The following is an 82962-nucleotide window of genomic DNA, read 5'->3' on the forward strand; positions in this document are numbered from 1 at the left end:
ACCTGCTCAATATGAGGCAACAACGATTGCTTATTATCCAGGTGATCTACTTTGTTGATCACCAGAATAACCGGTGCCTTAACACGTTTGAGTTTGTCGAGTACCCATTGGTCTTCGTCTGTCCATACGGTCCGGTCAACTACCATCAAAACCGCATCAACATCGGCCAGCGCATTGTCTGCCGCCTTGTTCATAACCCGGTTAATCGCCTTTTCCTGACCTCGGTGCATACCAGGTGTATCCACAAAAACCATTTGTGTTTTTTCTTCCGTCCAGATACCCATTATTTGATGTCGGGTCGTCTGAGGCTTGCGGGAGGTGATCGATATCTTTTGCCCGAGAATATGATTCATCAACGTTGACTTGCCAACATTAGGGCGACCAACGATAGCAACAAAGCCACATTGGGTATCAATAGAGAAGTGTTCAGTCATGTTTTTCGCCTAATGCTTTTAATGCTGCGTGCGCAGCTTCCTGTTCAGCCATACGCCGACTACTGCCGATGCCCTCGAAGGGCTGGTCTTTGGACTCAACGCTGCAGTGAACGGTAAATTGTTGCTGATGTGCTTCGCCGGAGATTTGAGTCACCTGATAATCCGGCAAAGGCATGCGACGTGCCTGCAGAAACTCCTGCAGCCGGGTTTTAGAATCCTTAATGTTCTCTTTAAGATCCAGATTTTGCAGACGCTGCTCGTACCACCCCAACAACACTCGTTGAGACGTGGCCAGATCAGCATCAATACTGACCGCACCTATGATGGCCTCAACCGCATCCGCTAGAATGCTGTCGCGCCGAAAGCCGCCACTTTTTAATTCGCCACTGCCTAATTTGAGAAAATCACCAAGATTGAACTCTCGACCAATTTCGGCCAGAGTATCCCCTTTCACCAAGTGTGCTCGCAGCCGAGACATCTGCCCTTCTTTTGCATTGGGAAACTGCTCGAACAAAGCCTGCGCGATCGTGCAATTCAGAATAGCATCACCCAGAAACTCAAGTCGTTCGTTGTTCTTACGGGAAAAACTGCGGTGTGACAGCGCCTGTTCCAGCAAACCCTCATCTTTAAACTGATAGCCGATACTGGCAATTAACCGAAAATACTTAGAAGCCAACGTTATAACTCATAATTTTCATGAAACATCATGACCACATCAACATTACCAAACAAATGCACCCGTTTTTCATACTCTAAAATGATGGTAATAGGGTCTTTACGCTTATCAATTTTTAGATCTGTCTTCAGATTCATCTGAATCTGATTAATATCCATGTTTTTCTGCAATCGATCTTTGAAGTCAATCTCAGAAAAACGTGAACTGGTTTGTCCCTCTAGCGAGGTTTTAATCATTTTGTCCAATGTATAATGGTCGAAATAACGACCGGACATCTTAATGGTTAATAAACCGAAAAAGATAACGAGAAAAGCGAGCAGAGCCACACCAATAAGTGAAAGCCCCTGTTGGCGTCGTAAACTTTTCATAACACACCTATTTTAATCATTATTGGATTCGACCTGCACGGGAAAAACTCGGGTAAAACCCTTCCCAATGCATCCATATCACGAAAGCTTCGCCCAGAATGGCATTTTCGTCAACAAAACCCCAGTAACGGCTGTCGAAGCTGCTATCGCGGTTGTCTCCCATAGCAATGAATTTACCTTCCGGAATCACGACCCCTTCTAGAGGAATCCACCCTTTCTGTCGGGTACCTGTGCCAACGTATGCACTCTGATAAATAAGATGCTCTCGCCCATCCAGATACTCGGTATAAAGCTTGTACTGCCCTTCATCATCTGTCGCCGAATTCAAATATTCTGTGGCGACCACCTTACCATTGATACGCAAAATGCTACGGTTGTAATCAAACTGAACCAGATCACCGGGAACACCGACAACTCGTTTGATGAAGTTCTTATCGGGTTCGTGGGGAGGCTTAAAAACGATAACATCACCCCGTTCAGGTTGAGCAACCGGAATAATGATATTGTTGGTGATCGGCATACGGATACCATATGCAAAACGGTTGACCAGAATAAAGTCACTGATTTCCAGAGTTGGCTTCATGGATCCGGATGGAATCTGGAAAGGTTCAACCAGAAAACTTCGCAATAGAAACACGAAAACCAGTATTGGAAAAAAAGCCCGACTGTTTTCGATCAATCCGGGCTCCAAGGTCGCCGTATCCGTCTTTTCGTCAAATTCAGGGATTTCAGCGACTGCCCGTTGCAGGATACCAGTACGCGTATTCTTGGTTAAAAGCCGGTCAACCATCCAAACAATACCTGTAAAGACCGTTGCCCCGATCATTAATAGTGCAAAATCGAATCCCTGACTGATAATCTGGTAGATGAGATACCCTATCCCGGCGACCAAGCCATAGCCTAAGCCTTTCTCTAAGGAAGTCGATTGAAACACCGACTTCAATAAATCCATATTCAAACCAGTACTTGGCTCAATGCTCAGCAATCGCTCACGGTAACTTTTAAAAACAAGAACCGTCAGCACTGCTCCTAACAGTAAAACCAATGCCGATAAAAAATACAAACTCATCCTGACTCCCTATAATTTCGCGCCGATTTAGCGTTTTAGCCCATCATTCCAGACAATTTAACCTGCCCTGAGTGCCCTAGGTCATTTATACCAATCGCATCCGAATTCTTTACACGATAACGCGACGACTAGTTATCAACCTTTAATACAGCCAAAAACGCATCCTGAGGGATCGAAACGGAACCGACTTGCTTCATGCGCTTTTTACCTTCTTTCTGCTTCTGTAATAGTTTCTTCTTGCGAGAAACGTCGCCACCATAACATTTTGCAGTTACGTTCTTGCGCAGAGCTTTTACAGTTGTGCGGGCGACCACGTTGTTACCAACCGCTGCCTGAATGGCGACATCAAACATCTGTCTTGGAATTAGCTCTTTCATCTTCTCACACAGACTACGCCCCCGACGTTGAATCAAATCCGAGTGCATAATGATGGCTAACGCATCAACACGATCACCGTTGACCAGCACGTCCAAGCGAGTTAAGCGAGCGTCTTCAAATCGGTCGAAGGAAAAATCAAGAGAAGCAAAGCCACGGCTGACCGATTTCAAACGGTCAAAGAAATCCAACACAACTTCAGCCATCGGCAAGTCATAGGTTAATGAAACCTGACCACCAACGTATTGCATGTCTTTCTGTATGCCCCGCTTTTCAATACACAGCGTAATAACGTTGCCAACATAATCCTGAGGCACCAGGATATTGGCACGTACAATAGGCTCACGGAATTCTTGAATGTTATTTACAGCAGGCAGCTTCGACGGGTTATCGACGTACAACACAGTACCATCGGTCTTCAGTATTTCATAAACCACCGTTGGTGCTGTGGTAATCAGGTCGAGGTCGTATTCTCGCTCGAGTCGTTCCTGGATGATTTCCATGTGCAGCATGCCAAGAAAGCCACATCGGAAGCCAAACCCTAGAGCATCTGAACTTTCAGGCTCGTAAAACAGAGAAGCATCGTTAAGCGACAATTTTTCCAGTGCGTCCCGGAAGTCTTCGTAATCATCCGAACTGACAGGGAACAAGCCAGCGTAAACCTGTGGTTTAACTTTTTTAAAGCCCGGCAGTTGCTCCACCTCTGGGGTCGTCGCATGGGTTATGGTATCGCCCACTGGGGCGCCCTTAATTTCTTTGATGGACGCGCAGATGAATCCAACTTCTCCGGCTTTAAGTTCTTTGGTTTCCGTCATCTTTGGCGTAAAAATACCCAATCGGTCCACCACGTGGCTTCGACCGGTACTTTTAACCATAATCTTATCACCTTTACGCAAGGTACCGTTTTTAACCCGAACCAATGAAACAATGCCCAAGTAGTTATCAAACCATGAATCGATAATAAGCGCCTGCAACTTGCCGTTTAAGTCACCAACCGGAGGTGGCACCGAGCGAACAATCTCTTCCAGGGCGTCTTCGATACCAATACCACTCTTTGCGGAAGCGCGAACAGCATCGTGCGCTTCGATCCCAATAATTTCTTCAATTTCCGCAGCAACCCGTTCTGGTTCGGCTTGCGGTAAATCCATCTTGTTCAGAATCGGGATAACTTCCAACCCCTGTTCAATCGCGGTATAGCAGTTGGCAACCGATTGTGCTTCAACGCCCTGAGCGGCATCTACAACCAACAATGCCCCTTCACAGGCTGATAACGAACGGGAAACCTCGTAGGCAAAGTCAACGTGCCCTGGGGTGTCAATGAAGTTAAACTGATAGGTTTTTCCATCTTTAGCCAGATAGTTCAATGTTACGCTCTGCGCCTTAATGGTAATGCCTCGCTCACGCTCAAGATCCATGGAATCCAGAACCTGGGCGGCCATTTCACGATCGGCCAGACCTCCACAATGCTGAATAAAGCGATCAGCCAAGGTAGATTTACCATGATCGATATGGGCAATAATGGAAAAATTGCGGATATGAGATAAATCGCTGCTCACGTATCAACTTCACTTGCTAAAAAATGGGGCCGCGAGTTTAAACTATTTGCGCAGGGAACACTATCCGGTGCCGGGTGCAAAGCACCGGTTTAAATGCAAATAATCGGAAATGACGGTCAAGTCGTCAGGTCGAGGTTGCCAGCACCCACAAAGGCGCTGACAACCTCTATCAATTAACGGATAGGAATAGCGAGATAGACGATATTGTCACCCCGTAAAATGCGCACCGCCACGGCGCCATTCTCCGGCAACTCGGACACTATGCGATCAAAATCACTCTTATCTCGCACAAATTCGTTTCGCATCATAGTGATAACATCACCTTGTCTCATACCTGCACTCTTCGCCGGCCCTTCCAACAGCTGATCGACCTGAACGCCGTTTCGAGAACCTACGTCACTGACAATAATATTCAGCGGGTTATCAGCTTTTGGCAACGTTGTATCCGAAGCCACGATCGAGTCTTCATCCAATACACCAATGGCTACCGTCAGTTTAATCGTCTTACCATTACGGATGACTTTTACCGGAACTTTGTCCCCTGGATGAACCACGCCGACCAATGGAGGCAAGTCAGATGAACGGCGTACTTCTTTACCATTAAACTCGATCAACACATCATCTGCCTGGATACCTGCTTGCTCAGCAGGGCTACCATCAAATACACGGGCTATCAGTGCACCATCCGCCCTATCCAAGCCCATAGAGCGGGCCAACTCAATATCATCATTGAACGGTGGGTACATTTCGACACCCAGCCATCCACGCTGAACCGTACCAGTCTCTTTCAACTGTTCCGCAACGTTTAAAGCAATATTGATTGGGATTGCGAAAGACACACCCATGAAACCTCCTGATCGGGTGTAAATCTGGGAATTGATACCCACGACTTCCCCTTTCATATTAAACAACGGGCCACCAGAGTTCCCAGGGTTAATAGGAACATCCGTCTGCAAAAACGGCACATAGCGATCATTACCACCCAACGCTCGACCTTTCGCGCTGACGATCCCCTTGGTGACGCTGTACTCGAAATTAAAGGGAGAACCAATGGCCAGTACCCACTCGCCAACTTTAACGGCATCACTGTCACCGAATTGAACGGCGGGCAAGCCAGTTGCGTCCACTTTTATCAAGGCGACATCGCTGCCCGGATCAGTACCAATCACTTCGGCTTTAAACTCATCGCCATTGGTCATTCGGACCTTTACTTCGTCAGCACCGTCAACGACGTGATTATTGGTCAAAATATAACCGTCTTCCGACATAATAAAACCGGAACCTAGTCCCTGACTGGGCTGTGGTTGGTTATATTGAAAATCATCCGGCAGTTGATCACCAAAAAAATACCGGAACAACTCTGGCACCTCTTGTGATTGACCGCCTTTGGTTTGCGCGGTCTTAGTGAACGTGCTGATTTTCACGACCGAGGGGGCGTTGACCTCAACCAGTTCGGTAAAGTCGGGCAGATTCACCTGCACCGCTTGAGAAAATGTACTGACTAACATCACCGCGGCGAGATAAACCGCGCTTAACCATTGCTGCTTCATTTGAATTTCTCCATGCAAAACCATACGCATCGGAGCTAAGAGTACGGCGCTAAACCGCTTCACGCTGCCGCTTTACATCGGTTTTACACCTTCTCAGTAGCGCTTGACGCGATTAAGTCAGAGGCTTTACCAGGTGAAGACAATCGTAAAATCTGAGGCTCTAAAGCAGACATTTTTTTGGTGGGAAACTGACTAATCAGAACGTACCCCGCGACAAACGATAACGCCATCACCAACACTTGAAACCCTTCATGCAGGCCAACTTGATTCGCCACAAACAATCCGAGAAAGGCAAAAAACAACGGGACCATATAAACCAGCATCGCGACACGTGAGACAGTATCGGCAGCCATTCCCAACTCCACAACATCGCCCACATTGGCCGGACCACTGTACGGCAACTGGAAATGATTCTTCTGCTGTTGGCGCTCTGTATCACCCCATTCCGCTAATACCGCCTGACCACAGCCCTGCTTGGCTTTACAGCTTTGACAGGCCGATGTTTTGAGCACTTCTACGATAAGTGCATTGTCCTGGGTGGCGACCACTACGCCGGTTTCGGTCATCATGATTTTTTACACATATTGAATGGTTACCGTAAGACGCTTGTTCAATCCATTAGCATTATCGACAGTCAGAAGCCTGCGTGCAAATCGGGTGGTTGATCGTGTTGTTGAAACGACTTCTGGTTTGATGAAGTGTTACCGTATGAGGTCATCATGCCGACGTTTTTTGTTTAACGGTACTCGGTGGAAACAGCACACGACTTAATGCAACCCATGCGATGCGAGCTTACAAACTCGCATCGGCAACGGACATGCCCCGAACAATTTGTTTGGCTGTGCTGACGGGTATTTCTCCAATAACGGTTACGGAGACACCATTTTCCGATTGCATCAGGGCGTTTGTAGCACCCATTTTAGCCAACGCGACCGGTAGTTTTCGGCTGTCGTCCTTTTCCAGAAAAATTGAAAAGCTGGCCAAACCATCCGAATAGGTTCGCTGCTCCATCCAACCGTTACCCATTTCTTTCCGAGAACTGCGCATCAACAAGTAACCATCAGGCAGCCAAGTTAACCGCGTACTGAAACCTTGCTCAACCGGTGGCTCCGGTTCATTTCGGTAAACCGTTTGTCGGCGGGCATTTTGATCATCCAACAAACTAGGCACCAATTCATCGGCCTGAATATCCACACCTAACTCGATTCGGGCAAACCGGAACTGTTCCAATACTTCGCCATCCAAACCGATGATTTCAGATTGCAACAACAGATTTGTTTCTGTTTCCAACCAAAGGCGATGCCGGTACCGCCAATCATCGCCCACTAACTCAATAATGTGGGTCTGTAATCCGGCTACACGAGCCATCCCCAAGCTCACCGCTTTGTAATTCATTGCAATTCTGGACAGATCCAGAGCATTCACCTGAGAAAACGGCGCTGCCGGTACTGCATGACTTAGCGCATCCTCCGACCCCTCGGGATAAAAACAATCAACCCGGTCACCATCGCGGAGAACTTCCACCATGTCGCCATCAAGTTGCTTCAGCAATTCCGTGCTTTTGCCGAGCTCATAACGATGCACAACGTTATAGAGGCTGGAGTCATCACCTCGACGATGTAGATATTCTCCACGGTAATTCTGTTGTTGAAAGGCCTGACGCATCAAATCAAGTTGCTGCCATTCCATGGCCTGGACACTACTGAGCCCCGACCAAATCAACAGCGAAATCCAGCCAACAAACTTCATCGTTTTCATTCCGAGGCCTCTACCCATTCCAAGTCAGCCGGCACCACAGCATGACCCGTCGTGAAAGAAGCCTGCTCTGCATGTTCACGCAAAAACAAGTCCAAACGCTGTTGAGCCTCAAACTGTTGTTGCGCCAACTCGCTGCCTGCAATGGAGGCTTGCCCAGATGTGACAACGGCTTTTGCTACCTCAACATCGGTGGTATTCGGTTGATTCAGGTTAACAACCGACACAACAACCATGGCGACAGCTGCAGCGATTCCGCCCTGCATCAACCGGAATCGGAATCGGGAAGCTTTTTCCGCCGGCGCCTGAACATCGGTATCGGTAAACTCCAGAGCGGTATCAACAATGACATCTCCCTGCATCCCTGCATGCACTTTGGATAAATCATGCCATTGATGCAGAGCCTCCGGATTTTCGCTCATCGTTTTTAGCATTCGCTGTATATCAAGCTCACTGGCTTCACCGTCCAGAAAAGCAGAAAAGGATTCATGTGCTTTGGTCATATTACTACCTCAAACCGATTCTAACTGGTCACGTCGGCCTAAACCCGACATTACCTGATGCAATTCATTCTCGATGGCTTCGCGTGCGCGGAAGATTCGGGACCGAACCGTGCCAATGGGTGTGTCCATAATTTCAGAAATATCCTGATAACTCATTCCGTCAAACTCGCGTAATGTCAGTGCTACCCGTAAATCTTCGGGCAAGGCCCGTAACGCTTGCTGCAAATGATCTTCAAGCTGAGCTCTGGCCAATAACCCGTCAGGGGTATCCTGTTCGCGCAGTTTGTCGGGCATATCAAAATGCCCCACATCATCAATGTCCTGTCCCCTATAGCTCGGTTTACGGCGCATCCCTTCAAGATGATTCTTGGCGGTGTTGGTGGCAATGCGATATATCCAAGTGAAAAACGCACTGTCACCACGAAAATTATGCAACGCTCGGTAAGCCTTAATGAAAGACTCCTGAACTATGTCTTCAATGGCATCTGGCTCGAACACTAGTCGGGAAACTACCGATGCAACCTTGTGTTGGTATTTTAATACCAGCAGATCAAACGCCCTAGAATCTCCTTTCTGAGCTTTTTGAACCAGCAGTAAATCTACATCTACTGTGTCGGACATTCGGCAATACTCTTATCTGTAAAATAGGATGGCATTGTGACTGGGCGAAACCCAAAAAGTTTCATCGGAGGCAAATATTAATCCTCTGACATCGCATCCCACCAAATTCAACACTGATTGAAATCAGCAATCCTCAGGATCGGAGACATGAAAGCGATGTAAAACCATTCATTTCTCGATAAACTTTGTGCTCTCATTGCCTATTGTACCCAAGGATCACTTCATGTCTGTACGTTTATCAACCGATGTTCTTATCATTGGTTCAGGCGCTGCCGGATTAACCGCTGCGCTCAGCCTGCCGTCTCACATGAAGGTTCTGGTGATGTGTAAAGGCAAACTGGGTACCGGCTCAACAGCATGGGCCCAAGGCGGCGTGGCGGGCGTGTTGGATGAAGTGGATTCTGTCGACCAACATGTTGAAGACACATTGCAGGCGGGCGCGGGACTGTGCGATCCGGCAGCAGTCCGCTATACCATTGAACGGTCAACATCTGCAATACACTGGCTGATCGAACAAGGCGTTCCGTTTACGCGCGTCGATGGATCGGAAGTTAAATACCACTTAACCCGTGAAGGTGGTCACAGTCAGCGCCGGGTCATCCACGCTGCAGATGCTACCGGGCTCGCTATTTCAGAAACGTTGATTCAGAAAGTACGCCAAGCACCGAATATTCACATTTTGGAAAATCACGTTGCCATTGACCTGATCACTACAGACAAGATAAACAGTGACGAGGAGCAGAATCGTTGCGTTGGTGCCTACGTACTCGACACCATCAAAGATGAACCAGTCACCATTGGCTCTCGGTTTACCCTATTGGCCAGTGGCGGCGCCAGCAAAGTTTACCTGTATACTTCCAACCCGGACGGTGCCACCGGTGACGGGATTGCCATGGCATGGCGAGCCGGCTGCCGGGTGGCCAATATGGAGTTCAACCAGTTCCATCCAACCTGTTTGTTCCACCCGAAAGCCAAGTCATTTCTTATTTCAGAAGCTGTTCGCGGCGAAGGTGGGCTATTGAAATTACCCAACGGCGAACGCTTTGCCCATAAGTTTGATGAACGTGGCGAACTGGCCCCACGAGACATCGTGGCCCGTGCCATCGACCACGAAATGAAACGACTTGGTGCAGACAACCTGTATCTGGACATCTCACACAAATCACCGGATTTCATTAAAACCCACTTTCCGACGATCTATCAACGTTGCCTGGAATATGGCTTTGACATGACCAAAGAACCACTACCCGTCGTCCCTGCGGCGCACTATACCTGTGGTGGTATCCGCATTAATCAGCAAGGTGCTACGGATTTACCGGGGCTGTTTGCCGCTGGCGAATGCACCTACACCGGTCTCCATGGTGCCAACCGATTGGCATCCAACTCCCTGCTGGAGTGCATTGTTTACGCGCAAGCTGCGGCTGAACACATCGCGCAATCAGACATGAAACAATACAACCCGGAAAAGTTGCCCTTATGGGATGACTCCCAGGTTGCCGATTCCGACGAAAAGGTGGTCATTTCACACAACTGGGATGAGTTGCGACGCTTCATGTGGGATTACGTTGGCATTGTGCGTACTGATAAACGCTTGGAACGCGCCAAACGACGGGTACAGATGTTGAAACAGGAAATCAGCGAATATTACACCAATTTCCGAATCTCGGCGGATTTGCTGGAGTTGCGCAATTTGGTTGTTGTCGCTGAACTGATTATTGAATCGGCTCTGTCACGCAAAGAAAGCCGTGGTCTGCATTTCACGCGCAGTTATACTCAATGCAGAGATAAAGTCGAAATAACGGTGTTATCACCGAAACAAAATCAAACCGAGCGTCGGCAAGGTCATCGACCAACATAGCACGGGCGCCGGTTTTGCGGCAAAGAGCCGCTTTACCAAAAAGTAGCAGGTCGATTGAGCAAGGACTGCTCTGATTAATTTTATCCACCGCAGTTCTGTCGGATCGAGGGATGAGGGATGCGAGTGATGTAAAGAATGACGAGTCCTTTTCAAAACAGGCATCAATGCTCTGTCATCGATATGAAGGACCCGGAAGACGTGGCTGAAACAGCTAATTTCTTCGTTAAATCCATAGCCAAGACAATGAATTTTACCTTTAGAACTTGCCTCGGCGTTTGCGAATTTCTGCACCCGCGGAGGTAGATGCCAATTATTCCGCGGAGCCCAAGCTACCTTCTGATTGCTTTTGCGCATGGCGTTGCATGACCCTAAAACACATATTCAATGCCCGCCAACTGGGGTCAGACACGGAATCCCGCCAGATTCGAAACGGCAACCTCTCCTCAGTATCGGACCAGAGCTCCCATTCAATAAATGCATGTGACAATCGCCCGACTCCGCGCCATTGCCATTGCGACGCACAATCATCTTGCCACAAAACCACTCGCTCAGATTCGACACGAATGTAATTGGCATCAAATTCAGAACGTCGCACATGCCAAAACAACCATCCCAACAACAGCCATAAAGGCAGCAAAAATGGATGACCACCCCAGACCATGAACAGACCAAAACCTGTCGCTACAGGCACGGCTTCAAAAAATATCCGCCAACGCGATGGACGTATGCCAGCTTCAACCGTGACGGGCATAATCCAGCACGATATTCACCATGCGCTGAATTTCTGAGTCAGGGCACACTGATTTTTCCATAAACCAATTGAACAGATCCTGATCTTCACAATTGATCAATCGCTGGTACTGAACCTTGTCTTCTTCACTCAATTGCAGATATCGTTGTTCGGTAAAAGGCAGCAGCAACACATCCAATTCGAGCATCCCTCGACGACTGTGCCAGGTAAGACGCCGCAAATCCTCGTGTTGTTTTTCAGAAGTTTTCACTTTTAATTATCCGTATCAGACCTATTATGGGGCTAAGTTTATCAGCATACCGAGGTCAAACCGAGCGTCATGAATCAATTAAGCCGTTATCCGCTAGTCCATCTGGATGTGATTCGCCTCGAAGGTCAGGATTCACTCAAATTTTTACAGGGGCAATGCACCCAGGATGTCAGCAGGGTCGACGCTCATCACCCAATGCAAGGCGCATTCTGCAACGCCAAAGGACGCACAATTACCAATGTATGGATCGTGCAGAACGCAAAACAGAGTCACATTTATTATCTCCTGTGTGAGCGCACCAGTGCACCGGTGCTGTTTAGACACCTGACCAAATACGTCGCCTTTTTCCGAGGCGCCAAGATGACCTACGAAGACGGTCAATATATCGGCTATGGCTTAAGCGGGACTGGACTCAATGCGTGTAAAGAAAGCCTGGCAAATGAGCTGGCTGAAGGTTTCTTCTGCGATTGGGGTCAACACCGGGGCATGTTCTGGCAACCTGCTCAGACGACATGTCCAACAGAGATTGCGCAAGCCGAACCAGGGGCGGTCGATGTTTGGCAAGTGGAGGACATCAAAGAGCGCTTCATTTGGCTGAATGAACAACAGGTAGAACAATGGATTCCGCAAAATTTCAGCCTGGATGAACTGAATGGCATTTCATTCAGTAAAGGGTGTTATACCGGTCAAGAGGTTGTCGCCCGGCTACATTACAAAGGCCAGTCTAAGAAACGTCTTTTCACGGTGACCTGGTCATCGGATGAACAAATCGAGCAGGTTTTTTCCGAGCAAGGCATCATTGGTGACGTCATTCAACAGGCCACAGTTGCCGGAAATGGATTCGGCTTGGCGATCATTATAACAGAGCAGACGGAATTTCCGATGTTTGCGGACGAAAATCAGCAAGTTGCGGTGCAGCTGCTACACTAATTTTTTAACTGACACGAACAGGATCAACCCCGCGACATGAGCAACCTAGTTGAAACCGTCTCCCATGACATCATCGAAGCGTTACAAAACGATCAGCTGACGCTGCCAAGCTTGCCGGAAGTGGCGTTAAAAGTAAGAGATGTTGCTGAAAAAGATGATTCGACCATCCATGATCTGACTGAAATAATCGCACAAGACGCTGCCTTGTCTGCACGCATCATTCGTGTGGTCAACAGTCCTCTGTTACGTGCCCCACAGGAGGTAAAGGATTTACCGATGGCGGTCAGTCGTCTGGGTATGAACTATACCTCGAACCTCGCAATAGGTCTGGCCATGGAACAAATGTTCCAGGCGACCAGTGATATGATTGAAAAACGGATGCGCGCGTTATGGCAACTCACCGGTATCATTTCTTCCTGGAGTTCCGTTTTGGCAGCGCACACCAAAGTATTGGCACCTGACGAGGCCATGCTGGCAGGTTTGATACACCGCCTAGGCGCATTACCCATTCTGACCTATGCAGAAGAACGAGATGATTTGATTCAAGATAACATCACTTTAGGCAAGGTTATTGATCGCCTGCACGGTCCTTTAGGCAGCACGATTCTGGAAAAATGGGAGTTCCCCACAAAACTATCGGAAGTCCCTAAGTTGTATCGAAAGTTCGATCGGGAACCGGATGAAGTGGATTACGCCGGATTAGTGACCTTAGCGAACCTTATTCACAACCGGCACCTGGAAGCTGGCTGGGGCTTGCGGGATTGGGAGCAAGTGCCGTTATTCAGCCGCTTTAATCTGCCAACCGACCGCAACGATGAACTTTATGAAGAGCTGGGCGCCCGCGCTGCTGAAAGCTCAGCTGCCTTGAGCTGAGTCGGGGTCGATCCCTTCTAGTTCAAGCATAATCCTGATGGCCTGTTCCCGCGTGTCACCACAGAAAGCGGGTTCAGGCGCAAACGAGGCGCACACCGGTGGTCGTCTCGGGTCCCCAAACAGCTGGCAACGCATTTGACGGTCAAGATGTATACAGGCAACCCCGGCGGGCTTGCCATTCGGCATACCGTAAAATGGTTGGCTGATTCCCGGCGCGATACAACAGGCGCCGCACTGTTCCCGACATTCCATAATACCCAAACCCAACGACGTTACTGACTGAACGTGGATTTTAGGCAGCGCCACCGCTAAACTGCAACGCTTTGTTTACCGCCAGTGAGAGATTCATGCTGCACAGCGAAACCTTTGGTCAGGGACCAGACATTATTTTTTTACATGGCCTTTTTGGGGCAGGCGACAACTGGCGCAGTGTCGGCCGTTCGTTGAGCGATCACTATCGGGTGCATTTACTGGACTTACCTAATCACGGAAAATCGGCCTGGATGAGCGAACCGACGCTACCATCATTAGCAAACTCGGTTAGAGACTGGATAGTCCAGCACGGCATAGAGGGTTATCGACTCCTGGGCCATTCAATGGGTGGCAAGGTCGCCATGGAAATTGCCCTGAATTCTCCGGGCCCCGAATTAGAACAACTGATCATTGTCGACATCGCGCCCAAACGCTATGAGCCGCATCACCAGGATGTTTTCGCCGCCATCAAGAGCGTCGATTTTGATCAGGTACCGGACCGACGAGCCGTTGATGCCGCGATGAGCCCCCACCTGCAGGATGAAGGCATACGGCAGTTTTTGCTGAAAAGTCTGTACAAACAGGAGGGTAAGCTAGCCTGGCGTTTCAATGTCGATGTCTTGGAAAACCGATACGAAGCGGTGGCTTGCGAGCCGACAAGTACACAACCATTTTACGGTCCTACGCTGTTTATCAAAGGAATGAACAGTCGATATATCACAGCAGACGACCAAAATCGCATTATGCAGTTATTCCCAAATGCAAAAGCAAAACTCATTGAAGGTGCCGGTCATTGGCCACATGCGGAAAAACCGGTCGCTTTCACAAAAATACTGTCCGACTTTTTAAAGGATCACTGAACATGGCAGGAACCAGCCTACTCGCACTTATCGACGATATCGCCACTCTTTTGGATGACGTGGCGACCATGACCAAAGTTGCAGCCAATAAAACAGCTGGGGTACTCGGCGACGATCTGGCATTGAACGCTCAACAGGTTACGGGGGTTCGAGCTGAGCGCGAAATCCCAGTCGTACTCGCTGTAGCGAAAGGATCATTAAAAAACAAAGCGATATTGGTTCCGGCCGCACTACTCATTTCACTGCTTATACCTTGGGCGATTACGCCATTACTAATGCTCGGTGGTGCTTTTTTATGCTTTGAAGGTGCCGAAAAGCTGGTGCATCGTTTTTTACACAGTTCTGAAGAAAATGACGCCCACAACAAAGAAAAGCAAGCCGCATTGATGAGCGATGTGGACATGGTGGCGTTTGAAAAAGACAAGATTAAAGGTGCAATACGAACAGACTTTATCTTGTCCGCTGAAATCATCACCATCACACTCGGCACCGTTGCCGAAGCATCATTACTGACACAGATGGCTGTGCTAGTGGTCATTGCCGTCGCGATGACTGTCGGTGTTTATGGCTTTGTGGGAGGTCTGGTGAAAATCGATGACTTGGGTTTGCACCTGTTTACCAACAGCGCGGGATCCGCCGTGAAAAAGCAGCTCGGCACGTTCTTATTGAATGCGGCACCGGTACTGATGAAATTTCTATCCATCGCAGGGACGTTAGCTATGTTTTTGGTCGGTGGCGGTATTCTTACACATGGCATACCAGCGGTTCACCATTTATTCGAACACTGGGCGGAAATCATTAGCCATGGAGCAGGCTGGTATGCCTGGTTAAGTCATGTGTTGGTTGCAGTCCTAAATGGCGTTACCGGCGTATTAGCGGGTCTGGTGCTTGTGGTACTGATCCAAACGGCCAGTAAAATCACCGGCAAAGAAACGGCCGCACATTAGGAAAAAAAGCAACGGAGTTTCGACGACAATAAACCCACCCAAGGGTTTTACCGCAGCGTCGGATCAGTGATTGGGGCTCAGATCTCTTCTTTAGCAGGCTGCGCTTGCGAGCCAAGAATGGCTTTGAACCCCTTCCCTGGTTCGGATTCCAGCTGGATGGTCCAATTCAACTTCTGGGAGATCAGATTAAACACAATATGCATCCCAAGACCGCTACCACCTGCCCCTCGGGTCGTGGTAAAAAAAGGATCGTAAATGTGGCTTAAAACCTCCTTGGAGGCGCCCTTGCCGCTGTCGCCGACCGTTAATCGAAAACCCCGATTGAGCTTCTTCAATTGAAACGTGATTACACCTGCTCGGTTTCCGTTATCCAACCCATGCTTCAAAGCGTTCATGAACAAGTTCGTTAACACCTGAGCCACCGCCCCTGGGAACGTATTCACAATGACACCTTCATCCAGTTCTACGTGCAACTCAATCGGCGTTCCTTTTATTTGATGCCGTAAACTACTCAGCACCGAGTTCACATACTCGCCCAGATCAAACTGACGCTTGGCTTCGGCGGTTTGGTCTACAGACACCATTTTAAAATTAGATATCAGGTCCGCGGCGCGATCCAGACTGTTGTAAATGATATGGGCATATTCACCACATTCATCGACAAACACATCGAAATCGCGTTTCGTCAGGGTGTTATCTGCTAGCTTGGATCGCAACACTTGCACGATATCGAGCAATGATGAAGCCGCTAATTTCCCGGTACCAATAGGTGTGTTAACTTCATGGGCGACCCCACTGACTAAACTGCCCAGTGAGGCCATTCGTTCATTTAATTCGTTTTGCAGGCGGTAGCTTTCGTTTTTATTTTGCAGGGCCTCTGTGTGCAGTAAATCCGTAATCTGGGGTGCAATAAACTCAACGAACTCCGCTGCGATGAGCGTTGTTCTTGCCACAAGATATCCGTAATGAGCATCCTCCACTTCAAGCGGGCAAAGCAGCCAGTAGCTTTCAGTTTCTGTTTCTAGGAAGGATGTCGGTAAGTAGGTTTGCTCTCGAATTCGAGTGTGCCTATTACCTTCCAATCCGATCTCGGTGAGGTATTCCTTGCCGTCCTCTCCAACTTCTTCAATAAAAAGGTTAAGACTTTCAATTTGGAGATCCCCAAGATTTATCCGGGTTTCCTGCAAAATAGTAGCGATAGGCAAACGGCGCTGAAAACTGCGTAACACGGTCAGTTTTCGCGCATTATTATCGCGCTGATGGATTAACGCCCACTGTTCGCTTAATTCTTTATCGAGATCGCCCAGCCCAGGGTGGTTATCGCCAGTACTGCCTCGCCATACCGGATAGCCCTTCACTTCGGTTGTCATGGGGATATCAGTGTCTCCAGCTAACAACAGTTTCGCCAATTTCGCCGCCTGCACACCAACATCTTTGGCCGGGAAATGAACCGTAGACAAGCCTGGTTGAACAGAGGCTGCGTATTCAAAATCATCATATCCAGTCACCCAGAAATCTTCTGGGCAACGGTAGTTTCGCGAGCGCAATGCATCCAACACACCTTTGGCCGTCAGATCATTACTACAAACAACGGTCTCAGCCGGGTTCGTTTGCGTATCCAGATAAGACTCGAATAGCTCGCGGGCTAATCGTGAAGTAAAATCGCCAATGATCACCTCTTGCAGGTCATCACTGCGCGAATGTTCTGCCAAAGCATCTCTGAGAGCCTGTAAACGCAGGCGACTGTCTTCGTTTTGCACCGGTCCGCTGATATAAACAAAACCACTTGTAGGACGCCGACTGACCACCGCACGCATGAGTTCCAACATACCGTGATAATTGTCTACGACGATCGACGGAACACCAGACAACACAAATCCAATATTAATAATGGGTATGTCGCCATAACACTTCAGCACTTGCCGATACAATTGCTCGCTGGCGTTAAAGGCAAGACCGCCGCCATAGGCCAAAACGATATCCGGCCTAGCATCCTGCAAAACGCTATGGATCCAGGAAATACAGTCGATGGGAACATCTGTGGCCGGCAAATAGCCCAACGGCGCGTTCAAAACACGTATAGAAGTGTCTGCAAGTTCTTCATGAATACCCTTGCATATTCGCTGCTCAATCGTCTGTGAAAAGGTTGGAATCAGCACGAGCGCCGTTTTATTACTCAAAGTCATCCTTATTACCGCCAACTGGTTAGGTTAAGCGTAGACCATCCATCACTGGCAGTACCACATTACCATCAAACAGCACCAAGAAAGTTCAACGCCCTCAACGGATGCAAACAAGTGGTGCAATATAATCACAGCGAACGGTGGAAAAACCGACCAACCCCAATGAGAACCCCCATGTTTTTTGACTTTCGAAAACTTGGCACGCCATTCGCTTTATAGCAATTATCGTAAAGAACTTTATGTCTGACATAAGTTTTTTCCGATAAACACTGTGATTTGCGTATCGAGCATTGGCGCTCTCAGGTCTTCCTGAGGGCGCTTTTTTTTTGCGTGCAAGAAAAGCTACCTCATCCGATTTGGCGGCTTTTCGAAAACCATCCAGGGCACGCGCACAGAATTTTGCGAATCACAACGACTGTGCTGCAACAGTTTTGCCGCCAGTTATTTAGAGAAGTCAGAGGCATGCGTCCAACACGGGCACCAGCGCAGTCACAAAGCTGACGGGAAACAGGACCAGAGGAACAAACGATGAACAGCAAACCGAAACAGAACTTAGTCATAATTGGCAATGGCATGGTCGGTCACCATTTTGTTGCCGAATGGCAAAAACAAGCCTGCGCCCAGGACTGGCAACTGCATATTATTGGTGAGGAGCCTGTTTCCGCGTATGACCGTGTCCATCTTTCTGAGTACTTTCAGGGTAAGGGTCACTCTGACTTAGCGTACTGTCAGGAATCGGATTACCTGAGCCTGGGAATTAAGACATATCTGGGCGTCAAAGCCAGCGGTATTAATAAGGCAGATAAAACTGTTGACCTGGATAATGGTGAGACGATTACTTACGACAAACTTGTTTTAGCGACGGGCTCTTATCCATTTGTACCGCCGATTCCGGGTTATCAAAACCCCCGCAGTTTTGTGTACCGAACACTCGACGACTTGGATGCCATTAAAGCAGCCGCTCAAGGGCGCACGACTGGGGTGGTCATCGGTGGTGGCCTACTGGGTCTGGAAGCCGCCAACGCACTGAAATCACTGGGGCTGAAAACCCATGTGATTGAGTTTGCACCACGCCTTATGCCAGTTCAGTTAGACGATGGCGCGGGTCAGGTATTGAAAGAAAAGATTGAAGCCCTGGACGTTACCGTCCATACCCAAACCGGCACTCAGAGTATCGAACATACTGCGGAAGACCGTCTCAAATTACATTTTGCGGATGCCGACCCACTGGAAACGGATGTTCTGGTTTTCTCAGCCGGTATTCGACCACAGGACGCGTTGGGCAAGATCGCTGACATTGACGTGGGTGAGCGCGGTGGCATTGTCATTAACGATCTGTGCCAGACTTCCGATGCGGATATTTACGCCATTGGCGAAGTCGCCCTATGGCAGAATCGGATCTATGGGTTGGTTGCTCCGGGCTACCGAATGGCCGAAACAGCAGTGGCGTCCATTGCCGGCAGCGAACATATTGTGCCTTTCCAGGGTGCAGACATGAGCACCAAATTGAAATTACTGGGTGTCGATGTGGGTTCGATTGGCGACGCGCATGCTCAGACATCGGGAGCTTTGTCATTCCGTTACCACAATGAATCCAAAGGCGTGTATAAAAAAATTGTGACTACCGCCGATGGTAAACGGTTACTCGGCGCTATTCTTGTAGGGGACAACAGCGCTTATGACACATTATTGCAGTACCACCTGAACGACATTGAATTGCCAGCAGAACCCGACAGTCTTATTTTGCCGAACCTCGGTTCCAATGCGGCACCCGCGCTGGGCGTTGATGCGCTGCCGGATTCCGCCACCATCTGTTCGTGCCTGAACGTTTCTAAAGGCGACATCATCAGCGCCATTGACGCTGGTTGCTGTTCGGTTGGTGATGTCAAAAGCAGTACACAAGCCAGTACCGGCTGCGGCGGTTGCACCGCGATGTTGAAAGATGTCGTCGACGCAACACTTGAAGCCCGCGGCGTCACCATCGATAAATCGCTGTGTGAACATTTCGAGCATACCCGCCAGGAACTGTTTCACCTGATTCAGGTTAACGAAATTAAAACCTTTGATGCCCTTATCGAAAAACACGGACGTGGGTTAGGTTGTGACATCTGTAAGCCAACCGTTTCATCTATTTTGGCCAGTATCTGGAATGAGCCTGTGCTAAACCAACCGCATGTTAAATTGCAAGACACCAACGATACCTTCCTGGCGAACATGCAAAAAAATGGCACTTTCTCAGTGGTTCCGCGTATTGCCGGTGGTGAAATCACACCTGACGGACTCATTTTTATCGGTGAGGTTGCCAAAAAATATAACCTGTACACCAAGATAACCGGTGGTCAGCGCATAGACATGTTCGGTGCACAACTACACGAGTTACCGCTGATCTGGCAAGAACTGGTCGACGCCGGTTTCGAAACCGGACAGGCCTATGGCAAATCGGTTCGTACGGTAAAAAGCTGTGTTGGCAGTACCTGGTGCCGTTACGGTCAGCAAGACTCCGTCAGCATGGCAATCTTGATCGAAAACCGATACAAGGGTTTACGCGCCCCGCATAAATTAAAATTCGCAGTATCCGGCTGTACCCGTGAATGTGCCGAAGCACAGAGCAAAGACATTGGCGTCATCGCCACGGAAAACGGTTGGAACCTTTACACCTGCGGTAACGGTGGTATGAAACCAAGACACGCAGACTTATTTGCAACGGACCTCAACGATGTTGAATTGATCCGCACCATTGACCGCCTGTTGATGTTTTACATCCGCACGGCAGACCGTCTGCAACGCACCGCCCGATGGATGGACAACCTTGAAGGTGGTTTGGATTACCTGAAAGACGTCATTTTGAACGATTCACTCGGCCTAGGTGAACAATTGGAAGCGCAGATGAATCGCATTGTTGAAACATTCGAATGCGAGTGGAAATCGACCCTGCAAGATCCGGAAAAAATGAAACGCTTCCGCACCTTTGTGAACACCGACGCCAGTGACAGCAACGTTGTTTTTGTTGCCGAACGGGATCAGATTCGTCCAGCCACAACGGACGAAAAAGCCAACCTCATTGCAACCGCTTAAGGAGCACGCTATGACTGTTCAAGTAACCAAACAATGGCAAAAGGTCTGCACCAAAAAGGATTTGGTCGCCCACAGCGGCGTCGCTGCCTTGGTTGATGGTAAACAGGTTGCCCTGTTTTACCTACCGGAAAATGACGCGATCTACGCCATTCAAAATTACTGTCCGTTCAGCGACGCCAACGTCATTGCACGGGGAATTATCGGCGACTTAAAAGGAAAACTGGTGGTCGCCAGCCCTATTTACAAACAGCATTTTTGCCTGACCACCGGCGAATGTCTGGAAGACAACACCGTTAAATTGGGTGTTTTCGATACCAAAATTGAAGACGACCACATTCATATCGCACTGTAAGTCAGAGGTCCCATGAGTCAATCAGACCGAACAACAACCTGCGCCTATTGCGGCGTAGGTTGCGGTGTCAGCTTGCCGCAACACAACAATCGCTCCATACGGGTCAGCGGTGATAAACACCACCCGGCGAACCAAGGCAGGCTGTGTGTAAAAGGTACGCATCTGGGCGATGTTTTACCACTGAAAGACCGACTTCTGTACCCTCACGTAAACGGCGAACGATGCAGCTGGGAAACGGCTACAGAGACCATCGCCAACAAAATTCGCACAGCCCAAGACACCTGGGGACCGGATTCGGTGGCCTTTTACTTGTCGGGTCAATTGCTCACCGAAGATTATTACGCAGCCAACAAATTGGCGAAAGGTTTCTTGGGAACGGCGAATGTCGACACCAACAGTCGCTTGTGTATGTCATCGGCCGTGGCGGCACACATCCGCGCATTCGGTGAAGATGCGCCTCCCAGTAACTATGAGGATATTGAACAGGCCGATCTTGTGGTACTGACGGGATCAAATCTGGCCTGGACACATCCTGTTCTGTTCCAACGTATGCAACAGGCACAAGCGCAATCACCCGATAAAAAACTGGTGGTTATCGATCCGCGGAAATCCGCCACGGCGAAAGAAGCCGACTTACATCTCGCCATTAAACCGGGTACAGACGGACAACTGTTTAATGCCCTGCTGGTGTACCTGGCAGACAATAGTTATGTCGACCAAACGTACATTAATAATCATGTAAACGGATATGAAGCTGCGGTTGCGGCCGCGCGCGCAGACGTCGGTGACGACATTGCGCAACAGGCAGAAAAATGTGGATTAACGGTTGCCGACTTAACACAATTCTTTAGCTGGTTCGCTCAAACGACAAAGACCACGACACTGTGGTCAATGGGTATCAACCAATCTGAATCCGGTGTTGATAAAGGCAATGCTCTAATTAACTGTCACCTGGCCACCGGTCGCATCGGCAAACCGGGCGCCTCGGCCTTTTCGATTACCGGTCAACCTAATGCCATGGGAGGCCGTGAAGTCGGCGGACTCGCCAATCAATTGGCTGTTCACCGCATGTTCGACGCTCAAAGCATCGCTCGTGTGAAAGCGTTCTGGAACGCGCCAAACATGGCCACAAAACCAGGGTTGAAAGCCATCGATATGTTTGATGCCGCAGCGATGGGGAAAATCAAAGTACTCTGGATTATGGGGACAAACCCAGTCGCCAGTTTGCCCGACGCCCATAAAATTAAAGCGGCATTATCGGCGGTTGAGACCGTTATTGTTTCCGATGTGGTCAACAGCAACGACACCCTGCCCTACGCGAGTATTAAACTTCCTGCGCTGGCCTGGGGTGAAAAGGATGGCACTGTCACCAACTCCGAGCGATGCATTTCCCGGCAACGAGCGTTTTTGTTTGCCCCGGGTCAAGCAAAAGCCGACTGGGCAGCGATCGCCGATGTGGCTAAAAAACTGGGGCATCCAGATGCTTTTGACTGGCATCACGCGCACGAAGTTTTTCGAGAACACGCGAGTTTGTCCAAACTGAATGATGATTCAACGCTGCAGTTTTCGCTGTCTGATGTTGCGGACATCAGCTTCCGGGACTATCAAGATTGGCAGCCCAAGCAATGGCCATTAAGTCGTCATAAACGCGCAGACCGCTTATTCTCCGACGGTCAGTTTTCCACGCCATCGGGCAAAGCCAACATGGTTGCGGTGATGCCAATATCGTTACCAACCAGTACCGATAATAGGTTAACCCTCAATACTGGTCGGCTCCGCGATCAATGGCATACCATGACACGAACCGGATTGGCCAAATCGTTAACTCAGCACAGTCAGCAATTTGAATTACACATGAATCCGACCGACGCGCGGCAACGCAACATCACTAACGGGCAACTCGTTAAAACCAGTTCAGAGCAAGGGACATTTTTTGCGATAGCAAGGTTAGAAACCGCTCAGCAGTCCGGTGACGTATTTGCACCTATGCATTGGAACCAGACCTTTGCCAATCAAGGTGGCGTTGCCAACAGCATTGCGGCCATCATCGATCCTATATCTGGCCAACCGGCGTTTAAACACGCCAAGGTTGCTGTTGCCCCCATCAAACCAAAATTTAGTGGTTTTTTCTTTGTCAGAAACGATATAGACCTACCGGATTGGTTAGAGCAAACAGTCTTTTTTAAAACCATCACGGATTGCGGTGTGCTGTACCATTTCTTTCACTCGTCGCAATCTTACTCAGAATTTTTACTGGCTCAGGAAAGTCAGAAACATCGCTACCATACCGATGCCACTCAGCAAAGTTCGCTCTGGGTTGCCGGCGATCAGTATGGAATGACCGACTGGCTGAAAGTCAGCACCCATTCGGTCACTTGGCCGGACATTGACTTCTTAGATTTCGCAGCCACAACGGACATCAACCAACTGCCCATAACGGCATTGTTCGAGGGACAAACCGACGATGTCACCAAACTCGGGCGTATTGTTTGTACCTGTTACGCGGTCACAGATCGGCAAATTAAAAAGTTCCTTATGGACAATCCCGGAGCCAAACTTGAGGAGTTACAACAACAGTTAAAATGCAGTACCAACTGCGGCAGCTGTTTAAGTGAAGTGAAAGATTTTGTGTTACAGGAAAACGCACCGGATTTTGCCGACGCCATGGCGAGTTAACTTTTTTTTCGGGCGACAACTGGACCGATAAGAATGCTCGCGCTGTTTTCACGGCTTTCAAACGACCACGCGATATAATTTTCGTCGCATAGGTTGATCAAGCATGGATGCTTGAACAAGTGAGTCAGAAGATAGCTCATGGAAAACACGATTACGGCGTTGCTCTTCTTTAAAAGATCTCGATATTCTCGACTAAGAGCGCCTTGTACCAGCGCTTGCCATGAGCTTTGAAACTATGCGAATTTCAAACTCAGGACACTAGCCATTCCAGGTCAATTCGATTCGAATACCGCCAGGTTCACAAAACATCATATGTTTGCGCGGCCCACCAGACAGTAACTCTGGTGCGAATTCAATAACACAACCGGGGTAGCTCTTGATTTTGTCGTAAAGTGTCTGCAGAACCTCCTCCGTTTCGATAGTCAACGCAAGATGATGCAGACCAATATTCTGGCGTCGATGAAAAGGTTGCACCACTAACGAGTGATCCACCTGCCACAGGGTTAACGTCACAAAACCATTGCTGACAGATGCCCGTGGGTAGCTCGGATCGATCATCTTCTGCTGAAAGTCCAGCACGCTGCAAAAAAAATCCCTCGTTGTTTCAAGGTGATTCACGGCCAAACCGAGATGATTAATGCCTTGTGTTATCGACATGCGCTCCAGTTCCGACTCTGTGTAAATGTGTTCGGACTGTACAATACAAAGCAACCGAACAGGTACTATGGATCTACTACTTGTCCATTCCAGGTTATGGCGCCGACAATGAGTCCAACCGACGGTTCATGACGTTAAACCACAGCGTTGGAAGAAGCGACATTAAAATCATGGTGGCATAGCCCTGAGGCATCTGAGGTGAATCATCGAAATGGCGCAGCATGGGGTAGTTCCGTGATGCAAATGCGTGATGATCGGAATGGCGCTGCAAGTTAAACAGAACAATATTGGTCAGCAATCGTGACGAATTCCACGAATGATGATGGGTAATCGGCTCGTATTTACCCGCATCTTTTTGTTGCCGGAGCAGACCGTAATGCTCAATGTAATTGACGGTCTCCAATAACAGGATGGCGACCAGACAGTGGGCGATCCAAAAGCCCGCGACCTGCACACCTAAGGCAACGATATAAGCAACTAAACAAACCGCGCTGATGCCATACAGCAGCCAAAGTTCGTGCACCTTTCGCCCCTGTTTGTGTGCTCGCTCGCGAGCGATCTGAGCCGCCTTAACAGGTGTATGCGTCAACGCCCGCCACCAAAACCGGTAAACTGTCATACCCTTCGGTGCCGTGGTCATGTCCTTTGGGGTAGCCACCCAGGTATGGTGGCCGTAGATATGTTCCACCTTGAACGAACCATAGGCGACGCTGGCCAGCAACAGTCCTCCGGCTCGTTGTTCCAGCTTGCTCCGGCGGTGAATTAACTCGTGTCCGATATTAATCGCCATCACACCTCCGGCAATACCGGCAGTCAGCACCCAGCCGACCTTCTGATACCAGGCCTCAGCCTGCAGAAAATAACCAGCCATGAGCCATTGATACACGAAAAACAACGGCACGGCGAGCAGAGGCAAGGCTCGTAACCATCGCTGTTGTTTCAACCATTTGTGTTCTTCTACGCACCAATTATAACGATATTCACCAAGCACAGCGTCTAACAACGGCAAGGCAATAAAGGTGTTAAACGGAATCAGCCAAGGCATGTCGTAAAAGTGATCAAACACCAGCAATGGCCACCAGAAAAACAGAAAACTGCCAAGAAAACTCAGACTGTAGGCTAACATGGCAAAACGACGTACCAAGGAAACTCGCTGCGTACTCATACATTGCCTCAAATGAAATGGTGCTAATTAATGTAACCAAATAAACAGGGGATGCAAGCAGACCGGCGTGGCAAGTCAGTACGAAATAGAAACTATCGGTTATTCGCGAAAATAGAGTCCTTGCTGTTCAGAAAAACGGATTAAAGAAAACTTAAATGCAAAACCCAATTTCGTGAGTAAGCGTTGCGCGGCCAAATTTTTTAACTGCGTTTCTGCCACTATCACGCCCCTGGTATATCCTAGAGCCTGTTGACAGGCTCGATAGCCAATATTCTTGTGCTGATATTCAGGGAGAAGTAAGAAAGAAAGCTCTGGTAACGTCAGATCACAATGAGAACCAATACAAACGGTGCCCACAGGTTGGTGATTAAAACAGATTACCCAGTAATTAGAAGGCGGTGATTCCAACAAGGTGTCTACGCGTTCTATCGCGACATCGACATCGATGGGACCGCCCAGAAATTGGCGAACCGCCCTATCCGTGAATAATCGTATGAGCATGTCCCTGTGCATAACCTCCGGCTCACACAGTTGCACTGCATCCGTCATTCACTGATGATTTTGGTCATAAACACACTATTCGGATCTTCATTGTAATTCCCAAACGGCGCACACAATTCGAATCCTAGCCGCTGATACATAGCCCTGGCAGGTTCAAAATACCCCATCGAGCCGGTTTCCAGGCTGAATCGTTTGATTCCAAGGCTGCGCGCTTCTGTCATCAGGTGCGCTAAAACCTGTCCCGCAACGCCCTGACGTAAAAACTCAGTTGCCGTTTTCATCGACTTGACTTCAGCGTGATCGTTATTCAGTACTTTAAAGGCGCCACAGCCAGCAATGTCGTCACCAACCCAAGCGCCATAAAAGTGTACATCCGACTGTTTCAAACCGGATAAATCCAGCGCATGGCGGCTTTCCGGAGGTGCGGTTCCCGCCATCTGGTCCAGATGATCCTGTAACAGGCGGATAACGGCAGGATGCTCCAGACCACCCTTTTTCATACTTAACTGAGTCATTTCCTTACTCTCTTTTGCAAGTTGTCTTGTCTTAATGGAGATCACAAAAGGTTCCTACTCACGTGGCTAAGTCTGCTAAACTCCGCACACACCGTAGTTTTCCCATTTTGAGGCCACATTTTTGTTTGAATCTATTGAACTTCACCCGAAACTTCACAAAGCCATTGAAGCGATAAAATGGCAAACCCCGACCGACGTGCAAAAGCACAGTATCGAACCGGCCCTGGCAGGCAAAGACCTGTTGATCAGCGCCGAAACCGGCAGTGGTAAAACCGGGGCTTATCTGATCCCATCACTGCACGCCATTATGAGTGAAGGGAAACCAGCGACGGGTATTCGCATGCTAATCATGGTGCCAACACGCGAGCTGGCACTGCAGGTCAAGAAAGACTGCGAAGCGCTGTGCCAATTTTCAGGCATTAAATCAGTCATTATCCGTGGTGGTCAAGAGTTTCAATATCAGGCGTCTTTGCTGCGCCGAAATCCGGAAATTGTGATCGCAACACCCGGCCGCTTAACCGAGCACCTGGAAAAACAAACCACCAGCCTGAGTGATGTTGAGTTCATTGTACTGGACGAATGCGACCGCATGCTCGACATGGGTTTCCGCGATGAAGTATTGGATATTGTGGGTCATTGCACCGGCAAACATCAGAGCTTGTTACTCTCTGCCACGCTTAAGCACAAAGGTGTGGCTCAGGTCGCCCAATCCATCCTCAACGAGCCGGAATTCATCAAAATTAAAACCGATTCTTTGCAGGAAAACATTCACCAGCAAATCATCTTCAGCGATGGCGTTAAACACAAAGAAAAACTAGTGAGCTGGCTACTCGACCATGAAGATTTCGAAAAAGCCATTGTCTTCACCAAGACCCGCGCACAGGCCGTGGAACTGACCAACGTATTGCGCTACAACAAATTGAAAGTCAGCTCGCTGCACGGTGAAGTTGAACAGGATATTCGTAACAAAATTATGGCGAAATTCCGCGAAGGTGTGGTCAACGTCATCGTTGCCACAGATCTGGCGGCTCGAGGTTTGGATGTTGATGGCGTCGATCTTGTGATTAACTTTGATATGGCCCAAAGTGGTGATGAACATGTACACCGAGTTGGGCGAACCGGTCGCGCTGGTCAAAGCGGCTTGGCCATCAGCCTGATCACGACACACGACTACAACCTAATGTCATCAATTGAGCGCTACCTGAAAATCAAGTTTGAGCGCCGCGTCATAGACCCGTTGAAATCAGTGTATACCGGTCCTAAAAACCTGAAAGCGAACGGCAAGGCGGCAGGCAGCAAGAAAAAGAAAGCGGCAAAATCGTCCAAACCGCCAGCAAAAAAGCGTCATAAGAAGGACATCGGCAAGCGCAGAGAGCCGGCAAAAGTGGCGAATACGCCTGAAACCGGAGGTTTCGCGCCGATAAAACGCAAACCTAAACCAACACCGACCGAAGATTGATCATCAAGCCCATCCCAGATGGGCTTTTTATTCCCTTTCAGATAGGCAAATAGGCGAACTGGCAGTCCCGGATAAATCGGCTTTACTTAATACATCACATTAACAAACTGCTCGATATGTCTGAATCTACGCCAAGTTCATCACAAGCCAGCTTTGTTCAGCTGTCCTTTGAGGTAAACCAGGAAACAGGGATCGCCTGGGCTGTACTGAGTGAAACCGCTGTACAGATGGAATTAAGCGCCAACCAGATACGCGACCAGATCAAGCTGAAGGGCATTGACACTTGGGAAATCAGCGAAGGCGCCCTAGACGACGTTCTGCATAAGTTAAAAAAACATGTAGTCTGCCGCCTGGTCATCGCAGAACGCAAGGATGCGCGTTTCCATATCAAGTGTGATGACGGAAACATGCAAGCCAGTATCGTCCATACCCCAGCCAAAGGAGGCAAGCGGGTAACTGTTGATGAAATTAATCAAGCATTGGCCGAAAAGAAAATTCATCCGCAGCGGATCATTCCCGGTGCCGTTGAAAAGCTGATCGACTTGAATTCGGAAGGCTCCATGATAGTAGCACGTGGCAAATCACCAAAAGTCGGCCGCGACAGCACATTTAGTCCACTCATATTTCATGAAGAAAGTGCTAAAACTCCCGTCGAAGATGAGAATGGACGGGTCGATTTTCTGGCGGGTCGCGAATACCTCACTGTCAGCGCGGGCACGCCACTCATGGAACGAACTCCACCCCAACCGGGCCAGATGGGCATGGATATTTTCGGTCAGATCATTCCCGCGGAACCCGGAAAGGAACTGCCTTTTGGCAAAGAACTCGCCGGTACTGAATTCGCCAGTAACGATCCAAATCTCTTGATCGCCGCGATCACGGGCCACCCTGTGTTTAGCGCAGACGCTGTGCGCGTTGATAAGACACTCAGCTTTAAAAATGTTGACCTCACCACAGGCCACATCAATTTCGACGGTTCATTAAACATTACCGGCGACGTCATGCCTGATATGAAGGTTACCGTTACCGGTGACGTTTTTATCAAAGGTGTGGTCGAGCGCGCTCGCATCAAAGCCGGAAATGACATTACGGTCGCAGGGGGCGTTCTGGGTGAAACACAAACCCAGGTGAGTGAAGATTCTGAACTGCCTGAACTGGAGTGTTTTCTGGAAGCTGGTGGTTCCGTCAAGGCCAAGTACGTTAACCTGGCGCAGATAAAGGCTTTGAACCAAATCGAAATTAAGGAATACGCCTTCAACTCAAAATTGAAAGCCGGAAACGATATTTTGCTGGGCCAGGATGGCGGAAAAGGTAACTTAGTGGGGGGGGAGGCCGTCGCCGGTCACGCTGTTGTTGCCAAAGCGCTGGGAAACAAAGCCTATAACCTGACCCGCGTGCGCATTGGCATTACTCCAGAAGACTTGGAAATGTTCCAAAAAATTAAGTTTTTACGCGAAAAACGGCTGGAACAGGCAAGAAGCTTAAGGGGAATTCTGGAAACGCTGAAAGCCCAAGGAGAAACAGAAAAACTCGGCATTCTGGAAATTAACAAAGCTAAAAAAACCAAGGAAACTCTGTTGCGTCTGCAGGAAGATCTTAAAGTCATCGACGAACGCTTACGTCAATTCGACCTGGCGCACTATGTTCAGGAAGACCAACCACACGTTGCAGCTACTTCTAAGTGTTATCCAAACTGCCAGATCACCATCAACGGGGCAACCTACCTGACCAATCAGGAACACAAAGCCATCACTTACATTAAGCGCGACCGTAAAATAACGGCGAAAACGTAGGATTAAACCATGACCATTAAAACCATCATGACCTCTGATGTTCTGACCATGAAACCCGATGTGCCCTTTGAAAAGGTTCAAGAAGTAATGCGCAAGGTGCCGTTTCATCATATTTTGGTTGCTGATGACAATAAAAAATTACTCGGCGTCATTTCAGATCGCGATTTGATGAGCCAGGTGTCGAAATACATCAGCGACAACAATGGCGAATCTTTTACCGATTTTCTTCCCCGGCTGAGCGCGGCCGACATTATGACGGCTGATCCAGTCACCATCGACCAGGACACCCCGATTGATGCCGCCAGCATTCTACTCTTGGAAAAAAACTTTAGCTGCCTGCCAGTCGTCAATAGCACCGGACACATTGATGGCATCGTCACTTGGAAAGATCTGTTAAAGTATTACGTTTATCATTAAGGATACCCGGATGGAACGCTGGACCATTGAATCACTTGGCCATGCGCTGCGTAATAAAACCGTGACCATCGAACAGGTTGCACAAAGCTATATCGACCGCATCATGGAGGAGGATGTTAACGGCCCAAACGCGGTTATTACGCTGAACCCATTATGGAAGGAAGATGCTGCCCTTTTGCAAGCCGCCATGGATGAGCACTCTCCCGTACTGCATGGCATTCCAGTGTTAATCAAAGACAATATCGATACCGTGGCCATGGGAAATTCCGCGGGCAGCATTGCCCTTCAAGATGTCCCAGTTGAACAGGACGCGCCTTTGGTCACCCAATTAAAGGCCGCTGGTGCATTGATATTGGGTAAAACAAACCTTTCAGAGTGGGCTAACTTCCGTTCCACCAATTCCGTTAGCGGCTGGTCCAGCTTGGGGGGGCAAACCCGCAATGCGGTGTCTGCTGAATACAATCCATCCGGCAGTTCATCCGGTTCGGCCGCCGCCGTTTTCGCTGACTTCGCGGTCGCCGCCATCGGTACCGAAACCGACGGTTCCATTGTCAGTCCGGCCGCTCATAACGCGATTATTGGATTAAAACCAACCGTTGGGCGTGTTCCCAGAACCGGCATTATTCCTATCGCCTGGAGTCAGGACACGGCAGGGCCAATGACCAAGACAGTCACAGATGCCGCACTGTTGTTAGATGTACTGACCAGTACAGACGCGCACGATCCAGCAACACAACTACAGCCGAAAAACCAGGGGTCGTTTACCCAGAATTGCCAGACTGACTACCTGCGCGGGAAACGTATTGGTTATCTTCTGCCTGACGAGCGCTTCCCCGCCCTGGTGGCCGATAGCTTTAGTCAGGTCATACACCAGCTGGAAAGTGCCGGAGCTCTTTGCATAGCCCTGGAGCCTGTACCCACCATGGTGACGCTGCAAGATCATGAAATCACGCAAATGTGCTGCGAGTTCCCCGAAGCCTTGGCGAGCTATATTCGGACCCGCCGCCCTCTGTCGGCTTATAAAAACCTGGCAGATTTCGCTGACTTCAATCGGCAACACGCGGACACTGTTATGCCGTTGTTTAAACAGGAATGGTTTGACCGTTGCCTGCAAATGCCCCCTACCACTTCGCAGGCGTATCATGACGCACAGGATGCAATTGAACTGTTTCGCCACGATTTAAGAGACCTGTGGTTTAAGGAACATGACTTGGACGCTGTCGTCACCGCCACCAACGGACCGGCATGGCGGCTAGACCCGAAATTCAATGACAGTTATACCGGAGGCAACAGCTACATTGCAGCCGTATCCGGCTGGCCATCCATCACGGTACCGTACACCTTTGTTGAAGGCTTACCGTTGGGCGCACTGTTTATCGCGCAACCCTGGGAGGAGGCCGAACTGTTGGGCATAGCATTTGGATTTGAACAGCGCGTTCAGGCGAGCGAAGAAAAGCCGTGAATCAACGGCAATTGATGGGTGGATTAACCGACAAGATGTTAAGCAGGCTTAAGAAATTGGCCTGCTTAGATTGCAATACGGCACGCACTCGTGAACGCAATTTGTTTAATGCCTATTTGTTCACAATGAACTTAGGTACGTTTCAAGTTGCTGCAAACCACTGCCCCAACCATTTGCGTGTTGTGCGCGAGATGCTTCAAACGCAGCGGCTTCGGCAGCGGTCGGATTAACCGGTTCCCAAATAAGTTGCAATTGCGTTACGCCGTTTGACTCCGATAATTTTATTGTCGTGCGCATGTCTTTTGGCCAATCGGGCATTTGCGGATTACCCAGCTTCTCGCCAGCTTCGTTTGACGGCCATTGCAGAAAGACCAATCTGTGCTCAGGGGAAATTTCTTCATATTCGGTCAGCAAGAACATGCTGTTGCCATTGGGGAAAGTCATTTTATGCAACGACGTACCACCCACCTCGATGCTGGCATACACATACTCGCAGGTGACACCGGGCATCGGCACCATCCATTTCTGCAATCGGTCAACTTCGGTCCAAGCGGCAAACACCAAGGCCATGGGCGCGTTGTATTCGCGGGTAATAATGGTTGGTTCAACGTGGTTATGGTTCGTCATCGGTCTGCTCTCCCGTTTGCACTTCGTTTAAATAGTCACCCAATGCGTCGAGGCGAGGCGCCCAGAACGCTTGAAATTGCGTGACCCACTCCTGCACTGGCTTCATGGCTTGCGCGTTCACGCGGTATACCCGAAACCGGCCTTCCTTACGTTCCACAACCAGATCCACTTCTTTGAGCACCTGCAGGTGTTTGGAAACTTTCGGCTGATTCCAGCCCAATGCCAGAGCCAAAGCGCTGACGGTCAGGCTATTGCCCGCTAAAGCTTCCAACAACGCTCGACGGTTAGGTTCGGCAATTGCATTGAAAGGATCGTAAGTGGTTCGTTTTCGTGCCATCGGCTAAATATATTCCTATATTGGAATATGTCAAATGAGCTTATGTTCAGAAATGTATCCGCCTGTACGCAAATTGGCACAGCCCAACGTATTTTTTATGCTGCCGAGGTGGTGTCAGGTCATTTGTCAAAGGCTGTTCGGCGTGCCAGTATCAAGGTATCCCCTTGCCTAACGGAGGCAACCGATGTCGGCGAAGTTATTAGACGGACGCGCGTTGGCAAATCAGCTAACATCCAAAATCGCCGAGGCGGTTGCGGATCTGATTAACCGAGGTCACCGCCCACCCGGCCTGGCGGTCATTGTGATCGGTAACGATTTTGCGTCACAACGGTATGTGGCCAGTAAAATCAAAGCTTGCCATGCCGTTGGTTTTGTTTCGGAAAACTATGAATTACCTGATACAACGACCGAGGCTGACCTGCTGGCCTTGATCGACCGCCTGAATCATAACGCGGCTATCGACGGTATTCTGGTGCAAATGCCATTGCCGGCTCACATCCACGCGGACACCATTGTCGAACGCATTCGGCCCGACAAAGATGTTGATGGTTTTCACCCGTTTAATATCGGTCGACTCGCCTTAAGGCGGCCTCATCTGGAAAGCTGCACACCTAAAGGCATCATGACATTACTGAAAAGCACCGGCGAAACCATACGCGGTATGAATGCTGTCGTGATCGGAGCATCTAATCATGTTGGCCGCCCCATGACGTTGGAATTACTGATGCACGGGTGCACGGTATCCACCACGCATCGTTTTACTCAAAACCTGGAATACCATGTTCGTGGTGCCGACATTGTCATTGCTGCCGCGGGCAAACCCGGATTAGTAAAAGGTGACTGGATAAAACCGGGTGCGATCGTGATCGACGTAGGCATCAACCGTGATGAACATAATCACATCACCGGCGATGTCGAATTTGAATCGGCCGCGCTGAACGCAGGTTGGATCACCCCTGTGCCGGGCGGCGTTGGTCCAATGACGGTAGCCACATTGATGGAAAACACGCTGATTACCACCAAACAATTTCACCTTGGTATCACCCACTAATGTAAACAGGTGCAGTATGACGACCCAACAAGAACAACACACGTCTCCGAAAACCGATTTAGATATTGCCCGCCAAGCGCCCATGAAACGAATAGTCGAGTTAGCCCGGGAAACACTCGGCATAGACGATCAGCATCTGGAACCTTACGGCCACTATAAAGCTAAGATTTCGTTGGATTACCTTCATTCCATCAGCGACCGGCCGGATGGCAAACTGATCCTGGTGACCGCCATATCACCAACACCCGCAGGGGAAGGTAAAACGACGCTTTCGGTTGGGTTAACCGATGCACTGAACGAGTTGGGAAAGAAGACGATTGTTTGCTTACGCGAACCCAGCCTGGGGCCCTGTTTTGGGATGAAAGGCGGCGCAGCAGGCGGAGGCTACGCGCAAGTCGTGCCCATGGAAGACATCAACCTGCATTTCACCGGTGATTTTCATGCCATCGGCGCGGCCAATAATTTGCTCGCGGCGATGATCGATAACCACGTTAACTGGCACCATAACGACGAAACCTGCCTGGACAACCGACGCATTACCTGGCGACGCGTTGTGGACATCAACGACCGCTCGCTGCGTGAAATCGTCACCTCGCTGGGCGGTGTAAACAATGGCGCTCCGCGCGAAGGCGGCTTTGATATTACGGTCGCCTCGGAAGTCATGGCCATACTTTGTTTAGCCACCGACCTGAAAGATCTGGAGAGACGTTTAGGTAATATCATTGTCGGTTACGACCGGAAGAACAATCCCGTTCGGGCAAATCAGATCAAAGCACAAGGTGCCATGACGGTCCTGCTCAAAGACGCGATTAAACCCAACCTGGTGCAGACGTTGGAAAACAACCTGGCGTTAATCCACGGTGGTCCCTTCGCCAACATCGCGCACGGTTGTAACTCGTTAATCGCCACTCAGGCTGCGTTAAAAATGGCCGATTATGTTGTCACCGAAGCAGGCTTTGGGGCCGACCTGGGTGCAGAGAAATTTTTTAATATCAAATGCCGCAAAGGCAATTTGAACCCGGAATTAGCTGTTGTCGTGGCTACTATTCGTGCGTTAAAGATGCACGGTGGTGTCGATAAGTCTGCATTGAACACAGAAAATCTTATTGCCCTGGAACGCGGATGTGCCAATCTGAAACGCCATGTTCAAAACATGAAACGATTTGGCGTGAACGTGGTAATTGCGATAAATCGATTTACTTCAGATACACCCGCGGAGCGCGAACAGTTGCTGGCTTATTGTGAAAAAATGGGTGTTAAAGCAGTCGAAACTGACCATTGGGCGCAAGGCGGAAAAGGGGCACTGGTGCTTGCCGAGACCGTACTCCAGCAAATAGCAAATACGTCACGAACGTTTAAAACCCTGTACCCAGATGACATGTTTCTGTGGAATAAAATCAGCATGATTGCCACCGAACTGTACGGTGCCAGTGAGATTGTGGCGGATCAGAAAATCCGCGATCAAATACGCGCGTTTCAGGATGACTATGGGCATTTCCCCATTTGCATGGCGAAAACCCAATATAGTTTTTCAACCGACCCGCAGTTGCGTGGCGCGCCGGAGAATCACGTGGTGCCCATTCGTGAAATACGCTTGGCCGCCGGAGCTGAATTTCTGGTGGTGATTTGTGGCGACATAATGACAATGCCCGGGCTGCCCAGCGAACCCGCCGCCAATAACATCCGTATTGATGAAAACGGACACATAGCCGGGCTGTTTTAACGCCTGTACCGAAATAAAATCGATACAGATTGATACAAGTTGAAGGAAGCTGTTACAGCTTCGCGCCTGTTCTCGCCTTAGCATTTGTTCAGTCTTTTTTGTTCCTGAGCGCATGGAACCAAAAGAACTGACGCCAAATACTCAATAAGGAACAGGCTATGAACAAACTATTACTCGCGGTGGCTATGGTCACGGTATCCGGTTGTGCAACCCAATCATTTGTTTTGAACGATCAGCAGCCTTCAGTACCCACAAAAGAAACCATGCAACCCTTTTTCGTCAGCGGTTTGGGGCAAACACAGGAAGTGGATGCGGCAGGTATTTGCCACGGCGCCGAGAATGTCGCCAAGGTGGAGACGCATATGTCATTTCTGAATGGTGTATTGGGTGCTTTGTCCAGCGGCCTATACACGCCTCGTCAGGCAACCGTTTACTGTGTCGATCAATGGGCACTGAATGACAACGCACCTCATAGATAAACCTACACTCTAGGGCAACTCTGATTAATTCGAATCACCTCAGTCCTATCAGATCGAAGGATGAGCGAGGCGTGTGTTGCAGGGAATGGCGAGTCCTTTTCAAAATACACAACAAAGCTCAGTCATCGATCTGAAGGACCCGGAGGGCGGGGCTGAAATGGCAAATTTCGTTGTTAAGTCCTTTGCCAAGATAATGAATATTGCCTGCAGAACTTGCCTCGAATTTTGCGCATTTCTTCACCCGCTGCGGTAGAGAGCAATTATTCAGAGGTGCCCTATAAATTAAAAAGTTTTGATTGAATCCATCCATAAAAAACCCGGCGCAAAGGATCGCCGCCGGGTTTTGATGTTACACATGAAGAGTACTAGTGGTCCATGCGTGAAGTAATGTAAGCAAAGCGCATAGCAATCGCGCCGAAGGCAAGGCGGAAAAGTGAAGGCAAAGTGGTGCTCTGTCAAACTTTTCCAACGCAGGCTTCGGTACGAGGGCGAAGCGATGTGCTACCTTATTTTCCGCATGGCCCACTAGTTGTTTATTTCAGATTAAAAATCGCGTAGCCAGCGTCGTTCATGTTTACAAACGACATAGACGCTGATTCTCGACCTTTCGCCTTCGGTGAGGTTGCGAAGCTAACCGTGGCCTTACCAAAATCCGTAAACGTCCAGTTGTTATCAGCCGACGGATTAATGGTTTTCTGCGTTAACAGATAATTGGCAATAACGTCGCGGTTTTTATCCGGTGCATCGATTACGACGGTAGTCCCGTCTAATGCTGGGAAATGCCCACCACCACCGGCACGATAGTTGTTCGTGGCAACCAGAAATGTCTGTTTTGGATCAATGGCTTTGCCATCGTACATAACATCAACAATACGATGGGCGGAGGCATTAGCTACCTTACCCTCGGCGTCGTATCGCAGCGGTTGGGTCACATCAATTTTGTATTCGATACCATCGATGACATCGAAATTATAAGTCGGGAACGACTCATTGATCAGCGCCTGACTGGCACTGCTGTTGGGATCGATCTGATTAAACTGACCGGCAGCTCGTTCCAACCATTCAACCACTTGGGCACCGGTTAATTGCACGACTTTTAAATCGTTCGGGTAAATATAAAGATCGCTCACATTCTTTAACGCGATATCCCCTTTGGGTACATCGGTAAAGTAGTCCGGACCACCGCGACCACCGGCTTTAAACGGTGCTGCCGCCGACAGGATCGGCAAACCATCGAACGAGGTACCGCGAACGATGTTTTCAACGTACCAGATTTGCGCGTTGTTCACGATTTGAATTGACGGATCATCCTGTACCAGGGCAAAGAAACTGGTGATGTCTGCAGTCGTCTCACCAACCTTACGACGCATGTATTCCAAGGTTCCCTGATGTTCAACACTGACGGCTTGATTAATCGCCGGATCTGCATCCACCAACGCAACGGTTTTACCGTCTTCGCGTTTGGTTATGCCACGAACGGCACTGGTGCCTTTCGCGACTTGCCAACCGTCTCCATTGGGTTCCAACGTTAAGTCAACGACGCCCAGGTGTGAGCCCCAGAAACCTGGCATGGCAGCCGGCACGCCAAACACGGTACCTGCTTCGGCATCGACGCCCTCATAATCATTGAATGCGGCGTTACCCGGAAACACCAGATGAGAATGGCCGAACAGAATCGCATCAATTCCATCAACTTTAGCCAAATGGTAAGTCGCGTGCTCTTCCCCTTTTTCATAGGCGTTGTTGTACATACCACTGTGCGGGATGGCGATAATGACATCGGCACCGTTGGCTTTCATCTCAGGGATGTACTTGTTCGCAGTTTCGATAATGTCTTTAGCAATCACCTGGCCGGTCAGGTTGTCTTTATCCCAGGTCATGATTTGCGGTGGCACAAAACCGATGTAGCCAATGTTGACCGTCTGGGTTTTGCCGTCAGAGTCGACCAATGATGTCGGTTTGATCAAATAAGGTTGAAAATAGGGCTGATCGTTTTCTGGGTTATTGTCGCCGTCGTCGACATATACGTTTGCGCTGACATAGGGAAAGTTAGCGCCGGCCAGACTCTTCATTAAGAAATCCAGACCATAATTGAATTCATGATTGCCGATGTTGCCGACATCATAATCCAGCAGATTCATGGCTTTGTACGCTGGGTGAGTTTCACCGAAGCGCAATACGCGACCTTTGGCCACATAATCGCCCAACGGGTTACCTTGCAACAGGTCGCCGTTGTCGACCAGCACTGAGTTGGTAACTTCACTGCGTGCGGCTTTAATCAAGGTGGCAACGCGCGACAAACCGACAGTGTCGCTTTGTTTATCGCCATAGTAATCGTAATCCACCAGATGCATGTGGATGTCGGTCGTTTCAAGTACACGTAGATCAATGGTTGCCGCGGCGGTAAAGCCCGCAACAGACATAGCAGCAAGCAATGCTGCACCCTTTTTTAGATGAGGCATGGTGAGTTTTCTCCGTAATTTATTATGTAATATTTGCGAACGGCCCCGTCAATCTGCGGAAAGTTGACCACAAAGTCAAGACCATAAATTCATCATTTTTTGGCCCGTTTTTTTCAGTGATGAGACCGCTTCACCGGTAAGGTTACGGGATAAGTATGAAATTCTGTTGAATGTACAGTCGGTCACAGACAAATGACGGCAAGAACAGCGCTCAGCCGCCCTTTTCACGTCACCAAAGCTTTGCCGTTCAGCGCTTAGGGCACATTGAGCTTGCAAGGCTATTGGATTTTTTTGAGGGATTGTCCAAGGGAAACAAATGTTTCTGTTTACTTTTTGCTCAGCAATCTATTGTTGAACCTAAAACCTTTCATTAAGTTAGCGCTAAGGTTTGCCTTGTTGACAGGAGTAGGAGCTTTTCTGCTTTCACGATATAGCGTTTATTGTCTTCGTCTAAGAGAACTAATGAAAGCTTCACGTAGCGGCTGTTCCAGAACTTGTAGAATATCTATGTATTAACTCAAAAGCGGACATCCAGGCGATTCCTACTATCTCGAATAACCGAATTTATTTAGAATTTATGAGTTCGTCAGCTTCTGCACGATTGCAGACCTAAAGATGTTAGCACTCATGGTCTGCTGAGTGGAGGGATCTGACTTAGAATTGATGAGCAGGAAGTCTTCATACTTCTATTAACAGACATTAGGTTGCTTTTATACGGTTGTAAAAAGCAAGGACAATACTTAGCTTACCTAGCGATTGCCTGAGCTATTATAGTGACTCTTTTTGGAGTGAGTGATTTCGTCGACTATTAACATCAAATACGTCTTTCCAGCCAAATATCGAAGTCTCCGCTAGTTCCATTTTCGAAGTGACTCCTAAAGCTTTACTGTTCCAGATCTTGGCAGCCATCGCACAGGCTGAACACGGTTCTTTCGGTCTACTAATTGACTTAATCTATCGGGCACGGCAGGCATAGGCAGAATTGATGGATGCGCCAACTAGGGTTCCGATGTGGGTTAAGCGACTATGCAGTCCGTACTTTAATTGACCTCTTAGCAACAAGTGTCGATGTTAACTGCTATTATAAAGAACTAACTTCCGACCAATAGTAGTTTGACTGTTCAATTACTTCGCTATATTGCGAGCGTATTCTTTTGACTACTAATCGAAATCATTTTAATGATCAAGACTGTTCCAAAAGATGAATAGGAAAATACAAGATATACAAGAATTCCATGCAACGTAAAATCATTAGAATTCTTTGCTACGTACAGAATCAAGCTACAAGTTGTAAAGACAGCAATGCAAGCTCGTAGTGCGAAGTTTTCATGCCCTAATCCATTAATTGTCGCCCTGAAGATATTGCTGCATCCTGCAATGAGTTGATATATTCCGAAGAACCAAAGTATCTGGATAAAGCCATTTGTTACAACTGTATCTGATGTAATGATATTAGGAACGATTGAGCCAGAAACACTAATAGCGAGCGTGTAAGTAATCCACAGTGCTAATAAACTTACAATGCAAATCCCCCAATAGCGATTGATTAAGCCAAGATTACACTCAGCTTTTTTTACTAAGACGGTTAGGGCGCTTCCATATGCATGTGAAGACATCAGGAATGCCGAAAACGAAATGTTTAAAACACCAAATATTGCCGCTTCAGTAGTTCCCAATGAAGATATAACCGAGTAGACCACAAAGAAAAAGATCGTAAATTCAAATAGATCCTGAAAAAACAAATTAGTGAAAAGCCTCATCAACTCTTTGGATTGAGTTCGATCAAACGTAATTTTTAGCTTAACTCGGCCATCATAAAAGAAAGTAGCAATAAACATTATCAAACCTACCATCAGTCCACTAACACTTCCGATAGCTATGCCTATAGCCCCTAGTTTTGGAAGGCCAAATAGTCCAAAAACTAAAATCAAATTAACTACGATATTGATAGTTGATGAACAGATAGAGGAAAATGTGAGGATTTTAGCCTTCTCAATTGTTCTAAAATAAGACGAAAACGAAAAAATAAAGATATTGAGTGGTACTGTAAGGGAGATAATGCATAGAAAATAAAATGCTTTTTCCAGCCGGTTTTTATCTATTAACAATACTTCGCTTAAAAATGGCTTGCCAAGCGTGATTGTTAAAAGTACGAATCCTATTGAAATGATTATTCCTAATGCCAAGGCAGTACTAAAAAGGGAAGAATATTCCTCAAACTTTGCCTTTTGGATTAAAGGGGATCCTTTCAGCGTAAGGGCAATTGAATACGCACCAATTGAACCTGTGACATAGTAAATCAATGATCCAATTATGGTGACTATTGCATAGTCGATGACATTATACTGGCCAATAATAATGTTATCAGCCAAAGAGAATACAACCCCAACAAGGAACGATAAATATATTGGAATGGCTAAATTGTGAATTCTTTTAAGTTCCTTGATCATAGCGTAATATGCTTGTGCTTAATTCCCAAGTCACCTAACTTTGAAATGGTATTTAGTAGATCTGATTTCATGGTATCAATACTTTCGTCATAGATAGAAGCCATTTTCTCAGCGGCCTGTTCAATTGTATTGCTTTCATTAAGTGATACCATTTGATCAACAACGGTTTCATTTATGCATAGAACGCCCAGTTGATGCGTCAGCTCACCAGTTCCATCAGAGTTTGTTCTCATTCGAAAGTTATTTATAAAATTAATATTTTTAATCTTCATGCTGTTGCGATTTCCTTGGCAATTTCACATCTTAAATCACTACCGAATTTGCTTTTTGAGCAGCTGCTGGAACAAGCCCTACAACCGCCCTTGCAATCGTAGAGGTGCTCACAGTCTTTACAAGGTCCTTCGATCTTTTCTAGAGTTGCTTTTCGCATATCGCCGAATACGGTTGAATTATTCCATATCTCTACTAGCGAATTATCTTCAATATTACCCGCGCAAAACTCCGGTTGAGATACCATAAGAGAGCAACCGTAAACATTACCGTACCCATCTATAGCCATGCTACTTCGGCCAGCAGTGCAACCGAACGAGTTGCTAGAAAATGGTTCAGAGTTGTTAGGATCTATCCATGCCCCCAGTAAATCCAAACGCTCTCTCTTGAGTAAAGGAACGTGTAGCTCCCATGGGAATGATGATTCACCAGTAGTTACTATTCTAAGATCCACAGGAAGCGAACCTGATAATTTGTCTTCACTAAGTTTAATTAGGAGATTCGACCAGTCATCAAAAGGCGTTATTAAGTCAGTGGATGCTGAACCGACTGAAGCCAGAAGCATCACTGATGCAGATGTAAGTCCAAGATTCTTGATGCAATCGAGAGTGTCGTAGAAATATTTATAGTTACTTCTGGATAAAGTAATTATGGCTTGAATAGGAACATCATACTTTTGAAGCGAGTGGACGGCTTTAACCATTTTCTCAAATGCGCCGACATAACCTCTACAATGGTCATGGATAATTGAATTTGGGCCATCAATGCTGATGCAGATCTTAGAAACGTTAGTATGGCTAAGTTTCTCGGCTATTTCATCGGATATTAGGCTTCCATTTGTATTTATGTAGTATAAAAAATCCAATTCATCTGCAACTGAAAGAATCTCAAATATGTCCTTTCTAAGGAAAGGCTCACCGCCCTCGAAACTAACCCGCAATACATCTAACTCATCCAGTTCATGAAGCGCCTTGGTTATACTCGATAAAGAAAGTTGATTAACTTTTGGTTTTTTTTTGTCAGAAGCCGCGGAGCAAAAACTACAGTTGAAATTGCACGTAGGTGTGATTAAAAAATCACAATAGTATGGGTTTTCAATAAGTGACATTTATATTCCTTTATCAAAATTAAGTGGCCTTTAGAGGCCACTTAAAACGTTATTAGCACTTACCCCAATGAAGGGATGGAGTGATAACTGGCTTCTGATATTTCTTTTTCATTTTAATTTCCTTTTTAAAATTAAACTTGACAGGGACATCCCTGCCGAAACATATAGTTACATAATTTTCATAGCCGTCAATAATATGACTAAACTGATGCGCCTTAATCTACAAAAAAATGATAAAAATCAACATATGAAACACATATCTAAAGGATTAGTGATTTTATACGACTCTCTAAAACAGATGTGAAGGAGTTCCGAGGTTCTAAAAAGTTGGAATTCTGCTTTGTGAGCTTTGAGATTTTGCATCACTCTAATTAACTAAGGGAGCTGTAGGCAGGCTTTTGCCAGGGCAATGTAAGAAGCGTCAACTTTTGCAATAAATAGGAGTGTTTCTCAACAAGAGTTGATGACATTTTTTTTATTAATGCATACTAATTTAGAAACTGAACTAACTTCCGCTATGTGTAAGCAGCGGACAAAATAAAAACTCTTTTCAGTCAGCTAATGTGGAATACCAGCTATGTCTCGTCGCCGGACGATGTTCGCTTACGAGTCCAATGAAAGTAATTTTCATATCGACTAAACAGCCGCTAATGCATCAGAGCAGTCTTGTATTTGAATAAAGCAAACCTGCGACCCCACTTGTACATTCTGATGCGAACGGCTCTACTTAAGAGGCGCAATGAACGGCCTTTGTTAATAACGAAATTATTTAGCTAACCACTTTACTTCTGACCAACGCTCACAAAGAAAAAAACATAGCTTATAAAACGTAACTAATCGCATACATCAGTCAGCGATGCATTAGCGCCAATGCGCGTCGGAAGTTCGTAAGGCACAGGCCCCTTGTGACCAATGTGCGGGAACATTGGGTATTACAACCGGGAAGCGTACACGCTGTGCTGTGCCCCAGGTCGTTGTTTCGTGTACAGGCTGAAAATCACTCGCGGCCAGTTCGGGCATGGCATGACTGAGTAGCTGCCGCGGTGTGTTCAGCAAACGTTGTGCGGTTGCCGCTAAAGACAAACGAGCACGGCCTATTTGGTTATGAACGTCGCGCATTTCCAGCGCCTGTATCGTCGCGGCAGCCATCAGATAACCGGTGGCGTGATCCAGCGCTTGTACCGGTAGCGGGGTTGGTCGGCCGCTGCCACTGTGTACCATGCCGTAATGGGCAATGCCGCTGCTCATTTGCACTAAACTGTCGAAGCCACGCCGGTTCTGCCAGGGCCCTTGCCAACCATAGGCGTTCAGGCTGATATCAATGAGGTCTGGCTGTAGCTCACTCAGGAACTGTTGAGTAAAACCCAAATCCGCCAAGGCACCCGGCCGGTAACCGTGTACCAAAACATCTGCGTGACGTATCAGTTTCGCCAACTGTTGCTGACCTGCCGTCGTGGTTAAGTCGAGTCCGGCGCAACGTTTTCCCAGTGTTACTTCGGGAATGACACCAGGCTCTTCCCAATCCAACGGGTCAATCCGCAAAACGTCGGCGCCGTATGCGGCGAGAAAACGAGTCGACACCGGTCCAGCGAGCACCCGCGTCAAATCAAGAACCCGAACACCCTGCAAGGGTCGCTCTAAGCTGATGCGCCGATGCGTCATTTGCTCGGCGGGTCGCTGCTCAAAATGGACCAACGGCTCGTTGTGTAGGTATCGTCCGTGCTCGTGTTGTTGCCACTGCTCAGGGCTGTGCATTTGTGCGGCACACCCGCCTGCGTCTACCACCGCTGACTCCAATGCTTGAGCAGACCAAGTCGCTACCTGCGCAGCCACCGCTTCACGATTTTCTGCGCACCCCAAAACCGTTAACGCACGCTGCTTATGATGTGGTGCGTTTGTATGCAAACGAATCCAACCATCTTTTGCCTGATAATCTCCGGCGATAGAATCCCAGGCGGGCGGCAGGGAAAAATCGACTGGTTGCAACGTAAAGCCAAACCAGAGATTAGTCAGGCGCGAATCCAGCTGATGCGTGTCGATTGTTGCACCAGATGCCCGACAATAACGTACCAGGGCCGCCGACGCGGCACCCACGGTAGCGGTAGCCAGATCGGAAACATCAAACCATGAGGCTAACGTTGCGGTGCCCAGAACCTCTGGCCAAGGCAAATCGTTTAGCACTTCGTGTTGCAGTACCCGTTGAATTTCATATTGGAACTCATTCATTTTTTAACGCCTGTTTAAAACCTTTCAAAACATTGGCCACGTTCACGCCGATGGCATCAACAGCGTATCCGCCTTCTAACAAAAACAAGGTTGGCAAGCTCGCCTGAGCGATGACCTCGCCCACCTTGAGATAATCTTCCGAGGTTAGTTTAAAAAAAGAAATGGGATCATGTTCAAAGGTGTCGACTCCCAGAGAAATGATGAGTCGATCAAAGCCACCCTGTTCGATCAGTCGTAACGCTTCAGATAAGCCATGTTGCCATTGTGAAAATGGCGTACCCGGCCCATACACCCAGTTGCGGTTTGCGCCTTCCCCTGCACCTGCGCCGCGTTCGTTTTCATAACCAGTAAAGTGAGGAAACACCAACGCGGGATCGCCATGCAGACTGAAAAAATGCACGTCATCGCGCTGATAAAAAATGTCTTGCGTACCATTACCGTGGTGAAAGTCGATGTCCAGAATCGCGACTTTTGCATCGCCCTTGTCCCGAAAGTATTGTGCACAAACGGCGGCGTTATTGATAAAACAATAGCCACCGTAATAGTCGTACGCGGCATGATGCCCAGGTGGACGACACAAGCCAAACGCACTTTCGCCACCCAACACCACCTCAGCCGCGGTTAACGCTACCTGGCTGCTGGCGTAGGCGGCTTCCCAGGTACCACCGCTGATGGATGTCTCGGCGGCAAAGCTGTAGTAGCCCAATTTACCGTCGATATCCTGTGGCACAACTTGCTGCATGCGCCGAGCGGGCCACACCGCAGGGATAGCTTCACCGGGTTTGCCGGTGTCTTGCCATTGTTGCCAACAACTGGCCAAAAAATCGATGTAGTCAGGGTCGTGGACGCGGGTGATGGGCGCTAAACCAAAATCTTTGGGTGGCAGCCAGTCAACAATGGCGGCCTCAGTGACACTGGTTTTTACATACTCCGCCCGTTGCGGACTCTCATAGGGCGTTACCAGTTGCCCGCCATCCAACTCGGTACTGGGGTGGCGTTGCCAATGCGCTTGATCGTATACCGCTTTCATTTGAATGCCCTGCCTCGATGACTGTGGCACGAATGTAACAAATAAAAATTACGGAAGGTATCAGGGGCAACACCTAGCCACCGCATTTCGCTGATCGGGCTTGTGGGAAATATCCTGGCTGGGGGGCAAGAACAGCCCCCTTTGATCAGAACAAACTAAGGTGATTTAAAAGACTCAGAGGTACTCTAAAAAACGTAAAGCAGAATCGCGAAAAAGTGCAGCATGGCACCAGCCAGCACAAACATGTGCCAAATCGCATGATTAAATGGAATGCGTTTATTCACATAGAACACCACGCCCCCGGTGTAAGCCAAACCACCGGCAACCAACAAGCCAAGCCCATTGGCGCTGAGGTTCGCCACCAGAGGTTTAATAGCGATAATCACAACCCAGCCCATCAACAGGTACAGGGTTACCATCAACGCTTTGATGTGACGTGCCGGAGATAGCTGCAATACGGTGCCCACCAAAGTCAGGCCCCAAACGATGCCAAAAATAGTCCAACCCCAGGCACCATTGAGGGTAACCAGCGTGAAGGGGGTGTAAGACCCGGCAATTAAATACAGAATCGCCAGATGGTCGATCTGGCGCAAAATTTTCCGGATGTTGGGGTGTTGTATCGCGTGGTACAGCGTTGAAGCCAGAAACATAAAGATCAGTGTGGTTCCGTAAATACTGGCGCTGACAATTTGCCAAGCATCACCCTGTCCGATAGTGACCGCCAACATAACCACCAAACCCACCACTGCCAACACCGCACCAATACCGTGCGTCAGGCTGTTGGCCCACTCTTCAATGCTGCTGTACTTTGGTAACGCGTCTGACATATCCAACAATCTCTAACCAATAAATATACGAGTGTATATTTTGATTCCTGATTAACAACCCTTTTGCAGTCATTTCCACAAAACTTTACATTGTCGAGCGAGCCGTTCAACGCCCAAACATCACAAAGGTTTAGTTATCTCATGACCCCTGAATTAACCACCAGACCTGCCAAACAGTCCGACTATGATTGGCTTTTTGAACTGAAAATGGCGGCCGACCGATCTTATGTCGAACCCATTTTTGGTTGGCACCCAGCCACGCAGGAAACCTTATTTGCACAAGAATGGCAGCGCACCACACCAACCATTATTTGCCTGGGTAATAACCGCATTGGCAGCTATTGCATTGAACAGGAAGACGGTAAATGCTTTTTCCGGCGGTTTGTTATTGCGCCTGCGTATCGCGGACGGGGGTATGGCCGTCATCTGGTAAAGACGGTTCTGTCAGCCGTCAGCGCTCAAGGCCAGGATTGCCATGTTGCGGTATTCCATGGCAATCCTGTTATTGGGCTGTACCGGTCGCTCGGCTTTCATGACCGCCATCAGGATGCTCATTTCCACTATCTGGTGTACAGCACAAAAGGCTGATCACCCTTCATTTGCCTTCAGTTCACTGCGCAGGGTCTGGTCCAGAGGTATCAATCCCGGGCTGTTGACATGTCACTGTGATCTGGCCGCGTGATAAAACCAATCGACGTTCATAATTGCATCTGATTTCGCTTTATCTATACTGTATGCACATACAGTAACTTTATAAGCATCATGACACTGATTGATACGCTCGCAGAACAGGGCCGACTCTGGTCGGCACGCCACTGGCAGGAAACGCATGTCCCGGCAACCGCCAGCGGCTATGAACAGCTGGACGAACTGCTGCCCGGCCACGGCTGGCCGTTAGGCGCCATTACCGAGATACTCTACCCCGCCGTTGGCAGCGCAGAACTGCGGTTGCTGCTCCCTGCTCTGGCGCGAATCAGCCAACAGGACGATCGCTGGCAACTGTGGCTGAACCCGCCATTGCCACCCTGCGCACCGTCTCTGCAACACTGGGGCTTCAATATTCAGCGCCTGTTACTGGCGCACGCTGATAAACCGGCCGATCTGTGCCATAGCCTGGAAAAAAGCCTGCAAAGTGGCGGCTGTCAGGCCGCTGTGGTTTGGTTGGATACGCTCGACAAAGCTCTGATGCGGCGTTTACAACTGGCCGCCGAAGGCGCTGGTGTCCCGGTTTTTTTATTGCGTCCGGAGCGTTTTCAGAACCAACCATCGGTGGCGGCTCTGCGCCTGCGCCTGCGCAGTGAACAACGGATCGATATCTTGAAACGTCGGGCCGGCTGGCCGGTGCAGGATATTGAATTGTCATTACCTCTGAACCGGCACTGACCGCCATGCTGTGGCTGTATATTCACTTCCCCAACCTCGCCCTGGAGGCCCGGTTCCTGGCCGACCAGCGACAGATTCCGCAATTATTATTGAAACCCGGCCAACAAACGGTCGTGCAGTGCAATGAGTACGCCCTGGCTCAGGGTGTCCGGGTGGGCATGAATAAAAAGACCGCTTTCTGCCTGTTGGAAGACTGCGCCCTGGCCGACTACGACCCGCACGCCGAACAGGCTTGCCTGAAGCAACTGGCGCTGCTCTGCTATCACCAGGCGGCGCAGATCAGTCTGGTGCCACCGGATGGATTGCTGCTGGAACTGGGCTCCATGCTGACCCTGTTTAAGGGGCTCGATGCTTACTGGAAGCACATGCGACAACGCTTAAAAAACAGCGGATATCAGTTTGTCATGTGTACTGGGCATACCCCGCAGGCAGCCAAACAACTGGCACACGCCAAGATTGAATTGTGCAGCGATGATGAACAGCGTATCCGCGAAACGCTCTTGCAGCTGTCTGTTGCACAACTCGATTTACCGGAAAAAATCATTCATAAGCTCAATGCCATGGGTATCCACCAATACGGCCAGCTGAAAAACATGCCGCGCAAAGAACTCGGTTACCGTTTTGGCAAGGAAATGATCGAGCACTTACAAAAACTGGAAACGGACAGTCAGCCACCAACCAGCTTTGAACTGCCGGCACGCTTTCAGCAAACCGTACACCTGACTTATGAAGCCGAGCACGCACGCGGGCTGATTTTCCCGCTGCGTCGCGTTTTGCTGAATCTGGAAGCGTATTTGATCGGCCGTCAGCGACTGTGTGAAAAACTGCTGATCAAATTGGAGCATCGTGATGGTCGCGCCAGCTTACTAACTATCCCATCGGTACGCGGTAGCTACCGTCAACAGGATTGGTTGTCGCTGTTGCAGATACAACTGGAGCACACCCAATTGATCGACCCGGTGGTCAGCCTGACCTTACGCGCCGCCGGTTTTCTACCCATGCAGGCGGAGCACAAAGACCTCATTGGTGGCCGCCACAATCAGGCCGACGCTGACCGCCTGCATTCGATGTTACTTGCTCGATTGGGCGAAGCGAATGTGCGAACCTTACGTGCCGAAGCCGATCCACGCCCGGAAGTGGCCAACCAGTTGCGCAACTCACACGACAATGCCACCGAACAGTATCCCCGCCAGTGGCCCAGCCTATTGCTACCGGTTCCGAAACCGATCCGCCAGAGCGATTATCAGATCATCGCGGGTCCCGAACGCATCGAAGGCGGCTGGTGGGATGCCCCATCGGTTCGCCGAGATTATTACATTGCCAAACGCCATGCACAGACACTGTGGTTATTTCGCCGTGACGATGGCCAATGGTTTTTGCATGGGGTGTTTGCGTAACTTAATGCACCAACTGCTACCTATAAAAAAACCGCTGTCAGTCATTTAACAGCGGTATTCCTGAGTTATCTGAAAGCAAACATGGAAACTACTCGGCCAACATCTCGATATAAATATCGCCATTGGTCGTAGTCAGGGTGACGCGATTACCACCGCCATTCACAACGCCTTCGCCACGAACTTTGTCGCTGTTTTCACCTTTAATGGTTAACGGAAAGTCCGAATAAATCCGATAATCGCGCACCGCACTTCGGGTAATCCGGATCTGTGCATCAATGGTGGCCGCCAACTCTGCTGGAATCACCAAACGCAGGTCTCCACCGGACGAACTCAGCTTTACGTGCGCATCGGCCAGGGCTTCAATCATTTCCGCTTCGATACGGCCGCCCGATGTTTCTGCTTCAATAAAGCCGCGGGCATTTTCAATGTTGATGTTGCCACCAGAGGTATCGGCTTTCACATAGCCGCGGCTGCCGCCCACAAACAGATTGCCACCAGACGATTCAACTTCGACATTGCCACCACTGCCAGCAACACGGACACTGCCACCGGAGGTATCGGCAAATACAGACCCTTGCGCAACATCAATCTTGATATTACCGCCCGACGTTTCGGCTCGGACATCGCCCTGTGCCGGACCAATATCGATCCCGCCACCGGACGTATTCACATTGGTCTCGGTACCACCCTGGCTGACCCGAATCCGGCCACCGGATGTTTCAATATCCGCTTTACCAAGGACCACACCGATATCGATATTGCCACCAGAAGTATCCGCACTCAGATCACCGCCGACATCGCCAACGGTAATATTGCCTCCGCTGGTATCGACTTTAACATCCGCCTGGACATCACCAATTCGAATATTGCCACCCGACGTATTGACGTCTACAGATCCTTCCCGGATATCACCAACATGAATACTGCCACCACTGGTATCGGCAAACACCGCCCCCTGCAGCGATGCCACGCTGATATTGCCGCCACCGGTTTCCAAACGCACAGCGTACTCGGTTGGTACTGTAATTCGGTAATGGACATCCACGCGGCTATTGCGCGGTGCTTCACCTGCAATGTGAACATCATCACCGTCATGTTCCAGCGTGATAACAAAGGCTTCCAATGCGTCCTGACGACGGCTTTCTTTAGTAATTTCAATGCCAACCTGGTTTTTATTCCAAGTTGTGATGTCGATATCACCCCGGTCGCTGCGCAATGTTAATTGCCCACCGGGTTGCACATCATAACTTTTTTCAATGAACTGGCTTTCAGCCCAGACACTTGCACCGGTCAACACCAGAAACGTCATGACGCTCCATCGTTGAACCTGTTTTTTGAATGTTCTCATCGATCTCTCCTGATCTTCCACTAACTTAAATTTGAGTGTCATTTGGTTGTTTCAATGGCTCAACCAAACGATTGGCACTGTCTCGAATGTACCGGTTGCTGTCGTGCACGCTAATCCGTTGTATCGTGTCTAACGTTGCCGGATCATCCAGAAAATTCATCAGTGATTGAAAGGCCACAATGCGCACGCCAGCGTTCACATCATTGGCCAATGCTTGCAATAAACTGTGCCGTGTATCGGGATCAACTGCGTACTCAGTCAGCGCTTCAGCTGCCAGCAAACGCACCCCCGGGTTTGGATCATTTAACAAGCTGTGACTTAACGCGGCTCGCACCGAGGCCGAAGCTGTTACGTTTTTCAGCAGTCCGACCAAATCCAAGCGAGTGGCATCACTGACGTCATCTTGCAAGGATTCCGCTAACAATTGCTGGATATCGGCGCTGCCCAAATTGCCATTCAATTCGGTTCGGGATACCAGTGAATAAGTCAACTGCACGTCCCCATTACCGACGTCGTACCCGGTCATTTTCAGGTTGGTAATTTCGAATTCACCGGGTCGAATGAACTGCAACGGCGCTGCCACCGGTTGTAACGTCGGAGAGGCCGCATTGCGATCAGGTAATCCCTGTGCGAACCAAAAACCAATGACAAACATCAACGCCAGCGATGCCCAGGGCATGGCTGTTAAGCCATCTTGAGGCCACAACCAGTGTTGTAAACTTTCTAATGAAAAATGCCGTGGCCGGTTCAAGGCTGTGTGCAATCGATAACGAGCCGCACTGACCTGCTCTGAGGACACTGTCTTAATAGGTTGATTGTTCAACACATCGTTCAGCGCCTGTTCCTGAGTCAGATAACGTCCAAAATCGGTTTCAGTTTGTGCTCTGCGTTCAACGTCCTGACGCTGCTGTTCGGTGCAATCGTCATAGAGATACGCCATGATCAACTGCCGATCGGCATTGCTCAGGTTTATCGGGAAATTCTCTGAGTGCTTCATGTTATTCCACCTGCAAAAACTGAAGTTGATCGCGGATCTTCTCCCGGCTACGGGAAAGATAACTTTTAATGGCACCGTCAGTGCAATCCATAATCTGTGCGGCTTCCTGGATTTTCATATCCTGCTGATGACAGAGCACAAAGGCCTGTCGTTCCTGTTTGCTGAGTCGCTGAACGGCCTGTTGAATCGCACGCGAGGTTTGTTGTTGTGCCAATTGTTGTTCGGGATTCGAATGCTCAGCCGCTGCCCCCAGTTGCTCCACGTCGAACTCATCATTCAACGTGGACTTCGCGATCAACCGGGCCAGAATTGACGTTGGCTTCCGCGCGTGGGAATGAGCCGTATTGAGGACAATCCGGTACAGCCAGGTACTGAACTGACTGTCCTGACGGAACCGAGGCAAGCCCCGATAAGCCTTCAGCATCGCCTCCTGGAAAATTTCATCCGCATCCCCCGGCTGACCGGCCAATCCCTGTGCGACGCTCAACATCCGCTCTGTCAGTGGCCCAACAAGACGCTCAAAGGCGTGGGAATCGCCGGTCTTCGCCAGCGCAATCAGCGCTTTTTGGGTATCGAGTGGTGCATCCATGGGTCGGGCGAATCCCTGTCTTTGTTATTGATGTGGGCTTTGACGCAAGAGAATACCAAAGGGTTGGCAAAATATTTTTAAAAATTTGAGTGATGCATTCGAGTATCGAATTCTGAAATACCGACTAAACTAGGTGCTGTTAACGGACCGTCTGGTCGCCCGCAAAAAGGGAGTCTGAGTATGATCGATTACGTCGTCAACGACCGTATTTTGCGTATCGAAAACGACATCTATGAAGTTGACCACATCAAGGATGTCTTTGTCATCAAGCACAATCGCATGCAGCAGTTCATCCGGCAGCTTCTGCTCGGCTTGCAGCTAGCGCTGGCGGGTGGCATTGCCAGTCTGTGGCTGGGGCCACCGGCAATCATCGTCTCTTTCGCTCTATTCGCCATCGGTGTGATTTACGGCATAACCACCTGTGAGCAGATTGAACTAAGGGCTCGGTTTGCGGGAACAGACGAAACCGGTGATCAGATAGTGCCACTCTTTAAGGCTCGGGACGATGACCAGCTGGAAGCCCTGTTTTGCATCTACGACCTGCTCAAACAACGTCTGCTCAGCCTTCCGGCGCGGGAGTAAAACCAATCACCAGGAACGGCCATAACAGCGCGCACCATAGCCAGGCTGCAGGGTTACCTGGCCCGGTTCAGTTTTGTTTATTCTGTTAAGGGTCGCAACCAGTACTACCTTTTGAACCTGGTCCTTGACGAAGATAACCCCGCAATACAGCCAAATCACTGCGTGTCACAAATACCACCGATTCAAACTCAGTAAGTTTAAGAACATGCCATTCGAAACGCTCCATTCGTGCATAAATGATCAAAAAGAACAGTACGCTTAGACCGAACGTCGACTCTCTTGCTACTTGAACGATGTGACTGGGATCACACTCACAATTCGGTACATTAGACAGCACACCCTGATTCACGGAGCAGAATCTTGATTAATACCATTGACGCCGTACTGGAATTTGTTGAAGAGAATCCGGACTACAAAGCCACCATCGGATTGATTAAAACCATGAAGGTAAACCGCGCCTATTTGACGTGGGCTGCCGTACACAACAAAACAGGCCATCAGTTTGTGCCGTATCTGTCGGCCATTTCAAAACTGAACCCAAAAGCCTATTGGGAGCCGTTAACGACTCAGGAACTGCATGCGTTTTTACGCAACAATAAGCAGAAAGCCTTTCTGTTAACGCAGTCGTTGGAAATACCAGAACCGGTAGAAGCCGTCGCCTCCTGAGCATCGAAACGACGCCGTTAACGATAACGGCGTTGTGCTTCCAGCACCAAACCTTTTCCCACACTGTTGAACAGGTCACCACTGACCCAGTTGGCGGCCGGAAACCGCTGCTGCACCAGAGCCTTGACCGACGGTAGCGCCGTGGAGCCTCCCGTTGTAAAAACGGTGTTGATCTGTTGCTTATCCAAGCCACTTTGCACCAGGGTTTCATCAATGGCGGCAAACACCCGGCCGACATCCGTGGCAATGGCATCTTCCAGGTCCTGGGCAGTTGCGGTATGTGTGACATCGCCCGTCACTACTCCATCCCGGTTTAAGAAGGCCAGATCCAACTGGGTGTGTGACGCGCTAGATAAGTCTATTTTTGCTTGTTCAATCTGTCCGGCCAGTCGATGCCCATCTTTCTGCTTCAATAAGGTCAATAACCGGTCAATCGGTTCAACCTGTTGCATACTTAGGCGTAAATCGGCGATGTCGCGAATCACTTTCGAGTCGTAGAGGGTGTGAATCCGGTGCCAGGTCGCCAGATCCACAAAATAGTGAATCGGCATGGCAATGGTCGGCTTGTCTTTATAAGGCACCCCAAGACCAAAAAATGGCATCATGGTGGCCATTGATAAATGCCGGTCGAAATCGGTACCACCGATGTGAATACCATGATTGGCCAGCAAATCCGCAGATCTGTCCGCGCGTTGCCGTCCGGCTTTCGATAATCGAATAATCGTGAAGTCCGAGGTCCCCCCCCCGATATCAATAATCAGAGCGATTTCTTCGTCTTCGACGGTCTGTTCATAGTCAAATGCAGCGGCGATGGGTTCAAACTGAAACGAAACCTGATCGAATCCGACTTGACGGGCTATCTCCGCCAGCCGTTGCTCTGCGGCTGCATCTAAAGCCGGATGATGGTCGTTAAAATGGACCGGCCTTCCGAGCACGACCGACTGCATGGCCTGCTGACTGAACGCCTCTGCCCGCGACTTAAGGCTCTGCATAAAGAAACCAATAATCTGGTTAAACGAATACACCTGCCCCTTAATCTGCGTGCCTTCGTCCATCTGGCTGGAACCAAGAATGGACTTCATCGAGCGCATCAGGCGACCGAACTCACCCTGGGTATAGTTCCGGATAGCCTGACGCCCAAAGCTGATGTCGTCAGTTTCAAAGTCGAAGAACAACGCGCTGGGCAAGGTGGTTTCCATATCCCCTGTATGGGGATGTTTTTCCAATGGAACCATGGTGGCTTGGTCATTGTGCAGGACGCCGACCGTTGAATTTGAGGTGCCGAAATCCAATCCACAAATCGACATAGCTATTCGCCTCCCGGCACAGAAAAAGGGGCGCGGGATTATACGGCATTGACTCCCGATGCCAACCGTTTCCGTGGTTTCATTTGCCAAATGAGAAAGATTCCCGTAAAAACGCCTCTCTATCAACGCATGCGGAACCTTCAATGTTCGGACTGAATCGCAATATTTGGCTGTTATTTCTGACCCAACCCTTTGCCTTGGCCATATCACCCGCCATCGTACTGATCAGTGGTCTGGTCGGAAAACAGTTAGCACCCTCACCACAATGGTCGACCCTGCCACTCACCATGATGGTTACGGGCATGATGCTGGGGGCATTCCCAGCGGCGCTGTTGATGCAACGCTTCGGTCGTAAAATCGTGTTTTTGGGGGCGATGCTCGTTTCCTGCTCTGCGTCGGGTCTTGCAGCGCTGGGAATCGCCATGTCCAGTTTCGTGGTCTTTCTTATTGGCGTTACGTTCATCGGTGCAACTCTGGCAGTGGTTCAGCAGTTCCGTTTTGCCGCAGCCGAGAATGTCGATAAGCCAGAACTGGCCGGTCGCGCGATTTCAGTTTTGATGATCGGCAGTGTGGGCGCGGCATTCATTGGCACCGAGCTTGCGGCGTGGGGCGAAAACTTACTATCGGTAACCTATTCCGGATCCTTCATTACGCTTATGCTGGCCAGTGCCATCGCTTTTCTGTTACTGCTGTTCTTCACCAACACCAAACCAACCCAGCAGCACCACAATACGAAAGACCCTATAGACTGGTCTGCGATTGTGCGTCGACCTAACTTCATCATCGCCGTCTGCGCGGCGGCCATTGGCTATGGCGTCATGAGTTTCGTGATGACGGCGACCCCGCTTGCCATGCACGATATGATGGGTCACAGCCTTGGAAGCACGAAATGGGTTATTCAAAGTCACATTATGGCGATGTTTTTGCCGTCGCTGTTTACCGGTGAATTAATCCGAAAATTCGGTGCCCGTCAGGTCATTTTCGCTGGCTTATTGGCCTACCTTGGCACCACCGCCTTTGCGTACAGTGGTGTAGCTGTATTCCACTATTGGTGGGCACTGGTGCTGTTGGGCATCGGCTGGAACTTTTTGTTTATTGGTGGCACGTCGTTACTGACAAAGGCCTACAAACCGGAAGAAAAATACCGGGTACAGGCGGCTAATGATGTGTCTGTTTTCATCTTTCAGGCATTAACTTCGCTGAGCGCAGGTATTATTCTGTTTGCTGCGGGTTGGTCGGGTATTGTGACCATTTCGCTGATTCCGACCGTCGCACTTATTCTGTTGGTCTTAGTACTCTGGCCAAGAATTACAGCCAGCGCATAACAAGAAGCACCATGCTGGCGAGCAGGCAATACGCCATTTCCAATACGGCGGTGCGAGCCAGCAACTGATTGAGCTCCGCCCCCTGCAGTTGCCGGCTTTGTTGGATAAGGCGGCGAGCCATGGGGGCCACCACCAGCAACGGCACGAACGATGCGAATCCCAGATTAAACGAGACCAGTAAATGCATCACCAATGCGAAAACGAGCAACCATTTATACAATTCTCGTGCAAGTTGATCTCCCAACATGACGGCCAGTGTGTGCTTACCGGCAGGAGCATCGGTTGGGATGTCCCGGATGTTGTTCACCAGCATAATGGCGGCACTGATTAACCCCGCCACGACGCCATAGCCTAAAACCGATGCAGTGATATGCAAACTGTGCGCGTAATAGGTGCCACCGACCGCCAACAAACCAAAAAACAACAACACGGTTATTTCACCCAGCCCGTGCGAGGCTAACGGGAATGGTCCACCGCTGTAGGCAAACACGGCGACCAACGATGCAATCCCCAGAACCAGCAAGACCCAATCGGACAACCAGACCAGCCCCATGCCACTGATAAAGGCAACCAGGCAAACAAGCAACAGCGCCATCAGCATACGTTGACTGCTGATCAGGCCACTTTGTGTCGCGCGCTGTGGTCCCAGTCGTTTTTCGGTATCTACACCGGATTTTGCATCAAAATAGTCGTTGGCAAAATTCACAGCGATCTGCAAAGCCAGCGCACAGATCATCGCTAACCCAAACACCGACCAGCGAAACAGCCCCTGGTCAAATGCCAGAGCCGAGCCCAGCAATATAGGGCTTACGGAAGCAGGTAAGGTTTTCGGGCGCATGGCCAATAACCAGGGGTTCAACATGGTTAAAACTCGTTATCAGATCATGAAAGTTCGGCATCGTGCCATACTCTGTCGATCGATTAAATCCTTTCGTGACAATACAGGATAGCAACCCCATGCTCCTTGGCTTGACCTTCATTCGACTCTAAGCTTTACACTGCAGAACAACCTGAACAAATGACGAGTTGAAACAGACAAAGATGCATAGCCACGATCACACTTCGGCACACAGTCACACCGGTCACGCGCACAATCATTCACATGGGCATGGGCATGGGCATGGGCATGGGCATGGGCATGGGCATGGGCATGGGCATGGGCATAACCATGGCCACATGCACAGTGATACCAAGAATATCGCCTGGGCATTCTTTCTTAACCTAACCTTTACCATCATCGAATTTATCGGTGGTGTATTAACCAACAGCACTGCGATCATGGCGGATGCGATTCACGATCTTGGCGACAGCCTGTCCATCGGCCTGGCGTGGCTGCTTAGCCATATTGGCAAACGCCCTTCGGATCATCAGTTTTCCTACGGTTACCGGCGTTTTTCACTGTTGGGCGCGGTGGTGAACGGTCTGGTGCTACTCATCGGCTCTGCCTGGGTGCTGATCCAGGCCATTCCGCGCTTGTTTCACCCGGAAATGCCAGTCGTCGAAGGCATGTTTGCACTGGCGATTCTGGGCACAGTGGTCAACGGCTACGCCGCCTACAAACTCAGTCAGGGCAACACCATGGCCGAGCGAATGCTGAATTGGCATCTGATGGAAGACGTATTGGGCTGGGTGGCTGTGCTTGCGGTTTCCGTCGTGCTGTATTTCTGGCACCTGCCCATTCTCGACCCGTTACTGTCATTGGGCTTTACACTGTTTATCCTGTTTAACGTCAGCAAAACGCTGTATCAGGCAGTTCGTTTGTTTTTACAGGCCATACCTACCGAAATGGATTACCAGAAAATCAAACAGGATATTGTTGCCTTAGTTCATGTGAATGCGGTGCATCACCTGCATGTATGGTCACTGGACGGTGCCCGTAATGTGTTAACCGCGCACATCGTCATGAACGATTGGGTCGGTGTTGATGAACAACGCGAAATCAAGGAGCAAATCCGTGACTACCTGGCCGACTATAACTTTGAGCACACCACGATTGAACTGGAGTTTGCCGACGAACTTTGCCGCGATGGTGAAGAACAGGCGTAAGTGGTATAAGAGCAGTTACCTGTTTATCACGCTTAAAGACAAAAACCATGTCATACGTTTGGATGTCCGATGCGTTGCTCAGCATCGTTTGTTTTTTGGTTGCGATGCGGCTACGCCAAGTACCGCTCAGCTCATCTCGTTTGGCGGCCACTGGCATCCTTCTGCTTTCCATCGCGTCAATGATTGGAACGTTGAAGTACGCGTTCACACTGCAAGGATCGTGGCCACTGCTGCATGAACTCACTTCGCGGCTGTTCGGTGTTGCCGGACTCTATATTCTGACCACTGCCTGGCTTGATTTCGCTGGGGTGCTGCGTGTTCGCCAGCCATGGTATGCCGCGCATATTGCCGATGGCATGCTCATTTTTTTGCTGGCGTGGTGGCTTGAACAACTCACCAATGCCCAACTGGTGATTGGCATTCTGATGAACATCGCAGCCCTGGTTGCTGCTTACCGCTGCTGGCGTCATGGGCAAACTGCGTTGGCGCAGATAATCAGCGTCGCTGCCGTGGTGTTTGTGGTGAATGGTTTGGTGATTGGTGGCGCTGAAACGCCACTCTTTGGACCTGTTTTGCGAATAGACCTGTTCCATCTTTTGCTTACAGCCTGGGCGCTAGGAATGGGCTGGGTCTTTCGCAACGAACCGCTGGCACCGCTTTTCAAACAGTTGCCCTAAGCTCAATAGCCTTGCCTATAGACCAAAAAAAAACATGCTGAGCATGTTTTTTTAAATCGATTATACCAGTGTTACACAATAGCCTGACTGGCCAGATACTCTTCGTAGGTACCGTGATAATCCACAATACCGGTTGGCGTTAGTTCAATAATGCGAGTAGCCAGACTGGAGACAAACTCTCGGTCATGACTGACAAAAATCAATGTGCCAGGGTAGTTTTCCAGCGCCAGGTTTAAGGATTCAATCGACTCCATATCTAAGTGGTTGGTGGGCTCATCCATCACCATAATATTCGGCCGCTGCAACATCATTTTACCGAACAACATCCGCCCCTGTTCCCCACCGGAGATAACGGTGACGGATTTGTCGATGTCTTTCTGAGAGAACAATAACCGCCCGAGCGTGCCGCGAATAACCTGTTCGTCGTCGCCTTCCTTACCCCATTGCGCCATCCATTCAATCAGGTTTTTGTCTTCTTTAAAGTCGGCGGCGTGATCCTGAGCGTAATAAGCAATGGTCGCATTTTCAGACCATTTCACCGTACCTGCGGTCAATTCGGTGTCACCAACAAGGCATTTCATTAAAGTTGATTTACCTATGCCGTTAGGGCCGATGACGGCGATCCGCTCGCCCACTTCAACCCGCAAATCCAGATTCTCAAACAATTTTTCGTCGTAGCTCTTTGCCAGACCTTCTACTTCCAACGCCATCCGGTGCAGCTTCTGTTCTTGTTCAAAACGAATAAACGGGTTCTGACGACTGGATGGTTTCACTTCTTCCAGTTCAATTTTGTCAATCTGCTTCGCGCGCGAAGTCGCTTGCTTGGACTTAGACGCATTTGCTGAGAAACGACTAACGAACGATTTCAGCTCGGCGATCTGTGCTTTCTTCTTGGCATTCTCAGACAATAAACGCTCTCGCGCCTGAGTTGAGGCGGTCATGTAAGCGTCGTATGAGCCTGGATAAACACGCAGTTCACCGTAGTCCAGATCGGCCATATGCGTGCAGACGCTGTTCAGGAAGTGACGGTCGTGCGAAATGATGATCATGGTGCAGTTACGTTCGTTCAACACACCTTCTAACCAACGAATAGTATTAATGTCGAGGTTGTTGGTGGGTTCGTCGAGCAGCATGATATCCGGATCGGAAAACAGCACCTGAGCCAACAGAACCCGCAGTTTCCAGCCAGGGGCAACTTCACTCATCGGCCCGTAATGCTGCTCAATAGGAATACCGACGCCAAGTAACAATTCTCCTGCGCGTGCTTCAGCGGTGTATCCGTCCATTTCGGCGAATTCACCTTCCAGATCACCGGCCCGCATACCATCTTCTTCGGTCATTTCGGGTTTTGCATAAATCGCGTCTTTTTCAGCCTTAACTTTCCACAGCTCTTCGTGACCCATGATGACCGTGTCGATCACAGAGTACTCTTCATAAGCAAATTGATCTTGCTTCAGTTTACCGATGCGCTCATTGGGATCTTTGGAGACATTACCCGCCGTTGGTTCTAAGTCGCGACCCAGAATTTTCATAAAGGTCGACTTACCGCAACCGTTGGCGCCAATCAGACCGTACCGGTTGCCGTCGCCAAATTTGACAGAAACGTTCTCAAATAGTGGCTTTGCGCCAAATTGCATGGTGATGTTCGCAGTGGTCAGCAAAATGTATTTCCCATTAAAAAGTCGGTGTGTTGGCTGAAAAATAAAGGGCGACGATGCTAGCGGGTTTGGCCGGATGTGTCCATGACTGAATTGTTACCCAGGGCAGGCGAAATGAGGTTTGAAGATTCGAGAGAACCCACAGAAGTACCCGCTTTCAGCGGTATCTCTGCGGGTCTAGGCCTTTATGGACGCCCCAAGGTCAGGCGGTGTGCCAACGGCGCAATTTCGGAATACTGCGGGTAAATAACCAGCCAACAAACTTCGGCATACCCTGCTCCTTCATCTTCTCGATGCAGAAGGCCTGCATTTCCTGTGCGGTCATCTCCGGTTGCATGAACGCACCGTTCACATAGCAATAACTGCAATATTCATCGGTTTTGCTTCCATCAGCCTCGGTTCCACCGTGGCCTGGGTCGCTTTTCATCGGCATACCGCAACTTTGACAAAACTTATTCATGATTCCCTCCTGTTGTCTTTCAGCACTGAATATTGAGCAGCGCAACTGCTGTTCATCATCAGTGGTTACAGTATAACCCGCGTTATTCACTTTACCTGTCCTTACATCAATAACCGCGGCCCAAACGCGCAAAACGGACTATTCATCAGCACTTATAGCCATCCGTTTCGACGTTACAAAAGTCCACTTTGTAAACAATGTTTGGTGCTTCTGTTTCGCAACAAAAACGATATACTGTATGGATAGCCAGTATATTGATTTGTCCGCCCATGTCAAAGCCTGATTTCAAATTTGCCGAATTACATTGTTTGAGTAACTTCAGCTTCCTGCGCGCCGCCTCGCACCCGGAGGAGCTGGCCATGCGCGCCGCTGAGTTAAACTATAGTGCTCTGGCTATTACCGATGAATGCTCAGTCGCTGGTGTTGTCCGTGCGTGGCGAACCATTGAGCAACACCAGTTAAAGCTGAAACTCATCATTGGTGCTGAATTCTATATTGAAGGCCACAACCTGGTCCTGCTGGCCAAGAACGACAACGGTTACCGACAACTCTGCCAACTGATAACCCGGGGTAGGCGACGCAGTGAAAAAGGCAGCTATCAGCTGTATCTGGCCGACCTGAATCGCAAAGACTGCTCCGATTGCCTGTGCCTGTATGCACTGCCCCGGTTCGGCGACGACACCTCCACCCTGAAACACCTGCAACAACACTTCACCGATCGGCTTTGGCTGTTAGCCGAAAACCTGCTGACCAATCAGGACGCCAGACATGTTGAACGCATAGAGGCCGTGGCCGCCCAGTTTTCGCTTCCCGTTGCCGCCAGCAGTCATGTTCTGATGCACGTTCCCACGCGCAAAATACTGCATGATTGCCTCACTGCCATTAAAGAAAATCACAGCATTGAACAGGTTCGCCACCTGCTCAAACCCAATGCGGAAAATCATTTACGGTCATTAAAAAAATTGCAATCCATTTATCCTGCGGACTGGCTGCAGCAAACGCACGTCATCGCGGAACAATGCCACTTCGACTTGCGCAGTATTCGCTACAACTACCCAAAAGATACGCTGCCCGGCCAATACACAGCCGAAGCCTATTTGCGGCTACTGGTCAACCAAGGCGTCAAACGTCGTTTCGGGGAACGCGTCACCGAGGACATCACCCATACCATTGAAAAAGAACTGGCGTTGATCCGCAGTAAAAATTACGAACATTATTTTTTAACCGTTTATGACATTGTCCGCTTCGCCCGCAGCCAGGGGATTCTATGTCAGGGGCGCGGTTCTGCAGCCAACTCGATTGTTTGTTATGTACTAGGCATTACCGAAGTCAACCCGCAGGAAGCATCACTGCTGTTTGAACGTTTTATTTCTGAAAGCCGGGATGACCCACCGGATATCGATGTCGACTTTGAACACGAGCGGCGCGAAGAAGTCATTCAATACATTTATCGGCGCTATGGTCGCAAACGTGCCGCACTCGCCGCAACGGTGATTACTTATCGCCGCAAAAGTGCCCTGCGTGATGTCGCCAAAGCCCTCGGCATTCATGTGGAACAGCTCGAACAGAAAATTGCCAACTACGGCTGGCGTTATCGCAATAAAAACTGGATTGATGAAATTGTGAATGATGGTCTCGGCCTGTCGCAATATCAGGTGACGGTGTTCAAACAGTTGCTCGGCGAGATCACCGGCTTCCCCCGACATTTATCTCAACATGTGGGCGGTTTTGTCATCACCGAAGGGGTGGTCGCTGACCTGGTGCCCATTGAAAATGCCAGCATGGCCGACCGCACGGTTATTCAGTGGGACAAAGATGATTTGGAAGCCCTGGGATTAATGAAGGTCGATATTCTGGCCTTAGGTATGCTCAGTGCCATTCGCAAAACCTTTGACTACATCCGCGATTTCCATCAGCAACCCATTCGCATTCAGGACATCCCGCGCGACGATGCCGAAGTCTTTGGCATGATCCAGAAAGCCGACACCGTGGGCACCTTTCAGATTGAAAGCCGCGCGCAGATGAACATGCTGCCACGCCTGAAGCCAGCCTGCTATTACGACCTGGTAATTCAAGTTGCGATTGTCCGCCCAGGCCCGATTCACGGCGATATGGTGCACCCGTTTTTGAAACGGCGCGCCGGTATTGAACCGGTTCGCTACCCGAAACCAGAATTGAAACCGGTCCTGGAACGAACCCTCGGCATTCCTATTTTTCAGGAACAGATTATAAAACTGGCCATGGTAGCCGCCGATTTTTCCGCCGATGAAGCCAACGCGCTGCGGCGATCCATGGCGAGCTGGAAAAAAACCGGACACATAAACAAACTGCGCAGCAAGCTGACGGAAAAGATGCTCGCCAACGACTACCCAGCCGACTATGTCGAACGCATCAACCGACAGATTGAAGGTTTCGGTGAATACGGTTTCCCGGAATCGCACGCCGCTGGCTTTGCGTTAATCGCTTATATTTCCTGTTGGCTCAAGTATCATTACCCGGCCGCGTTCTGCTGCGCGCTACTGAACAGCTTGCCCATGGGTTTTTACAGCGCCTCGCAGCTGGTTCAGGATGTGCGCCGCCATCAAGTGCCGGTCTTGCCGGTAAACATTAATCGCAGCGACTGGGACAGCACTTTAGAAGCCAACGCCGATGGCAAAACCGCACTGCGTTTAGGCTTGCGACGGGTAAAAGGGCTACGTGACAGCGCAGCCCTCAGCCTGTTGTTGTATCGCCCCGAACACGGCTATCGTCACCTGCAAGAACTGGAAAAAGTACCGGGTTTAAATACGCAAGATCTGGAATCACTGGCCAGTGCCGACGCCCTCGTCGACCTTGCCGGTCACCGGTTTCAAGCCCGCTGGCAAGCGGCCGCCCTGAACATGCAACATGACTTACTCAGCGAAGCCTTCGAAGACGACGCTCATGAACTGGCACCACCCGATGAATTTGAAAACATTATTGAAGACAACAACAGCACTGGCATTTCGCTACGCAAACACATACTAAAACTCCTGCGTGAAAAACAGCTATTACCGGAAACGCCAACGGCAGATCAACTTCTGCCCCTGGCACTGGATGCGCAACACCGTTTTGTTCGGCGACCCGAAGATAAGGTACAGGTACCGGTGGTGGTGAGTGGCTTGATCACCAACCGACAGATGCCCAAAACCGCCACCGGCGTCACCTTTATCACCCTGGAAGATCACACCGGCAACATTAACATTATTGTCTGGCTACCGGTTGCACAAAAATATTTACGTACCTTAACCACCGAAAAACTGGTGATCATTAACGGCGTGTTGGAGAAGTCCCCCGACAACGACGTAATCCACGTTATTGCCAAAGAAATAAAAGGCTTCAGCCACGTACTGGGGGAACTGGAAGTCGGTTCCCGGAATTATCATTAAAAGGGACGCGTTTAAAGACACATTCACAACAATTGATAAACGGACTACTGCAGAGACCTAACTATCAAAAATCGCGCCGGGATTTAAAATATTCAGAGGGTCCAGCACGCGTTTCAAATCACGCATAATCTGAATTTCGTCTTTGCTACGGCTATAGGTCAGGTAAGATTTTTTCTGAAAACCAATACCGTGCTCTGCAAATATGGAGCCTTCGATATCGGCGAGTGGCTGATAAACAAGCGGGTTAATGTCCGCTTTATCACTGGCGCTTAACTGCGGCCCGATGTGTATAAACAAATGCAGGTTGCCATCGCCGAGGTGACCGAACAAGATGATAATGGCGTCTGGCCAACGCTGTTTTATAGCGGCCTGTAAATTGCGAATATAGTTGCCCATGTGTTTAATCGGCAAACTCGTGCAGAGTTTGCAGTGGCACCCCAGCCTCGACAACGACGCAGGCGTCTTCAACATCCATCGACTCTATGCGGGACATGCGCTCCAGTGACAGGCCAACCTGTTGTGCCGTCGTAACCGCGCCTTCGACAAAACCGGTGAGACCACCCATAGACACCAGACTGACCTGCGCTTGAGCGCAGCATTTCACGACCGCACTGACTTGTTCGGTGTTTGCAGGCCGCACAATGGCCAATGCAGTCATTGGGCGATGGTCAAACCAACTGACCGCTCGAGCACACATCGTCGGCCGTCAGTACATTCCCCTTGCCTACAATATTCTGGAGCGCTGCGATTAACGTCATAAACCACCTCATAGCCGCTTTAACATAATTCTTGTTCTGTTTGAAACTATCATGTCGACCGGAGTCTCACCACAAGACTCGACTCGCCCTTTGGTCGCGTTTCAAGTCCTGTCTAACGTTAAGACGATGAAAAGGATCGCTTTATTCAAAAGCACTGAACAATTGGCTCAAAAAGCGCGGATATTCATGCATTCTATTTGCGACTAAGCTTTACCTATCCAGATACAGGACCAATTTATGAGCGACAAACATTCAGTGATCTTTGTTCCCCATGGCGGCGGGCCGCTTCCATTGTTAGGTCACGAACCACACGCTGGCCTAACGCGATTCTTATCGAGCGCCTCCAAACAGTTGATTCAGCCTTCGGCCATTATTGTTGTGACTGCGCATTGGGAATCATCGCCCATACGCATATCGACCGCAGCAAAACCGGACATGCTCTTCGACTATTACGGGTTCCCACCCGAAACCTACCGTTATAAGTATCCGGCCAGTGGTCACCCAGAGCTCGCGGCTAACATTATTGCGACGTTGCAGAGCGCCGGACTGGCAGCAGAAGCGGACCCTCAACGAGGATTTGACCACGGTACGTTTGTGCCGCTGATGCTGATGTACCCCGACGCGACCATTCCTGTGGTTCAGGTCAGTTTGCATGACTCACTAAACCCAGCAACCCACATAAAATTCGGAGAGTATTTGGCAGAGTTTGCGGCGCAGGGAGCGTTGATTCTCGGTTCAGGCCTGTCGTTTCATAACTTGCGATCCATGCGCCCAGATGACTCTGGCACCGGCAATGAAAGTCTCGTATTTGACCGGTGGTTGGCTGACACGCAGACACTGCCAACCAATGAGGCAGAAAAGAGAATGGTTAACTGGGAAGATGCACCATACGCCCGTTATTGCCACCCAAGAGAAGAACACTTGCTGCCGCTACACGTCTGTTTCGGCGTGGCAAAGGCACTTGGTAAGCCACTGCAGCAGATTTACTCAGACGCGCTTATGGGCAGTCAGGTTTCAGCTTTCGCGGCCTAAGACATGGGTTCCGTAATCAGCCATGGCACTTAAAACCGGTGCAAAGACAAGGCCTTTCTCTGTGAGTTGGTATTCTGTGGAAATTTGGCCGTCGGCGTTTCCATGACGCTGATCGATGCTGTGCCGTTGTCACTCAGCGGTTTTCCGATGTTCAATGCCCTGATCATCGCCGTATTGCTGTTCGTCTGACGGCCAGCAAAGCTGCATAGCACCCTGACTTCTGCCGCGTTATAGACGTGATGTTAAATACCGGTGTTTGCTTCCAAGGAGACACCGGCTATTTGAAACAAACCCGGTTGAGTCTCTATTAAGGCATACAGCAAATCGTAACGGTCCCCTTTATCATCCAGTAATCGCACGGTTTGCAGCCACATATCATCGACCTGCACCAGTTTCAGGAAATCCAGCTGAACGAAATGTTTCATCGGCGAATAGCCTTGGTCAACCATCGCCATGAAAGACTCAGGATTTCCGAACAACACTTGAATGGATGGATGTGCGTGCAGCCATGCGCCGGAAGCATCGTTGTTGAGAAACGCCGTCAGCTGAGCTGTAATAACTCCCTGTATTTGTTCATCATTTGGTGACTCAGACCAGGCGAGCGCAGGAATAAAAAGCAAACCTAACAGAATCAGGCGAATACGTTGATGCAACATAAGACATACGCTCCCATGGTCATGTAAGACAGCACAGCGACGCTGCAGTATAGAACGGCATACTCACTGAGCCAGTAATACATCTTTACGGGCTCTTGGCTGGTTTGGTTTAATGAGTCGCGAAATTCCGGCACCCGCTTATTGTGTCGGCTACGGACCCATTAGGAAGCAAACCACTTCCTCTGCTCAATTAAAGGAAACACCATGAAACTTATTGGCATGCTGGACTCGCCTTTTGTGCGTCGTACCGCTATAGGACTGCACGAACTTCGCCTACCCTTCGAACATTTGTCGTTGTCGGTGTTTAAAGATTACGCACAGTTCCAAACGCTGAATCCACTGGTAAAAGCTCCCACCCTGAAGTTAGATACCGGGGAAACATTGGTCGATTCGTCGTTAATCCTGCAGTATGCCGAGCGCATCAGTGAACACTCACTTTATTCACTGAATGATGCAACCTTTGCAGTTCAGCAGCAGATCATCGGCACGGCATCCATTGCCAACGAAAAAACAGTACAGATCGTTTACGAAAATGAATTGCGCCCGCAGGAGAAACAACATCAACCTTGGCTGACGCGAATCCATGAACAGGTTAACCATACTTTTATGGAACTCGAAAAATTGGTGTTGACTCACCCTGAGCTGTTTGACGCTCAAAAACTGTCACATGCGTCTATCGCCGTCGCAGTTGCTTGGTTTTTCACGCAGAGTATGCGCCCTGGCTTGATTGCAAAAGAAAGCTTTCCAGCCTTGGCAGACTGGTCGGAGAAAGCCGAAGCTACAGAGGCCTTTTTTACCTACCCTTACGACATGTCCATGTCTGCGCCGGGTGGCATGAAGCACGGGTAAGCGATGAGCTTATAGAGAACGAAAGAAACCGGCGGGACAATGTTGTTCCGCCGGGCAAGACTTAAGGCACCTCTGAACAATTGCTATCTACCTCAGCGGGAGAAGAAATGCGCAAAATTCGAGGCAAGTTCTGCAGGCAATATTCATTATCTTGGCAAAGGACTTAACAACGAAATTTGCCATTTCTGCCCCGCCCTCCGGGTCCTTCAGATCAATGACTGAGCTTTGTTGTGAGTTTTGAAAAGGGCTCACCATTCCCTGCAACACACGCCTCGCTCATCCGTTGATCTGATAGGACTGAGGTGATTTGAATTTATCAGAGCTGCCTTAACTCAGGCCTTTTTACAGTAGGCAGCGACCAGAACGATTCGAGTGCCGTTTACTTTACCTTCCAGGTGCTTAGGATTATCAGTTAATGAAATACCTCGAACCACGGTTCCGCGCTTCGCGGTAAACCCGGCACCTTTAACATCCAGATCTTTAATCAACGTGACGGTGTCACCTGCTTGTAAAACGGAGCCATTGGCATCCAACGTCGGTTCTGCATTTTCATCTGGCAAACCGGCTTTTGCCCAGACCATCAACACATCATCCAGATACAACATATCCAGCGCATTCTGAGCCCAGGATTCACCAGCGGCTAAGGTATGAAGGATGCGCCAGGCCAACACTTGAACCGCTGGAACCGGTGTCCACATACTGTCATTCAAACACATGAAATGGTGGGGATTACGGGTTACATCGTCATCCAGTAACTCTTTACAGGTGACACAAAGGTATACACTGGCATCCGCGCCGATGTCTGTACCGCCGGTGACTTCATAAGCAGCCAAACCCTCAGTCGCTTTACACAATTCACAACAGCCGCCACTGCGTACTTCCAATAAGGCATTTACCGTCATTTTGTTTCCTTAAACTCATTAAGCGCGCGATTATAGCGTTCAACAGCGGAAGCCCATAATTTATTTAAGGATATTGACTAAGCGTGAAACCCCGCACATAAAATCAGTTAAAAGTTGCGTTCCGTCAAAAAAAATCAAATGCACAAGATACTAATCATTTTGGTTAACGTATCATGGTATTAATCTCAATTTCAGTTACTATTGGAGCGTTAACTTGGCTAATCAATTCATGAAGAAGTGTTCTCAATGCGGCGGTTTTGGTGCCGCTTTTCAAACGACTGATGAGCAGGGTGAGCCAGTTCAGTTATGTCATGACTGCCGTCAAAAGCAGCTGACTAAAAACGGCGATGATGAAAAAGACACCGAACAAAAAGATAATTAACAGAAAAACCACTCGGATATTCCGTCCGCTGTCGACAACGCGGCAAATCCTGTGGTCCATACGCGTAGCCAGGTCTGCTCTATTCAATATTGAGCCGCGCATAACGATGCATAGCAAAGCACGAAGGTTTGTGTTTGGTTTCTATGATCGTGACGCTGGGCACATGAATGAAGAGATCTGGCAAAGAATTCTTCACGCGTGGTCCACTGTGATCTGTTGAAGACTTAGTATTACCGGTCGACAAGGCGGTGATGGTAATTTTTAAGTGAATCAGTACAGGGACATAGCATGACCGGACAAAGGGCATTGGTTGTTGAGGGTGGCGCGATGCGGGGCATTTTTGCTGCCGGTGTGCTGGATAGTTTCATGGACAATGACTTTCGTCCGTTCGATTTTGCCTTGGGCGTTTCAGCTGGTTCAACCAATCTGGCCGGTTATCTCTGCGGTCAACGCGGCCGCAGCTATAAGCTGATCACTGACTACTCCTGTCGTCACAACTTCTTTAACATTGGAAAGTTCTTGCGCGGCGGTCACTATATCGATCTGGATTGGCTGTGGAACATTGCCTACCGCGAATATAGGTTGGATGCTTTCGCCTACGCCAACCAATCGATACCACTCTGGGTTGTTTCAACAAATGTTGAGACTGGCAAAGCGGAGTATCATTGCGCCGATGCGGAGAATCTGGAACACCTGCTCTTGGCATCTTGTGCAGTTCCGCTGGCCTATCGCTCCTTTCCGCTGGTTAACGGCATGGGTCAAACAGATGGCGGCGTCGCAGATTCCATCCCTGTCAAAGAAGCCTATCTTCGAGGTGCCCGACACATCACGGTAATCCTGTCTCAGCCTCGGGGCTACCGAAAAAAGCCACCTCGTCTTCCGGCTTTCACCCACTATGCGTTGCGTGAGTACCCCAACCTTGCAGCAGCCATGATTAACCGTCATCAAACATACAATGAGAGTATGGAATTCATTGACAATCCACCCGCTGATTGCCGAGTAGATGTCATTGTACCGGGCGAAGATTTTGCAGTTGGCCGCACCACCACCGATCCAAAAAAACTGGCCTTTGGTTACGAGCTTGGCATATTGCAAGGCCAGGCTTATTTTTCCGACCAGAACAGAGTGTCCTCCGCAGAACTAAAAATCCGTAAAACCGGCCAAGAGCATTGTGCGGTTAAATGAAGAGCCATCAATCAGTCTACGTAACTTCTGCGCATAAAAAAGCGGTCCTACAGACCGCTTTACATTCAATTTAGTTTTTAACGCAACGACTAGAACGGTAATGGCAAAGGTTCTTTGTTTAACAGCGCGATGCCGTTTTCCAAGGAAAACTCCATCCGGTATTGTGTGTCATCATTTACCATGACGCCAGATGTTAGCAGTGTTAACAATGGCTCATGCAATACTGGAACATCCGCCAACCCCTGATCAAACTGTAAATTAGCGTTGGCTTTCACATTGGCGAACAAACCCATCAAGCTGAACAGGTTACTCACATCGGCAACGTCGTTTTCTGGAATAACCAAGGCAGCGCCAAAAGCGATATTCTGATCATCAACAGTGGCCACCCAATCGTTCATTTCAATGACGAAACCATTGCGTAATAAAGTACTGGCCTGCCCCATGAGCACATCGCTCGGAACACCGGACACCTGCATCTCGTTAAGACCATCCACTAACTTTTTGTAATTAGAGGCTTCAATACCTGAAATAGAGATCGATGTATTAACGTTTTTGACGTTGAGGCTATTGTCATCATCCTCGTAATTAAAGCCTTCCAGTGCCGCCGTGAATAATCCGGAGAAATGATCGTCAGCTAACTCTCCTGATGATACGAAAGAGAATGGCGCCATCGTAAAACGTTGATTTTGCCACTCACTGGTCTGCACAAATTCCATACCTTCACCGGATAACATTTGCTTACCCAGAAAAACGCTGTTGTTGTACAGTTCGCCAACCGCCGAAACTTGTACCGGTTTTACAAGCACAGAGCTTTCCTGCAGATCATTATTCACCATTGACATTCCAGCCCATGAACCGTTTATGGTCAGGTCTCCGGTCAAGTTCCCCGTCACCACCAGCTCGAAAGGTGACAATGCGAACGATCCTTCCGACAAAGATTCATTCACACTCTTGGATTGGAAGGTCGATTGATAGTTACCAGAAAATGATACGTTTGTGGTTCCGGTAACGAACGGTTGATCAACAAAGTATTGAGTCAGCAGTTGATTGATCTCGTCATTACTGTCCATTTTTGCAAAGCCATCGTCCATCAGGATGATGTGCTGGATGCTGGTACCCCAGGGTCTTTTTTCAATGGCATTCTCGATGAAGACTTTGAATTGCGACTCACCATCGTCCATGGCCAACACCAGATTCAGCTGCCGGTGCAACAAGCTGTTGTCGTCCTGCAATACCGTCATGGTCATTGGTTGCGACACGGTTTGCTCTACTTGTGCAACCATGTTATCGATTTGCCTATCGGTGAAGATCAACGAACCAGCACCTAAAGCAACCACGGCGATCCCAGCCACACCGGCGCCAATTAACAATTTTTTCATGTTTTGTCCTTGTTTTTTAAAATAATCCCGACGGTTGTACCGGCGGGTCAGATTTATGCGCTATATCGCGCTTGCAACGCATCAAAGACCGCACGAATACCCATAGCTTCACCCCCTTTTGGTCGACCGGGACGATCACGATCGTTCCAGGCTCCAACATCAAAGTGCACCCACTGGCTCTCGGTCACGAATTTCTGCAGATACAAGGCTGCGGTGATCGAACCGCCGAAGGGCGTCGGTGAACAATTCACCAGATCACTGATGGAGCCTTCCATGTAACTTGCATAGTCCTGGTACAACGGCAACTGCCACACTGCATCTTCACGCAACGCGCCAGCCCGTACCAATAACTGTGCAAAATTGTCATCGGTACTGTAAAAGCCAGGTAATTCTAACCCCAATGCAATACGCGCTGCGCCGGTCAATGTCGCAAAATCGATAATCAAATCCGGTTTTTCGTCATCGGCCTGAGCCAGCGCATCGCATAATACCAGACGGCCTTCCGCGTCTGTGTTATCAATTTCGACCGTCAGTCCCTTGCGGGTGGTTACAACGTCGCCAGGGCGGAACGCATTTCCGCTTACTGCGTTTTCAACGGCTGGAATGAGCACTTTCAATCGAACAGGCAGCTTGGCAGCCATAATCATCCGCGCAAGACCTAAAACATGCGCGGCCCCCCCCATATCTTTCTTCATCAAGCGCATTCCGGCGGCGGGTTTTAGATCCAGACCACCACTATCGAAACACACCCCTTTACCAACCAAAGTGAGCTTAGGCGCACCTTCATCGCCCCAGGACAGTTCAATTAACCGGGGTTCGTGATCTGACGCGCGGCCCACCATATGAATGGTTGGGTAATTTTTCGCCAAAAGATCATCGCCTACGATTTCAGTAAAATCGCCGCCGAATTCTGCCGCCAGCGTTTGCGCAGACTTTGCAAGATGCTCGGGCATCATGTCACCGGCCGGAGTATTAACCAAATCACGCGTTAAACTCACACCCTCCGCAAGGACTTTGACGGTCTGAACAGCCGATTCATCACTTATATACAGAGTGCCGAAATCTTTTCCACTGCTGTAACGGGTGAATTGATATTGCCCGAGAACCCAACCCAGACCTGCATTAACCTGAGCCTCAGCAGTACCCGTAAAGTGATAGGCACGAGCCGGTAACTCACGGGCAGCTGTCGCGAGGGCCCACACGGAGTTGACGTCTTGCGCCACAACAACAACGCTATCCAGATTACCGTCATTTTTGGGTACTAAGGCATGGCCTTTGCCCTCGAATCCGCTGTGTTTCAGCCAATTACACACGAATTCGGTCTGTTGACCAAACCAGTTTGGATAGTCCGCTTCAGACACCAGGTGAATGGGTAACCCTTCGTTACCCTTTACCAAATTCAACATAGAAAGATCCTTATTTATAGTTAACCGACAGTCTAGTGATTTCACGCTCGGGGTCTAGCCCGATCAAACAATTGCCGTTCAACTCGCGTTACATTCTATAGGCAAAAACTTGAAGCCAGCACTGGGTGACATTGCGGGAAACCGCTAATTAAACTGCGACAGCAGGACAAAACTGACCATCCCCACAATAACAGTGGCCAACATTGGCGCACGAAAAACACCCATCACCACACAGACCAGCGCGGCAATGAGTTCGGGCGCCAATAGAGACGCCTGATTGACGACGGGGTTTAATATTGGTTCAGCGACCAACGCGGCCAATACAGCCGCCGGAATACAATTCAGAAAATTAAGCATTCCTGGTGATAAGTTCAAATTTGGCAACACAAAAGGAACGGCCCGCACGCCCCAAGTGACAGCCATCATTCCCAGAATAAGCATGATGCTAGACATCTTTTTTATCTTCCAGAAAGTGCAACTGTGATGAGATAAAGGCTGCGGCAACGACTGAAAAAACGATTCCGGTTTTATGCGGCCATGAGCGGGTCAGCCAGGCGAGAATAAAACCGATCACCGCGCTGACAATATTTTTGCGATGCTTACACATGGGCAGCAACATAGCGATAAACGCCGTAACCATGGCAAACTCCAAACCCAGCTGATCAATACCTTCCAGTGTACTCCCTGCCCATAAACCAACCCAGGTACATACCTGCCAGTTGAGATACATGAATATCGCAGACCCTAGGTAATACGGAACGATATGCTCATCAGCCAGCTGTCGTTGAAAGCGTTGGTTAAAAATCACGAAAGTTTCGTCAGTCAGAAAAAAACTGAGTGCGAGTTTTTTCGTACGGGGGAGATGTCGAAACGGTATCAACATTGCCAGCGCGTATAACAGGTGCCTTAGATTCACAATGAACGTAGTCACGACAATCAACAGTACGGGGGTACCTGCCGCCAGTAAGCCGATCGCAACGTATTGCGCAGAACCGGCAAAAACCAGCGCGGAAAACCCGATCGCGACCCAGCTGGCTATACCATTCGCTGGCGCCAACACACCGAATAAAATTCCGAAAGGAATAGCAGCCAGAACCATTGGGAGAGTATCCAGCGCGCCCTGAAACATCACTTTGGTTTGGGTCATGATGAGAAATGCTCACGTTTAGCACGTAATGTGGCTTTCCAGTCCGCTATGGCTTCTGTTTCGGGAGGGCTTTCAACCTGATAACCGAATCTGGAGAACGCTTCCTTCATGCTGATCACACTGGATTGATAAACAATCGCCATCCGCGCGTGAGCAACCGCAAAGAGCTTCCCTCGACAATAGAATCGCTGCTCAAAATATGCATACTTTTCGTCCCAGCATTTCAGTTCAATCTCAAGTTCTACTTTACTGAACGGCCTAAATTCCCGAATGTAGGTTATCTCCTGTGCATTGAGAACGGCTCGATAACCGGTCATAACAAAACGGGACAGTAATTTATTATTAGCCAACCAACGCAGACGCCCAAAATCACCAAATGAAAAATATCGGGCCGCGGTAAGATGAATATTAACGTCAATATCGTGCAGCCAAACCCTGAAGGTCAGTCGGATCGGTTTAAAAGGAGCAAATTCGCGCCGAATGAACGGCAGCGTGATCAGAAATAAAAGAAAACGACCAAAAAGGTTCATAGCGCCGCCACCGGGTAAATGACCTGATCGTTATACCCTGTGATCACCGGTATCAGTCCCGCCCATTTTTTATCCAACTCAGGATCCGACGTATCCACCAGTAAGGGTCGACCAGCTAATGATTTTAGTTTTGCTTTGGTGCCAATCAGCCATAGCTGTGATTTTTCAATGTTGCGCAGGACGGCCGGGCTGATTTGAGCATTGCCTCGACCGAGTATGTGCCCCTGACCACCAATGATGCTGAGAATAAAACAAACCGGGTATTGCTTTTGAATGTCCAGGATATCCTGTTCGGTACAATCTTGCTTGATCACCTGGCCATTGAGGTAGGCATCTATTCCTAGGAGGGTATTGGGTGCATTCAAATGCTCCATCAAGGTAGCTGTCGTTTTACCGCTGCCGACTAAATACACTGTTTCGCGGTCAAGGTTTTCAACCAACCAATCGGCAATGTCACTTAAGACCAGGGCTTCATTTTCAATTCCGCCAACTTTAACGTGCTGCATGAATTCGCCTGAAACCGGCACACTCATGTCACCGAAATGCTTAGAAACCACGCGATTTTCACGGAAAGCGGATTCATCAATATCCCGCACTTCTTCTTCGTGTAATTCGGTGATATCGCCATTCATCAGACCGGCCAGCACCTCGCCAGCCGCGTGCGGTGTCACGGCGAAAACACCCGAATGAATTTTTACACCTGCCGGGATACCCAGCACCGGCAGTCGACCACCAACGACGTCGCAGATATTCCGCGCCGTTCCGTCTCCACCGGCAAATACCAGCAAATCAATGTTCTGGGAAACCAACCATGTCACGGTATGGATTGTATCGATAGCTTCCGTCTGATCAGGCAGTGTGACGGGTTGTACGGTCATTTGATCCGCCACTACCCCGCTCGACTGCAGCGCCTGCTCGCCCATATCTGCCGGTCCACAATACCAATGCACTTGATCGGCAACGTGCACGCTTTGTTTGAACGCCTGTAACATGAGCATGGTTTTATCGTTAGCGTGTTGTACGGCGCCTTTTGCAACCGCAAGAGCTCGAATCTCTGGGCCGTCACTCCCCTTGAGGGCGACCGTGCCGCCTACGCCTGCCCATGGATTCACTACCAAACCAACTTTCATTCGACCACTCAATTTACCCTGTTCAGCGGGCAGGATACTGCTTCCAGCAATCGCTGGAAACACCTTCCAGAATAGAATCGACCACAGGCTCAATTTCATCCAGATGGTGAGTGACCATGACGACCGTCGTGCCTTGTTGTTTTTGCATTTCCGATACCCATTCGAGCCCTTCCTGACGCAACATAGGATCCAAAGATGAAAAGGGCTCATCCAACAGCAACACAGGCTTATTTTGCAAAAAAACACGGGCCAGTGCGACACGCTGTTGTTGACCACCAGACAAGCGCATGGCTTTTTCAGCGAGAATAGATTGGATCTGAAAGCGCTCTGCAGCCAACCATAGTTGCTCCCGTTGTTCGCCATTCAGTTTGGCTCCTGGGTGCAGCCCAAGCGCTAGATTTTTTTCAACGGACAGATGCTCAAACAAATTGTCTTTTTGAAACAACACGCCGAACGGCCGTTCGTAGACTTTCAAACCAGAAAGATCGTGCCCTGCCCATTGCACGGAGCCGGACTCAATCGGCTGGAACCCTAGCAATACATTCAACAACGTGCTTTTACCGACTCCGCTCCCTCCGGTTACCGCCAGAAATGCGCCTTCGGGCACTCGAAAGGACCATTCAAACCGGTGTGTTGCCAACTGACAACGTACCGAATTAACCTTCAACATCCACCACACCAGTCATTTTTCATTATTCGTTTTTATGGGTAACGCTTAAAACCAATACTCATCACAATTGCCAGCAGCATCTACTCTCAATGTCGACGCAATGTTCGGTCACCAAACCATTCGGCAATCAGCAGAAAAATCACACACATCAACAGCAACAATAACGTTAACTGAGAAGCCAACACCATTTGGTAACTGCCCATCGCCTGATAAATCAGAATGGGCAAGGTGACAAACTGCGCAGAACCAATCAAGGCAGCAACACCCAAATCACCGACGGACAAAACCATTGCCAACATCAAGGACCATGGCAACAAATGCGCAGCGGCGGGTAAATAAACATACCGGACCTTTGACCAATCGCTCATAGCCAACGTATCCGCTAGCCGCGAGTAACTCTCACGGTAAGCCTGCACACGACTGGTTAAAGGCCCTAAAACAATTGGCATTGCCATCAAACCATTCAGCCAGATGATCAACGGAATCGTCGCCTTAAACGCTATATTCAGTTTCAACGCGAAGAGAAAAAGCCCCGTACTGATCACCATGACCGGTAGTACCATGAGTCCAAAATCAAGAAAACGCAATAAACGATGTTGCGAAGTATCCAGGCTCCGCAGTGTTGCTAATAGAGTAGCAAATAAGCCACTGCCCAATGCCAGTAACAGGCTCGTGATAATACCCCGCCATAGACGCTCAGACCCGGTAAAAGGCGCGGAAAAAGCGTGTGCCAATAACGTCAGCAAGGGGTACACCAAAACAACGACAAGCGTCGCAATGGCGAGAAACTGCATTTTCGTTGGCACGGTTGCTCTTTGAGCCTGTGCGCGGTTAATTTCCATGCCAAAATGTTCTCTGCGTCCCAGCAGCAACATGATAGACATCGCTAAAATGCCATGAACCGCAGCGTAAATTGCACCAGCCTTGGGATCGAAATCAAACTTCAAGGCCTGAAATATGGCCACTTCCAGATTCGTGTTCGCTGGACCACCGCCAAGCGACAACACCACGGTGAAGCTGCTGAAACACAGAAGAAATACAAGAACAAAAACGGGCCGAAGAGCAGATACCAAAACCGGACGCTTTATCCACCAGAAGCTTCGCCAAGTCGACAGATGCAACGTTTGTGCAACGTTCAAGTGAGTCTGTGAGACAAAAGACAAACGTTGCCAGAAAATGCGAACCGCATAAGGGACATTCAAGTAAAGGTGGGCCAACAGGATGCCTTGTAAACTGAAGACATCAATAAAATCGGAGTATGCGGTGACGACGCCAAGAATGACCGTCAATACCGGCATGATGAAAAACAAGTTCAACAAACCTTTCAACAGCCATTGCCCGGTAAAGGGTTTGCTGGCATAGACAACAGCAAAAGGTATCGCAAGGATGACCGAGAACAAGGCCGACAAGAAGGCTTGCCAGATTGAAAACTGAACTATTTTCAGAAACCAAGCATCAAAATAGTCGGACCAGGGATAACCATAGCCAGGATGCAAATACAAACCGACTCCGGCTAACGCCAGAGTCAGAAGGATCGTAAAGGTGGTTAGCTTCGACAGCCAGACCACTTACTTACTGGCTCGCTGCATTTCGCCATTCTTTAATCCAGTCTCTGCGCTGAGCAGCGACGTCCTCGCTACGGAAGTACAATGTTTCAGGCGCAATGAGCTGACCAAAGGCTTCCGGTTTTTCTGCACCAGGAAGTACTGGCCACATCCAATTCGTCCCAGCAAAAACATCCTGCGCTTCCTGACTTACCAGAAAACCCAGAAAAGAACGCGCCAGCGTCAGATTCTCTGACGAGGCCAACGCCGCTGCGACCTCGATCTGAACGTAGTGGCCTTCAGAAAACTCCGCCGCTTTATATTTATCAGTGTCTTCCCAAGTTAAATGATAAGCTGGTGATGTGGCGTAGCTAAGCACCATATCACTCTTGCCTTCCTGAAACAGAGCGTATGCTTCGCTCCAACCGGGTGTCACAGTGACCGTTTTCTTCTGCAATTTCGTCCAAGCATCGCCCGAATTCGCGCCGTACACAGATTTAATCCACAACATTAACCCTTGCCCGACCGTGCTAACCCTAGGGTCTTGATAAATAATGCTAACGTCGGACGTTTCAACTAACTCACGCAATGATGAAGGGACTTGCGAAACTCGAGTGTCGTCATAAACAAAGGCGAAATGACCGTAGTCGTAAGGCACAAAATAGCGATCTTTCCAGCTGTATGGCAAAGACAGCCCAGAAAGAGATAGGCCGTGCTCAGCCAAAAGATTCAACTGTGTTGCTTCTGCGACCAGACCGTCATCTAGCCCCAGAATGATATCGGCTTCTGTCTGACTGCCTTCCAAGCGCAGCCGGTTAAGTAACGCAACGCCGTCTTCCAACCCGACAAACCGAACATCACATTCGCAAACAGCTTCGAACTTTTCTTCCAGTACCGGCCCAGGGCCCCACTCACTGGTAAAAGATTCGTAGGTATAGATGGTCAAATCATCGGCATTGGCGACACCAATAAAGCCAGCCAAAAGAATGCATTTAAACCGCAAAGAAGTCATAGTAGTTTCCTGTATCAACATAAATTGATACCGGCGCATCGAAACGATGTAGAGGGAGGTTGTGATCAACCAACACAAAGATTGCTTTGCTCCCTACGCCAGTACAAACTGGTTCAGGTTCAACGAGTTTTTCTCAGCCACTTCAATTTACGAATTGGCACCCCGGCAAGAACGCGCCTAGTTTAATGACTTTTATGAGTAGTACAACGCAGAAAATGAAATTACATCAGGCATTAGCCCAACTCCGCCCATTAATCGGCTCTAACGTCGCAGTACGGCGAACTCCCAATGCGTTAACAAACACCTGTTACCAGTTAGACAATGGTAAGCACCGCTACTCGCTACGCCTAAATAATTCGCAAGCGTTCGATCTGGGCATCAGCCGGATGCGTGAAACCGTGATTCTCACTCATGTGTCCGCTGAGCCTTGGGCTGTGGAGGTGGTCGATATTAACGAGCATTGGCTACTGACCAAATGGATTCAAGGGACTACATTTAGACCCAATTCAAAGAAAGAAATCGAGCAATTGGCCAAGCTGGTTAAGCATGTTCATTCCTGTCAGATCCAGCCAAACGACACTGCACCACCTTTAAATGTCTGCGAGCAAATTGAGCATTTACTCACTCATTGCCATATTGAAAACAACGTGATCCTGGCGTTAATAAAAGATCGTTGTCTACGCTATAAATTTCCAGAGCAATTAACGCTTTGTTTTCACGATTGGCACCCTGGCAATCTGATCCAGGAAACAGAAAATCTGATATTAATTGACTGGGAATATGCAGCTTCAGGAGACCCTGTCGTCGACATTGCCTGCCTGATGTCGGGTTTTCAACTAGATGAGCCACTGCGCCGATATTTACAAGATTCGCTGCAAGTTTCTGACGATCACCTCGAATCAGCACTATGCTTAACCGAACTTATGTCTATTCTTTGGTATCAGGTTCGATTTCCGGACCACTCACGCATGAACGACTTGTTGGCGTGGCAACAATCTTGGCAAAACAGATAACAGGTTAAAAATGTGTGGATTTATCTACAACGTTAATGATTTTCCGTTACTCGAACCTTTGCTCGACATCGCGGGCTACGATGAACAAGAGATCAGAGACATTATTCGACAACAATACCTCCGTCCAACAGATACGGTCATTAATATGGTCCCCAGTCGCACGGGACCCAGACTACTGGGGTCAACGTGGTGGCTGGCAACTCACCCTGATGGCAGCGTGAACACCCGCTATTCCACGTTTAACTCCAAAGCAGGCAAGCTCACCAGCTCGCCATTGCACACTCAGAAACCGCGCAGTATCCGTTCAATCATTCCGGCCAGTGGATTCTGTGAATGGCAACCCATTTTTAAGGGAGATCATCTCTATACCGATATTTTAGGAGACAGCCAACCAGCCCAGCTACCACCGATTGCTCGCAAACAACAGTGCCTGATACAACAGACTGATACATCACTTATGTTGTTGGCCAGTGTTTCCAAACTTCGTTTGGATAAAGAAGGGCTCCCCAGAGTAAATACGTCAGTGATTACTCTGCCGCCGCACCGCGAATTTTTAGACATTCACCATAAGTCATTTCCGTTGATTCTGAATTTGTCTGAGATCGAACAATGGTTAGACCCGACAATTCCGACGTCCGAATTTAATGAATTGTTGCATCAAACAACTTTTCGACAGGATTTCACGGTGACGGTAGTGAATGAAAAGTGTGAGCCGGTCTCGGACAACATTGTGCAATTCAAAGCTAGGAAACCATCATAAAGTGTCAACGGTAGCCCATAAAATCACTTACAATGTCGATCATCAAAAACCATCGGAGTTGCCATGCACAATGTATTACTTGCCGCTCATATCATAGCAATCTGCGTTGCGTTGGGAGGACGGATTCTTTTTATTCCGTTGTTCAGTCAACGAGCGGAAAAAGGATTCAATGAACGACTAGACGAACTTCAAGAGATACTGACACTCTCCCGGATTGCCGATCTGGGTTTAGCGCTGGCTATCGCATTAGGCATTGCTCTGTTCCTGATGCAGGGAGTTCCGCTGAACGAGACGACTTGGTCCTTCAAACTGAAATTGGTCACCGCGGTCCTTTTGCTAACTAACATCGGTGCGTTTCATGTGGCGCAAATGAGAGTGATCAACCACTATGATTCACAGATGGTGCCTGCACTAAAAAGACTGAATACGCTTGCAGTGGTTTTGATGTGCTGTATGGTGTTATTCGCGACATTTTCAATTTGACAATGAAAGCCTATGAATGAATCACCTTTAACAAGAACGCTGGTTATTGCTGCCTCGGTTATCATTATTCTCGCCGGGTTAAAAGTGGCACAACCTATTGTTGTGCCTGTTTTAGTAGCCTTTTTCCTCGCCGTACTAACTTCGCCGGCGATTTCATTTTTGGTTCGTTTCAAAATTCCAGCGGGTATCGCTATTGCAATTGTCGTTATCAGTCTCTTCGGTTTTTTCTACGCACTCGGTACACTGGTTGCCACGTCAACCGACCAGTTTATTGAGCGGCTCCCGGACTACCAAAACAGAATTCAGAGCTGGTTAGTGACGATACAGAATAATGCGCCTTGGTTGGTAGATGATGCCAAAGAGCGAATTGCCAACTTACAACCTACTCAAAGTGCCCTTTCGCTTCTGGGATCGTTATTTTCCGGTCTGGGAAGCGTACTTACCGCGATGGTTTTAGTCGTGTTTACATTAATATTTGCACTGCTTGAGGGCCAGAATGCGACAAAAAAGGCACGTATTGCACTCGATGACAACACGATTCAATACATCAAACGATTTTCCAAACTGGTGCAACGCTATCTATTGGTTAAATCGCTGATCAGTCTCGCGACTGGTTTCCTTGTTGGCCTGATGCTTTGGATCATAGATGTCGACTACCCCTTTTTGTGGGGAACATTTGCGTTCCTAATGAACTACATTCCGAACATAGGCTCACTATTAGCCGCAATTCCCCCTGTCATTTTAGCCAGTATTCAGCACGCGTTTCCCGGTTTTCTCATTACCGGTTCGGGTTTTATTGCGATAAATATGATTGTCGGTAATCTGATCGAACCGAGAATGATGGGGAAATCCCTGGATATATCCCCTTTAGTAGTGTTTTTGTCTTTGATTTTCTGGGGTTGGATATTTGGACCCATTGGTATGTTGTTATCAATACCGCTCACCGTCGTCGTTAAAATCGGACTAGAGGTTTACCCAAAAACGAAATGGCTCGCTCAGATCATCAGTCAATAAATCCAAGAATTGCTTATATTATTCGGCATTTTGAAGCACAGGCAGATAAAAGCAAAGTTGAACAGTTTCAGCATTATTTAAAAACTGATCAACCCATGTTTGGTGTCAATGCCGGTCCGCGAAAGGAAATTCTTAAAGAGTCATTACGTGAATTCCCTATACAGGAGTTTGATGAGTTTTACGCTTTTACAAATTTACTATGGCAGAGTCCTTACCGTGAATGTCAGTATTGTGCGATAGACACAGCGGTCAAATTTAAGAAATTTCATTCTATGCAAGCATGGCCACTTTTTGAGCATATGGCATTAACCGCAAAGTGGTGGGACCTAACTGATGGTGTTGCAGTAAACTTAATTGGAAGTTTACTGCTAACGAACCGATCTGTTCAGGATACACTAGACCAATGGATGCGCGATCCAGATCTTTGGGTCAGACGCACTTCGCTTTTAGCCCATCTAAAACACAAGCGACAGACCGATACGAAATGCCTGTCCCGAACAATACTAACGCTGACGATGGATAAGCAATTTTTTATCCAGAAAGCGATAGGCTGGTCTTTAAGAGAATACTCAAAGACCGATGCCAACTGGGTACTGCAGTTTATCGATGAACATGGTGACTCACTCAGCAATCTGGCGTTAAGAGAAGGCTTGAAATTCCTCAACAAAACCTGAAGTCAAAGTTTCCCACCTATACTTCAGGCACATTTGAGATCAACAAGACCTGGCTTACAAGCTCAGTACCACGGTCACATTACATTTTCCCGGCAAAAACTTTCTCGCAGGCATAAAAAAC

80 protein-coding genes and 1 riboswitch (1 of these 81 running past the window's edge) are annotated in these 82962 nt (G+C 49.0%); of the genes, 33 read left to right on the forward strand and 47 right to left on the reverse strand.

The annotated features are described in order from the left end of the window. The 10 genes from era to rpoE form a co-directional block, all read right to left on the reverse strand. A protein-coding gene (gene era, locus IYN85_RS08410) for a GTPase Era (protein WP_196158352.1) crosses the window boundary here: on the reverse strand, positions 1-434 show its start. 475 nt of this gene lie to the left of the window's left edge; the window shows 434 of its 909 coding nt (coding positions 1-434); its start codon is at positions 432-434; its stop codon lies off the left edge, out of view. Next, positions 427-1110: a ribonuclease III gene (gene rnc / locus IYN85_RS08415; RefSeq protein ID WP_196158353.1), complete on the reverse strand. Its 684-nt coding sequence runs from the start codon at positions 1108-1110 to the stop codon at positions 427-429. The genes era and rnc overlap by 8 nt, the downstream gene beginning before the upstream one ends. A gap of 2 nt (positions 1111-1112) precedes the next feature. Continuing rightward, positions 1113-1478: a DUF4845 domain-containing protein gene (locus IYN85_RS08420; protein ID WP_196158354.1), complete on the reverse strand. Its 366-nt coding sequence runs from the start codon at positions 1476-1478 to the stop codon at positions 1113-1115. A 19-nt stretch (positions 1479-1497) separates the two neighbouring features. After that, a complete protein-coding gene (lepB, locus tag IYN85_RS08425; RefSeq protein WP_196158355.1) occupies positions 1498-2547 on the reverse strand; it encodes a signal peptidase I in 1050 nt (349 codons plus the stop codon). Positions 2548-2675: 128 nt separating this feature from the next. After that, positions 2676-4478, reverse strand: a complete 1803-nt coding sequence (gene lepA, locus IYN85_RS08430) for a translation elongation factor 4 (RefSeq protein ID WP_196158356.1) — start codon at positions 4476-4478, stop codon at positions 2676-2678. A 173-nt stretch (positions 4479-4651) separates the two neighbouring features. Further along, positions 4652-6028 (reverse strand): DegQ family serine endoprotease, encoded by a 1377-nt coding sequence (locus IYN85_RS08435; protein ID WP_196158357.1) that lies wholly within the window; start codon positions 6026-6028, stop codon positions 4652-4654. A gap of 83 nt (positions 6029-6111) precedes the next feature. Continuing rightward, positions 6112-6597 carry a SoxR reducing system RseC family protein gene (locus tag IYN85_RS08440; RefSeq protein ID WP_196158358.1) on the reverse strand — a complete coding sequence of 162 codons (486 nt, stop codon included), beginning with the start codon at positions 6595-6597 and terminating at the stop codon, positions 6112-6114. Between the two features lie 223 nt (positions 6598-6820). Next, positions 6821-7786 (reverse strand): MucB/RseB C-terminal domain-containing protein, encoded by a 966-nt coding sequence (locus IYN85_RS08445; RefSeq protein WP_196158359.1) that lies wholly within the window; start codon positions 7784-7786, stop codon positions 6821-6823. Then, positions 7783-8286, reverse strand: a complete 504-nt coding sequence (locus IYN85_RS08450; protein WP_196158360.1) for a sigma-E factor negative regulatory protein — start codon at positions 8284-8286, stop codon at positions 7783-7785. The genes IYN85_RS08445 and IYN85_RS08450 overlap by 4 nt, the downstream gene beginning before the upstream one ends. Positions 8287-8295: 9 nt before the next feature. Next, positions 8296-8907, reverse strand: a complete 612-nt coding sequence (gene rpoE, locus IYN85_RS08455) for an RNA polymerase sigma factor RpoE (RefSeq protein WP_196158361.1) — start codon at positions 8905-8907, stop codon at positions 8296-8298. A 223-nt stretch (positions 8908-9130) separates the two neighbouring features. Here rpoE and nadB point away from each other — a divergent pair, with 223 nt between their 5' ends. Then, a complete protein-coding gene (gene nadB, locus IYN85_RS08460) occupies positions 9131-10765 on the forward strand; it encodes an L-aspartate oxidase (RefSeq protein WP_196158362.1) in 1635 nt (544 codons plus the stop codon). Between the two features lie 310 nt (positions 10766-11075). On the opposite strand, the gene IYN85_RS08465 is transcribed toward nadB, so the two are convergent. Together IYN85_RS08465 and IYN85_RS08470 are read right to left on the reverse strand one after the other, a co-directional pair. Beyond that, positions 11076-11516: a hypothetical protein gene (locus tag IYN85_RS08465; protein ID WP_196158363.1), complete on the reverse strand. Its 441-nt coding sequence runs from the start codon at positions 11514-11516 to the stop codon at positions 11076-11078. Then, a complete protein-coding gene (locus IYN85_RS08470; RefSeq protein WP_370592171.1) occupies positions 11500-11766 on the reverse strand; it encodes a succinate dehydrogenase assembly factor 2 in 267 nt (88 codons plus the stop codon). Before IYN85_RS08470 ends, IYN85_RS08465 begins: the two co-directional genes overlap by 17 nt. A 69-nt stretch (positions 11767-11835) precedes the next feature. On the opposite strand from IYN85_RS08470, the gene IYN85_RS08475 reads away from it, so the two are divergent. After that, positions 11836-12696 carry a folate-binding protein YgfZ gene (locus tag IYN85_RS08475; protein ID WP_196158364.1) on the forward strand — a complete coding sequence of 287 codons (861 nt, stop codon included), beginning with the start codon at positions 11836-11838 and terminating at the stop codon, positions 12694-12696. Positions 12697-12732: 36 nt separating this feature from the next. After that, the gene (locus IYN85_RS08480; RefSeq protein ID WP_196158365.1) at positions 12733-13569 is read left to right on the forward strand and encodes an HDOD domain-containing protein; all 837 of its coding nucleotides are present in this window, start codon (positions 12733-12735) and stop codon (positions 13567-13569) included. On the opposite strand, the gene IYN85_RS25855 is transcribed toward IYN85_RS08480, so the two are convergent. Continuing rightward, positions 13552-13821 (reverse strand): YkgJ family cysteine cluster protein, encoded by a 270-nt coding sequence (locus IYN85_RS25855; RefSeq protein WP_230390647.1) that lies wholly within the window; start codon positions 13819-13821, stop codon positions 13552-13554. The genes IYN85_RS08480 and IYN85_RS25855 overlap by 18 nt on opposite strands. 95 nt (positions 13822-13916) lie before the next feature. Here IYN85_RS25855 and IYN85_RS08485 point away from each other — a divergent pair, with 95 nt between their 5' ends. Together IYN85_RS08485 and IYN85_RS08490 are read left to right on the forward strand one after the other, a co-directional pair. After that, entirely contained in the window at positions 13917-14681 is a 765-nt protein-coding gene (locus tag IYN85_RS08485) for an alpha/beta fold hydrolase (RefSeq protein WP_196158366.1), read from the forward strand. 2 nt (positions 14682-14683) lie between these two features. After that, the gene (locus IYN85_RS08490; RefSeq protein WP_196158367.1) at positions 14684-15628 is read left to right on the forward strand and encodes a DUF808 domain-containing protein; all 945 of its coding nucleotides are present in this window, start codon (positions 14684-14686) and stop codon (positions 15626-15628) included. A gap of 77 nt (positions 15629-15705) precedes the next feature. Here IYN85_RS08490 and IYN85_RS08495 read toward each other — a convergent pair whose 3' ends face one another. After that, complete coding sequence (locus IYN85_RS08495; RefSeq protein WP_196158368.1) at positions 15706-17808, reverse strand: substrate-binding domain-containing protein; 2103 nt, start codon at positions 17806-17808, stop codon at positions 15706-15708. A 531-nt stretch (positions 17809-18339) separates the two neighbouring features. Here IYN85_RS08495 and nirB point away from each other — a divergent pair. From nirB to IYN85_RS08510, 3 genes are read left to right on the forward strand one after another with little or no spacing between them, the layout of a single operon-like run. Next, entirely contained in the window at positions 18340-20886 is a 2547-nt protein-coding gene (gene nirB, locus IYN85_RS08500; RefSeq protein WP_196158369.1) for a nitrite reductase large subunit NirB, read from the forward strand. A gap of 10 nt (positions 20887-20896) precedes the next feature. Next, entirely contained in the window at positions 20897-21238 is a 342-nt protein-coding gene (gene nirD / locus IYN85_RS08505) for a nitrite reductase small subunit NirD (RefSeq protein ID WP_196158370.1), read from the forward strand. A 12-nt stretch (positions 21239-21250) separates the two neighbouring features. Beyond that, entirely contained in the window at positions 21251-23914 is a 2664-nt protein-coding gene (locus IYN85_RS08510) for a nitrate reductase (protein ID WP_196158371.1), read from the forward strand. Between the two features lie 258 nt (positions 23915-24172). Here IYN85_RS08510 and IYN85_RS08515 read toward each other — a convergent pair whose 3' ends face one another. From IYN85_RS08515 to IYN85_RS08530, 4 genes are all read right to left on the reverse strand, one after another. Continuing rightward, the gene (locus tag IYN85_RS08515) at positions 24173-24571 is read right to left on the reverse strand and encodes a VOC family protein (RefSeq protein ID WP_196158372.1); all 399 of its coding nucleotides are present in this window, start codon (positions 24569-24571) and stop codon (positions 24173-24175) included. A gap of 94 nt (positions 24572-24665) precedes the next feature. Beyond that, complete coding sequence (locus IYN85_RS08520; protein WP_196158373.1) at positions 24666-25736, reverse strand: alkane 1-monooxygenase; 1071 nt, start codon at positions 25734-25736, stop codon at positions 24666-24668. Between the two features lie 99 nt (positions 25737-25835). Continuing rightward, positions 25836-26237, reverse strand: a complete 402-nt coding sequence (locus tag IYN85_RS08525) for a GNAT family N-acetyltransferase (protein ID WP_196158374.1) — start codon at positions 26235-26237, stop codon at positions 25836-25838. Between the two features lie 44 nt (positions 26238-26281). Continuing rightward, on the reverse strand, positions 26282-26752 hold the full coding sequence (locus tag IYN85_RS08530) for a GNAT family N-acetyltransferase (RefSeq protein WP_196158375.1): 471 nt from the start codon (positions 26750-26752) through the stop codon (positions 26282-26284). A gap of 121 nt (positions 26753-26873) precedes the next feature. On the opposite strand from IYN85_RS08530, the gene IYN85_RS08535 reads away from it, so the two are divergent. The 4 genes from IYN85_RS08535 to IYN85_RS08550 all read left to right on the forward strand — a co-directional run bounded on the left by IYN85_RS08535 (position 26874) and on the right by IYN85_RS08550 (position 31883). After that, positions 26874-28211, forward strand: a complete 1338-nt coding sequence (locus IYN85_RS08535) for a DEAD/DEAH box helicase (RefSeq protein ID WP_196158376.1) — start codon at positions 26874-26876, stop codon at positions 28209-28211. 116 nt (positions 28212-28327) lie between these two features. After that, entirely contained in the window at positions 28328-30004 is a 1677-nt protein-coding gene (locus IYN85_RS08540; RefSeq protein ID WP_196158377.1) for a DUF342 domain-containing protein, read from the forward strand. A 9-nt stretch (positions 30005-30013) separates the two neighbouring features. Continuing rightward, entirely contained in the window at positions 30014-30421 is a 408-nt protein-coding gene (locus tag IYN85_RS08545) for an HPP family protein (RefSeq protein WP_196158378.1), read from the forward strand. A 10-nt stretch (positions 30422-30431) separates the two neighbouring features. Next, on the forward strand, positions 30432-31883 hold the full coding sequence (locus IYN85_RS08550; RefSeq protein ID WP_196158379.1) for an amidase family protein: 1452 nt from the start codon (positions 30432-30434) through the stop codon (positions 31881-31883). Positions 31884-32003: 120 nt separating this feature from the next. Here IYN85_RS08550 and IYN85_RS08555 read toward each other — a convergent pair whose 3' ends face one another. Both IYN85_RS08555 and IYN85_RS08560 read right to left on the reverse strand, forming a co-directional pair. After that, positions 32004-32510, reverse strand: a complete 507-nt coding sequence (locus IYN85_RS08555) for an SRPBCC domain-containing protein (RefSeq protein WP_196158380.1) — start codon at positions 32508-32510, stop codon at positions 32004-32006. Beyond that, positions 32497-32847, reverse strand: a complete 351-nt coding sequence (locus IYN85_RS08560; protein ID WP_196158381.1) for a helix-turn-helix transcriptional regulator — start codon at positions 32845-32847, stop codon at positions 32497-32499. The genes IYN85_RS08555 and IYN85_RS08560 overlap by 14 nt, the downstream gene beginning before the upstream one ends. 184 nt (positions 32848-33031) lie before the next feature. Between IYN85_RS08560 and folD the strand changes: the two genes are divergently transcribed. From folD to IYN85_RS08575, 3 genes are all read left to right on the forward strand, one after another. Continuing rightward, positions 33032-33898, forward strand: a complete 867-nt coding sequence (gene folD, locus IYN85_RS08565; protein ID WP_196158382.1) for a bifunctional methylenetetrahydrofolate dehydrogenase/methenyltetrahydrofolate cyclohydrolase FolD — start codon at positions 33032-33034, stop codon at positions 33896-33898. Positions 33899-33914: 16 nt separating this feature from the next. Then, positions 33915-35621 (forward strand): formate--tetrahydrofolate ligase, encoded by a 1707-nt coding sequence (locus tag IYN85_RS08570; RefSeq protein ID WP_196158383.1) that lies wholly within the window; start codon positions 33915-33917, stop codon positions 35619-35621. A 158-nt stretch (positions 35622-35779) separates the two neighbouring features. Continuing rightward, positions 35780-36100: a Bor family protein gene (locus IYN85_RS08575; RefSeq protein WP_196158384.1), complete on the forward strand. Its 321-nt coding sequence runs from the start codon at positions 35780-35782 to the stop codon at positions 36098-36100. Between the two features lie 533 nt (positions 36101-36633). Here the strand turns inward: IYN85_RS08575 and IYN85_RS08580 are convergent. The 7 genes from IYN85_RS08580 to IYN85_RS08610 form a co-directional block, all read right to left on the reverse strand. Further along, on the reverse strand, positions 36634-38562 hold the full coding sequence (locus IYN85_RS08580; protein WP_196158385.1) for a bifunctional 2',3'-cyclic-nucleotide 2'-phosphodiesterase/3'-nucleotidase: 1929 nt from the start codon (positions 38560-38562) through the stop codon (positions 36634-36636). A gap of 1133 nt (positions 38563-39695) precedes the next feature. Further along, complete coding sequence (locus tag IYN85_RS08585; RefSeq protein ID WP_196158386.1) at positions 39696-41012, reverse strand: MATE family efflux transporter; 1317 nt, start codon at positions 41010-41012, stop codon at positions 39696-39698. Beyond that, positions 41009-41284, reverse strand: a complete 276-nt coding sequence (locus tag IYN85_RS08590) for a hypothetical protein (RefSeq protein ID WP_196158387.1) — start codon at positions 41282-41284, stop codon at positions 41009-41011. Before IYN85_RS08590 ends, IYN85_RS08585 begins: the two co-directional genes overlap by 4 nt. Next, complete coding sequence (locus tag IYN85_RS08595) at positions 41281-42390, reverse strand: radical SAM/SPASM domain-containing protein (protein ID WP_196158388.1); 1110 nt, start codon at positions 42388-42390, stop codon at positions 41281-41283. Before IYN85_RS08595 ends, IYN85_RS08590 begins: the two co-directional genes overlap by 4 nt. Positions 42391-43251: 861 nt before the next feature. After that, entirely contained in the window at positions 43252-44616 is a 1365-nt protein-coding gene (locus tag IYN85_RS08600; protein WP_196158389.1) for a CoA transferase, read from the reverse strand. Then, complete coding sequence (locus tag IYN85_RS08605) at positions 44609-45646, reverse strand: histone deacetylase family protein (protein ID WP_196158390.1); 1038 nt, start codon at positions 45644-45646, stop codon at positions 44609-44611. Before IYN85_RS08605 ends, IYN85_RS08600 begins: the two co-directional genes overlap by 8 nt. Positions 45647-45831: 185 nt before the next feature. Then, a complete protein-coding gene (locus IYN85_RS08610; protein WP_196158391.1) occupies positions 45832-46473 on the reverse strand; it encodes a hemolysin III family protein in 642 nt (213 codons plus the stop codon). Between the two features lie 141 nt (positions 46474-46614). Here IYN85_RS08610 and IYN85_RS08615 point away from each other — a divergent pair, with 141 nt between their 5' ends. The 3 genes from IYN85_RS08615 (at position 46615) to IYN85_RS08625 (ending at position 49253) form a co-directional block, all read left to right on the forward strand. Further along, positions 46615-47061, forward strand: coding sequence for an N-acetyltransferase (locus IYN85_RS08615; RefSeq protein WP_196158392.1), 447 nt, complete (start codon positions 46615-46617; stop codon positions 47059-47061). A gap of 174 nt (positions 47062-47235) precedes the next feature. Further along, positions 47236-47856: a translesion DNA synthesis-associated protein ImuA gene (gene imuA / locus IYN85_RS08620; RefSeq protein WP_196158393.1), complete on the forward strand. Its 621-nt coding sequence runs from the start codon at positions 47236-47238 to the stop codon at positions 47854-47856. 5 nt (positions 47857-47861) lie between these two features. Further along, the gene (locus IYN85_RS08625; RefSeq protein ID WP_196158394.1) at positions 47862-49253 is read left to right on the forward strand and encodes a DNA polymerase Y family protein; all 1392 of its coding nucleotides are present in this window, start codon (positions 47862-47864) and stop codon (positions 49251-49253) included. 88 nt (positions 49254-49341) lie between these two features. Here IYN85_RS08625 and IYN85_RS08630 read toward each other — a convergent pair whose 3' ends face one another. From IYN85_RS08630 to IYN85_RS08640, 3 genes are read right to left on the reverse strand one after another with little or no spacing between them, the layout of a single operon-like run. Then, complete coding sequence (locus IYN85_RS08630) at positions 49342-50601, reverse strand: DUF4097 family beta strand repeat-containing protein (RefSeq protein WP_196158395.1); 1260 nt, start codon at positions 50599-50601, stop codon at positions 49342-49344. A gap of 25 nt (positions 50602-50626) precedes the next feature. Beyond that, entirely contained in the window at positions 50627-51598 is a 972-nt protein-coding gene (locus IYN85_RS08635; RefSeq protein WP_196158396.1) for a HEAT repeat domain-containing protein, read from the reverse strand. A gap of 1 nt (position 51599) precedes the next feature. Beyond that, positions 51600-52187, reverse strand: coding sequence for an RNA polymerase sigma factor (locus IYN85_RS08640; protein WP_196158397.1), 588 nt, complete (start codon positions 52185-52187; stop codon positions 51600-51602). 180 nt (positions 52188-52367) lie between these two features. Between IYN85_RS08640 and IYN85_RS08645 the strand changes: the two genes are divergently transcribed. Both IYN85_RS08645 and IYN85_RS08650 read left to right on the forward strand, forming a co-directional pair. Continuing rightward, the gene (locus tag IYN85_RS08645; protein WP_196158398.1) at positions 52368-52769 is read left to right on the forward strand and encodes a hypothetical protein; all 402 of its coding nucleotides are present in this window, start codon (positions 52368-52370) and stop codon (positions 52767-52769) included. Between the two features lie 360 nt (positions 52770-53129). Then, entirely contained in the window at positions 53130-53435 is a 306-nt protein-coding gene (locus IYN85_RS08650) for a hypothetical protein (protein WP_196158399.1), read from the forward strand. A 17-nt stretch (positions 53436-53452) separates the two neighbouring features. Here IYN85_RS08650 and IYN85_RS08655 read toward each other — a convergent pair whose 3' ends face one another. Further along, positions 53453-54742 carry an Hsp70 family protein gene (locus IYN85_RS08655; RefSeq protein WP_196158400.1) on the reverse strand — a complete coding sequence of 430 codons (1290 nt, stop codon included), beginning with the start codon at positions 54740-54742 and terminating at the stop codon, positions 53453-53455. A gap of 143 nt (positions 54743-54885) precedes the next feature. Between IYN85_RS08655 and IYN85_RS08660 the strand changes: the two genes are divergently transcribed. Next, positions 54886-56067 carry an MFS transporter gene (locus tag IYN85_RS08660; RefSeq protein ID WP_196158401.1) on the forward strand — a complete coding sequence of 394 codons (1182 nt, stop codon included), beginning with the start codon at positions 54886-54888 and terminating at the stop codon, positions 56065-56067. Here IYN85_RS08660 and IYN85_RS08665 read toward each other — a convergent pair. Further along, on the reverse strand, positions 56051-56929 hold the full coding sequence (locus IYN85_RS08665) for a 1,4-dihydroxy-2-naphthoate polyprenyltransferase (protein WP_230390529.1): 879 nt from the start codon (positions 56927-56929) through the stop codon (positions 56051-56053). The genes IYN85_RS08660 and IYN85_RS08665 overlap by 17 nt on opposite strands. Before the next feature lie 314 nt (positions 56930-57243). On the opposite strand from IYN85_RS08665, the gene IYN85_RS08670 reads away from it, so the two are divergent. Further along, positions 57244-58113 (forward strand): cation diffusion facilitator family transporter, encoded by an 870-nt coding sequence (locus tag IYN85_RS08670; RefSeq protein ID WP_230390648.1) that lies wholly within the window; start codon positions 57244-57246, stop codon positions 58111-58113. A gap of 47 nt (positions 58114-58160) precedes the next feature. Next, on the forward strand, positions 58161-58790 hold the full coding sequence (locus tag IYN85_RS08675) for a hypothetical protein (RefSeq protein WP_196158403.1): 630 nt from the start codon (positions 58161-58163) through the stop codon (positions 58788-58790). 71 nt (positions 58791-58861) lie between these two features. Here IYN85_RS08675 and IYN85_RS08680 read toward each other — a convergent pair whose 3' ends face one another. Continuing rightward, positions 58862-60451 carry an ABC-F family ATPase gene (locus IYN85_RS08680; RefSeq protein ID WP_196158404.1) on the reverse strand — a complete coding sequence of 530 codons (1590 nt, stop codon included), beginning with the start codon at positions 60449-60451 and terminating at the stop codon, positions 58862-58864. A gap of 199 nt (positions 60452-60650) precedes the next feature. Next, entirely contained in the window at positions 60651-60998 is a 348-nt protein-coding gene (locus IYN85_RS08685; RefSeq protein ID WP_370592172.1) for a zinc ribbon domain-containing protein, read from the reverse strand. Positions 60999-61177: 179 nt separating this feature from the next. Here IYN85_RS08685 and IYN85_RS08690 point away from each other — a divergent pair, with 179 nt between their 5' ends. After that, complete coding sequence (locus tag IYN85_RS08690) at positions 61178-64315, forward strand: error-prone DNA polymerase (RefSeq protein ID WP_196158405.1); 3138 nt, start codon at positions 61178-61180, stop codon at positions 64313-64315. A 57-nt stretch (positions 64316-64372) separates the two neighbouring features. Here the strand turns inward: IYN85_RS08690 and IYN85_RS08695 are convergent, their stop codons facing one another. Together IYN85_RS08695 and IYN85_RS08700 are read right to left on the reverse strand one after the other, a co-directional pair. Next, positions 64373-64711 (reverse strand): FAD-linked oxidase C-terminal domain-containing protein, encoded by a 339-nt coding sequence (locus tag IYN85_RS08695; RefSeq protein ID WP_196158406.1) that lies wholly within the window; start codon positions 64709-64711, stop codon positions 64373-64375. Between the two features lie 4 nt (positions 64712-64715). Next, positions 64716-65012 (reverse strand): FAD-binding oxidoreductase, encoded by a 297-nt coding sequence (locus tag IYN85_RS08700; RefSeq protein WP_196158407.1) that lies wholly within the window; start codon positions 65010-65012, stop codon positions 64716-64718. 298 nt (positions 65013-65310) lie between these two features. Here IYN85_RS08700 and IYN85_RS08705 point away from each other — a divergent pair, with 298 nt between their 5' ends. Next, entirely contained in the window at positions 65311-66105 is a 795-nt protein-coding gene (locus IYN85_RS08705; protein ID WP_196158408.1) for a class III extradiol ring-cleavage dioxygenase, read from the forward strand. Between the two features lie 242 nt (positions 66106-66347). Here the strand turns inward: IYN85_RS08705 and IYN85_RS08710 are convergent, their stop codons facing one another. Then, positions 66348-66761, reverse strand: coding sequence for a DUF4864 domain-containing protein (locus IYN85_RS08710; protein WP_196158409.1), 414 nt, complete (start codon positions 66759-66761; stop codon positions 66348-66350). Positions 66762-66965: 204 nt separating this feature from the next. On the opposite strand from IYN85_RS08710, the gene IYN85_RS08715 reads away from it, so the two are divergent. Beyond that, a complete protein-coding gene (locus tag IYN85_RS08715) occupies positions 66966-67610 on the forward strand; it encodes a glutathione S-transferase (protein ID WP_196158410.1) in 645 nt (214 codons plus the stop codon). A 332-nt stretch (positions 67611-67942) separates the two neighbouring features. On the opposite strand, the gene IYN85_RS08720 is transcribed toward IYN85_RS08715, so the two are convergent. Further along, positions 67943-68512 (reverse strand): alkylphosphonate utilization protein, encoded by a 570-nt coding sequence (locus IYN85_RS08720; RefSeq protein ID WP_196158411.1) that lies wholly within the window; start codon positions 68510-68512, stop codon positions 67943-67945. Positions 68513-68726: 214 nt separating this feature from the next. Here IYN85_RS08720 and IYN85_RS08725 point away from each other — a divergent pair, with 214 nt between their 5' ends. Then, positions 68727-68894 carry a hypothetical protein gene (locus tag IYN85_RS08725; protein ID WP_196158412.1) on the forward strand — a complete coding sequence of 56 codons (168 nt, stop codon included), beginning with the start codon at positions 68727-68729 and terminating at the stop codon, positions 68892-68894. 288 nt (positions 68895-69182) lie between these two features. After that, positions 69183-70079, forward strand: a complete 897-nt coding sequence (locus tag IYN85_RS08730; RefSeq protein WP_196158413.1) for a patatin family protein — start codon at positions 69183-69185, stop codon at positions 70077-70079. A gap of 89 nt (positions 70080-70168) precedes the next feature. Here IYN85_RS08730 and IYN85_RS08735 read toward each other — a convergent pair whose 3' ends face one another. The 9 genes from IYN85_RS08735 to thiB all read right to left on the reverse strand — a co-directional run bounded on the left by IYN85_RS08735 (position 70169) and on the right by thiB (position 78897). Further along, on the reverse strand, positions 70169-71458 hold the full coding sequence (locus IYN85_RS08735) for a DUF945 family protein (RefSeq protein ID WP_196158414.1): 1290 nt from the start codon (positions 71456-71458) through the stop codon (positions 70169-70171). A 53-nt stretch (positions 71459-71511) separates the two neighbouring features. Next, on the reverse strand, positions 71512-72864 hold the full coding sequence (locus tag IYN85_RS08740) for a M17 family metallopeptidase (protein WP_196158415.1): 1353 nt from the start codon (positions 72862-72864) through the stop codon (positions 71512-71514). Between the two features lie 144 nt (positions 72865-73008). Further along, positions 73009-73317 carry an AzlD domain-containing protein gene (locus IYN85_RS08745; RefSeq protein WP_196158416.1) on the reverse strand — a complete coding sequence of 103 codons (309 nt, stop codon included), beginning with the start codon at positions 73315-73317 and terminating at the stop codon, positions 73009-73011. Next, the gene (locus IYN85_RS08750) at positions 73310-74011 is read right to left on the reverse strand and encodes an AzlC family ABC transporter permease (protein ID WP_196158417.1); all 702 of its coding nucleotides are present in this window, start codon (positions 74009-74011) and stop codon (positions 73310-73312) included. Before IYN85_RS08750 ends, IYN85_RS08745 begins: the two co-directional genes overlap by 8 nt. Then, positions 74008-74541 (reverse strand): thioesterase family protein, encoded by a 534-nt coding sequence (locus IYN85_RS08755; protein ID WP_196158418.1) that lies wholly within the window; start codon positions 74539-74541, stop codon positions 74008-74010. The genes IYN85_RS08750 and IYN85_RS08755 overlap by 4 nt, the downstream gene beginning before the upstream one ends. After that, positions 74538-75671 (reverse strand): ATP-NAD kinase family protein, encoded by a 1134-nt coding sequence (locus IYN85_RS08760; protein ID WP_196158419.1) that lies wholly within the window; start codon positions 75669-75671, stop codon positions 74538-74540. The genes IYN85_RS08755 and IYN85_RS08760 overlap by 4 nt, the downstream gene beginning before the upstream one ends. A gap of 22 nt (positions 75672-75693) precedes the next feature. Continuing rightward, the gene (locus IYN85_RS08765) at positions 75694-76341 is read right to left on the reverse strand and encodes an ATP-binding cassette domain-containing protein (RefSeq protein WP_196158420.1); all 648 of its coding nucleotides are present in this window, start codon (positions 76339-76341) and stop codon (positions 75694-75696) included. An 86-nt stretch (positions 76342-76427) separates the two neighbouring features. Continuing rightward, complete coding sequence (locus IYN85_RS08770; protein ID WP_196158421.1) at positions 76428-77909, reverse strand: ABC transporter permease subunit; 1482 nt, start codon at positions 77907-77909, stop codon at positions 76428-76430. Positions 77910-77913: 4 nt separating this feature from the next. Further along, on the reverse strand, positions 77914-78897 hold the full coding sequence (thiB, locus tag IYN85_RS08775; protein ID WP_230390530.1) for a thiamine ABC transporter substrate binding subunit: 984 nt from the start codon (positions 78895-78897) through the stop codon (positions 77914-77916). A 73-nt stretch (positions 78898-78970) separates the two neighbouring features. Beyond that, positions 78971-79072, reverse strand: a riboswitch (TPP riboswitch). Between the two features lie 19 nt (positions 79073-79091). Here thiB and IYN85_RS08780 point away from each other — a divergent pair. The 5 genes from IYN85_RS08780 (at position 79092) to IYN85_RS08800 (ending at position 82841) form a co-directional block, all read left to right on the forward strand. Next, the gene (locus IYN85_RS08780) at positions 79092-79910 is read left to right on the forward strand and encodes a phosphotransferase (RefSeq protein ID WP_196158423.1); all 819 of its coding nucleotides are present in this window, start codon (positions 79092-79094) and stop codon (positions 79908-79910) included. 10 nt (positions 79911-79920) lie between these two features. After that, entirely contained in the window at positions 79921-80670 is a 750-nt protein-coding gene (locus IYN85_RS08785; protein WP_196158424.1) for an SOS response-associated peptidase family protein, read from the forward strand. 63 nt (positions 80671-80733) lie between these two features. Beyond that, entirely contained in the window at positions 80734-81153 is a 420-nt protein-coding gene (locus tag IYN85_RS08790; protein ID WP_196158425.1) for a hypothetical protein, read from the forward strand. 12 nt (positions 81154-81165) lie between these two features. After that, positions 81166-82167, forward strand: coding sequence for an AI-2E family transporter (locus IYN85_RS08795; RefSeq protein ID WP_196158426.1), 1002 nt, complete (start codon positions 81166-81168; stop codon positions 82165-82167). Then, positions 82140-82841: a DNA alkylation repair protein gene (locus IYN85_RS08800; protein WP_196158427.1), complete on the forward strand. Its 702-nt coding sequence runs from the start codon at positions 82140-82142 to the stop codon at positions 82839-82841. Before IYN85_RS08795 ends, IYN85_RS08800 begins: the two co-directional genes overlap by 28 nt. The last annotated feature ends 121 nt before the right edge of the window (positions 82842-82962 follow it).

Origin of the sequence: Reinekea sp. G2M2-21 (assembly GCF_015687175.1) — a bacterium.
GTDB lineage: Bacteria > Pseudomonadota > Gammaproteobacteria > Pseudomonadales > Natronospirillaceae > Reinekea.

Coding starts and splice junctions, on each gene's coding strand:
- IYN85_RS08800 (WP_196158427.1), top strand. CDS start 82,140: ATGGCTCGCTCAGATCATCAGTCAATAAATCCAAGAATTGCTTATATT.
- IYN85_RS08610 (WP_196158391.1), bottom strand. CDS start 46,473: ATGTCAGACGCGTTACCAAAGTACAGCAGCATTGAAGAGTGGGCCAAC.
- IYN85_RS08780 (WP_196158423.1), top strand. CDS start 79,092: ATGAGTAGTACAACGCAGAAAATGAAATTACATCAGGCATTAGCCCAA.
- IYN85_RS08760 (WP_196158419.1), bottom strand. CDS start 75,671: ATGAAAGTTGGTTTGGTAGTGAATCCATGGGCAGGCGTAGGCGGCACG.
- nirD (WP_196158370.1), top strand. CDS start 20,897: ATGACTGTTCAAGTAACCAAACAATGGCAAAAGGTCTGCACCAAAAAG.
- IYN85_RS25855 (WP_230390647.1), bottom strand. CDS start 13,821: ATGGAATGTCGGGAACAGTGCGGCGCCTGTTGTATCGCGCCGGGAATC.
- IYN85_RS08440 (WP_196158358.1), bottom strand. CDS start 6,597: ATGATGACCGAAACCGGCGTAGTGGTCGCCACCCAGGACAATGCACTT.
- IYN85_RS08690 (WP_196158405.1), top strand. CDS start 61,178: ATGTCAAAGCCTGATTTCAAATTTGCCGAATTACATTGTTTGAGTAAC.
- IYN85_RS08465 (WP_196158363.1), bottom strand. CDS start 11,516: ATGCCCGTCACGGTTGAAGCTGGCATACGTCCATCGCGTTGGCGGATA.
- IYN85_RS08715 (WP_196158410.1), top strand. CDS start 66,966: ATGAAACTTATTGGCATGCTGGACTCGCCTTTTGTGCGTCGTACCGCT.
- IYN85_RS08660 (WP_196158401.1), top strand. CDS start 54,886: ATGTTCGGACTGAATCGCAATATTTGGCTGTTATTTCTGACCCAACCC.
- IYN85_RS08605 (WP_196158390.1), bottom strand. CDS start 45,646: ATGAAAGCGGTATACGATCAAGCGCATTGGCAACGCCACCCCAGTACC.
- IYN85_RS08480 (WP_196158365.1), top strand. CDS start 12,733: ATGAGCAACCTAGTTGAAACCGTCTCCCATGACATCATCGAAGCGTTA.
- IYN85_RS08695 (WP_196158406.1), bottom strand. CDS start 64,711: ATGGGCAACTATATTCGCAATTTACAGGCCGCTATAAAACAGCGTTGG.
- IYN85_RS08490 (WP_196158367.1), top strand. CDS start 14,684: ATGGCAGGAACCAGCCTACTCGCACTTATCGACGATATCGCCACTCTT.
- IYN85_RS08645 (WP_196158398.1), top strand. CDS start 52,368: ATGATCGATTACGTCGTCAACGACCGTATTTTGCGTATCGAAAACGAC.
- IYN85_RS08795 (WP_196158426.1), top strand. CDS start 81,166: ATGAATGAATCACCTTTAACAAGAACGCTGGTTATTGCTGCCTCGGTT.
- IYN85_RS08450 (WP_196158360.1), bottom strand. CDS start 8,286: ATGACCAAAGCACATGAATCCTTTTCTGCTTTTCTGGACGGTGAAGCC.
- IYN85_RS08585 (WP_196158386.1), bottom strand. CDS start 41,012: ATGATCAAGGAACTTAAAAGAATTCACAATTTAGCCATTCCAATATAT.
- thiB (WP_230390530.1), bottom strand. CDS start 78,897: ATGACTTCTTTGCGGTTTAAATGCATTCTTTTGGCTGGCTTTATTGGT.
- IYN85_RS08735 (WP_196158414.1), bottom strand. CDS start 71,458: ATGAAAAAATTGTTAATTGGCGCCGGTGTGGCTGGGATCGCCGTGGTT.
- folD (WP_196158382.1), top strand. CDS start 33,032: ATGTCGGCGAAGTTATTAGACGGACGCGCGTTGGCAAATCAGCTAACA.
- rpoE (WP_196158361.1), bottom strand. CDS start 8,907: ATGTCCGACACAGTAGATGTAGATTTACTGCTGGTTCAAAAAGCTCAG.
- IYN85_RS08540 (WP_196158377.1), top strand. CDS start 28,328: ATGTCTGAATCTACGCCAAGTTCATCACAAGCCAGCTTTGTTCAGCTG.
- IYN85_RS08655 (WP_196158400.1), bottom strand. CDS start 54,742: ATGTCGATTTGTGGATTGGATTTCGGCACCTCAAATTCAACGGTCGGC.
- IYN85_RS08670 (WP_230390648.1), top strand. CDS start 57,244: ATGCACAGTGATACCAAGAATATCGCCTGGGCATTCTTTCTTAACCTA.
- nadB (WP_196158362.1), top strand. CDS start 9,131: ATGTCTGTACGTTTATCAACCGATGTTCTTATCATTGGTTCAGGCGCT.
- IYN85_RS08765 (WP_196158420.1), bottom strand. CDS start 76,341: ATGTTGAAGGTTAATTCGGTACGTTGTCAGTTGGCAACACACCGGTTT.
- IYN85_RS08600 (WP_196158389.1), bottom strand. CDS start 44,616: ATGAATGAGTTCCAATATGAAATTCAACGGGTACTGCAACACGAAGTG.
- IYN85_RS08560 (WP_196158381.1), bottom strand. CDS start 32,847: ATGGCACGAAAACGAACCACTTACGATCCTTTCAATGCAATTGCCGAA.
- nirB (WP_196158369.1), top strand. CDS start 18,340: ATGAACAGCAAACCGAAACAGAACTTAGTCATAATTGGCAATGGCATG.
- lepB (WP_196158355.1), bottom strand. CDS start 2,547: ATGAGTTTGTATTTTTTATCGGCATTGGTTTTACTGTTAGGAGCAGTG.
- IYN85_RS08745 (WP_196158416.1), bottom strand. CDS start 73,317: ATGTCTAGCATCATGCTTATTCTGGGAATGATGGCTGTCACTTGGGGC.
- IYN85_RS08580 (WP_196158385.1), bottom strand. CDS start 38,562: ATGCCTCATCTAAAAAAGGGTGCAGCATTGCTTGCTGCTATGTCTGTT.
- IYN85_RS08750 (WP_196158417.1), bottom strand. CDS start 74,011: ATGACCCAAACCAAAGTGATGTTTCAGGGCGCGCTGGATACTCTCCCA.
- IYN85_RS08515 (WP_196158372.1), bottom strand. CDS start 24,571: ATGTCGATAACACAAGGCATTAATCATCTCGGTTTGGCCGTGAATCAC.
- IYN85_RS08510 (WP_196158371.1), top strand. CDS start 21,251: ATGAGTCAATCAGACCGAACAACAACCTGCGCCTATTGCGGCGTAGGT.
- IYN85_RS08705 (WP_196158408.1), top strand. CDS start 65,311: ATGAGCGACAAACATTCAGTGATCTTTGTTCCCCATGGCGGCGGGCCG.
- IYN85_RS08790 (WP_196158425.1), top strand. CDS start 80,734: ATGCACAATGTATTACTTGCCGCTCATATCATAGCAATCTGCGTTGCG.
- IYN85_RS08675 (WP_196158403.1), top strand. CDS start 58,161: ATGTCATACGTTTGGATGTCCGATGCGTTGCTCAGCATCGTTTGTTTT.
- IYN85_RS08485 (WP_196158366.1), top strand. CDS start 13,917: ATGCTGCACAGCGAAACCTTTGGTCAGGGACCAGACATTATTTTTTTA.
- IYN85_RS08740 (WP_196158415.1), bottom strand. CDS start 72,864: ATGTTGAATTTGGTAAAGGGTAACGAAGGGTTACCCATTCACCTGGTG.
- IYN85_RS08630 (WP_196158395.1), bottom strand. CDS start 50,601: ATGAGAACATTCAAAAAACAGGTTCAACGATGGAGCGTCATGACGTTT.
- IYN85_RS08700 (WP_196158407.1), bottom strand. CDS start 65,012: ATGTGTGCTCGAGCGGTCAGTTGGTTTGACCATCGCCCAATGACTGCA.
- IYN85_RS08785 (WP_196158424.1), top strand. CDS start 79,921: ATGTGTGGATTTATCTACAACGTTAATGATTTTCCGTTACTCGAACCT.
- IYN85_RS08590 (WP_196158387.1), bottom strand. CDS start 41,284: ATGAAGATTAAAAATATTAATTTTATAAATAACTTTCGAATGAGAACA.
- IYN85_RS08615 (WP_196158392.1), top strand. CDS start 46,615: ATGACCCCTGAATTAACCACCAGACCTGCCAAACAGTCCGACTATGAT.
- IYN85_RS08530 (WP_196158375.1), bottom strand. CDS start 26,752: ATGACTCAGTTAAGTATGAAAAAGGGTGGTCTGGAGCATCCTGCCGTT.
- IYN85_RS08755 (WP_196158418.1), bottom strand. CDS start 74,541: ATGAACCTTTTTGGTCGTTTTCTTTTATTTCTGATCACGCTGCCGTTC.
- IYN85_RS08420 (WP_196158354.1), bottom strand. CDS start 1,478: ATGAAAAGTTTACGACGCCAACAGGGGCTTTCACTTATTGGTGTGGCT.
- IYN85_RS08445 (WP_196158359.1), bottom strand. CDS start 7,786: ATGAAAACGATGAAGTTTGTTGGCTGGATTTCGCTGTTGATTTGGTCG.
- IYN85_RS08710 (WP_196158409.1), bottom strand. CDS start 66,761: ATGTTGCATCAACGTATTCGCCTGATTCTGTTAGGTTTGCTTTTTATT.
- IYN85_RS08550 (WP_196158379.1), top strand. CDS start 30,432: ATGGAACGCTGGACCATTGAATCACTTGGCCATGCGCTGCGTAATAAA.
- IYN85_RS08525 (WP_196158374.1), bottom strand. CDS start 26,237: ATGCTCATACGATTATTCACGGATAGGGCGGTTCGCCAATTTCTGGGC.
- IYN85_RS08640 (WP_196158397.1), bottom strand. CDS start 52,187: ATGGATGCACCACTCGATACCCAAAAAGCGCTGATTGCGCTGGCGAAG.
- IYN85_RS08720 (WP_196158411.1), bottom strand. CDS start 68,512: ATGACGGTAAATGCCTTATTGGAAGTACGCAGTGGCGGCTGTTGTGAA.
- IYN85_RS08435 (WP_196158357.1), bottom strand. CDS start 6,028: ATGAAGCAGCAATGGTTAAGCGCGGTTTATCTCGCCGCGGTGATGTTA.
- IYN85_RS08575 (WP_196158384.1), top strand. CDS start 35,780: ATGAACAAACTATTACTCGCGGTGGCTATGGTCACGGTATCCGGTTGT.
- IYN85_RS08545 (WP_196158378.1), top strand. CDS start 30,014: ATGACCATTAAAACCATCATGACCTCTGATGTTCTGACCATGAAACCC.
- IYN85_RS08625 (WP_196158394.1), top strand. CDS start 47,862: ATGCTGTGGCTGTATATTCACTTCCCCAACCTCGCCCTGGAGGCCCGG.
- IYN85_RS08665 (WP_230390529.1), bottom strand. CDS start 56,929: ATGTTGAACCCCTGGTTATTGGCCATGCGCCCGAAAACCTTACCTGCT.
- IYN85_RS08555 (WP_196158380.1), bottom strand. CDS start 32,510: ATGACGAACCATAACCACGTTGAACCAACCATTATTACCCGCGAATAC.
- IYN85_RS08595 (WP_196158388.1), bottom strand. CDS start 42,390: ATGTCACTTATTGAAAACCCATACTATTGTGATTTTTTAATCACACCT.
- IYN85_RS08570 (WP_196158383.1), top strand. CDS start 33,915: ATGACGACCCAACAAGAACAACACACGTCTCCGAAAACCGATTTAGAT.
- IYN85_RS08520 (WP_196158373.1), bottom strand. CDS start 25,736: ATGAGTACGCAGCGAGTTTCCTTGGTACGTCGTTTTGCCATGTTAGCC.
- IYN85_RS08730 (WP_196158413.1), top strand. CDS start 69,183: ATGACCGGACAAAGGGCATTGGTTGTTGAGGGTGGCGCGATGCGGGGC.
- imuA (WP_196158393.1), top strand. CDS start 47,236: ATGACACTGATTGATACGCTCGCAGAACAGGGCCGACTCTGGTCGGCA.
- IYN85_RS08635 (WP_196158396.1), bottom strand. CDS start 51,598: ATGAAGCACTCAGAGAATTTCCCGATAAACCTGAGCAATGCCGATCGG.
- IYN85_RS08475 (WP_196158364.1), top strand. CDS start 11,836: ATGAATCAATTAAGCCGTTATCCGCTAGTCCATCTGGATGTGATTCGC.